This is a genomic window from Stenotrophomonas sp. NRRL B-14846 (assembly GCF_050473585.1).
GTDB lineage: Bacteria > Pseudomonadota > Gammaproteobacteria > Xanthomonadales > Xanthomonadaceae > Stenotrophomonas.
In genome coordinates this window covers 1,644,413-1,758,342 of sequence record NZ_JBFLUN010000022.1, presented here as the reverse complement: position 1 = coordinate 1,758,342, position 113,930 = coordinate 1,644,413, and the positions used below count along the sequence as shown (strand labels likewise).

The 113,930-nt window shown below is 68.1% G+C and carries 100 protein-coding genes (2 of these 100 running past the window's edge); 59 read left to right on the top strand and 41 right to left on the bottom strand.

What is annotated here, in order from left to right; all coding sequences use genetic code 11:
* The 6 genes from AB1281_RS10315 to AB1281_RS10290 all read left to right on the top strand — a co-directional run.
* Positions 1–944 carry the 3' portion of an MFS transporter gene (locus AB1281_RS10315; RefSeq protein ID WP_014037437.1) on the top strand. The gene continues 388 nt to the left of window position 1, outside the view, so 944 of the gene's 1,332 nt are visible here — the last part of the coding sequence; its start codon lies beyond the left edge, outside the window; it ends in the stop codon at positions 942–944.
* Between the two features lie 298 nt (positions 945–1,242).
* Positions 1,243–2,457, top strand: a complete 1,215-nt coding sequence (locus AB1281_RS10310; RefSeq protein WP_430345820.1) for a coproporphyrinogen III oxidase — start codon at positions 1,243–1,245, stop codon at positions 2,455–2,457.
* Between the two features lie 11 nt (positions 2,458–2,468).
* Entirely contained in the window at positions 2,469–3,245 is a 777-nt protein-coding gene (locus AB1281_RS10305; RefSeq protein ID WP_430345819.1) for a helix-turn-helix domain-containing protein, read from the top strand.
* A 19-nt stretch (positions 3,246–3,264) separates the two neighbouring features.
* Positions 3,265–4,008: a molybdate ABC transporter substrate-binding protein gene (gene modA, locus AB1281_RS10300; protein ID WP_430345818.1), complete on the top strand. Its 744-nt coding sequence runs from the start codon at positions 3,265–3,267 to the stop codon at positions 4,006–4,008.
* 3 nt (positions 4,009–4,011) lie between these two features.
* Positions 4,012–4,695, top strand: coding sequence for a molybdate ABC transporter permease subunit (gene modB, locus AB1281_RS10295; protein WP_006371078.1), 684 nt, complete (start codon positions 4,012–4,014; stop codon positions 4,693–4,695).
* The gene (locus AB1281_RS10290; protein ID WP_430345817.1) at positions 4,685–5,353 is read left to right on the top strand and encodes an ATP-binding cassette domain-containing protein; all 669 of its coding nucleotides are present in this window, start codon (positions 4,685–4,687) and stop codon (positions 5,351–5,353) included. The genes modB and AB1281_RS10290 overlap by 11 nt, the downstream gene beginning before the upstream one ends.
* A gap of 665 nt (positions 5,354–6,018) precedes the next feature.
* Here AB1281_RS10290 and AB1281_RS10285 read toward each other — a convergent pair.
* From AB1281_RS10285 to AB1281_RS10260, 6 genes are read right to left on the bottom strand one after another with little or no spacing between them, the layout of a single operon-like run.
* Complete coding sequence (locus AB1281_RS10285) at positions 6,019–6,819, bottom strand: class I SAM-dependent methyltransferase (protein ID WP_430345816.1); 801 nt, start codon at positions 6,817–6,819, stop codon at positions 6,019–6,021.
* A complete protein-coding gene (locus AB1281_RS10280; RefSeq protein ID WP_430345815.1) occupies positions 6,816–7,592 on the bottom strand; it encodes an ABC transporter ATP-binding protein in 777 nt (258 codons plus the stop codon). The genes AB1281_RS10285 and AB1281_RS10280 overlap by 4 nt, the downstream gene beginning before the upstream one ends.
* Positions 7,589–8,596 (bottom strand): FecCD family ABC transporter permease, encoded by a 1,008-nt coding sequence (locus AB1281_RS10275; RefSeq protein ID WP_430345814.1) that lies wholly within the window; start codon positions 8,594–8,596, stop codon positions 7,589–7,591. Before AB1281_RS10275 ends, AB1281_RS10280 begins: the two co-directional genes overlap by 4 nt.
* 8 nt (positions 8,597–8,604) lie before the next feature.
* Positions 8,605–9,642, bottom strand: a complete 1,038-nt coding sequence (locus tag AB1281_RS10270) for an ABC transporter substrate-binding protein (RefSeq protein WP_430345813.1) — start codon at positions 9,640–9,642, stop codon at positions 8,605–8,607.
* Positions 9,639–10,181, bottom strand: coding sequence for a DUF2478 domain-containing protein (locus tag AB1281_RS10265; RefSeq protein ID WP_162622052.1), 543 nt, complete (start codon positions 10,179–10,181; stop codon positions 9,639–9,641). The genes AB1281_RS10270 and AB1281_RS10265 overlap by 4 nt, the downstream gene beginning before the upstream one ends.
* A 2-nt stretch (positions 10,182–10,183) precedes the next feature.
* Positions 10,184–12,166, bottom strand: coding sequence for a TonB-dependent receptor plug domain-containing protein (locus tag AB1281_RS10260; protein WP_430345812.1), 1,983 nt, complete (start codon positions 12,164–12,166; stop codon positions 10,184–10,186).
* 182 nt (positions 12,167–12,348) lie between these two features.
* Between AB1281_RS10260 and AB1281_RS10255 the strand changes: the two genes are divergently transcribed.
* Positions 12,349–13,155 (top strand): TOBE domain-containing protein, encoded by an 807-nt coding sequence (locus AB1281_RS10255; protein WP_430345811.1) that lies wholly within the window; start codon positions 12,349–12,351, stop codon positions 13,153–13,155.
* Positions 13,156–13,262: 107 nt separating this feature from the next.
* Here AB1281_RS10255 and AB1281_RS10250 read toward each other — a convergent pair whose 3' ends face one another.
* The 4 genes from AB1281_RS10250 to AB1281_RS10235 form a co-directional block, all read right to left on the bottom strand.
* Positions 13,263–14,792, bottom strand: a complete 1,530-nt coding sequence (locus tag AB1281_RS10250; protein ID WP_430345810.1) for a diflavin oxidoreductase — start codon at positions 14,790–14,792, stop codon at positions 13,263–13,265.
* The gene (locus AB1281_RS10245) at positions 14,789–15,217 is read right to left on the bottom strand and encodes a PAS domain-containing protein (protein WP_005409905.1); all 429 of its coding nucleotides are present in this window, start codon (positions 15,215–15,217) and stop codon (positions 14,789–14,791) included. Before AB1281_RS10245 ends, AB1281_RS10250 begins: the two co-directional genes overlap by 4 nt.
* 152 nt (positions 15,218–15,369) lie before the next feature.
* A complete protein-coding gene (locus tag AB1281_RS10240; RefSeq protein ID WP_097047835.1) occupies positions 15,370–15,684 on the bottom strand; it encodes an AzlD family protein in 315 nt (104 codons plus the stop codon).
* Positions 15,685–15,695: 11 nt separating this feature from the next.
* Entirely contained in the window at positions 15,696–16,427 is a 732-nt protein-coding gene (locus AB1281_RS10235) for an AzlC family ABC transporter permease (RefSeq protein WP_014037422.1), read from the bottom strand.
* 127 nt (positions 16,428–16,554) lie between these two features.
* Here AB1281_RS10235 and AB1281_RS10230 point away from each other — a divergent pair, with 127 nt between their 5' ends.
* From AB1281_RS10230 to AB1281_RS10160, 15 genes are all read left to right on the top strand, one after another.
* Entirely contained in the window at positions 16,555–17,019 is a 465-nt protein-coding gene (locus AB1281_RS10230; RefSeq protein ID WP_005413654.1) for an Lrp/AsnC family transcriptional regulator, read from the top strand.
* Between the two features lie 470 nt (positions 17,020–17,489).
* Positions 17,490–18,170, top strand: coding sequence for a TonB C-terminal domain-containing protein (locus tag AB1281_RS10225; RefSeq protein ID WP_430345809.1), 681 nt, complete (start codon positions 17,490–17,492; stop codon positions 18,168–18,170).
* A gap of 16 nt (positions 18,171–18,186) precedes the next feature.
* Complete coding sequence (locus tag AB1281_RS10220; protein WP_032961748.1) at positions 18,187–18,717, top strand: RNA polymerase sigma factor; 531 nt, start codon at positions 18,187–18,189, stop codon at positions 18,715–18,717.
* Positions 18,718–18,786: 69 nt separating this feature from the next.
* Entirely contained in the window at positions 18,787–19,767 is a 981-nt protein-coding gene (locus AB1281_RS10215) for a FecR family protein (RefSeq protein WP_430345808.1), read from the top strand.
* Between the two features lie 58 nt (positions 19,768–19,825).
* Complete coding sequence (locus tag AB1281_RS10210) at positions 19,826–20,377, top strand: hypothetical protein (RefSeq protein WP_430345807.1); 552 nt, start codon at positions 19,826–19,828, stop codon at positions 20,375–20,377.
* A gap of 144 nt (positions 20,378–20,521) precedes the next feature.
* A complete protein-coding gene (locus AB1281_RS10205; protein ID WP_430345806.1) occupies positions 20,522–21,079 on the top strand; it encodes a hypothetical protein in 558 nt (185 codons plus the stop codon).
* Between the two features lie 57 nt (positions 21,080–21,136).
* Entirely contained in the window at positions 21,137–21,574 is a 438-nt protein-coding gene (gene gspG / locus AB1281_RS10200) for a type II secretion system major pseudopilin GspG (protein WP_430345805.1), read from the top strand.
* Positions 21,575–21,583: 9 nt separating this feature from the next.
* A complete protein-coding gene (gspK, locus tag AB1281_RS10195) occupies positions 21,584–22,489 on the top strand; it encodes a type II secretion system minor pseudopilin GspK (protein WP_430345804.1) in 906 nt (301 codons plus the stop codon).
* A complete protein-coding gene (gene gspL / locus AB1281_RS10190; protein WP_430345803.1) occupies positions 22,486–23,649 on the top strand; it encodes a type II secretion system protein GspL in 1,164 nt (387 codons plus the stop codon). Before gspK ends, gspL begins: the two co-directional genes overlap by 4 nt.
* Positions 23,646–24,173, top strand: a complete 528-nt coding sequence (gspM, locus tag AB1281_RS10185) for a type II secretion system protein GspM (RefSeq protein ID WP_430345802.1) — start codon at positions 23,646–23,648, stop codon at positions 24,171–24,173. The genes gspL and gspM overlap by 4 nt, the downstream gene beginning before the upstream one ends.
* Positions 24,170–26,551 (top strand): type II secretion system secretin GspD, encoded by a 2,382-nt coding sequence (gene gspD, locus AB1281_RS10180; RefSeq protein ID WP_430345801.1) that lies wholly within the window; start codon positions 24,170–24,172, stop codon positions 26,549–26,551. The genes gspM and gspD overlap by 4 nt, the downstream gene beginning before the upstream one ends.
* Positions 26,548–27,981 (top strand): type II secretion system ATPase GspE, encoded by a 1,434-nt coding sequence (gspE, locus tag AB1281_RS10175; RefSeq protein ID WP_430345800.1) that lies wholly within the window; start codon positions 26,548–26,550, stop codon positions 27,979–27,981. Before gspD ends, gspE begins: the two co-directional genes overlap by 4 nt.
* A 7-nt stretch (positions 27,982–27,988) precedes the next feature.
* Positions 27,989–29,188, top strand: coding sequence for a type II secretion system inner membrane protein GspF (gene gspF / locus AB1281_RS10170; protein ID WP_014037410.1), 1,200 nt, complete (start codon positions 27,989–27,991; stop codon positions 29,186–29,188).
* 271 nt (positions 29,189–29,459) lie between these two features.
* Positions 29,460–30,644, top strand: a complete 1,185-nt coding sequence (locus tag AB1281_RS10165) for a substrate-binding domain-containing protein (RefSeq protein ID WP_164117066.1) — start codon at positions 29,460–29,462, stop codon at positions 30,642–30,644.
* Between the two features lie 410 nt (positions 30,645–31,054).
* Positions 31,055–43,423, top strand: coding sequence for a filamentous haemagglutinin family protein (locus AB1281_RS10160; RefSeq protein ID WP_430345799.1), 12,369 nt, complete (start codon positions 31,055–31,057; stop codon positions 43,421–43,423).
* A 372-nt stretch (positions 43,424–43,795) separates the two neighbouring features.
* Here AB1281_RS10160 and AB1281_RS10155 read toward each other — a convergent pair whose 3' ends face one another.
* The 3 genes from AB1281_RS10155 to gspH are packed head-to-tail and all read right to left on the bottom strand — an operon-like array spanning position 43,796 to position 45,212.
* Positions 43,796–44,410, bottom strand: a complete 615-nt coding sequence (locus AB1281_RS10155; RefSeq protein WP_430345798.1) for a prepilin-type N-terminal cleavage/methylation domain-containing protein — start codon at positions 44,408–44,410, stop codon at positions 43,796–43,798.
* Positions 44,407–44,757 (bottom strand): type II secretion system minor pseudopilin GspI, encoded by a 351-nt coding sequence (gspI, locus tag AB1281_RS10150; RefSeq protein WP_430345797.1) that lies wholly within the window; start codon positions 44,755–44,757, stop codon positions 44,407–44,409. Before gspI ends, AB1281_RS10155 begins: the two co-directional genes overlap by 4 nt.
* A gap of 8 nt (positions 44,758–44,765) precedes the next feature.
* On the bottom strand, positions 44,766–45,212 hold the full coding sequence (gene gspH, locus AB1281_RS10145) for a type II secretion system minor pseudopilin GspH (RefSeq protein WP_075678343.1): 447 nt from the start codon (positions 45,210–45,212) through the stop codon (positions 44,766–44,768).
* A gap of 104 nt (positions 45,213–45,316) precedes the next feature.
* Between gspH and AB1281_RS10140 the strand changes: the two genes are divergently transcribed.
* The gene (locus tag AB1281_RS10140) at positions 45,317–45,793 is read left to right on the top strand and encodes a hypothetical protein (protein ID WP_430345796.1); all 477 of its coding nucleotides are present in this window, start codon (positions 45,317–45,319) and stop codon (positions 45,791–45,793) included.
* Positions 45,794–45,923: 130 nt separating this feature from the next.
* On the opposite strand, the gene AB1281_RS10135 is transcribed toward AB1281_RS10140, so the two are convergent.
* A complete protein-coding gene (locus tag AB1281_RS10135; protein ID WP_430345795.1) occupies positions 45,924–46,259 on the bottom strand; it encodes a hypothetical protein in 336 nt (111 codons plus the stop codon).
* Positions 46,260–46,460: 201 nt separating this feature from the next.
* On the opposite strand from AB1281_RS10135, the gene AB1281_RS10130 reads away from it, so the two are divergent.
* The 6 genes from AB1281_RS10130 to AB1281_RS10105 all read left to right on the top strand — a co-directional run bounded on the left by AB1281_RS10130 (position 46,461) and on the right by AB1281_RS10105 (position 53,245).
* The gene (locus tag AB1281_RS10130; RefSeq protein ID WP_430345794.1) at positions 46,461–48,077 is read left to right on the top strand and encodes a ShlB/FhaC/HecB family hemolysin secretion/activation protein; all 1,617 of its coding nucleotides are present in this window, start codon (positions 46,461–46,463) and stop codon (positions 48,075–48,077) included.
* Positions 48,078–48,115: 38 nt separating this feature from the next.
* Positions 48,116–49,900, top strand: a complete 1,785-nt coding sequence (locus AB1281_RS10125) for a DUF2341 domain-containing protein (RefSeq protein ID WP_430345793.1) — start codon at positions 48,116–48,118, stop codon at positions 49,898–49,900.
* 10 nt (positions 49,901–49,910) lie between these two features.
* Complete coding sequence (locus tag AB1281_RS10120; RefSeq protein ID WP_005409874.1) at positions 49,911–50,324, top strand: ExbD/TolR family protein; 414 nt, start codon at positions 49,911–49,913, stop codon at positions 50,322–50,324.
* Positions 50,325–50,363: 39 nt separating this feature from the next.
* Complete coding sequence (locus tag AB1281_RS10115; protein ID WP_430345792.1) at positions 50,364–51,029, top strand: TonB family protein; 666 nt, start codon at positions 50,364–50,366, stop codon at positions 51,027–51,029.
* A gap of 42 nt (positions 51,030–51,071) precedes the next feature.
* Positions 51,072–52,817 carry a putative porin gene (locus AB1281_RS10110; protein WP_430345791.1) on the top strand — a complete coding sequence of 582 codons (1,746 nt, stop codon included), beginning with the start codon at positions 51,072–51,074 and terminating at the stop codon, positions 52,815–52,817.
* A gap of 98 nt (positions 52,818–52,915) precedes the next feature.
* Positions 52,916–53,245, top strand: a complete 330-nt coding sequence (locus AB1281_RS10105; protein ID WP_005409871.1) for a hypothetical protein — start codon at positions 52,916–52,918, stop codon at positions 53,243–53,245.
* Positions 53,246–53,339: 94 nt separating this feature from the next.
* Here AB1281_RS10105 and AB1281_RS10100 read toward each other — a convergent pair whose 3' ends face one another.
* The 4 genes from AB1281_RS10100 to AB1281_RS10085 all read right to left on the bottom strand — a co-directional run bounded on the left by AB1281_RS10100 (position 53,340) and on the right by AB1281_RS10085 (position 56,168).
* Positions 53,340–53,738, bottom strand: a complete 399-nt coding sequence (locus AB1281_RS10100; RefSeq protein WP_014037397.1) for an OsmC family protein — start codon at positions 53,736–53,738, stop codon at positions 53,340–53,342.
* A gap of 117 nt (positions 53,739–53,855) precedes the next feature.
* Entirely contained in the window at positions 53,856–54,497 is a 642-nt protein-coding gene (locus tag AB1281_RS10095) for a hydrolase (RefSeq protein ID WP_075678071.1), read from the bottom strand.
* Positions 54,498–54,550: 53 nt separating this feature from the next.
* On the bottom strand, positions 54,551–55,231 hold the full coding sequence (locus tag AB1281_RS10090; protein WP_430345790.1) for a hydrolase: 681 nt from the start codon (positions 55,229–55,231) through the stop codon (positions 54,551–54,553).
* 70 nt (positions 55,232–55,301) lie between these two features.
* Complete coding sequence (locus tag AB1281_RS10085) at positions 55,302–56,168, bottom strand: pirin family protein (RefSeq protein WP_430345789.1); 867 nt, start codon at positions 56,166–56,168, stop codon at positions 55,302–55,304.
* Positions 56,169–56,319: 151 nt separating this feature from the next.
* On the opposite strand from AB1281_RS10085, the gene AB1281_RS10080 reads away from it, so the two are divergent.
* On the top strand, positions 56,320–57,246 hold the full coding sequence (locus AB1281_RS10080; protein ID WP_164115068.1) for a LysR family transcriptional regulator: 927 nt from the start codon (positions 56,320–56,322) through the stop codon (positions 57,244–57,246).
* Positions 57,247–57,272: 26 nt separating this feature from the next.
* Here AB1281_RS10080 and AB1281_RS10075 read toward each other — a convergent pair whose 3' ends face one another.
* Genes AB1281_RS10075 through AB1281_RS10060 form a run of 4 tightly spaced genes read right to left on the bottom strand, consistent with a single transcriptional unit; the run spans position 57,273 to position 63,920 of the window.
* On the bottom strand, positions 57,273–57,596 hold the full coding sequence (locus AB1281_RS10075; RefSeq protein WP_430345788.1) for a DUF2149 domain-containing protein: 324 nt from the start codon (positions 57,594–57,596) through the stop codon (positions 57,273–57,275).
* The gene (locus AB1281_RS10070; RefSeq protein WP_430345787.1) at positions 57,596–58,072 is read right to left on the bottom strand and encodes a MotA/TolQ/ExbB proton channel family protein; all 477 of its coding nucleotides are present in this window, start codon (positions 58,070–58,072) and stop codon (positions 57,596–57,598) included. Before AB1281_RS10070 ends, AB1281_RS10075 begins: the two co-directional genes overlap by 1 nt.
* On the bottom strand, positions 58,069–61,974 hold the full coding sequence (gene cobN, locus AB1281_RS10065) for a cobaltochelatase subunit CobN (protein ID WP_430345786.1): 3,906 nt from the start codon (positions 61,972–61,974) through the stop codon (positions 58,069–58,071). The genes AB1281_RS10070 and cobN overlap by 4 nt, the downstream gene beginning before the upstream one ends.
* Positions 61,975–61,976: 2 nt before the next feature.
* The gene (locus AB1281_RS10060) at positions 61,977–63,920 is read right to left on the bottom strand and encodes a TonB-dependent receptor domain-containing protein (protein WP_430344911.1); all 1,944 of its coding nucleotides are present in this window, start codon (positions 63,918–63,920) and stop codon (positions 61,977–61,979) included.
* A gap of 185 nt (positions 63,921–64,105) precedes the next feature.
* Here AB1281_RS10060 and AB1281_RS10055 point away from each other — a divergent pair, with 185 nt between their 5' ends.
* The 10 genes from AB1281_RS10055 to AB1281_RS10010 all read left to right on the top strand — a co-directional run bounded on the left by AB1281_RS10055 (position 64,106) and on the right by AB1281_RS10010 (position 75,220).
* A complete protein-coding gene (locus tag AB1281_RS10055; protein ID WP_430344912.1) occupies positions 64,106–64,609 on the top strand; it encodes an RNA polymerase sigma factor in 504 nt (167 codons plus the stop codon).
* A gap of 82 nt (positions 64,610–64,691) precedes the next feature.
* The gene (locus AB1281_RS10050; RefSeq protein ID WP_430344913.1) at positions 64,692–65,648 is read left to right on the top strand and encodes a FecR family protein; all 957 of its coding nucleotides are present in this window, start codon (positions 64,692–64,694) and stop codon (positions 65,646–65,648) included.
* A 182-nt stretch (positions 65,649–65,830) separates the two neighbouring features.
* Positions 65,831–68,953, top strand: a complete 3,123-nt coding sequence (locus tag AB1281_RS10045; RefSeq protein ID WP_430345785.1) for a TonB-dependent receptor domain-containing protein — start codon at positions 65,831–65,833, stop codon at positions 68,951–68,953.
* Positions 68,954–69,007: 54 nt separating this feature from the next.
* Complete coding sequence (locus AB1281_RS10040; protein ID WP_430344914.1) at positions 69,008–69,772, top strand: Slam-dependent surface lipoprotein; 765 nt, start codon at positions 69,008–69,010, stop codon at positions 69,770–69,772.
* A 90-nt stretch (positions 69,773–69,862) separates the two neighbouring features.
* Positions 69,863–71,317: a porin family protein gene (locus AB1281_RS10035; RefSeq protein ID WP_430345784.1), complete on the top strand. Its 1,455-nt coding sequence runs from the start codon at positions 69,863–69,865 to the stop codon at positions 71,315–71,317.
* A 136-nt stretch (positions 71,318–71,453) separates the two neighbouring features.
* Positions 71,454–71,858, top strand: coding sequence for a response regulator (locus tag AB1281_RS10030; protein WP_049447331.1), 405 nt, complete (start codon positions 71,454–71,456; stop codon positions 71,856–71,858).
* Between the two features lie 9 nt (positions 71,859–71,867).
* Complete coding sequence (locus tag AB1281_RS10025) at positions 71,868–73,451, top strand: sensor histidine kinase (protein ID WP_430344915.1); 1,584 nt, start codon at positions 71,868–71,870, stop codon at positions 73,449–73,451.
* Between the two features lie 70 nt (positions 73,452–73,521).
* On the top strand, positions 73,522–73,863 hold the full coding sequence (locus tag AB1281_RS10020; protein ID WP_014037381.1) for a type II toxin-antitoxin system prevent-host-death family antitoxin: 342 nt from the start codon (positions 73,522–73,524) through the stop codon (positions 73,861–73,863).
* Positions 73,864–73,866: 3 nt separating this feature from the next.
* Positions 73,867–74,493, top strand: a complete 627-nt coding sequence (locus AB1281_RS10015; protein ID WP_430345783.1) for an AAA family ATPase — start codon at positions 73,867–73,869, stop codon at positions 74,491–74,493.
* Positions 74,494–74,602: 109 nt separating this feature from the next.
* Positions 74,603–75,220 carry a hypothetical protein gene (locus AB1281_RS10010; protein ID WP_430345782.1) on the top strand — a complete coding sequence of 206 codons (618 nt, stop codon included), beginning with the start codon at positions 74,603–74,605 and terminating at the stop codon, positions 75,218–75,220.
* A gap of 85 nt (positions 75,221–75,305) precedes the next feature.
* Here AB1281_RS10010 and proP read toward each other — a convergent pair whose 3' ends face one another.
* The gene (proP, locus tag AB1281_RS10005) at positions 75,306–76,793 is read right to left on the bottom strand and encodes a glycine betaine/L-proline transporter ProP (protein ID WP_430345781.1); all 1,488 of its coding nucleotides are present in this window, start codon (positions 76,791–76,793) and stop codon (positions 75,306–75,308) included.
* A 260-nt stretch (positions 76,794–77,053) separates the two neighbouring features.
* Entirely contained in the window at positions 77,054–77,182 is a 129-nt protein-coding gene (locus AB1281_RS10000; RefSeq protein ID WP_256202341.1) for a hypothetical protein, read from the bottom strand.
* Positions 77,183–77,364: 182 nt separating this feature from the next.
* On the opposite strand from AB1281_RS10000, the gene AB1281_RS09995 reads away from it, so the two are divergent.
* Entirely contained in the window at positions 77,365–77,781 is a 417-nt protein-coding gene (locus AB1281_RS09995) for a host attachment family protein (RefSeq protein WP_430344917.1), read from the top strand.
* A 5-nt stretch (positions 77,782–77,786) separates the two neighbouring features.
* The gene (locus tag AB1281_RS09990) at positions 77,787–78,110 is read left to right on the top strand and encodes a thioredoxin family protein (RefSeq protein WP_430344918.1); all 324 of its coding nucleotides are present in this window, start codon (positions 77,787–77,789) and stop codon (positions 78,108–78,110) included.
* Between the two features lie 18 nt (positions 78,111–78,128).
* Here the strand turns inward: AB1281_RS09990 and AB1281_RS09985 are convergent, their stop codons facing one another.
* Positions 78,129–78,713 (bottom strand): NUDIX hydrolase, encoded by a 585-nt coding sequence (locus tag AB1281_RS09985; protein WP_430345780.1) that lies wholly within the window; start codon positions 78,711–78,713, stop codon positions 78,129–78,131.
* Between the two features lie 121 nt (positions 78,714–78,834).
* Positions 78,835–79,077: a hypothetical protein gene (locus tag AB1281_RS09980; protein WP_430345779.1), complete on the bottom strand. Its 243-nt coding sequence runs from the start codon at positions 79,075–79,077 to the stop codon at positions 78,835–78,837.
* A gap of 462 nt (positions 79,078–79,539) precedes the next feature.
* Here AB1281_RS09980 and AB1281_RS09975 point away from each other — a divergent pair, with 462 nt between their 5' ends.
* Positions 79,540–81,891 carry a GH92 family glycosyl hydrolase gene (locus tag AB1281_RS09975; RefSeq protein WP_430345778.1) on the top strand — a complete coding sequence of 784 codons (2,352 nt, stop codon included), beginning with the start codon at positions 79,540–79,542 and terminating at the stop codon, positions 81,889–81,891.
* Between the two features lie 93 nt (positions 81,892–81,984).
* On the opposite strand, the gene AB1281_RS09970 is transcribed toward AB1281_RS09975, so the two are convergent.
* Both AB1281_RS09970 and AB1281_RS09965 read right to left on the bottom strand, forming a co-directional pair.
* The gene (locus tag AB1281_RS09970) at positions 81,985–83,367 is read right to left on the bottom strand and encodes a sensor histidine kinase (RefSeq protein ID WP_430345777.1); all 1,383 of its coding nucleotides are present in this window, start codon (positions 83,365–83,367) and stop codon (positions 81,985–81,987) included.
* Positions 83,360–84,034, bottom strand: a complete 675-nt coding sequence (locus AB1281_RS09965; protein ID WP_430345776.1) for a response regulator — start codon at positions 84,032–84,034, stop codon at positions 83,360–83,362. The genes AB1281_RS09970 and AB1281_RS09965 overlap by 8 nt, the downstream gene beginning before the upstream one ends.
* 62 nt (positions 84,035–84,096) lie before the next feature.
* On the opposite strand from AB1281_RS09965, the gene AB1281_RS09960 reads away from it, so the two are divergent.
* From AB1281_RS09960 to AB1281_RS09950, 3 genes are read left to right on the top strand one after another with little or no spacing between them, the layout of a single operon-like run.
* Positions 84,097–85,344: a TolC family protein gene (locus tag AB1281_RS09960; RefSeq protein WP_430345775.1), complete on the top strand. Its 1,248-nt coding sequence runs from the start codon at positions 84,097–84,099 to the stop codon at positions 85,342–85,344.
* A complete protein-coding gene (locus AB1281_RS09955; RefSeq protein WP_430345774.1) occupies positions 85,341–86,513 on the top strand; it encodes an efflux RND transporter periplasmic adaptor subunit in 1,173 nt (390 codons plus the stop codon). Before AB1281_RS09960 ends, AB1281_RS09955 begins: the two co-directional genes overlap by 4 nt.
* Entirely contained in the window at positions 86,510–89,587 is a 3,078-nt protein-coding gene (locus tag AB1281_RS09950) for an efflux RND transporter permease subunit (RefSeq protein ID WP_430345773.1), read from the top strand. Before AB1281_RS09955 ends, AB1281_RS09950 begins: the two co-directional genes overlap by 4 nt.
* Before the next feature lie 100 nt (positions 89,588–89,687).
* Here AB1281_RS09950 and AB1281_RS09945 read toward each other — a convergent pair whose 3' ends face one another.
* A complete protein-coding gene (locus AB1281_RS09945) occupies positions 89,688–90,431 on the bottom strand; it encodes an SDR family oxidoreductase (RefSeq protein ID WP_430345772.1) in 744 nt (247 codons plus the stop codon).
* A gap of 105 nt (positions 90,432–90,536) precedes the next feature.
* Here AB1281_RS09945 and AB1281_RS09940 point away from each other — a divergent pair, with 105 nt between their 5' ends.
* On the top strand, positions 90,537–91,430 hold the full coding sequence (locus AB1281_RS09940) for a LysR family transcriptional regulator (protein ID WP_430345771.1): 894 nt from the start codon (positions 90,537–90,539) through the stop codon (positions 91,428–91,430).
* Positions 91,431–91,495: 65 nt separating this feature from the next.
* Here the strand turns inward: AB1281_RS09940 and AB1281_RS09935 are convergent, their stop codons facing one another.
* From AB1281_RS09935 to dkgB, 8 genes are all read right to left on the bottom strand, one after another.
* On the bottom strand, positions 91,496–92,863 hold the full coding sequence (locus AB1281_RS09935) for a heavy metal sensor histidine kinase (RefSeq protein WP_430345770.1): 1,368 nt from the start codon (positions 92,861–92,863) through the stop codon (positions 91,496–91,498).
* Positions 92,860–93,558, bottom strand: coding sequence for a heavy metal response regulator transcription factor (locus AB1281_RS09930; RefSeq protein ID WP_014037364.1), 699 nt, complete (start codon positions 93,556–93,558; stop codon positions 92,860–92,862). The genes AB1281_RS09935 and AB1281_RS09930 overlap by 4 nt, the downstream gene beginning before the upstream one ends.
* Positions 93,559–93,603: 45 nt before the next feature.
* The gene (copD, locus tag AB1281_RS09925) at positions 93,604–94,488 is read right to left on the bottom strand and encodes a copper homeostasis membrane protein CopD (protein ID WP_430345769.1); all 885 of its coding nucleotides are present in this window, start codon (positions 94,486–94,488) and stop codon (positions 93,604–93,606) included.
* A 10-nt stretch (positions 94,489–94,498) separates the two neighbouring features.
* Positions 94,499–94,876: a copper homeostasis periplasmic binding protein CopC gene (gene copC / locus AB1281_RS09920; RefSeq protein WP_014037362.1), complete on the bottom strand. Its 378-nt coding sequence runs from the start codon at positions 94,874–94,876 to the stop codon at positions 94,499–94,501.
* A gap of 125 nt (positions 94,877–95,001) precedes the next feature.
* Complete coding sequence (locus AB1281_RS09915; RefSeq protein ID WP_430345768.1) at positions 95,002–95,325, bottom strand: MoaF-related domain-containing protein; 324 nt, start codon at positions 95,323–95,325, stop codon at positions 95,002–95,004.
* Positions 95,322–96,260: a cyclase family protein gene (locus AB1281_RS09910; protein ID WP_430345767.1), complete on the bottom strand. Its 939-nt coding sequence runs from the start codon at positions 96,258–96,260 to the stop codon at positions 95,322–95,324. Before AB1281_RS09910 ends, AB1281_RS09915 begins: the two co-directional genes overlap by 4 nt.
* A gap of 19 nt (positions 96,261–96,279) precedes the next feature.
* A complete protein-coding gene (locus AB1281_RS09905) occupies positions 96,280–97,254 on the bottom strand; it encodes a TIGR03571 family LLM class oxidoreductase (protein ID WP_430345766.1) in 975 nt (324 codons plus the stop codon).
* Between the two features lie 11 nt (positions 97,255–97,265).
* On the bottom strand, positions 97,266–98,069 hold the full coding sequence (gene dkgB / locus AB1281_RS09900) for a 2,5-didehydrogluconate reductase DkgB (protein ID WP_430345765.1): 804 nt from the start codon (positions 98,067–98,069) through the stop codon (positions 97,266–97,268).
* A 118-nt stretch (positions 98,070–98,187) separates the two neighbouring features.
* Between dkgB and AB1281_RS09895 the strand changes: the two genes are divergently transcribed.
* A complete protein-coding gene (locus AB1281_RS09895; RefSeq protein ID WP_014037360.1) occupies positions 98,188–99,090 on the top strand; it encodes a LysR family transcriptional regulator in 903 nt (300 codons plus the stop codon).
* A gap of 10 nt (positions 99,091–99,100) precedes the next feature.
* Here AB1281_RS09895 and AB1281_RS09890 read toward each other — a convergent pair whose 3' ends face one another.
* Positions 99,101–99,976, bottom strand: coding sequence for a helix-turn-helix domain-containing protein (locus AB1281_RS09890; protein ID WP_430345764.1), 876 nt, complete (start codon positions 99,974–99,976; stop codon positions 99,101–99,103).
* Positions 99,977–100,161: 185 nt separating this feature from the next.
* On the opposite strand from AB1281_RS09890, the gene AB1281_RS09885 reads away from it, so the two are divergent.
* Entirely contained in the window at positions 100,162–102,294 is a 2,133-nt protein-coding gene (locus AB1281_RS09885) for a TonB-dependent receptor (protein WP_430345763.1), read from the top strand.
* A 113-nt stretch (positions 102,295–102,407) separates the two neighbouring features.
* Here the strand turns inward: AB1281_RS09885 and AB1281_RS09880 are convergent, their stop codons facing one another.
* Positions 102,408–102,884: a MerC domain-containing protein gene (locus tag AB1281_RS09880; RefSeq protein ID WP_430345762.1), complete on the bottom strand. Its 477-nt coding sequence runs from the start codon at positions 102,882–102,884 to the stop codon at positions 102,408–102,410.
* A 32-nt stretch (positions 102,885–102,916) separates the two neighbouring features.
* Here AB1281_RS09880 and AB1281_RS09875 point away from each other — a divergent pair, with 32 nt between their 5' ends.
* From AB1281_RS09875 to AB1281_RS09840, 8 genes are all read left to right on the top strand, one after another.
* Positions 102,917–103,450 carry a ZrgA family zinc uptake protein gene (locus AB1281_RS09875; RefSeq protein WP_430345761.1) on the top strand — a complete coding sequence of 178 codons (534 nt, stop codon included), beginning with the start codon at positions 102,917–102,919 and terminating at the stop codon, positions 103,448–103,450.
* Positions 103,447–104,142, top strand: a complete 696-nt coding sequence (locus AB1281_RS09870; protein ID WP_430345760.1) for an ABC transporter ATP-binding protein — start codon at positions 103,447–103,449, stop codon at positions 104,140–104,142. Before AB1281_RS09875 ends, AB1281_RS09870 begins: the two co-directional genes overlap by 4 nt.
* The gene (locus AB1281_RS09865) at positions 104,135–105,388 is read left to right on the top strand and encodes an ABC transporter permease (RefSeq protein WP_430345759.1); all 1,254 of its coding nucleotides are present in this window, start codon (positions 104,135–104,137) and stop codon (positions 105,386–105,388) included. Before AB1281_RS09870 ends, AB1281_RS09865 begins: the two co-directional genes overlap by 8 nt.
* 2 nt (positions 105,389–105,390) lie before the next feature.
* Entirely contained in the window at positions 105,391–105,942 is a 552-nt protein-coding gene (locus AB1281_RS09860) for a DUF3299 domain-containing protein (RefSeq protein WP_430345758.1), read from the top strand.
* Positions 105,932–106,573 carry a DUF3299 domain-containing protein gene (locus AB1281_RS09855; RefSeq protein WP_430345757.1) on the top strand — a complete coding sequence of 214 codons (642 nt, stop codon included), beginning with the start codon at positions 105,932–105,934 and terminating at the stop codon, positions 106,571–106,573. Before AB1281_RS09860 ends, AB1281_RS09855 begins: the two co-directional genes overlap by 11 nt.
* Positions 106,573–107,319, top strand: a complete 747-nt coding sequence (locus AB1281_RS09850; RefSeq protein ID WP_430345756.1) for a hypothetical protein — start codon at positions 106,573–106,575, stop codon at positions 107,317–107,319. Before AB1281_RS09855 ends, AB1281_RS09850 begins: the two co-directional genes overlap by 1 nt.
* 150 nt (positions 107,320–107,469) lie before the next feature.
* Positions 107,470–109,002: an MFS transporter gene (locus AB1281_RS09845; RefSeq protein ID WP_430345755.1), complete on the top strand. Its 1,533-nt coding sequence runs from the start codon at positions 107,470–107,472 to the stop codon at positions 109,000–109,002.
* 4 nt (positions 109,003–109,006) lie between these two features.
* On the top strand, positions 109,007–109,564 hold the full coding sequence (locus AB1281_RS09840; protein ID WP_135967176.1) for a TetR/AcrR family transcriptional regulator: 558 nt from the start codon (positions 109,007–109,009) through the stop codon (positions 109,562–109,564).
* Between the two features lie 113 nt (positions 109,565–109,677).
* Here the strand turns inward: AB1281_RS09840 and AB1281_RS09835 are convergent, their stop codons facing one another.
* The gene (locus AB1281_RS09835) at positions 109,678–110,574 is read right to left on the bottom strand and encodes an AraC family transcriptional regulator (RefSeq protein ID WP_430345754.1); all 897 of its coding nucleotides are present in this window, start codon (positions 110,572–110,574) and stop codon (positions 109,678–109,680) included.
* Positions 110,575–110,680: 106 nt separating this feature from the next.
* On the opposite strand from AB1281_RS09835, the gene AB1281_RS09830 reads away from it, so the two are divergent.
* Positions 110,681–111,217: a carboxymuconolactone decarboxylase family protein gene (locus tag AB1281_RS09830; RefSeq protein WP_049444982.1), complete on the top strand. Its 537-nt coding sequence runs from the start codon at positions 110,681–110,683 to the stop codon at positions 111,215–111,217.
* Between the two features lie 37 nt (positions 111,218–111,254).
* Here the strand turns inward: AB1281_RS09830 and fdhD are convergent, their stop codons facing one another.
* On the bottom strand, positions 111,255–112,103 hold the full coding sequence (gene fdhD, locus AB1281_RS09825) for a formate dehydrogenase accessory sulfurtransferase FdhD (RefSeq protein ID WP_430345753.1): 849 nt from the start codon (positions 112,101–112,103) through the stop codon (positions 111,255–111,257).
* A gap of 244 nt (positions 112,104–112,347) precedes the next feature.
* Here fdhD and AB1281_RS09820 point away from each other — a divergent pair, with 244 nt between their 5' ends.
* A protein-coding gene (locus AB1281_RS09820) for an FdhF/YdeP family oxidoreductase (protein WP_430345752.1) crosses the window boundary here: on the top strand, positions 112,348–113,930 show its 5' portion. Its footprint extends 703 nt past the window's final position; only the first 1,583 of its 2,286 coding nucleotides appear in the window; it begins with the start codon at positions 112,348–112,350; its stop codon lies beyond the right edge, outside the window.

Sequence of the window (113,930 nt, the reverse complement as noted above, 5' to 3'; positions counted from 1 at the left end):
GGTTCCCGGCCAGCAAGCAGGGCACCGCGCTGGGCATCTTCGGTGCCGGCAACATCGGCTCGGCGGTGACCAAGCTGTTGGCGCCGCTGGTGATGGTGGCCGCGGGTTGGACCATGGTTGCCAAGGTCTGGGCGGTCGCGCTGGCGGTCACGGCGGTGCTGTTCTTCCTCTTCAGCAAGGAAGATCCGTCGCTGGAGCAGCGCCGCCGCGAGGGCGTGAAGCCGGTGCCGTTCGCCGAGCAGATGGCACCGCTGAAGAACCTGCAGGTGTGGCGGTTCTCGCTGTATTACTTCTTTGTATTCGGTGGCTTCGTGGCTCTGGCGCTGTGGCTGCCGCACTACCTGGTGGGCGCCTACGGCATGGACGTGGGCCACGCGGGCATGCTGGCGGCGTGCTACTCGATCCCGGCCAGCCTGTTCCGCGTGGTCGGTGGCTGGATGTCGGACCGGATGGGGGCGCGGCGGGTGATGTACTGGACCTTCGGCGTGTCGGCCATCTGCACCTTCCTGCTGGCCTACCCGGATACCGAGTACGTGGTGAAGGGCATCCATGGCCCGATCCATTTCCATCTGGCTATCGGCGTGGTGATGTTCACCGTGCTGGTGTTCGTGCTGGGCTTCTTCATGTCGCTGGGCAAGGCGGCGGTCTACAAGCACATTCCGGTGTACTACCCGCAGCACGTGGGTGCGGTGGGCGGTGTGGTCGGCATGATCGGCGGCCTGGGTGGCTTCATCCTGCCGATCGTGTTCGGGGCATTGAACGATGCCGTGGGCATCTGGAGCAGCTGTTTCATGCTGCTGTTCGTGCTGGTGGCGGCTGCACTGGCGTGGATGCACTTTGCGATACGCCGCATGGAACGCCGTCACTTCCCGCAGATCGACCGCGAGACCGACCTGCCTGAAGCCATCGATGCGGCCGCGGCCGAGCGGGTACGCGGCAGGTGAACGGGGTTGCCGGCCAGCGGCCGGCACTACCGGAACGGTGCGCGGTGGGTGGAGGGGGTTGCCGGCCAGCGGCCGGCACTACCGGGACGGTGCGCGGTGGGTGGAGGGGGTTGCCGGCCAGCGGCCGGCACTACCGGGACGGTGCGCGGTGGTTGGAGGGGGTTGCCGGCCAGCGGCCGGCACTACCGGGTAGCAGGTGAAAGGGTAGTGCCGGCCGCTGGCCGGCAGGAACCCATCGATGCGCCACGCTTGATTTCAATCAGGGCCACGCGAAGAGGAACGCCCGAAGATGTCTGCCATGAGCTTCCACGTCGATGAGAGTGAGGACACTGCGCTGCAGGCGGCATTGCTGCGGCAGCCCCGGCACGTGCTGTTTCCGCCGGCTGACCAGTTCAGTACCGGCTTTGGCGAAAGCGGCTGGCGTGCCGCCGTGCGCGCCAGCAACGAGCACCTGATCCCGCGTGGCTTGACGCTCGGCTTCCAGGCCGGCCGTGGTGGTCGCGACGTGCCGCCGCAGGCATATCTGGACACCTTGCTGCTGGCCCTGCAGCTGCAGGCCGATGCCTTGGCCGAGGACCGCGAAGTGGTGGCGATGGTGTTGCAGCTGGGCTTGGCCGAGACCTTGCCGCCGCCCCAGCTGGGCCAGCTGCTGGACGCCGTGCCGCAGCACCTGCGCACGGTAGCGCGGCCGCAGGTGGAAGTGCGGCTGGACGCCGGCAGCGCGCTGTCACCGGCGCAGCTGCGCGCGGTGGGCTGCACCCGCCTGAACGTGATCGACCGTGCCGATGCGCCGGGGCCGACCCTGCTGGCACAGGCGCGGCAGGTCGGCTTCACCGCGCGCTACTACCAGCTGCGCGTGCCCGCCAGTGAGGACATCGGCTTCATCGAGCGTCTGCATGAGGTGCTGGCCGAAGCGCCCGAGCGCATCCTGCTGCCGGCGCCTTGCGCGCTGCCGCAGCATCCGTCCGCCGCAAACTGGCTGCAGGCCTGGCGCCTGCTGCGCGCGGCAGGCTATGAAGCAATCGGTGGCGATCACTATCAACGCGGCGACCTGCCCAATCCGCATGGGCCCGGCGATGGCCAGCGCCACTGTGACCTGGCCGGCGTGCCGCGCCGTGATCGCAGTGACTTCATCGGCCTTGGCCTGTCTGCCTGCAGCCAGATCGGCGAGGTGTTCTACCGGCTGGAGGACGAGCTGGGCGAATGGCGGGCGCGATTGCAGTCCGGTCACATGGGCGTGGCCGCGGGCCTGATCCTGTCCGAGGACGAGCGGATGGCGGCCGAGGTGGCACAGAGCATCGCCTGCGATCACGCGCTCGATGCGGCCGCTTTCGAATGGCGCAACGATGAGCCGTTTGAGGAATGCTTCGCTGAGCAGCTGCCGGCGTTGTCGCCGTTGCTGGCACGCGGCTGGGCGCACTGGGATGCGCGCGTGCTGCGGCTGGCCGAAGAAGGACGGTTGCTGTGGCGTATGATGGCTGCATGCTTCCGGCCGGCGGCCGCCATCGCTTGAGTCCTGCCTCGATGTCTTCGAATCCGCCTTCCCAGGGCCGCCTCGGCCGGGCCACGCCGAACCCTGCCGCCGCTGATGACGGCGACGCGCTGCACTTCTGCAGCACCTGTGCGTTTTCCGATGCCTGCATATCGCAGGGCTATGACAAGACCGCGCTGGGCGACCTGCACGTGCTGGTCGACCACGTCGGTCCGTTCCATGCGGGTGACTACATCTTCCGCGCCGGCGAATCGTTCGATTCGATCGCCGCGGTACGCGCCGGCATGGTCAAGACCTTCGTTGATGACAGCCAGGGCAACGAGCAGGTGCTTGGCTTCAGCCTGCCGGGCGAGGTGATCGGCCTGAACGCGATCCACGGTTCGCGCTTCCCCTGCAACGCGGTGGCGCTGGACACCGTGCACCTGTGCCGCATCTCGTTCCCCAAGTTGAGCCTGCTGGCCACGCGCATGCCGGGGCTGCAGGCCAAGCTGTTCAGCCTGCTCAGCGCGGAGATCGGCAAGGTCGCCACGCTGGCCGCCAATCACCGTACCGAAGAGCGCATGGCGGCGTTCCTGCTGGACATGTCCGAGCGTTACGCGCGGCGCGGCTTTTCCGCCACGCGTTTCAACCTGACGATGGCGCGTACCGAGATCGCCAATTACCTGCGGATGGCGCCGGAAACCGCCAGCCGCGTGCTGCGCCGCCTGAGCGATGATGGGATCATCGCGGTGAAGCAGCGCGAGATCCTGCTGCTGCAGCCCGAGCGCCTGGCGGCGCTGGCGGTGGCCGACGAATCCGATCCGAACTGAACCTGGCCGGGAGCCGACAATGAAGCGAGCTGGACTGTTGTTGCTGGGACTGCTGGCCACGGTGCCGGCCTGGGCGGCCGACCTGACGGTGTCGGCGGCATCGAGCCTGACCGAGAGCTTCCGCGAACTGGGCACCGCCTACGAGAAGGCGCACCCGGGGACCAAGGTCGATTTCAACTTCGCCGCGTCTGGCGTGCTGCTGCAGCAGATCAGCCGCGGCGCGCCGGTGGATGTCTTCGCGTCGGCCGATGAAACCACGATGGACCAGGCCCAGCAGCAGGACCTGCTGGCGGCCGGCACCCGCGAGGTGTTCGCGGTGAACGCGCTGTGGGTGGTGGTGCCGCCGCAGGCCAAGGCTGCGCCGCGTAGCTTGAAGGACCTGGCTGGTGCCGGCGTGCAGCGCATCGCACTGGGTAACCCGGACAGCGTGCCGGTCGGTCGCTATGCCAAGGGCGCGCTGGAAGTGGCGGGCCTGTGGCCGTCGGTGCAGGGCAGGATCATCACCACGCAGAACGTGCGCCAGTCACTGGATTACGTGGCACGCGGGGAAGTGGACGCCGGCTTCGTCTATGCCACCGATGCGCAGGCGATGCCCGACCGGGTGCGCCGTGCCTTCGCGGTGCCGGTGGCGGGGCGCATCGCCTATCCGCTGGCGGTGACCAAGGCCAGTGTGCAGCCGGCCGAAGCCAAGCGCTTCACCGCCTTCGTACGTTCGGCGCAGGGCCAGGCGATCCTGGCCAAACACGGGTTCGGCAAGCCCTGAGGCATGGATCTCGACTGGAGCGCACTGGGGTTGTCGCTGAAGGTGGCCGGCTGGGCCACCGCGATCAATCTGGTGCTGGGCGTGGCACTGGGCGCGCTGCTGGCGCGTCGGCGATTTCCCGGCCGTGAGCTGCTGGATTCGCTGCTGACGCTGCCGATGGTGTTGCCGCCGACGGTGCTGGGGTACTACCTGCTGGTGCTGATCGGCCGCAACGGCCCGATCGGCGCGTGGCTGCAGTCGTGGTTCGGCATCAACCTGGTGTTCACCTGGCAGGCGGCGGTGATCGCTGCGGCGGTGGCGTCGCTACCGCTGGTGTTCAAGCCGGCACGCGCGGCATTCGAGGAAGTGGACGGGCAGCTGGAGCAGGCCGCGCGCACGCTTGGGGTGTCCGAAGCAGCGGTGTTCTTCCGCATCACGTTGCCGCTGGCCTGGCGCGGCATCCTCGCCGGCCTGCTGCTGGCGTTTGCACGCGCGATGGGCGAGTTCGGCGCCACCCTGATGGTGGCCGGTAGCATTCCGGGCCGCACGCAGACGCTGTCGATCGCCATCTACGAAGCGGTGCAGGCCGGGCAGGACGGCAAGGCCAATGCGCTGGTGATCCTGACCTCGGTGGTCTGCATCGTGATCCTGCTGCTGGCCGCACGGCTGGTGGGCGGGCGTCGCCGGGAGCTGCGTGATGTGGCTTGACCTGCAGGTGCAGCGTCGCCTGCAGGCGGCCGGCCAGGATTTCGTGTTGGACGTGTCGCTGCAGTGCACGCAGCGGCAGGTGGTGCTGTTCGGGCCTTCCGGTGCGGGCAAGAGCCTGACCCTGAAGGCAGTGGCCGGGCTGCTGCGGCCGGGCCAGGGCCACGTGCGCCTGCAGGGGCAGACCTTGTTTGACGCGGCGGCCGGCGTGGACCTGCCACCGCAGCGTCGCCGGCTGGGCTATGTCTTCCAGGACTATGCGTTGTTCCCGCACCTGAGCGTGCGCCAGAACGTGGCGTTCGGTCTGCAGAAGGGGTGGTTGAATCCGCGCGTGGGCCAGCGCTTCGATGCGGTGGAGCAGTGGCTGCACGCATTCCGCATCGACGCGGTGGGCGACCTGCTGCCCTCGCAGGTATCCGGGGGACAGCGCCAGCGCACTGCACTGGCACGCGCCCTGGTGACACAGCCGCAGGCGCTGCTGCTGGATGAGCCGTTCTCCGCGCTGGATCATGACCTGCGCCAGCACCTGCGCCAGGAGCTGGAGAGCGTGCTGGACAAGACCGGCATCCCGTTGCTGTTGATCAGTCACGACCCGCAGGATGTGGCCATGTTCGGCCAGCAGGTAGCACGCGTGGTGGATGGCCGCATTGTCGGCGGTTGATCCGTGATGGACGCACGGGCGATGGTTGACAGCTGATGGTAGTGCCGGCCGCTGGCCGGCAACCACGGAATCCAGGTCAGCCGGCCAGCGGCCGGCCCTACCGGTTCAGAGGTTCCGCGACGCTCAGGCGAGGGTTGGTTGCATCTGATGGTAGTGCCGGCCGCTGGCCGGCAACCACGGAACCCGGAGCAGCCGGCCAGCGGCCGGCCCTACCGGTTCAAGGGTTCCGCGACGCACAGGCGAGGGATGGTTACATCTGATGGTAGTGCCGGCCGCTGGCCGGCAACCACGGAATCCGGGGCAGCCGGCCAGCGGCCGGCTCTACCGGTTCAGGGGTTCCGCGACGCACAGGCGATGAATGGTTGCATCTGATGGTACTGCCGGCCGCTGGCCTGCAACCAGGGGTTCCGAAGCAGCCGGCCAGCGGCCGGCTCTACCGGTTCAGGGGTTCCGTGACGTACAGGCGAGGGTTGGTTGCATCTGATGGTAGTGCCGGCCGCTGGCCGGCAACCACGGAATCCGGGGCAGCCGGCCAGCGGCCGGCTCTACCGGTTCAAGGGTTCCGCGACGCACAGGCGAGGGATGGTTGCATCTGATGGTAGTGCCGGCCGCTGGCCGGCAACCACGGAATCCGGGGCAGCCGGCCGGCGGCCGGCTCTACCGGTTCAACCGTTGGTCGCCCACTGGATGAACGCCCAGCGTCGCGTTGGCGCCATGCCGAAGCGGTGCTGCGGCGAACGGGCATGCCATGCGCGCACGCGTGCTTCCTCATCCGCATCCAACGCACCGAACAGCTCTACTGCCTGGCGCACCAGGCCATCGGCATCCTGGGCGACATCGCGCACCGATTCGGGCAGGTAGTCGACCTGCGGCTCGCGGCCCATGTCCAGCAGCATGTTGATCGGGTAGCGGTGGTCGGGCATCGGCATCCACTCGCGATCAAGCAGCTCGGACAGCTCGGGTACACCGGCACGCGGGCCGGTGGCGAAGGTGATGCAGGCACGCTGGCGGGCGTGCGTATCGAGCCTGCGCAGCGCGGCCTCCAGATCCGGCACCATCAACGAGCGCGAGGCAATCGCAAGATCGCAACGCGGCACGTCGCGCCAGTCGTCGGTCCACGACAGCGCCCACGGCGTGACGTTGGAAACGCCGTCACGCGCCATCGCGGCGCGCAGGCCGTCGAGCATGCCGGTGCTGTAGTCGAGCGCGTGCACATGGCCGACCTGTGTGGCGATGGGCAGGCTCAACAAGCCGGGGCCACAGCCAACATCCAGCACCGTGGCCACGCCACTGAGATCAACGCGGGTGAGGAACGCCTCGCTGTAGTCATCGTGGCGGCGCTTCCAGCTGGATTGCGCGGCCCGCGCATCCCAAGCGCTGGCTGGCTTGGCCTGGAAGCCGCAGGCCTGCAGGTGCTGGCGGTAGCGTGCGCTGTGATCGATCGGGGTCGGTAGCGGTGTGCTCATGTAGAAATTCCAGAAGCGGGCAGGGCGGCGGCGACGCGGGCAGCATCGACGCCATACAGCGCAGCAAGGCGCTCGGGGGTTGCGATGTCGTGGGCAGGGCCCAGTGCCTGCACGCTGCCGGCGGACATCAACGCGATGCGGTCGGCCACCTGCAGCGCGTGCTGCGGTTGATGGGTGGACAGCAGCACGCCGATGCCACGCTCGGCCAGGCGGCGCACGGTGTCGAGGATGCGCAGCTGGTTGCCGAAGTCGAGGCTGGCGGTCGGTTCGTCCATCACCAGCAGTCGCGCCTGCTGGGCCAGTGCACGTGCGATCAGTACCAGCTGGCGTTCGCCACCGCTGAGCGTGGTGACGGTCCGGTCGGCCAGCGTTTGCAGGCCCAGTTCGCGCAGGCAGTCATCGGCGATGGCCTCGTCGGCGCGACCAGGTGCGGACAGCAGGCCAAGGTGCGCGGCGCGGCCCATCGCCACCACCTCGCGCACGCGCCAGGCGAAGGGCAGCGGCGCGGCCTGCGGCACGTACGCCATGCGGCGGGCGCGGGCGGCGCGATCATGCGCGCGCAGCGGCGTGCCCTGCAGGTCCACTTCGCCGCGTACCGCAGGCAGCAGGCCGAGCAGGGTGCGGAACAGGGTGGTCTTGCCACAGCCGTTCGGGCCAAGCAGGCACAGCACCTCGCCGGGCTGCACCGACAGTGCAAACGGCACGCCCAGTGCCACGCCGGCATGGCCGATGACCAGGCCACGTGCTTCCAGAAGCGGGGCCGCAGCATTCATGGGCGACGCTCGCTGCGTGCCAGCACCAGCAGGAAACACGGCACGCCGACGAAGGCGGTGAGGATGCCGAGTGGCAGTTCGATCGGCGCCAGGGTGCGCGCCAGCGTATCGGCGGCGAGCAGGAAGCTGGCGCCGAGCAGCAGGCTGGCTGGCAGCAGGCGGCGGAAGTCGGCGCCGACCAGCAGCCGCGCGATATGCGGAACCACCAACCCGACCCAGCCGATGATGCCGGCCAGTGACACCGCCGCCGCCGTGCACAGCGTGGCGGCGGCAATCAGCGTCCAGCGCAGCGGGGTGACCGCCACGCCCAGTGCGCTGGCCTCCTCGTCACCCAGGCCCAGCAGGTTCACCCGCCAGCGCAGCAGCACCAGCGGCAACAGCCCGATCAGCAGCAATGGCGCGGTGACCTTGAGGTCGTCGATGACCACCGCGTTCAAGCCACCCAGCAGCCAGAAGGTGATCGACGGCAGCTGCGTGTACGGATCGGCCAGCAGTTTCAACAGCGAAATGCCGGCGCCGAGCAGCGCCGACACCGCGACGCCGGCCAGCACCAATACCAACACCGGATCGTGCCGCCGCACCAGCGCTGCCACCAGGCAGACCAGGCCCACGGCCCCCAGCCCACCGGCGAAGGCGATGCCCTGCACCAGCAGCATCGGCAGACCGAGGAACAGCCCCAGCGAAGCGCCAAGGCCCGCGCCGGCGGAGACGCCGAGGATGTCCGGCGACACCAGCGGATTGCGGAACATGGCCTGGTAGGCGGCACCGGCTGCCGACAGTACCGCGCCGATCAGCATGGCCGCGAGCACGCGTGGCAGGCGGATGTGCCAGAGCGCGGCCTGCACTGCGGGCGCGCTGGGTTCGCCGATGCCGAACAGCTGCCAGCCGGTGGCCTGCAGCAGCGCCGCCGGGCGCACCGGAAACTGGCCGACCGAGAACGCGAGCAGCAACATTGCCAGCAACAGGCTCCAGCCAGCGGCATGCCAGGCCCATCGTGGAAGCATGCGCATGTTCAGGCGTTCGCCTCCAGGCTGCGTGCCAGCTCGGCGGGCAGTGGCTGGCCCCACAGCAGCTGATGCAGCGCGCCGATGCGGCCGCGCAGTGCGGCGGGTGCCAGCACGGGGACTGCGCCCGGATGCAGCCTGGACAACAGCCAGGGCAGGCCGGGCAGGCGGTTGACGCCGGGCGGACCATCCAGCCAGCCGAATGGCAGTACCGGCGCGCAGTGCAGGCGACGCTCACGCACGGCACGCAAGGCGCGCCAGCGCGGGTCCTCTGTTGCACGAGCAGCGAACCCGGCATCCTGGGTCAGGATCACGTCCGGATCCCAGGCCAGCAGTTGCTCGAACGACACGCGGGCAAGGCCGCCGGCACCGGCGCTGGCGACCACGTTGCGGCCGCCACAGAACTCGATGACTTCGGTGTTGATCGAACCGGACAGGCCGCTTTCCAGGCCGTCGCTGCCACGTCCGTAGTACACGGTGGGCCGCGTCGCAGCGGGATGCGTCGCCAGCACCTCACGCACCAGTGCCAGCTGCGCTTCGGCCGCCTGCGCCAGTGCTTCGCCACGTGCGGCAACACCCAGCAGCCTGCCGACGTGGCGCAGCTGCGCCGGATGATCGGGCAGGCGGCCGGCAATCAGCTCGAACGGAATCGCGGTCTGCTTCCAGACCCGCTCGGCCGAGTCGCGGTAATTGGCATCGAAGTCACCGGCATCCAGCACCAGGTCCGGCTGCATCGCCAGCAGGCGTTCAAGGCTGACCGTGCTGCCGCGCCCGGCCAGGCGACCGACCACCGGCAGCGTGCGCAGCGCTGCCGGCAGCTGCGCCAGTGCCTCGGGCGATACCTTCATCGGCCAACCGAGCAGGCGTTCGGGTGCCACGGCGGCAAGCAGTACCGCAGCCGGTGGACCGGCCGCGAACACGCGCTTGGGCGTGGCCTTGGGCGCACCCAGCCGCAGCACGCGCTGCGCCGGCATCGCCAGCAGCTTGGCATTGGCGACCAGCAACGGTGCCAGCGCGAATGCCTGCAGCAGGGCGCGCCGCCTCATGCGGCGGCCTCCGGTGCGGTACGGCAGGCATCCCACCAGGCCTGCAACGCCGCGTCATCGGCAGGCAGCTCGACGGCCATGCCGCCGGTGAACTGGCGCCACGCGTCGAGGTAGGGCAGCTTCACCGCGGTCAACAACGGGATGCCGGCCAGCATCAGCGCCAGCAGCTCATCGGCCATGCCGCCGCCTTCCGATTCCAGCGTGCCGAAACGGTTGGCGATGGCCAGCGCGGCATGGTCCTGCAACGCGCGGCGCAGCACCACACTGGCATCGGCGATGCCGCCCGGGTCCAGGTTGCAGCCACAGGAGGCCGGGCCCAGCGCCTGGCTGATCGGATAACGCGAACCGGGATCGGTCACGTCCATCAGTGCCATGCGCTTGTTGCCGTTGGCGGTGGGTTCGTGCGGCAGGTGCACCAGCCCGCGCACGCGGTGGCCGGCGGCCAGCTGGCGTGCGGCGAACGCGGCCAGCAGGGCATCGGGCTCGCCGCTGTGGTCATGCACGATCGCGGCAATGCGCGGGGCCTGGATGGCGGTCATGCTCAGAACCTCCAGTTGGCGTTGGCAAACCAGGTGCGGCCCGGCATCGGATAGCCGTCGGCCAGCTCGTACCATGTGTCACCGATGTTGCGCACGCCGAGATCGAAATCCCAGGCGTCGCGCGGGCTCCAGCTGGCCTTCAGGCCGGTGATGCCATAGCCGGGCAGCTCGCGCACCGGTCGTGTGGTATCGGCGTAGCTGACCTTGCGGCCCTGTTCGGCTTCCAGCGTGGCCTGCAGCTTCAGCTGTGGCAGCAGCTGCCAGCCCACCGCCATGAACAGACGTTGGCGCGGACTGTCGAGCAGGGCCACGCTGCGATCTTCCAGGTTGGTGCGGCGCAGCCAGGTGTAGCTGGTCTGCAGGTCCCAGTCGTCGCCGATGCGCTGGCGCAGGCCCAGTTCGACACCCTGGTGGCGGGCCTTGCCGATGTTCTGCGCCTGGTTGCAGGTGCTGCCACCACATTCGCGCGAGGCCACCACCGCGTTCTGGATCAGGTCATCGATACGGCTCTGGAAGATCGCCGCCTGCAACTGGCCGCCTTGCCACCAACTGCCACGCAGGCCCACTTCGAAGTGGGTGGCGTGCTCGGCCTTCAGGTCCGGGTTGGGCAGCGCCGCACCCATGCGCGCCGAGTAGCGGTCCTTGATGGTCGGGAAACGCGTGCGCCGCGCGGCGCTTGCGTACCACTGCTGGTCCGGTGCCAGCTGCTGCACGTACTCCAGCACGGCGTTGGTGGCATCGGTGCTGCCGGTTGGCCAGAAGTACACGCGCTTGGCGTCGCGACGGTCATGGCCGATGCCCACGCGCAGGTGCGAGCTGTCGGTCAGCGCGATGCGGTCTTCGATCGCCACCGAGGTGGTGACATCACGGAAGTCCTTGGTGGGCGAGTGCGGGTTGCGCTCGCTGTGCTGGTCTTCCTTGTAGTGGATCGCGAACTGCAGTTCCTGGCGCGGCAGCGCCGTCGTGGCCAGGGTCACCGAGCCGCCCACGGTGCGGTCATCGTAGATGCTGGGGAAGCTGCTGTTGTCCATCGCCACCTGGTAGCTGCCGTCGGTGTAGGCGTCCAGGCCGTTGCCATAGGTATCGCGGTAGACGCGGGTGCGCAGCGTGGTGTGCTTACCCAGGCGGGTGTTGCCGATGAAGTACAGGCTGTCCTTGTCCCACCACGGCCAGCGCCAGTAACGGATGCCGCTGCGCGCGGTGCCGGTGTAGACCGGGTTGTCCTTCTCGCCGTCCTGGCGCGCGTAGCCGATCGCGTACTCGTCGCCCTCGCGCGGGGTGTAGCCCAACTTGAACGACAGGCGACGGTCGTCGCGCGAGGCGTTGCGGCGGTCCTTGCCGGTATCGGTGGGCACGCGCTTGTAGTCGACGAAGCCATCCGGCAGCGGGAACTCATCGGCCTTCAGGATCGACGCACCAAGCTGGAAGTACCAGTCGCCGCGGCGGCCACCGATATTGACCGCCGCCTTGCGCTCGCCGCCATCGGCCACGCCCAGCCGCACATCGCCTTCCAGTGGGCGCTCGGGACGGCGACTGACCAGGTTGATCGCACCGCCGAGGATGTTCGGCCCGTACAGCAGCGAGGCACCGCCGCTGGCGACCTGGATCTCGGCAAGGTCGAAGGTGGTGAAGCGGCCGAAGTCCACGTAGCCGTCATAGGGCACGTACAGCGGGATGCCGTCGAGGAACACCGGCACCTGACGTGCGTCGAAGCCGCGCAGGTAGACCATGTCCTCGTTGCGCGAGTTGCGGGCCAGGCTCACGCCCGGCAGCACGCTGACCGCATCACCGACCGTGTTGCGGTCGAGCTGCTGGATGCGTTCGGCGTCGAGGCTGCGTTCGGCCACGGTGGGCGACGTGCCGCGCTCGGCATGCACGTCGATCGTGCCCAGGGTGAACACCGGCGGCGAGGCCGTGTCGGCCGCGGTGGCGGCAAGCGGGAGCAGCAGGGCGGACAGGGGTAGAACGAAACGACAGGTACGCATCCTCGCGAGTCCTCGGGTTCGTTATATCCAAGATGATATAACGGTTGGCAGGGGTCAACTTGATGACCGACCCGGGGATTCTCGGCGCTGGCCGGCACGGCCACCTTGATCGATATCAAGCCCGGTGCAGGGCGGTCACGCCGTACACTGGCCGCTCGCGCGAACGCAGGGATCGAAGCACGATGAGTGGGGCCGAGCCGCCGTTGGAACTGCAGGGCAACCTGTGGCTGAGCATTGCCGGGCAGAGCGTGGGTGGCCGCGGCCGCTTCGCGCTGCTGGGCCTGATCGATGCGTGTGGCTCGATCAGCCAGGCCGCCAAGCGCATGGGCATGACCTACAAGAACGCCTGGGACGCGGTGGACGCGATGAACACCGCGGCCGGCGAACCGCTGGTCGCGCGCAGCGTGGGCGGCCGTGGTGGTGGCGGTGCACGACTGACCGAGCGCGGCCACCAGCTGATCGCCCGTTTCGAGGAGGTCGAGCGCGCGCACCGTACGTTCCTGCAGTCGCTGCAGGCCACCCCCGGGCTGGATGAGGATCTGGCCCTGATCCGGAGAATCGGCATGATCACCAGTGCACGCAACCAGTTCCATGGCCGGGTCAGCGCGCTGGCCACCGGTGCGGTGAATGATGAAGTGCAGATCGAAGTGGCACCGGGCCTGGCGCTGGTGGCCACCATCACCCATGGCAGCGTGGAATCGCTGGGGCTGGCGGTGGGCGTGCCGGCCTATGCGCTGGTGAAAGCCTCGTCGGTGATCGTGGCGCAGGGCGAGGGCGCGCGCTACTCGGCGCGCAATCAGCTCGCCGGCACGGTGGAGCGGATCACCGAGGGCGCGGTGAATGACGAGGTGGTGGTGGACATCGGCCATGGCTGCAGCGTGGTGGCGGTGATCACCCGTGCCAGTACCGCAGCGCTGGAACTACGCGAAGGCAGCACGGCAACAGTACTGTTCAAGGCGTCGAGCGTGATCGTGGGCGTGCCGATGTAGAGCGGTCTGGTAGTGCCGGCCGTTGGCCGGCAGCTCGTGGTGCGAAGCGCAGCCGGCCAGCGGCCGGCTCTACCGATCCAGGGTTCGTGTGGTCCAGTGGTGATGGATCAATACAACTCGCAGTGCGTGCGGCCTTCGCCCCGCAGCGCGTCCCAGTGCCCTTCGCCACCGATGGCATCGATGGCCTCGCGCACCGCGCTTTCCAGGTGGCTCTTGTTGCCGCAGAGGTACAGATGCCCGCCGCGGGCCAGCACATCGCGCACTTCATCGCCGCGCTGCTGCAGCACATGCTGCACATAGACCTTGTCGGCGCCATCGCGCGAGAACGCGGTATGCAGGCCAGCCAGCACGCCGCGCGCGTGCCAGTCCTGCAGCTGCTCGCGATACAGGTAATCGTGCTGGCTGTGCTTCTCGCCGAACACCAGGTGCACTTCGCGTTCGCAGGCACTGGCCTGCAGCTCCTGCATCAGGCCCATCAACGGTGCGATGCCGGTGCCGGTGCCGACCAGCAACAGGGGGGCTTCGCCGGTATCGGGCAGATGGAAGCCGGGGTTGGAGCGGCAGTACACACGGGCATGGTCGCCACCGTGCAGCAGGCTGCCGGTGGCTGTGCCAAAGCGCTCGCGGCCGCGCAGGGTGTAGCGCACTTCGCGCACGCACAGGCTCAGCTGGTCGTCGCAGGGGTGGGAGGCGATCGAATAGGCGCGCGGCAGTCGCGGTGACAGCAGTTCGCGCAGCCGGGCCAGCGGCACGCTGTCCGGGGTAGCGTGGTCCTGCAGCACGTCCAGCAGGTCCAGCCCGTGCAGGTAGGCTTCGAGCTCGCGCTTCTGGCTGACCTTCAGCAGGCCCTTCAGCGCCTCGCTGCCACCGAGCCTGGCCAGTTCGCGCAGCACGCCCTTGCTCAGCAGGCGCAGCTCGCGGTCATGCAGGGCGGTCACGGCGGCGGTGTCGCCATACCAGGTGGCCAATGCCTGCAGCAGCGCAGGGTCGTTCTCCGGCACCACGTGCAGGGTGTCACCGGCGCGATACGCCATGCCACTGCCGGCGATATCCAACTGCAGGTGCCAGGCGGCCGGGTCGCTGCTGTTCAAGCGGCGGCGTTCGAGAATGGGGGCGGCAAAGGCGTTGTCTTCGCCATAGGCGGTGACCTGCAGGTGCAGGTCCTGGCCGGCGCTCACGTCGCCGTCCAGCACCTGGCCCAGCACCGGCTGCCATTGCTGGAAGAACTGCTCGTAGCCCAGGTCGGCATCCACGCGGTGCAGCAGTGGCTGCGCCTGGCGCTCGCTCAGCGCGGCGTCCAGCGCCTTGGTGAAGCCACAGAAGCTCGGGTAGCCGGTGTCACCGAGGCCGAACACTGCATAGCGCAGGCCGCTCAGCGTCGGAGTCTGGCGCAGCGTTTCGAAGAACTGCTCGCCGTTGGCCGGCGGTTCGCCATCGCCGAACGAGCTGGAGATCGCCAGCAGCACGTCGCCGTGGCCGAGGCTGGCCACGTCGATGTCATTGAACGCAAGCACCTGCGGCGCGTGCGGCTGCAGGTCCGCGCCCAGGCGCTGGGCCAGGGCGCGGGCATTGCCCGACTCGGACGCGAAACCCACCAGCAGGCGGCTGAAGGGCGTACTGGTCGGGAGGGCGTTCACGCGGCCTCGTAGAAGTCGTCGAACTTTTCCTTGCTGAACTCGACCAGGTCGTAGTTCTGCATCAGGTCGTTCACCACGCGGCGGATGCTGATGTACGAGGTGATGTTGCCATCGGCGTCGAACAGCGGCTGCACGGTGGTGTCGACCACGTAGAGCACGCCGCCCTTGCCGAGGTTGGGCACGATGCCGGTCCAGGTCTTGCCGGCCTTGATGGTGTCCCACATGTCCTTGTAGACGGCCTTGGGCACGTCCGGGTGGCGCACGATGCTGTGCGGCTGGCCGATCAGTTCCTCGCGGGCGAAGCCGGTGAGCGTGCAGAACAGGTCGTTGGCGTAGGTGATGTTGCCCTGCAGGTCGGTGGTGGAGATCACCATGACGTTCTGCATGGCATTCAAAAGCTGGGCGTTGTCGGGGGTGTAGCTCATCGCAGGGTCCTTGTGGATGCCGGTAACGCCGGCGTGTTCGGGTCCTGCATAGAGATACGCCCGCGCGGCGGCGGGCGGTTTGACATTGATCAAGCGGGTGGCGGGATCGACTGCGACCGGGTGTCGCAGGGAGAACAGGAACGGCGAGCGCGTCAGCCCATCAGATAGCGCAGTACACCCGCCGAGACCACGCCGATCAGCACGGTCGGCAGCATCGACAGCCGCGTGGCGGCCAGCAGGGTGATCGCCAGCGCGGCGAGGTCGGCGGGCTTGTCGGCGACGAAGTCGGGCGCGATCACCGAGATCAGCACGCAGCCCGGCGCGGCTTCCATCACCGTTACCGCGCGCTTGCTCAGCGTGCGGTTGCGCAGGGCGAGGAAGCCGACGATGCGGGTCAGGTAGGTGGCGGCGGCCATCAGCACGATGGTCAGCACCGAGGTCCAGTGGATCATGCCGTTGAAGATCAGGCCGTTGAAGATCATGCTGCGTCCTCCGCCAGCAGCCAGGCCGCGGCCAGGCCCGCCAGTGCGCCGCTGGCCACGTACCACGCACCCGGCACCAGCAGGTAGGTGGCAGCGGCCACCACCAGGCTGACCAGCCACGGGCGCGCGGCCTTCATGCCCTGCCACATGCCGCGCAGCAGCACCAAGAACACGGCGGGGAAGGCCATGTCGAAGCCATAGGCATGGATGTCGCCCAGCATCGGCCCAACGATCGCGCCCAGCGCGGTGCAGGCCACCCAGACCGTGTACAGGCCTGCCGACACGCCCAGGTAATAGGCCAGGCTGAAGCCGAGCGCACGGCGGCGCGCATCGGCCACGCCCATCGCCCAGCTCTCGTCGCACATGAAGAACAGCGCCGGCAGCACGCGGCGGCGCGGCAGGTGCTGCAGCAGCGGGGCCAGGCTGGCGCCCATCAGCAGGTGGCGGCTGTTGACCAGCGCGGTGATCGCCACGATCAGCGCGATATGCGGCGGCGAGGTCCACAGTTCGACGGCGGCGAACTCCGAGCCGCCGGCGAAGTTGAGGCCGGTCATCAGCGGCACTTCCAATGCGCTCAGGCCCTTCTGGGCCGCCTGCGCGCCGAGCACCAGGGCGAAGGGGATGAAGCCGATCATCACCGGCACGGCGGCGCGCAGGCCACGCAGGAATTCGGCACGCGGGGCGGTATCGCAGGTGTCGGGCAGGGGGAGGGTGGTACGGGCGTCCATGGAGCGGCACAACAAGGTGGGGGTGGCCCATGCTAGCGGCCTGATCGCGAAATCGGGTTGCGTTGATGCCATTCGATTCGGGAATATTGAGATTCCATGCGGCCAATGTCGCCAACGGTGAAATCCCATGCAGTACCAGCTCGACAATCTCGATCGCCGCATCCTCGACGCCCTGCAGCGTGACGGACGGCTGCAGAACCTGGAGCTGGCCCGGCTGGTGGGCCTTTCGCCCTCGGCCTGCCTGCGGCGGGTGCGGCTGCTGGAGGAGGGCGGCTACATCGACCGCTACGTTGCCCTGCTGAATGAGGCCAAGGTGGGCCGTGGCTTCACGGTGTTCGTGCGGGTCTGGCTGCGTGGGCAGGACGAGGACACCACCAATCACTTCATCAACAGCATCAAGTCTTTCCCGGAAGTGCTTGAATGCCACCTGATGGCGGGCGACTGCGACTTCCTGCTGCGGGTGGCGGTGGCGGACCTTGATGCCTACCGGCAGTTCCAGATGCAGCACCTGAACCGGATTGCCGGGGTGCAGAACACCAAGACCGAGATCCCGATGCAGCGGATCAAGCAGACCACCCAGCTGCCGCTTTGAGGATGGGTGGTTTCCGGCCGGGTTGCACCCGGCACCCGCAGAGGCAACGGCCGAAGCAACTGCAACTGCAACTGCAACGGCGATGTTCCCAGGGCGGCGGGGCGGTGTGGCCAGGCAGGACACGCCGTAGACCCATCCATGGGGGCTCGATGGCGCCATCCATGGCGCCAACGGTCCTGCCTGCCCACACCGCCCCGCGCCTGACAGTTCCCCGCGACCTGTCGGGGTCGGAACCCGTTGCTGCGCAACGGGCTCTGACCCCCGTGCGTAGATAGCGTGGTCTGTTCGATTCATTGATGCCTGATGGGTGACTGGGTTCACGGAGCCTGGCTCCACGCCGGCCGTAGGCGGCGGTCATCGCAATGACATGTGCCCCCGGTACGGTTTGAGCCCGCTTGCTGGTCGCGCGCGGGCCGGGGTTCCGGTCGTGCCGCGCGTCCACTGCAGCTGCTGTCGCTGCCGAGGGTCATGTGTTCTACGTCAGGGGGCTGAATGGACACCATGCGGTCAGAACTTGGAAGGTGGCCATCGCCGCATGGCTGCTGCTGTCCTTTGCCGCTGTGGCGCAGGACGGTGTTCGTGCCTACGACATCCCCGCGCAACCGCTGGAGCAGGCGGTCGAGCGTTTCAGTGTCATCAGCGGGTGGTCGGTGATGTACCCGGGCGACCTTGCCGCCGGCCGCAACAGCCATGCGCTGCGCGCCAGCCTGGCGCCGCTTCCTGCGCTGCAGATGCTGCTGCAGGACACCGGTATCGAGGCCGAGGTGATCGGCGAGCAGCGCGTGGTGCTGCGCCGGGGCGGGCAGTCGGCGGCCGAGGCGGATGTTGGCACCGGCCTTCCCGAGGCCGAGCGTCGGCGCCGCTATGGCGGCCTTCAGCAGCGCCTGCGTGCGGCGTTCTGTGACGACCCTGAGATCGCGCCCGGCCGCTATGCCGCAACACTGCGCTTCCGCGTCGACGGTGAAGGCCAGGTGCAGCAGCCCGAGCTGCTGTCCGGCAGTGGCAGTGCCCGCCGCGATGCACGCCTGCTGCAGGCGCTGCAGGGCCTGGTGCTGGCGCCGGATGCCGCTGCGCTGCCGCAGCCGGTGACCCTGCAGATCCGTCCTTCCGGCACCGACCACGACTGTGGCCGGCGCGCGCCCCTTCCATGACTTCAAGGATTCGAACATGAGCAACGGTACGGCTGGGGCAGTTGACCTGATGGACCACCTTCTGGGGGCCTACGACGAGCTGAAGCGCCGGCTGGTGCGCAAGCTGGGCTCGGAAGAGCTGGCCGGCGACGCGCTGCAGGACACCTGGATGCGCCTGAGTGCGCGTCGTGACCGCCTGGATGCGGTGCAGAACCCTGCGGCCTACCTGCTGCGCATGGCGATGAATACCGTGATCGACCGCCAACGTGCCGACCACCGCCTGCTGAGCCTGGAAGAGGTGGAGACGCTGATGGACATGGCCGACCCGGCACCGGGCCCGGCGCAGGCGGCCGAACTGGACTTCGCGCTGGAAGACATGGTCGGTCTGCTGCAACGCATGCCCGAGCGCCGTCGCCGCATCCTGCTGGCGATCCGCGTCGACGGCCTGCAGCAGCGCGACGTCGCCGATCACCTCGGCGTGTCGCTGCGGCTGGTGCAGCGTGAGTTGAAGGCGGCCCAGGACTACCTGGCCGAGCGCAGCGGGCAGGGGCGCCAGGTGCGGTTCTGAGCGGCGGCATCCGTCTACACTTTGACGCCGAGCAGAACCCCGCAGCGTGCGGGTCCGGCATGAGCCCCCATGGATCCTGACGATCGCCCGCAACGCCCGCTGGATGCCGTCGAGCGTCAGGCCCACGCGTGGGTGGTGCGGCTGACCTCGGGCGAGGCCACTGCGGCCGACGGGCGCAGGTTCCGCGCGTGGTGCGAGGCCGATCCGTGTCATCGCGAAGCATTCGGGCGCGCGCGCCAGCAATGGGAGCAGGTGCGACTGGCCGGCGAGCAGCTGCCTGTCGCCGCACGGCAACCGGTCGCGCCGACACCGGCCCAGCGCTGGAGCCGGCGTGCCTTCCTGGGCGCCGCGATTGCCGCCCCTGCGAGCCTGGTGGTGGTGGCGGCGATCCGCCCGCCACTGGGGCTGTGGCCCTCGGTGACGGCGATGACGGCCGATTTCCACACCGGTACCGGTGAGCGCCTGCAGATCGCACCTTCGCCACAGCTGAAGATCGAGCTGGATACACAGAGCAGCCTGCGCCGCCGTGCGGACACGCAGGGCGAAGGCTTCGAGCTGGTGCAGGGCCAGGCCGCGATCGAAACCCAGGCCGGCCTGCGCCTGGCCCTGTTCGCAGGGCCGGGCTGCGTGATTGCCGATGAAGGTGCGGTGCGCCTGGACGTGCGCAATACCCACGGCCAGGTACGGGTGACCTGCCTGCAGGGCAGCGCCCGCATCGAGCACCCGCAGGGCCGCCTGCAGCTGCAGGCGGGCCAGCAGACCCAGTACGACGAACGCCTCAGTGGCGTGGTGGCCGAAGCCGTGGCCTCGGAAGTGAGTGCCTGGACCGAAGGCATGCTGGTGTTCCGCCGCGCGCCGTTGCGCGAGGTAGTGGATGAAATCAACCGCTACCGCCGCGGCAAGGTGCTGCTGGGCGAATCGGCGTTGGCACGTGCCCCGGTCAGCGGCCGCTTCCGCATCGATGATCCGGACGCGGCGCTGGAGCAGCTGCGACTGACGATGTCGCTGGATCTGCGTCGCTTTCCGGGTGGCATTGCCGTCCTTGGTTAGGTGAAGACGCTGGCCGTGCGCGCCGCGCAGGGCTGTTGCAAGCAAGGAGACGCCAAGGATGCGCAACGAGACCATCGGTGTGCTGGATCTGCGCCGCAATCTGTCGGCGTTGCTGGAAACCACGCAGCGACGGCCTTTGATGGTGCACCGCTACGGCTCGCCATGGGTGTGTGTGGTGTCCGACGCGCAGTGGCAGCAACAGGCCGTGCTGCTGGACTTCGATCCGCAGTCGCACCCGCTGGCGATGCTGTTGCGCCTGCAGCAGCAGGTGTTGCCACTGGCTGAAACCGGTGCGTTGCCGCCTGCGGTGCTTGCACGCGCACTGCTGCTGATGGACATGCATGGCATCGAGGATCTCGCGCAGCTGCACGAGCAGGTGCTGCACCATCGGCTGTGGCACTGGTTCGTGGCGGGCACCCGCGGGGTGATGGACGGCTGGCAGCTGCCGGCGGTGCGCATTGCGATGGCGTCATGGTGCGATGACGTGGACATGACGGATGCGCTGGTCGCGTTCGCCGCGCGCAGCGACGTGGCGGTACTGGCCCGCCGCTGCGGCGGTGACGCACCGCGACAGCAGCGCGAAGCCTTCAGGCGCATGACGCTGCGATGACGTTGCCGATGAAGCGCCATGCAGCGCACAGACTTGCGTTCGCGGTGTCGCTTCACCTGCCTTGCTGACGTCTTCTCCAGAGTACGACGCACCACGCGTCGCGGAGCACGGGCGACGCAGATGGCAGACAGTCGCAGGATCAGCATGCTGGAGCTGGATCGCCACCTGAGCCAGTCACTGGAGCAGGCGCGGCACACGCCCTTGAACGTGCAACGTTACGGGCACTCGTGGGTCTGGGTGCTGTCCAGTGATGCCTGGGTCGATGCAGCGCGCTGGGCGGCACTGGACAGCAGCGCACATCCATTGGCGGCGCTGCGACGCGCCCTCGACCTGCATCTGCGGCCCTGGCCCGATGCGGCCATGGGTGCGCTGCCGCTTGACGCAGGCGATGCGCGGCTGCTGCAGCGTGCGGCCCTGCTGGTGATCCTGCGCGATCTCAACAGCGCGCAACGCGTGTACGACGATCTGCGCTACCACCAGGCCTACCGGATGTTCATTGGGTTCGACCACGGCACCGCGTGGTCGCCGATGCAATGCGTGCGCCTGCTGCAGGCATGCGCGCATCCGTTGCTGCGCGAGTGCATCGACGAAACGCTGGCCAGTGTGCCACCGCATCTGTTCGAGGCGGCACGCGTACCGGTTGCACATGCGCCTGCACAGGCGCCCGCGCAGCGAATTGCAGGCGGATATTTATCGTACTGACACATGCACCGCTGACCATGGTGCAGCGGTCTCTTCCAGGATGACGAGGGCGGAACAATGGCAAGGCAGGTGGGTGGTCGCAGGACTCGGCAGCAGGGCTTCAGCCTGATCGAGATCATGGTGGTGGTGGTGATCATCGGCATTCTCGCGGCATTGATCGTGCCGCGGTTGATGGACCGTCCCGACCAGGCGCGCGTGGTGGCGGCGCGCCAGGACATCGCGGCGCTGATGCAGGCGCTGAAGCTGTTCAAGCTGGACAATGGTCGCTATCCCAGCGCCGAGCAGGGCCTGCAGGCGCTGGTGAAGCCGCCGCAGGGCAGCGGTGCGATGCCGGTGACACCGTATCTGGATCGCCTGCCGAATGACCCATGGGGCCATCCGTACCAGTACCAGATCCCCGGAACCCATGGCGACATCGATGTGTTCTCGCTGGGTGCGGACAGCAAGCCCGGTGGCGACGCCGGGAACGCGGATATCGGCTCCTGGCAGCTGTGAGGCGTGCTGATGACAGCCCGGACGCGTTCGGTCCCGTGCGCCCGCCAGCGTGGCATGGCGGTGATTGTCGCCCTGCTGGTGGTGGCATTGGTGGCGGTGATTGCCACTGCACTGCTGACCCGGCAGTCGGCGCAGCTGCGCGCGCTGCGTAGTGACCAGCTGCGTGCGCAGGTGCGCATGGCGGTCGATGCCACCCTGGAGCGCGCGGCGCAGCAGCTGCGTGACGATGTAAAGGAGCAGCTGACCACGGTGCGCAGCGGACGCTGGGCGCGTCCGCTGACGCTGCAGGCGCCGTTGCCGGTGCAGCTGCAGCTGGTGGATGCGCAGTCGATGTTCAACCTGCGCAACCTGCTGGCGCATGGCCGGCCGGACCCCGAGGCGCGACGCGCGTTCATCGCGTTGTGTGCTGCACAGGGGCTTGGCCAGGGTGCCTGCGCATCCGCGGCGGACCACATCCAGGCGCGCCTGCGCGACGGCGACATCCAGGCACAGGCCCCATTGCCGCGCGAATCACTGATCGCGCAGGCACTGGCCGGTGCCGATCCGGTGGCACTGCAGGCGCTGGCGCGGCGCACCGTGGTGCTGCCGGCGCAGACCCTGGTCAACGCCAACACCAGCGACCTGAGCGTTCTGCAGGCGGTGACGCCTGCGGTCGAGCCGGCACGGCTGCAGGCGCTGCTCGGTGAGCGCGACGGCGGCCATTGGCTGCTCAACCGCGGCGACATCGCCAATCGACTTCAACTGAGCAACGAACAGATGGCCGTGCTTCCCCTGGGCATCCATAGCGAGTGGTTCCTTGCGGTCGGCCAGGTGCAGGCCGATGGCAGTGCGGTCGAGTTCCGTGCGTTGCTCTGGCGCGAATACCGCGACGATGGAGCGCGCGTGCAGCGCGTGTGGACGAGGATCGGCGCATGAACGTGCAGCTTCGGGTGCGCCTGCCGGCGCTGGAGTGCCTGCGCGCCGACAGCACGGTGGACTGGGTGCAGCTGCACAAGGGCGAGGTAATGGCACACGGCCGCGACACGCTGGCCGCGCTGGGTCTGCGTCACCCGAAGGCGACGGTGCGCGCCTGCCTCGATCCGCACGACCTGATCCTGCTGGAACTTCAGCTGCCGCCGTTGTCCGGGCGGCGCCTGCAGTCGGCGCTGCAGGGCGAGGTGGAGGCGATGCTGCTGGATGACCTGCAGGAGGTGGCGCTGGCTCACGGTGCGCAGGCAGCTGACGGCACGGTTCCGGTGGCCTGGCTCGGCCAGCAGGCGGTCCTGCAGGCGCAGCAGCTGCTGGCCTCGTGCGCACTGCAGTTGCAGGCGCTGTATCCGACGCCGCTGCTGCTGCCGTGGCAGGACGCACAGGCCACGCTGCAGGTCAGCGGCGAGCACCTGCTGGTGCGCAGCGGGCGCGATCGTGGGTTCGTCCAATGGTATGGCGGACGTGACGCGTGTGCCGTGATGCAGGCCCTGGCCGTGCGCCTGCAGCAGGCCGGCGTGCAGGCCGTGCAATGGATCGACAGCGTGTCGCCGGCGTGGCCGGACAGCCTGCCGGCCACCGCCGTCACGCATGAACGGCAGGCGTGTGGCCCTCTGCCGGGGTGGTCATTGCCGCTGCCCGGTGCGGGTCGGCAAGCGCCTCGCCTGGCGATCGGCCTCGCGTTGGCGGCAGTGCTGCTGGCCGCACTCGGCCTGCAGCTGCAGGTCTCGCGCTGGCGGATCGAGGGCGAGGCGCTGCAACAGGACATGGCGCGGCAGTTCAGCGCACGCTTCCCGGAGATCACCGATGTGGTGGATCCGGTGCTGCAGGCACGGCGTGCTCTGGCGGTGCCACCGCCGGCGCCGCCGTTGCCGCCGTTGCAACGGCAGGTCGCCAGCACGCTGCAGGCCGTTCCGGAGCTGGCGGGGCAGGTGCACAGCCTGCATTACCAGCCTGGCCAGCTGGACATGGAGCTGGATGCCGATGCCCAGGCGTTGGCCGATGATCCTCAACGCCTGGAGCACTGGCAGCAGGCGGTGCAGGTGCAGGGCCTGCAGCTGGCGCGCGACGCCGGTGGGCGCCTGCGGGTGAGCGGAGCTGGACAGTGACCGCCCGTACCCTGCGGCTGGGGGAGGGAGTGGCGGGCCTGCAGCAGCGCTGGCAGCGCCTGCCACCACGCGACCGGCTGATGCTGTGGGTGATGGTGGTGGCGCTGCTGGCAGCGGGCCTGTGGTCGTTGTGGCTGGAGCCCCTGCTGAAGCAGCGCACGCACTGGCAGGCCGAACTGCCACGGCTGCAGGCGCAGTCCCGCGCACTGGCGCCGCTGCTTCGCGCCCGTGCGCGCCAGCAGCAGGCGCAGGGCCAGCACCCGACGCTGACCAGCCTGCGGGACGGAATCAGATCCGCCGGCCTTGCCAACGGCCTGCATATCGAAGCGCGCGACGGGTGCTGGCACCTGCAGGTGCAGGCAGTGCCCGCCGACGCGCTGTGGAACTGGCTGCTGCCGCTGCTGGCCGACCCGGCCATCGAGCTGCAGCAGCTGCAACTGACACGCACAGGGGATGCGAACATGCCGGCGGCACGGATTTCCGGAAACATCGTGATGGTGGCCACTGCGGGTGCCCATCCATGAGGGCGATGCGCAGCCTTGCCTGCAGTACTGCATTGGCCCTGGTCGTGGGCATGGCCCACGTGCCGGCGCCGGTGGCGGCGCAGGACACCCGCGATGAGCCAGTGCAGCTGAACCTGGTGGATACCGATATCGGTGGCGTGCTGCGCATGGCAGCACGGTTCACCGGCCGCCAGTTCCTGGTCGACCCACGGGTGACCGGCAAGATGACGGTGGTCTCCGATGGCCCGGTCAGCCGTACCCAGGCCTATCAGCTGCTGCTGGGCGCGCTGCGCATGCGCGGCTTCGCCGTGGTCGAGAACGGCGGGGTCAGCCGGGTGGTGCCGCAGGCCGACGCCAAGCTGCTCGGTGGCCGCGTGGGCAGCGGCGGTGCAGGGGGCGAGATCGCCACGCGCACCTTCGCGCTGCGCTACGAGAACGCGGCCGCGCTGGTGGCAGTGCTGCGGCCCATGATCAGCCCGGACAATCCGATCACTGCCAACCCGGGCAACAACACCCTGGTGATCACCGACTATGCCGACAACCTGGAGCGCATCGCACAGGTGATCGCCAGCGTCGACACGCCGGCCGGCATGGACACCGATGTGGTGAAGCTGCAGCAGGGCATTGCCGTTGACGTGGCGGCGATGGTCGCGCCGCTGCTGGATGCGCAGGGCGCCGAACCGAGCCAGAAAGTGGTGGTGATGGCCGACCCGCGCAGCAACAGCGTGCTGCTGCGTTCCAGTAGTCCCGGCCGCACCCGTCTGGCGCGGCAGCTGGTGGAGAAGCTGGACCGCGCCCAAGATGAATCCGGCAACCTGCATGTGGTCTACCTGCGCAATGCCCAGGCCAACCAGCTCGCCGGTGTGCTGCGCGGCGTGGTGGCCGGGCAGAGCGATGCACCGGCAATGGGCAGCAACGAAGGCATCACGCCACTGCCCGGCGATGCAAACCGTTCCACACCCGCGCAACCGTCGCAGCCACAGCAGGCCAAGACCGGTGGCAATGCGCTGGAGTCGCAGCGGCTGGACCCGAACCGCCGCGACCCGATCGACGCCGGCAGCACCGGCTTCAGCCAGAACGGCATTTCGGTGCAGGCGGACGTGGCCACCAACACGCTGCTGATCTCGGCGCCGGAGCCGGTGTACCGCAACCTGCGGCGGGTGATCGACCAGCTCGACCAGCGCCGTGCACAGGTGCTGGTGGAAAGCCTGATCGTGGAGGTCAACCAGACCGACGCGGCCGAGCTGGGCGTGCAATGGATGCTGGGCAATGGCCGTACCTTTGGCGGCACCCACTTTGGCGGCGCCACCGGCGGCAGTGGGCTGAGCACCACCGCGCGCACCACGCTGGACGTGCTGCCCAAGGATGGCCTGAAGATCGGCGTGATCGACGGCACCATCAACCTGCCCGGTGTCGGCCAGATCCTCAACATGAAAGCGCTGGCCAACGCGCTGCAGAGCAAGGGCGGCGCCAACATCCTGTCCACGCCGAACCTGATGACGCTGGACAACGAAGCGGCCAGCATCATGGTCGGTCAGACCGTGCCGTTCGTCAGCGGCCGCTACGTGACCGACGGTGGCGGCGGCAGCAACAACCCGTTCCAGACCATCGTGCGTGAGGACGTGGGCCTGAAGCTGCGGGTACGCCCGCAGATCTCCGAGGGCGGCACGGTGAAGCTGGACATCTACCAGGAAGTCAGCAGCATCGACGCGCAGAGTGCGAACAGCACGGCCGGCATCATCACCAACAAGCGCGCCCTGGATACCAGCGTGCTGCTGGACGATGGCCAGATCATGGTGCTGGGTGGCCTGCTGGAAGACAGCGTCAGCCATGGCCGTGATGCAGTGCCGGGGCTTGGAAAGATCCCGGTGCTGGGCGCCTTGTTCCGCAGCGACACGCGCAAGCGCGCCAAGACCAACCTGATGGTGTTCCTGCGCCCGCACGTGGTGCGTGACCCGGCCGCCGGCCAGCGCCTGACCCGCGACCGCTACGACTACATGCGCAACGCGCAGGCCGGCGCGCAACCGGTGCAGAGCTGGGCCTTGCCGGCGCTGTCGGCACCGCAGCTGCCGCCGCAGGACCTGTCTGTACTCGGCCAGGGCAATGCGCGCGATAGTCAGGGCCAACCGCTGCAGAACAGCAGCCTGGCGGCGCTGTATCCGTCCGGCGACGGCGATGCGCAGCTGGTGCAGTTCGCGCAGGGGCTGGACCCGGCGCGTGCCAGCCAGGGCGTGGCGCAGGTGCGGGCACTGGGCCTGCAGGCCTATGCCGAAGCGACGCCGGGCGAGAGCGGGCAACGCCTGCGCGTGCGATTGCCGCGCGACCCGGCGACGCTGGACCCGGCGCTGCAGCAGCTGCGCGGGCTGGGCTACACGCCGGAACTGGTGATCGGGCCGTGAGCGCCGCCGCGCCACTGCCGTACGCCTGGGTGCGCAGCCATGGCGTGATGCTGTCCGAAGTTGGCGGCGAGCCCGTGCTGCTGGGCACTGCCGACACCGCGGCGTGGGCCGTGGCCGAACTGCGCCGACGGCATGGCCCGCTGCCGTTCCAGGCGCTGGATGCCGCGACGTGGAAGCAGCGGCTGGGTGAGCAGTATCGTGACGGCGGCGATGCCGCTGCCGTAGTGGGTGCCGCCGAAAGCGAAGTCGATCTGGACCGGCTGATGCAGGATATGCCGGAGGTCACCGATCTGCTGGACGCGCAGGACGATGCGCCGGTGATCCGCATGATCAATGCACTGCTGGCACAGGCTGCACGCGATGGCGCCAGCGATCTGCATATCGAACCGTTCGAGACCCATTCGGTGGTGCGCTACCGCGTGGACGGCACCCTGCGCGACATGGTGCAGCCACGGCGGGCACTGCACGCGGCACTGGTGTCGCGCATCAAGATCATGGCCCACCTGGACATCGCCGAGAAGCGGCTGCCGCAGGACGGGCGCATCGCGATCCGAGTGGGTGGGCGTCCGCTGGACATCCGTGTCTCCACGGTGCCGACCGGGCACGGCGAGCGCGCCGTGCTGCGACTGCTGGAGAAGGATGCCGGTCGCCTGCAGTTGCAGCGCCTGGGCATGGCCGATGACACCCTGGCCACGTTCACCGGATTGATCCGGCAGCCGCATGGCATCGTGCTGGTCACCGGGCCGACCGGCAGTGGCAAGACCACCTCGCTGTACGCCGCGTTGGGCCAGCTCGACAGCAGCACCAGCAACATCCTCACCGTGGAGGACCCGGTGGAGTATGACTTCGCCGGCATCGGCCAGATCCAGGTCAACGCGCGTATCGGCATGAGCTTCGGCACGGCGCTGCGCGCGATCCTGCGCCAGGACCCGGACACCATCATGATCGGTGAGATCCGCGACCTGGAGACCGCGCAGATTGCGGTGCAGTCGTCGCTGACCGGCCATGGCGTGCTGGCGTCCCTGCACACCAACGACGCAATCTCGGCAGTGACCCGCCTGGCCGATATGGGCGTGGAGCCATTCCTGCTGGCCTCGTCGCTGCGTGGTGTACTGGCGCAGCGGCTGGTGCGGCGGCTGTGCACGCAATGCCGGCGTGCCGAGGTGGATGGCGACGGCCGTACCGTGTGGCGCGCGGTGGGCTGCGCGGCCTGTGCCAACAGCGGCTACCGGGGGCGTACCGGCATCCACGAGCTGTTCGTGGTGGACGATCGCGTGCGTGCGCTAATCCATGAAGGGCAGGGTGAACCTGCGCTGCGCGAGGCGGCACGGCGCGCCGGGATGCGGACCTTGCGCCAGGACGGCCAGCGTTGGGTCGACAGCGGGGTGACCACGCTGGAAGAGATCCTGCGCGTCACCGGCGACGACTGAGGCGGCGATGGCATTGTTCGACTACCAGGCCGCCAACGCGCAGGGCCGCATCGAGAAGGGCCAGTTGGACGCCGACAGCCCGCGCGGCGCGCGCCAGGTGCTGCGCGGTCGTGGGCTGACGCCCGTGCAGGTCAGCGCGGCGCGCAGTGCGGGCAGTGGCTGGGGCACGCGCCGGCTGTCCGCCAGCGAGCTGGCCTGGGCCACGCGCCAGCTGGCCAGCCTGCTGGCCGCGAGCCTGCCGTTGGAAGGCGCATTGAGTGCGGTGATCGAACAGGCCGAGCGCCCGCATGTGGCCCAGGCACTCACCGCCGTACGCGCCGACGTGCGTGCCGGCCAGCGCCTGACCGTGGCATTGGCTGCACGGCCACGTGATTTTCCGCCGATCTACCGGGCGCTGGTGGGCGCCGGTGAGGACTCCGGCGATCTGGCACGGGTGATGGAGCGCCTGGCCGACTACATCGAAGAACGCAATGCGCTGCAGGCCAAGGTGCTGACCGCCTTCATCTACCCGGCGGCGATCAGCCTGGTGTCAGTGGCGATCGTGATCTTCCTGCTCAGCTACGTGGTGCCGCAGGTGGTGACCGCATTCGTGCAGGCGCGGCAGACGCTGCCGATGCTGACCCAGGTGATGCTGGCGGCCAGCGCGTTCGTGCGCAGCTGGGGCGTGTGGGCAGGGCTCGGCATCGCTGCGCTGGTGGTGGCATGGCGGTTGGCGTTGCGGCGGCCCGAACTGCGCCTGCGCTGGGACGCGATGCTGCTGCGGGTGCCCATGGTCGGACGCTTCGTGCTGGGCGTGAACAGTGCGCGCTTCGCCTCGACGCTGGCGATCCTGCTGGATGCGGGCGTGCCGCTGCTGCGTGCACTGGAAGCAGCGCGACAGACCCTGGGAAACGCGCTGCTGGCGCGCTGTGCCGATGATGTGGCTGCGCGCGTACGCGAAGGTGCGGCACTGGGTGCGGCGTTGAAGGTGCAGAAAGTGTATCCGCCGATCCTGGTGCACCTGGTGGCCAGCGGCGAGAAGACCGGTTCGCTGGCGCCACTGCTGGACCGCGCTGCACAGACGATCTCGCGCGAGATCGAGCGCCGCGCGATGGCACTGACCGCACTGCTGGAACCGACCATGATCCTGGTGATGGGCGGCGTGGTGTTGACGATCGTGCTGGCGGTGCTGATGCCGATCATGGAAATGAACCAGCTGGTGCAGTAGATCCACGCCATGCGTGGATGGATCGCGCGACGCGCGTCACATGCGGTGCATCCACGCATGGCGTGGATCTACTGATAGCTGGATTTCTCCACACAATCCTCCACACCTTTTTTCGATCTTCCACAGGTTTCTTAAGCGGCCTGTCATCGGCGCGGACCAGCATGGACACGTCGCCGCAGAGTGGGCTGGGAGGCCCTCGGCGGCAGCAGGCGTGTAGTGACCGTTCCTCCCTTGGTGTTTCCCTTCGCAGTAAACCCTTCAGGAGAAGATCATGAACAAGTACAAGACCCTGGCCGCGCTGGTTGCCACCGCGCTGCTCGCCACCGCCGGTGCCGCTTCGGCCCAGCAGTCCCTCGTCAATGGCGGCGGCGCTTCGCTGCCGGCCGATCTGTACAAGGGCCAGGCCGACAGCATCCTGCCGTCGAATTTCAGCTACGCCGTGACCGGTTCGGGCACCGGCAAGAAGGCGTTCCTGGAAAACAAGATCGCGCTGTTCATCCCGACCGGCACCGGCAACGTCCACTTCGCTGGCAGCGACTCGGTGCTGAGCCAGACCGAAATCGATACCTACAACGCCACCTACAACTCCGCGACCTCGACCACCAAGTTCGGTCCGCTGCTGCAGATGCCGTCCGTCGCCACCTCGGTCACCATTCCGTTCAACAAGGCCGGCTCGGCCGTTGACCTGACCGTGGCCCAGGCCTGCGGCATCTTCTCGGGCAAGATCACTGACTGGGCCGACACCGGCACCGGCCGCACCGGCCCGATCCAGGTCGTCTACCGTGGCGAGAGCAGCGGCACCAGCGAGCTGCTGACCCGCTTCCTGACCAGCGCCTGCCAGCCGGGCGACGTTGCCGGCACCAACCTGAAGCTGACCAACGGTGCGCCGGCCTTCTCGGTGCAGTCGACCTTCGCCAACCTGTTCACCGCCGTGCCGTCGAACTTCATCGCCGCGCCGGCCACCGGTGGCACCGCGCTGTACAACGCGGTGTACGCTGCTGACGGCCGCATCGGCTATGTCGGCCCGGACGTGATCCCGAACCTGCAGGACGCGACCAAGGTTGCCAAGCTGAAGGGCTACTCGCCGGATGAAGTGAGCGTTGCTGCCACCCTGAACACCATCGCTCCGCCGTCCACGGCTGCCGACATCGCCAACCCGGCCAAGTGGGTGCCGGTGTTCACCAACCCGTCGGCGGGCTATCCGATCGCTGGCTACACCAATCTGGTGTTCGGCCAGTGCTACCGCGTCGCCCTGGCTCGCAATGCGATCCGCGACTTCCTGCAGAACCACTACAACGTGGGCGCTACCGGCAACAACGATGCTGCGGTGCGTGCGCACGGCTTCATCCCGCTGACCCAGGACTGGCGTGAAGCGGTTGCCGCCAACCTGGTTTCCTCCTCGGCCACCACCGGCCTGAGCAACGCCAACACCTGCACCACCGGCGTCGGCCGCTGATCCAGGGGTACTGTTGAAAAGGGCGCCGGCCGCAAGGCCGGCGCCTTCTTGCGTGTCAGTCCCTGGCTGGACCAGCAGACATGATGCGGCGGTCAGCGCGCATCGGTTCGTTCCACCCGGTATCACCTGGGTCGACGCGATCCGCACCCGGTTCGCCGTGGCGGGCGTGCCGACGGGCTTGAACAGCCGAGTACCTGTGCAGGCAACGGTCGCCCTTGACGTGGCCATGCCGCTGAAACGGCATGAACAGGCGCCGGCGTGATTGCCGGCGCCTTCTTTCATTGTGGCGAGCGCTTTCTTGATGTCGGCTTCACGCCTCCAGCCTCGTCTAACAGGGGCAGGGCACCGATCGCCCCATCCATCAGACAGTGATGCGGCTGCGGCCGCCCAATCAGGTTGACGAGGTTCAGATGTCGCACGCGCTCACGACCGTTTCCCGTCCGTCCATGCTGCGCCGCAGTCACCCGATGGCGTGGGCCGTCGCGGTCGCGCTGGGTACGGTGATCGCCCCCGCCAGCCAGGCCCAGCAGGCGTTCAGCCCGGGCTGGTTCGCTGATCGCGGTGCGGCCCAGGGCGCGGCGGCGCAGAGCGGGCGCATGCCCAACGGGGTGCCGATCCAGTTCCAGTTGCCAGCGCAGCAGCAGGACGCCGCACGCCAGAAGCTGCAACAGTCCATCGACAACCTCGGAACCGCCGCGCAGGCCATCGCGCTGCAGCAGCGGCTGCAGGAACAGGCCCGGCAGGCGCGTCGGGAGGCCGGCTTCATCGTGGCCGACGGGCTGGGCAAGGACGGCCTGAAAGTCGATGAGAACCCGCTGACCCGCGGCTGGTTGAATGCGCGCGAGGCGATCCAGTCCCAGGGCAGTGATGGCCGGGTCCAGGTGAGCGTGGAGCAGACGGCGGACAAGGCAATCCTGAACTGGGAAACCTTCAACATCGGTGGCAACACCACGCTGACCTTCCAGCAGAATCCGGATTGGGCGGTGTTGAACAGGGTCAACGACCCCAATGCCCGGCCCAGCCAGATCCTCGGCCAGCTGAAGGCCAATGGCACGGTGTTCGTAGCCAACCGCAATGGTGTGGTGTTCGGCAACAACAGCCAGGTCAACGTCCGTAACCTTGTCGCCGCTGCCGCACGCATCAGCGATGGGCAGTTCCGCGACAACGGCCTGTTCAGTGCCGACGGCACCACCGCCGCGCTGACCGAGGCCTTCGGCAAGGTGATGGTGGAGCAGGGCGCACGCATCGCCACCCACGAACCTTCAAGCGCCACCCGCGGCGGCGGCTACGTGCTGCTGGCCGGCAGCAGCGTGGAGAATGCCGGGCAGATCGAGACGCGCAAGGGCCAGGCGCAGTTGGCGGCGGGCGACAGTTTCGTGATCCGTCGCGGTGTCGGCACCGCGCAGAACACCGCGTCGACCACGGCCGGCAATGAGATCGCACCACGCTTCGTGCAGGGCAGCAGCGCTGGCGACGTGCGCAACAGCGGCCTGATCCAGGCGCGCGAGGGCGACATCACCCTGGCCGGGCGCAGGGTCGAGCAGGCCGGGGTTGCCGTCGCCACCACCACGCTGGGCCAGCGCGGCACCATCCATCTGCTCAACGCGATCAGCGACCGCCAGGGCCAGGTGACGCTGAACTCCGGCGCGACGACCGCAGTGCTGATCGAGGACGATGGCAAGAGCGTGGTGCTGGACAGCCAGCGTGACGCGTTGATCAAGTCCTCGGCGGAGCAGGATGTGCTGCGCGCGGCAAGCAGTGCTGGCACGTTCGACAACCTGTCGCGGCTGCAGGACCGTCGTGACCAGTCGCGCGTGGAGATCGTCTCCGGTGGCGACATCAATTTCAAGGATGGCTCGTTGACCCTGGCGACCGGCGGCCAGGTGGTCAGCGACGCGGCGCGTCGCAGCTACGTGGGCAACGCGGCGCAGGTCGATGTCTCCGGCGCGGTGGGTGTGCGCGTGGCGATGGAAAGCAACAACGTGCAGGTGAAGGTGCAGGGCAACGAACTGCGCGATTCGCCCGACAACCGCGACAATGGCACGCTGATCAGCAGCGAGGTCTGGATCGATCGTCGCGAACTGCAGCACGTCGCGGCCGGTACCGGTGGCTATGCTGCTGACCGCTGGTACGCCGGTGGCGGCCTGCTGGAAGTGGGCGGCTACCTGGACAACCAGGGCCACTCGATCGGCGAATGGGCGGCCCAGGGCGGCACCGTGCAGCTGGGCGGCAGCGAAGTGGTGACCCATGGTGGGTCGAAGATCAACCTGGCCGGTGGCAGCCTGGATGTGCAGTCCGGCGTGATCAAGCAGAGCTGGCTGCGCGGCACCGATGGGCAGCTGTACCGCCTGGACGACGCGCCGGCGGAGATGCAGTACGCCGGCCTGTACAAGGGATTCGAGGTCGATCACCAGCGCTGGGGCGTCAATGAAGCCTTCCGCAATCCGCTGGTGGCGCCGGGCGAACGGGTCGACAACGGCTATACCGTTGGGCGTGATGCCGGCCGGCTGGTGGTCTCCGCGCCGACTGTGGTGCTGCAGGGTGACATCAACACCCAGGCGTTCCAGGGCGCACAACAGGCCAAGGCACCGGACCAGGGCAAGGATGGCTACGCGCAGGCACAGACGGCAGTGGCACGCAATGCGCAGCTGTGGCTGGGGCGCTATGACAACGCGGGGCGCAATGCGGTCTTTGATACCCAGGTACGCGTCGTTGAAGGTGCGGTGCCCGTCGCTGACTGGACACTGCAGGCACCGATCCCGGTTCAGCAGCGCAACACCCTGTGGCTGGACGCGGGCCGCCTGAGCGAACAGCAATGGGGGCGCCTGGACCTGGCCACCGCCGGCAGCATCGCCATCGATGGGAAGCTGCGCCTGCAGGATGGCGGGCAGCTGGTGCTGACCGCCAGCGACGTTCGCCTGGGCGGTGATATCGGCATCGCGGGTGGTCAGCTGCAGGCCGGCAATCTGCTGGCCGTGGCTGGCAACCCTGTGACTCCGCTGCTTCAGGCTGGGCGTGGACGGGTGGAGATCGTCGACGGTGCACGCATCGACCTTGCCGGCCGTTGGAGCAATCTGCTGCTGGACCCCAGCGCGGCGCAGGGCCAGGCGTGGAGCGATGGCGGTCGCCTGCAGCTGGAGAACAGCCATGACGTGGTGGTCGGGCGTGGCAGCGATCTGAGTGTTGACGCCGGCGGCCGTGTCGACAGTGCTGGAAAGGCGCGCATCGGCAAGGGCGGCAGCGTCAGCCTGCAGGCCAACACTCTGGACAACGCTGGAGGGAATGTTGGCCGGCTGACGTTGGCCGGGGACGCACGCATCAGCGCGCTGGGCCAAGGCAGTGGCAGCCTGTCGCTGACGGATGGCGGGCACATCCGCATTGGTGGTGACGACCAGGCATCCGGCGTGCTGACGCTGCGCAGCGCGCTGTTCGGCAGCGGTTTCAGCCAGTACGACATCAATGCGCAGCAGGGTCTGGAAGTGGCCGATGGTGCGCAGATCGAGGTGGTCATGCCGGGCCTGCGCCTGGCCAGCGACGCGCTGAAGGCCGTTACCCGCGAGGGCGCGGTGCAGGCATGGTTGGCCCCGCTTTACAGTGCCGATCCGGTGAGTGGCCGCATCAGCCAGCGTTCCGGTGCGGGTCTCCTGCTGCGCTCGCAGTTCGGTAACCGTGGCGGTGATCTGCGCATCGGCAAGGGTGCAAGCGTGCAGGTTGATCCGGCACAGTCCATTGAACTGCGCGGCGCGGGCAACATCGCCGTGGAGGGGCGCCTGCATGCGGCCGGCGGCCGGATCCGGCTGGATGACGTGCGCACGGCCATCGATCTGTTTGACGGCCAGCCCAACAGCCGCACCTATCGCATCGCGGAGGGGGCGGAACTGGATGTCAGTGGTGATGCCTTCAGCGTGAAGGATTCAGCACAGCGGCTGCGCGGGCTGGCACGCAAGGGCGGCAGCATCGAGATTGGTGGGGCCTTGGACTGGGAAGGCGCCGGCGACGTCAGCGATCGTCCGGTGGACGCGTTCATCGTGGTTGAGCGGGGCGCGCGGTTGCGTGCCGACGGCAGTTCAACGGCGTTGCATATCGATGGCCAAGGCACGCAGCAGGTGGACAGCGATGGTGGCGAGATCGTGCTGCGCTCGGCCAATGCGCTCTACCTGCAGGGCAACCTGCAAGCCGCGGCCGGTGGTGCAGGTGCGCGCGGCGGCACCCTGGGCATCGCCTTCGGCGGCGGTGTCTACGCACCCAACGCAAGCGCTCTGGTGCGGGCACCCAGATTCCTCGCCCTCAGCCAGAATCGGGAGGAGAAGCCCATGCCGGCGACGCCCGCATACGGCGATGCGAGGTTGTCGGTGGAGCAGATCCGCGACGGTGGGTTCGACAACCTGTCGCTGTTCACTGCGGTGCGCAGCGAAGGCGACATTGACCTGCGTATGGGCCAGAGCCTGCGCCTGGCAGGCTCTGTTGGCGTCATGCCGGGTGCTGCAGCGGCCCGAACCATCACCCTGCGGGCGCCCTATCTGAAGCTGTCCAGCCCGAGTTGGGCCGTGATTCCCGGCGAAACCACCGTGGGCAGCGCCGACGTGCCACTGGCATCGGCACGGCAGCACCGACTGCAGGCCGACGCGCAGCTGATCGATGTGCGCGACACCGTGCGGCTGGATGGGTTTGACGACGTCGCCCTGCACAGCAGCGGTGATGTGAGGCTCCTGAAGGGCAATCCCCGCGCGGGTGCGATCGATGCCGAGCTGCTTGCAGCGCGGCGCATGGAGGTCACCGCGGCACAGATCTATCCGGTGAACGGTGCGTCCGGTCGCCTTGGCGCTGGCCTGGATCCGGTCGCCGTCTCGTCCGATCCGCGCTGGAAGGATGCGGCCGGCGTGCTGCGCATCAATGGCCTGGGGGGCGCTGCACCGATCACGCCTCCGTCGGCGCTGGGCAGCCTGATGCTCACCGCAGCGACCGTCGAGCAGGCGGGCGTGGTGCGCGCACCGATGGGCAGCATTGTGCTGGGTGGCACCGACAGCAACAGCGTCCTGGCCTCCCGTGTCTCGTTGCTGCCGGGGAGCGTGACCTCGACCAGCGGCGCCGGCCTGAGCCTGCCCTACGGTGGCACGGTGGATGGCATCCAATGGCGCCTGGAGGGGGCAACCGTTGCGCCGAGGAATGTAGGCGGTGGCGCGTTGCCGGTCGGCATCCGCCTGGTCAGCAGCGAGACCGCGGTGGCACCGGGTGCGGTGCTGGACATGTCCGGAGGAGGGGAGCTGACCGGTGCGGCCTTTGTCAGTGGCCGTGGCGGTTCGGTGGACATCCTGCGGAATGCATTGGCTGATGCGAATCCGCGTTATGGCTTCAGCCAGTCGGGCAATGAGGTCTACGCCATCCTGCCGGGCTTCGCAGGCAGCGCTGCCCCGCTGGGCCTGTCCGATGGCTCGGCCGATCCGGCCGTGGGCCAGCAGGTCGTGGTGCCCACGGGTGTACCAGGCCTGGCAGCGGGTACTTATACGCTGCTGCCCGCCAGCTTTGCGTTGCAGCCAGGCGCGTTCCGGGTCGAGCTGGGCGCCAGTGGCGCGACCGGCACCACAACCGCGTTGGCCACCGGGACCGGCTCATGGCGGGTCGCCGGCCATCGCACCAATGCACTGGGCGGTGCGGTGTCACCGTTGCTGACGGACCTGTTGCTGACCCCGGCTGCGGCCGTGCGACGGCACTCCGGTTACAACGAAACCAGTTACAACGCCTTCGTGGCAGCCAGCGCGCAGCGACTGGGCCTGCCGCGCGGGTGGCAGACGGTCGATGCGGGCATGCTGCGGCTTGAGCTCGGCGCGGGTGCCGGCCGTCAGGGGAGCTCTGCGCTGCGCTTCGAGGGTGAGGCACGCTTCCAGCCCGCCGCCGGCAGTGGCGGCATGGGGGGCAGCGTGGAGGTTGCACGCATCAGCCAGGTCGGCGCGCTGGAGATCATTGCAGCGGGCGGCAAAGCTGCTGCAGACCGGCAGGGTGCGACCATCGAAGCCGACGCGCTCAATGCGCTGCAGCCTTCGCGACTGGTCATCAACGCGCGGGTACGTTCGGTTGCACCGTCCACCATTGATGTCATGGGCGTTGGCCAGGACGTGGTGGTGCGCAGCGGCGCCGTATTGCGCGCGCCGGAAGTCCTGATTGGCGCGGTTGACGGTGGGCGCGGCATCGTCATCGAGGCCGGGGCGGGAATCGATACGATCGGCCTTGGCGCCGCCGGGCTGCCTTCAAGCCTGGGCTATGTCTACCAGGTGGGTGGCGGGCTGTTGGCCGTCTCCAATGACCACCCCGAAGTACTGGCACCGGCGACAGGAACGGCCGGAACCCGCGTCGACATCGACATTGGCGCCTGTGATCCGGGGGCCACCTGCGCTGGCCAGGCCCGACTGGTGTCGGAGGGAAGCATCAATGTTGCATCGAGTGGGCAACTGCAGCTGCGCGAGGGCGCCGTGTACGGCACACGCGAGCTGGCGCTGGGCATGGGCAACATCAACCTGGGTACGGCCGAGGCCATCGCCCGCGCGGCAGGGGCATCGGCGCTGCCACCGGGCCTGATGCTCAACCAGCAGGTCCTGCGCGATCTGCTGCGTGGCAATACAGCCGTCGGCGCGCCTGCGCTGGAGACCCTGCGCCTGAATGCGGCCGAGGCGATCAACGTATTCGGCAGTGTGGAGCTGGATACACGGGATGCGGCCACGGGCAAGCCGAACCTGCGCAGCCTGGTGCTGGGCGCACCGGCAATCCACGGGTATGGCGACAGCAATGATCGCGCGCGCATCTTTGCTGCGGAACTGACCTGGTCCGGGCAGCAGGGCGCTTCGTCGGTGCTGGGTGATGCGAAGGCACAGCCGGTCGGGCCCGCGATCGCCAACCGGTTGGGAAGCGGGCAACTGGAAATCATCACCGATACGCTGCGATTGGCGCCGTCACCGCGCTCGCGTCCTTCGTCGGAAGCCCTGGCCGGGCGCCAGGTGCTGGGCTTTGCCGGAGTGAGCCTGCAGGCCTCGCGCCAGCTGGTGTTTGCCGGTAGCGGCGATCTGGCGGTCTACCAGCGCCAAGGCGACTACGAGGCGGGCAAGGGCTGGGCCTTCAGCGGTGGCAACCTGGACATCCAGGCGCCGCTGATCACTGGTGAGGCCGGTGCCAAGCTGTCGATGAAGACCGGAGGCACACTGGCCGCGTACAGCACCGCTGCCGGTGGCAGCGCCGACGCACTGGGCGCCGAGCTCGACCTGCGCGCCGGCAACATCGTGCTGGATACGCGGATCGCGCTTGCTTCCGGCCGGTTGTCGGCCAGCGCCGACCATTCATTGCGCCTGGGCAGCAGCGCCGACCTGGACCTTTCAGGGCGCAAGGTCAGCCTGTTTGACGTCGACAACTACAGTTGGGGCGGCGATGCGGAGCTGGCCGCAGGCGACGGCAGCGTGCAGACCGACGTGGCCTCGCGCATCGATCTTTCTGCCCGCAACAATCGTGCTGGCCGCCTGACCGTGACCGCACTTGGTGCCGGTGATGGGCGCGTCGACCTGGCTGGCCGGATACTTGGCCAGGCCTCGGGCCGCCAGGACATGGGTGGCAGCGTGGTGCCCTACGACAGCGGCGAACTGGTCGTCCGTGCGCAGCAACTGCAGGATTTCAGCGGTCTGAACCAACGCCTGACCCGCGACGGCGTGACCGGAGCACGCAGCTTCCAGCTCAAGCAGGGCGATCTTCTGATCGGCGACGAGGTGAAGGCACGCAAGGTTGATATCAGTGTCGATGGTGGCGCACTGCGGGTTGGCGGGCGAATCGACGCCAGTGGTGAGCAGGTGGGCAGCATCCGCCTGGCGGCGCGTGACGGCCTGCAAGTGGATGGCACGCTGGATGCGCATGGCACCGCGCTGCGCGTGGACAGCTACGGCGGCATCATCGACAGCCCCAACCGTGCCATTGTCGAGCTGGAAAGCCGCACGGGGACGCTGGTACTCGGCCCTGCTGCCAGGATCGACCTGCGCAGCGGCACCGGCGTGGCGGTGGGCACGGCGCCGGGACAGAACGATGGACGGGCGCGCGGTACGCTCGCGCTGAACGTGCCGCGCAGTGGCGGATCGGATGCAGCGATCCGCAGCGATGCAGGGTTGCAGGTGGCGGGCGCACGCGACGTGTTCGTCACCGCGGTACGTCGTTACGAGGATGCACCGCTGGCGACCACGCCGGATGTGAACGGGCATCGCTCACAGATGGTCACGCAGACCTGGCTGGATACCGTGGTGGATCCGGCCAGTACGGCCTGGATGAACGCGGCGCTGGCCAACACCGATCTGTCGGCGCGCCTGGCTGCCCTGGGTAGCGTGCGCCTGCGTCCGGGCGTGGACGTCATTGGCGTGGCGTCGGCCGCCAATCCCGAGGGCGACCTGACCGTCAGTGGTGATCTTGACCTGTCCGGCTACCGCTATGGGCCGCAATCCAACCGCCTGGATCCAGCACGCCGCGGATTCGGTGAAGCCGGCGCGCTGCGCCTGCGTGCGGCGGGCGACCTGAATGTCTACGGCAGCATCAACGACGGCTTTGCGCCGCCGCCGACCAGCCCGGATGATGCGGGCTGGCAACTGGTCGAGGGCGCGGTGTTCGGCCTGGGTGTCACCCCGTTCGGCGCTGACCTGGTGGTTCCCGGCGATGGCGTCGTGCTGGACATCGGCACCCGGTTCCCGGCCAGCGCGGTGCTGAATTACGCCATCCAGGTGCAGGCAGTGAAGTTGCCGGCGGGCACGACGTTGCCGGTCGACATGACGCTGACCGGGCCCCTGGTGTTGCCCGCAGGCACTGTGCTGCCGGCGGCGGTCACGCTCGTTGGTGGCCAGGTGCATCCGGCAGGCACCGTGCTGGCGCAAGCGCTGTCGGTGCCGGCCGGAGCAAAGCTGTCTGCGGGCTTCCAGCTTCGCGGGGAAGCCAACGTTGCCGCGCACACCTGGCCGGCCGGCGTGCCGTTGCCGATCGAGCTGCGCCTGGCCGCGCGCACGCCGTTGGCGCGCGGCGCACTCATTCCCTCGATGGCTACGGTCAAACTGCCAGGGGGCACGCCGATCAAACTGCGGCCGACCGGCAGCGACGGACGCCAGGGGCGCAACTGGGCGTTGGCGCAGATGCTGCCCGAAGGCACCAGCTCCTGGGACGTGTCGCTCGTCGCCGGCGCCGACACGGACGCTGCCGACCCGCGTGCGCGCCGCTTCGGTGCAAGCGGTGACCTGACCCTGGCCGACACGCACTACGGTGCGATCCGCGATGCCAGCAAGCAGATGAAGTTCATCCGCGACCGGCTGTTGACCGCGGACGGCGCGCAACGCCTGGGGGTTGACGGCTCCTGGGTGGGCCGGACGATCAAGGACCTGGCCGCGCACCTGGGGCGTGACGAGGATGCACTGTGCAGCGTGGCTGCAAGCTGCATCACCTCGCCGTACATCTTCACCGACCTGGGCGCGGAGGAACTCGCGGGCGATCCGTCCCTCGCGGGAACCAGCGTCAGGGAGTTCGGCGAGATGATCGGCATGACCGAGGAAGCCATCTGCGGGCAGCTAAGCGATGGCTACTGTCTGATGCCGGGCGAGACGCGCGAAGTCACGACGATGGGCCCGCCACGGCATGGCACACCGATGTGGAGTGTGTTGCGTACCGGCACCGGCGATCTGCAGTTGCTGGCGGCGCGGGATGTGCAGATGCGTTCGGTCTTCGGTGTGTACACGGCAGGCACGCCTGCATCGTTGGGCAACGGACATGACGAGCGCTTCCAGTCCGAGCGCAGTCCCCTGAACGGGCGCAGCGCGCTGCTGGGCCTGCAGCAGGCCACCGGTGACTATGATGCGGCGCTGGCCGCCTACCGTGCGTGGTATCCCGACCACGGTGGCAATCTGAGCGTGATTGCCGGCCGCGACGTGACCGGGGCAACCTGGGCGACCCTGTCGTCCGCAGGTACCGATCGTGACAAGGCGGACAGCGCCAGCAGCGCCGTCGGCGGGTGGTTGTGGCGGCAGGGCACCGGCAATGTGGCCGGCGTGGAGCCGGTGGCGAGCAGCTGGTGGGTCAACTTCGGTACCTATGCGATCACGGGAACGACGGCGACGTCGACGCCACGCATGGTTGGATTCACCGGAATCGGCACGCTGGGTGGTGGCAATGTGGATATCGAAGCCGGACGCAACGCGGGCGTCACGGCGGCCAAGGGCGATGCACAGGGAGTGCTCGGCGGTGGACGCTATTCGACGGCGATCAATGCGGCAGTAGCTTCGACCGGTCGTGTCGACGATGGCCGCCTGGTGCAGACCGGCGGTGGCGATCTGCGCCTGCGCAGTGCTGGCGCGCTGAACCCGCTGCTGGCTGCCACCTCCTACTCACAGGCCCAGAACCAGCAGAATCCCGAGCTCAACGGCACGCTGGTGAATCTGCGTGGCCATCTCAGCGTCGAGGCAGCCCGGATCGGCGGCAGCGCCGTGGGACCGAACGACTACCAGGCCATCGCCAACGGCCTGCGCACGATGGATCCCTATCGGTCGACCACCAGTGCAGCCATGGGTGGGCCGGTGCTGGTGCTGGGAGATTCGGTCGCGGATCTGAGGGCGCGCGGCGACGTGGTGCTCTCGGCCGCCGCCGACGCCGGCCGGGTGAGGTTGTTCAATGGGAACGTGGTGACCGCAGATGACGGTACGCGACTGCTGGGCGTTGGCGGATTCTCGCTCTGGACACCGTCGACGGCCATCAACCTGTTCTCTGCCGGCGGCGATGTGGTGCCGATCGCGCAGCGGACCATTGAACCCATAGGCGATGGCAATGCGGAACGGACCGTCAGCGGCGCCACCTATTGGATCTATCCTTCGCGACTGCAGGTAGTGGCTGCGAGCGGCGACATCAAGTTGTCGCGCGCCGATGCGTCGAGCGTGCTGCTGACGGCACCGGGTGCCAACGGCAACCTGCAGATGCTTGCCGGCCGCTCGATCCTGGCCACCAGCGATGCGCCGGCGATCAGCAGTTCCGGTGCTGACACCCGTCTGCCATCGCCGTTTGATCCGGCGTTCAGCGCCTTCACCGCCGGCGGTACGCTGCGGCTGACCAATCTGTCGCAGGATGGCACCGTGGTGCCGTACCAGGCAGGAAGCACGGACGCCAGCCCGCTGTTCGCCTTTGGTCCGAACCGGCCGATGCTGAGTACGCCGCGATCCGGTGGGACGCAGCCGAACCGCTTCTACGCCGGCAGTGGCGACATCATCGGCCTGCGTACCGGCGGCGAATGGGCGTTGGGCACCAGTCCGGAGATGATGCGCACGGTTGCCACCTGGTACGACGTGGCCGCGCCGGTCCAGCTGCGCGCGGGTACGGACATCCTCGGCAGTGCAGTGATGGCGCTGAACAATGGCGGCACGGATATGACGGTTGTACAGGCGGGCCGCGACATCGTGCATACCAACGTGACCGTGTTCGGCCCAGGGAATGTCGATGTCAGTGCAGGCCGCCAGCTCCGCCAGGAAGACAGTGGCAGCATCGTGAGCCGTGGCGGCCTGATCCAGGGCGACACCCGGCCGGGTGCCAGCATTGCGGTGACCGCCGGCAACCAGTACATCGCGTTCGACGCCGTGCGCGCCCGCTACCTGGATCCGGCCAACCTCGCCGACCCGGCGCAGTCGCTGGCATCGCAGCCCAGCAAGGCGGTGAAGATCTACGACAAGGAGCTGAAGCAGTGGCTGCAGCAGCGCTTCGGCCTGGCCGTCGATGGCGCCGAGGCCCTGGCCGCGTTCGACCGCTTGCCGCAAGAACAGCAGCGCATCTTCCTGCGCCAGGTCTACTATGCAGAACTGCGTGAGGGTGGCCGCGAGTACAACGATCGGACTGGGCCGCGCGTTGGTTCCTATCTGCGTGGACGCGAGGCCATCGCCACGCTGATGCCGGACAAGGATGCAACGGGAGCGACGATCCAGCGCACCGGCGATATCGTGATGTACGGTGGCTCCGGCGTGCGCACCGAGGCGGGTGGCAACATCGAGCTGATGGCGCCGGGAGGGCAGATCGTGCTGGGCGTTGCCGGTGAAGTGCCGCCGGCCAGCTCTGGCCTCATCACGCAGGGCCAGGGCGACATCCGACTGTTCAGCCAGGACAGCGTGCTGTTGGGCCTGTCGCGTGTCATGACGGCCTTCGGTGGTGACATCCTGGCCTGGACCGAGCAGGGCGACATCAACGCCGGCCGCGGCTCGCGTACCACGCTGCTGTATACGCCGCCGCGACGGATCTACGACAACTGGGGCAATGTGCTGCTGTCGCCGCAGGCACCGGCCACCGGCGCCGGCTTTGCGACGCTGAATCCGATTCCCGAAGTGCCGCCGGGCGACGTCGACCTGATCGCGCCGTTGGGCACCATCGATGCGGGCGAGGCCGGTATCCGCGTCTCCGGCAACATCAACCTCGCCGCGCTGCAGGTGCTCAACGCGGCCAACATCCAGGTACAGGGCGAGAGCAAGGGCCTGCCGGTGCTGGCATCGGTGAACGTCAATGCGCTGGCCTCGGCCAGTGCGGCAGCCAACAGCGCCAGCCAGGCGGCACAGGATGTGATGCGCAAGAGCCAGGACGAGGCACGGCGCAACCAGCCGTCGGTGATCAGCGTGCAGATCCTGGGCTTCGGCAGCGGCACCAGCAGCATCACGCCGCCGGCGCGTGGCACCACCGCCAACAGCGGTTACGACGCCGACAGCGCGTTCCAGTTCCCGCAGGCCAGCCGCGACGACGGCACGCAGCGCCGGTAGGTGCCGACCCTGGTCGGCACGATCGCGGCCAGCAGTAGATCCACGCCATGCGTGGATGGGACTGACCAGGAAGAACGGACAGCATCGGGCCAGCCGCCAGGGAACGGTGGCGGCCCCAGCCAGGACGGCACGGAGGGCAGGGAGCGGCCATCAGCGGTGAGGACCACCGACACAGCGCCGCCGGGTGCAGGAGAGCACCCGGCGGCAGGAGGGCAGGGGATCCATGCCATGCGTGGATGCCGGGGCTGGCCTCAGTGCCGACCAACGGTCGGCACCCACCAGGGCAGGCTCTGCAGTAGATTTCACACCATCACCCGAACAGGCTCTGCAGTAGATCCACGCCATGCGTGGATGCGGTACCACGACCGGATCCTACAACTCCAGCACCCGCCGGTAGCTCAGCGGCCCACGCCCATCGCGCAGGCCCAACCGCAGTTCAAGTCCGGTGGCCGGCAATACCTCGCCTTCGCTTGGCAACACGGCCCATCCCGTTCCAGGCTGCCACGCCCGCACCTCGAACCGCTGCACATCCCTGGCCACCGCAATACCTTTCGACGGATCCGGTGCGGGCAGGGGATAGCGGTCCATAGCCGCACCACTGGCCCGCCACAGCGTGTTGCCCTGCCGCCACCAGCGCACCCGCTGCCAGCGCAGCCCATCACTGTCTACGCTGCGGGTGATTTCCAGCGCAAAGCTGCCATCCGGATGCCGTTCGCTCACCAGCGAGGGGGGCAGCAGTCGCTGCGGACGATCTGCCGGGCGCACCGCGCCGTTCATCAGCGCGTCGTCGGCACGCATTTCGATATCGCGCTGGAACTGCTGCAGCACGCGCAGTGCCGTCGTGGTCTCGGCATCGGCCCGGCGCAGGCGCTGGTCGCTGCTGGCCACGCTGTCCAGCGCACGCCAGCAGATCAGTGCCAGCACGCCCATGATGGTGATCGCGATCATCACCTCGATCAGGGTGAAACCTGCTGCCGTACGCTTCATTGCGCCGCCGTCCACGGTAGCTGCATCCGGGCCAGCGACTGCCGCGGTGCATCTTCGGCCACCACGCTCAGTTCCAGTTGCGGCTGGCTGTCGCTGCCGGTGCCGAGATGTTGCAGCACCAGGAACGTGCTGCGCCCCTGCACGCAGCGCAGTCGCGCATCCTGCGGTGGCTGCCCGGCCAGGCGCAGCTCCTGCCAGCGGTCCTGCGCGCACAACAGCGCCAGGCGACGGTCGCGCAGGCGTGACTGATCGTCGGTGGCCACCGCGACCGAGCGCATCACCGCAGCCAGCGCAACCGAAACGATCGCCAGTGCGATCAGCACTTCGATCAGGGTGAATCCGCGCATGTTCCGCTTCACTGCACGACCTGCAACTGTCCGCTGCCATCGTCACGAAGACGCAGCTGGCGGCCCTGCAACGACAACGTCAGTTCCCATGCCACGCCGATCCACTCCGGGCTCAGTTCAATCGGCGTGGCCGGCTGCACCACGATGCCCGCCGGTTGCCAGGGCTGTGGGCGCAGCAGGTCGTCGCGTTGCACATCGACCCAACGGGCACCCTCGCGGCGGCTGAACCGGTAGCCGGCGGCGTCGGCCTGCCAGCGCAGGGGCCGGCCATCGATGCGGGCCTCGTCGCGCGCCACCTGCAGGCGCTGCGCCAGTCGCTCGCCTTCCTGCCGCAGCTGGCGCGCGGGGTCGAGCAGGCTGCCCAGGCCCAGGCCGATGCCCGCCGTGCAGATGCCGATGATCACCAGCACCACCATCAGTTCCAGCAGGGTGAAACCACGCGGGATGTGTCGCATCGACATCGCCTCCTGTCCCTTGCCGATGCGTGCCAGCGTAGGCCCGCATGATGAAACAAAAGCGTCAGCCGCACCTGCTAGCGTAGGCGGACACGAACGTGGCGATGATGCGGAACATGGACGGCAGGCGCTGGGATCGGAATCGGATGTTGACCCTGCTGGCGGCAACGCTGCTGCTGGCCGTGGTGGCCTATTGGAGCGTCACTCTGTCTGCGGTGGCGCCTACGGCGGCGGCCAGCGAAGCGCATGCCGAGGCGCCGGCACGGCCGCTGTTCGATGCAGTGGCCAGCCTGCCGCTGGTGCGGCTGCTGTCGCCCGGTGCAGTGCAGACCGAGGTGGTCGTGCTGGGCGTGATGGCGGGTGACCATGCGCCCCTGGCCCTGCTGTCGGTGGATGGACGCCCGCCGGAGGCGTACGCGCCCGGCCAGCGGTTGGGGCCGTGTACGGTGCTGGCCAGCATCAACGCCAACGCGGTGGAACTGAACCAGGCCGGGCAATCGCGCAGCCTGCCGGTGCCTGCGCTGCCACCGGTGCCGACCGATGGCATCGTGCCGGCCGTTCCGCAGGGTGGCGCTCCGTAGCGCCGAGCCCTCGCCCGGCTGCGTCTGGAAGAACAGTCGAGCATGGCTCGACTCTACAAAATCCAGTCGAGCATGGCTCGACTCTACAGAATCCTGCCGAGCACGGCCGCGGGTCTGCAGCTGCGCAGGTTCAGCGCGCCGGGCGCTGCGGCACCACCGAACGTCCGAAGGCATCACCCATGCGCTGTCGCGTGCCCTCCAGGTTGTACTGCATCAGCTGGTTGCCGGGCTGCCGCATCAGGCGTTCGGCTTCAGGCAGCGCCGCTGACTTCGCCGATTTCGGCGCCGGGGCCAGTTTGCGTTGCAGGCACTCCCAGGCGGGGATGCGCTCGCCGTTGACCTGTACTTCGATGCACGGCGCGGCATCGTCCTGCTTCTTCGCCTCGTCGGCCCAGGCCGTTGGCAACGCCAGCAACACGGCAAGGGCGAGGGCAGGGCGAACGCCCGCCTTCAACGGCTCACTCATCTCGAATCTCCTGCGACAACCGGCGCTCTGCAATGAAGACGTGTGGCGAGGGCAGTCTCCGCCCGCGAATGTTCCGGCGCTGTCAAAAGATGACAGTGCTGTCACAAAACTGTTGGCGGTTTTGACGCGACGTGCACGTCCTGTTGGTAGACCCACGCGCCGCTCCCTGGCCACTCCCTTCGATACGACGCGATGCCTTCGATGACTCCTGTTCCGTGCCGAGCCGTCCGCCTTCCGCTGCGCCTGCATCCGCTGGTGCTGGCTCTGGCCGCGATGCCGCTGCCATTGTTCGCGCTGGAGGCGGCGCCTGCGCCCAGCGTGAACATCAATGAATACATCGTGCGCGGCAACACCGTGCTCGATCCGCGCCAGATCGAGCGCGCGGTGGAGCCGTTCCTCGGCCCAGGAAAGACCCTGGCCGATGTCGAAAAGGCGCGCGATGCCGTCCATGCGCTCTACCAGCAGGCGGGCTACCAGTCGGTCTACGTTGAGCTTCCCGAGCAGCAGGTCAGTGGCGGCGTGGTGCTGTTGAAGGTGCAGCAGACGCCGATCGGCCAGCTGCGCGTGGTCGGCACCCGCCACGAATCGCCCGAACGCATCCGCGATCGCGTGCCGGCGCTCGCCGAGGGCAAGGTGCCTGATTTCGACCAGGCGCAGAAGGAACTGACCGCGCTCAATGAAGGCGGACGTCGCCAGGTGATGCCCCTGGTGCGCGAAGGCCAGGTGCCGGGCACGATGGATGTGGACCTGCAGGTCGAGGAGAAGTCGCCGTGGCGCGCCAGTGCGGCGCTCAACAACGACCACAGTGCCGACACCGAGAAGCTGCGCCTGAGTGCGTCGCTGGCCTACGACAACCTGTGGAAGCGTGGGCACAGTGCCAATATCGGCGTGTACCTGGCGCCGGAAGACACGAAACAGGCCAAGGTGTTCTCGGCCTCGTACACGATGCCGTTCGAAGGCACGCCGTGGAGCCTGGAAGCGTCCGGCTACAAATCCGACAGCCGCGTGCTGAACGCGGGTGGGCAGGTGGGCACCGGCACCGGTACCAACGTGATCGGAAACGGTCACTCGATCGGCCTCAAGCTCAACTACCGCCTTGCCGGCAGCAGCCAGTGGTGGCGCCAGCTCAGCCTTGGTGTGGATTTCAAGGACACCGAGGAAGACACGCAGATGGGCAAGGACAGCCTGAAGACGCCGCTGAAGTACGCGCCGATCACGCTGGCCTTTGTGGGCGTGCGCCAGGGCGAACAGGATCAGCTGAGCATCAATACCCAGCTGGTGGCCGGCACCCGCCGCCTGTTCGGCTACGGCAGCGACGCCACCGCCTTCGGCCAGAAGCGCTATTGGGCCGACCCGAGCTTCGTGGCCTTCAAGGCCGACGTGGCCAACACCCACACCTTCGGCAACGACTGGCAGTGGTACGCGCGTGGCTCGCTGCAGGTGACCGACGCGCCGCTGGTGTCGGCCGAGCAGTTCGCCGCCGGCGGCATGTACACCGTGCGCGGCTACCTGTCGGCCGAGGCGATCGGCGATTACGGCGGCCTGGCCAGCCTGGAATGGCGCACCCCGGCGTGGTCGCTGTGGAGCGGCACTGATCTGCGCGTCTACAGCTTTGCAGACGCTGCCTACCTGCGCCTGCGCCAGCCACTGCCCGAACAGCGTGACAAGTACAACCTGGCCTCGGTCGGCCTGGGCGCGCAGCTGCGCCTGGGCGAGCACCTGCAGCTGCGCCTGGACTACGCCTGGCCCTATGCCGATGGCCCGGTCACGCGCAAGGACGACCCGCGCCTGCATTTCAACATCAGCACCAGCTACTGACCCTTCCCTTGAACATGCGTTCTCCGGAGACCCTTCGCATGGACCGTTTGCTTTCCCGAGTGTTGCTGCTGCTGGCCGCGCTGGTTGCGTTGCCTGCTGCTGCGGCCGATGCCAATTGGTGGCAGGCCGAATGGAAGTACCGCAAGCCGATCACCGTCGACGCCGGCCCGCAGGGCGCGGGCCTGGCCGGTGACCCGGGCCGCACGCCGCTGCTGCTGCGCCTGCATACCGGCAACTTCGGTTTCGACGGTACCCAGGACGCGGGCAACGACCTGCGTTTCGTGTCGGGCGATGGCCGCACCGTGCTGGCCCATCAGATCGAACAGTTCGATCCCAAGCTGGGCCTGGCCCTGGTCTGGGTGGACGTGCCGGCAGTCAGCGCTGCCGCGCCGCAGACGATCTGGATGTACTACGGCAATGACAAGGCACCGGCCAGCGGCAACGGCCAGCAGGTGTTCGACCCGGACTACACGCTGGTCTACCACTTTGCCGAGGCCAATGCGCCGGCGCGCGACACCACCGCTTATGGCAACAACGCCGGCGCCGTCGTGCCGCCGTCCGAGGGCGCGGTGATCGGTCGTGGCGTGCAGCTGGGTGCGGGCCCGCTGCCACTGCCCGCCAGCGCGTCGCTGGCGCAGGAAGCGGGTGCGCCGCTCACCGTTTCGGCCTGGATCAAGCCGGGCGGCAACAATGCGGCTCAAGCGATCTACGCCCGTCGTGATGGCACGTCCGAGCTGGTGCTGGGTATCGAAAACCGGGTGCCGTTCGTGCAGCTCAACGGCCAACGCAGTACGCCTGCGCAGCCGATTCCGGAAGGGCAGTGGGCGCACGTCGCGCTGACGGCGGACAAGGGCGCGTTGCAGCTGTACCTCAACGGCCGTGTGGTGGCACAGCTGAGCGGCGAGCTGCCGGCGCTGGGCACCGCGCCGGTGGTCGGTGCCGATGCCCCGGGTGCGGCGCAGCCGCTGGCCAACTTCGAAGGTGCGCTGGATGAGCTGCGCGTCTCGCGGGTGGCACGCCCGGCCGCGCTGCTGCTGGCCGACGCCACCGCGCAGGGCGCCGATTCACGCCTGATCAGCTACGGTGCCGACGAGCAGTCGGCCGGCCAGAGCCACTTCGCCTTCATCCTCAAGGCGATGCCGTTCGATGCCTGGGTGGTGGTCGCCATCCTTGGCCTGATGATGCTGCTGTCGTGGGCGATCATGATCGCCAAGAGCCGCCACTTCGGCCGTACCAGCAAGGCCAATGCGGTGTTCACCGAGAGCTTTGGCAAGCTGTCCGGCGTGCCGCTGCGCACCCTGTCGGACATGGATCGCCAGGGCAAGGCACCGACCGCCATGCACGATGGTTCGTTGTGGCGCATCTACCAGGTGGCCATCGATGAAATGCAGCAGCGCCATCAGCGCGACGGCAACAGTGGCTACCTGAGTGGCGCCACCATCGCCGCGATCCGCGCCTCGATGGATGCGGTGATGGTGCGCGAGCAGGAAGCGATGGCGCGGCGCATGAACTGGCTGTCGACCACCATCGAAGGTGCGCCGTACGTGGGCCTGTTCGGCACCGTGATCGGCATCATGCTGGTGTTCGTGGTGGCGGCGATGGCCGGCGCGGTGGACATCAACTCGGTGGCGCCAGGCATGGCGGCGGCGCTGCTGTGTACCGCTGCCGGCCTCGGCGTCGCGATCCCGGCACTGTTCGGCTACAACTACCTGGGTGCGCGTGCCGAAGCGATCGGTGCGGACATGGCGGTGTTCATCGACGAGTTCGCCGCGCGCCTGGCCGAAGAGCAGGACGGGCGCGGCCCGGCCGCGGTCCAGGGCTGAGGGGCGCGCCATGGGCCAGAAGGCGAAGTTCGGCATCAAGAAGCGCGAGAAGGGCATCAACGTGACGCCCTTCGTCGACGTGCTGCTGGTGGTGCTGGTGATCTTCATCCTGACCAGCAACGCCTCCATTCCCGGCATCGAGGTCAACCTGCCGAAGGCCAGCAACAGTGTGGCGCTGGAGAAGCCGAAGACCAAGGCGATCACCATCGACCCCAGTGGCCAGGTGTTCCTGGATGCCTACCCGGTGACGATGGCCGAGCTGGAAGACCGGCTGCGTACCGAACGCGCGACCACGCCGGATTTCCCGGTGATCGTGCGCGGTGACGCGCAGGTGCAGTACGCCCGCGTGGTCGAGGTGCTGGACCTGCTGCGGCGCCTGGAGCTGGCCCAGGTGGGCCTGGTCACCGGCAAGGCGCAGGGCTGAGGCATGACGGCCCATCAACCCCCTCGACCGGAGCCCGGCATGCGCGGTCGCGCGTTGCTGGTGACCGTCGCGCTGGTGCTGGTCGCGTTGCTGGTGCTCGGCGTCGCACTGTGGTGGCTGCTGTTCAAGGACACCGCCAGCACCCGCCGGCCGGTGGTGCAGCCGCCGATGCTGGCGCTGCCACCCCCTCCGCCGCCGCCCCCGCCGCCCCCGGAAAAGCCACCGGAGCCGGAGACGCCGCCGGAAGAGACGATGCCCGAACCGGAGCCGCTGGATCAGCCGACGCCGGCCGAGGAGCCAACGCCGACGCCGGATAACAGCGATCCGGTGACGATGAATGCCGATACGCAGGCCGGCGGAGACAACTTCGGCATCCAGTCCGGCAGCGGCGGCGGTTCATCCGGCGTCGGCCGTGGCGGCGCCGGCAACGCCACCTACGGCCGCTACCTGGGCTACCTGATGCAGCAGGCCATCTCGCGCGACGACAAGGTCAAGCGCCTGGCATTCCAGCTGCAGGTGAACGTATGGCTGGCCAGCGATGGCCGCCTGGAGAAGGTCGAGCTGGTACGCGGCAGTGGCAACGAGGAGGCCGACGCGGCCGTGCTCGATGCCCTGCGTCGCATCGGCAAGGTCGACCAGGCACCGCCGCCGTCGCTTGATTTCCCCGCCCGCGTCCTGATCCAGGGCCGCCGGCCCGGGGCCTGATTCCCGACCTCCGTGATTTCCCTTCTTTCGATGAGAACCGTGATGAACGACCACGTCCGCGCACGAACCGACTCCCGCCGCCCGCGGCCGGCCCGACGGGCGCTGCTGTGCTGCGCCGTGCTGCTCAGCCTGGCCGCCCCGGCCGGTGCGATGGCCGCCGAAACCACCATGGTCAAGCTGATCAAGGGCCTGATCGCCAGCGGCGCACTCAAACCCGAAGACGGCCAGGCACTGCTGGTACAGGCCGAGGCCGAAGCAGCGGCCGCACAGCGCACTGCGGCCACGGGCAGCACCGCCGCCAGCGGTGGCGTGGCCCTGGAGGCTGGTGACGTGCGCGTGCCGTACGTGCCGCAGAGCGTGCGCGACGGTATCCGTGACGAAGTGCGCCAGGACGTGATGGCGCAGGCAAAGTCGGAAGGCTGGGCGGCACCCAACGAAGTGGCCGAGTGGACCAAGCGCATCAAGGTCACCGGCGATGTGCGCGTGCGCAGCGAGTCGCGCTTCTTCTCCGAACGCAACAGCGACATCGTGAGCAACTGGTCGTCGATCAATTCCGGCAACGGTTTCGACACCAACACCAACACCAACCTGCAGCTGCCGCCGCTGCTGAACACCCGCCAGGACCGTCGCAACCTGTGGCGCATCCGCGCCCGCCTCGGCATCGAGGCGATGATCGGGCAGCACACCACGGCCGGCGTGCGCCTGGCCAGCGGCAGCAGCAATGGCCCGGTGTCGACCACCGAGCAGCTGGGTGGCGGCCTGAGCAAGAAGGATGTGTGGCTTGACCAGGCCTGGCTGGCCTACAGCCCGGCAGACTGGGTGACGGTGCGTGGCGGCCGCTTCGGCAATCCGTTCTGGACCAGCGACACGCTGTTCTCCAACGACCTCAACTTCGACGGCCTGGCCGCCAACCTGAAGTATGACTTCGACGGTGGCGACCTCGACCTGTTCGGCAACCTCGCGGTGGTGCCGCTGGAATACACCTCCGACAGTTCGCCCAGCCAGAGCCGGGTCAAGACCCCGAACGAGAACAAGTGGCTGTCCGGCGCGCAGGTGGGCGTGAACTGGCGCTTCAACGACGACAACGCGCTGCGCGCGGCGCTGGGTTACTACGACTTCAAGAACATCAGCGGCCGCCTGTCCTCGCCGTGCGCGCTGTATGCAGGCGCGGTCGGCTGCGACACCGACTGGTCGCGCCCGGCGTTCATGCAGAAGGGCAACACCCTGATGCTGATCCGCGACATCGCGCGCAATCCGCTGGACCCAGCCAACACGCCGACCCCGCAGTATGTTGGCCTGGCTTCGGCGTTCCGCCTGGCCACGTTCAACCTGCGCTGGGATACGCAGCTGGCCCAGGGCGTCGGCCTGCGCCTGGATGGTGACTACATCCGCAACCTGGCCTACGACAAGCAGGCCATGTTCAATCGTGCCAACAACGGCATCGTCAACAACTACGGCGCCGGTGGCACCGCCAGCATCGATACCTTCCGCAGCGGCGACACCGCGTGGATGGTGCAGGCCACCTTCGGTGCCACCGAGCTGAAGGAGAAGGGCCAGTGGCAGGCGCTGCTGGGCTATAAGCACATCGAGGCCGACGCGCTGCCCGATGCCTACAACGACCCGAACTTCCACCTCGGCGGCACCAACGCCCGCGGCTACTACGTGGGTGGTGCCTATGCGCTGGATGCGCGCAGCTGGATCAGCGGCAAGTGGATGGCGGCCAAGGAAGTGTCCGGCGCGCCGCTGTCGATCGACGTGTTCCAGCTGGAGTTCAATACCGGGTTCTGAGTGGCCGGCGTGATGCGGATCACGTAGTACGTGGCGGGGGCGCAGCAATGCGCCCGTCTAAGGAAAGGAGACCACGCGTTGTTCAAAAGGAGGAGTGGATGAGCCGTCGCAAGCTGTTCGAGAGTCCCGAACCGTCCAGCCAGATGCTGGGTGTTGGACCGGCCTATGTTTCAGTGGAGGGCCTGCGCCAGCACCTGGCCGAGTTCCTGCTGTATGCGGGCCGGCCGGTGGTGATCATGCGCGGGCGCAGCGAAGTGGGCTATTTCCTGCCGGCGCGCTGCTGGCGCCAGCGTGACGATGATCCGCTGGCGGCGGCCGCCGCCGACCAGCTGCTGGATGCGGCCGGTTTCCAGGCCGAGGACATCCAGCAGGTGGAGCAGGAATTCAACGCGATGCGCCAGCGCACCGTGCTGCATTCACGACGCTGAGCCTTCGGTAGAGCCGGGCTCATGCTCGGCTTCCAGCCCAGGAGCTGAGCATGGGCGTGGCTCTACAGGAGATCCACGCCACGCGTGGATGGGGTTACGCTGGCACCCCGCGCTCACTGGTGATGCGTGCACCTTCGCGCATCACCAGCGTCACCGGGGTCTTTTCCACCACCTCCAGCAACCGCTGCCACTGCGCATCGCTCAGCTCGGCGCTGGCATGCAGCACGCGGTGCACGTGGAAGCGTCCATCCTCGTCGCGTTCCGAGCGCAGCTCGGCATGGAACTCGCCCAGTTCCCAGCCCTTGCGCTGTGCATACATGCGCAGGGTAATCGCGGTGCAAGCTGCCAGCGAGGCCAGGTACAGATCGAACGGGGCGAAGCCCTTGCCCTGGCCGCCCAACGATGCCGGCTCGTCCGCATCCACATCAAAGCTGCCATTGCTGATGTGGTGCAGGTAGTTGTCGCCGGTTGAAACAATGCGTGCGTAGGCCATCAGGGTCTCCTGCCATCTGTAGAGTCGAGCCATGCTCGACCAACCCAACTGTAGAGTCGAGCCATGCTCGACCGCTTCAAAAGACGGCGCGGGCTACCTGCCTGCGCCGCCACGAATTCACTCGGTACGATCGTACGAGAACTGGATGCCCGCCGTACCACCGGTTTCAATGAAGAGGTTCATGAAGGCCGGTACCGTTTCCGAACGCGCCCAGTCGCGCTGCAGCTCGCAGAACAGCTGCGGCACGCTGATCAGCTGGCCACCGGCCTGTTCGATGCGGCGCAGTGCTGCGTCATGCGCCGCCAGCGAGGTACCGCCGACGGCGTCGACCACCACATACACCTCATAGCCTTCCTTCAACGCATCCAGGGCCGGGAAAGTCAGGCACGCCTCGGTCCACAGCGCGGTCATGATCAGCTTGCGGCGGCCGGTGGCTTCCACCGCCCTGCGGAACTCGACGTCCTCCCAGGAGTTGATGGTGGTGCGGTCGTAGGTGGGATAGTCGCCCAGCACCTTGCGCAGCTGTGGAATCGGCGGTTTGTTCAGGCCGGTCTTGACGTTCACCGTCGAATGCACGATCGGCAGACCGTAAGCCACAGCGGCCTTGGCGGTGCCGACGATGTTGTTGACCAGCAGCTGGCGGTCCATCGAGGCGATGGAGTTCACCTGCACCGGCTGGTAGTCGATGATGATGAAAGTGGAATTCTGCGGGGTCAGCAGATGATCGCTGGCCGGGTCGCGGATCGGTTCACTGGACATGATGGGTCTCCGGTTGAAAGGAGTGCCGACAGCGGACGGCACCCGGGGGCAGCTCAGCTGCGCTGCGAATCCAGCTGCTCCTGGCTCTTCTGCACGTCCTGCGCCTTCAGGTAGCTTTCGATCAGCAGCTGGTAGTTGGGGAAGATCTTCGTGTAGACCTCGGCCCACTGCTGGGCATCGTCGCGGTTCCAGGTGCGCTGGATCTCAGAGGCCACTGCGGCGGTATCCATCGGCACCACGCCGGCCTGCACCACGCGGGCCAGGGTGATCTCTTCGGCCATCTTCGAATAGGTGCCCGAGGCATCGATCACCGCGAACACCTGGTAGCCATCGGCGACGGCGGCGATCGACGGGAAGGCCATGCACACGCTGGTGATGGTGCCGGCAATGATCAGCTGCCTGCGGCCGGTGGCCTTCACCGCGGCAACGAAGTCCGGGTTGTCCCAGGCGTTGATCTCGCCCTTGCGCGCCACGTACTGGGCATGCGGGGCTGCGTCGTGGATCTCCGGAATCAGCGGGCCGTTCGGGCCCTGCGGGACCGAGGCGGTGGTGATCACCGGCATCTTTGCCAGCGTGGCCATCCTGGCCAGCGCGGTGGCGTGGGCGCGCACGGTGGTGAACGGCATGTCACCGATGGTCTGGAACAGGCCGCTCTGATGGTCGATCAGCAGCATCGCGGCGTTGTCCGGATCGATCACCGGGCGGGCACCGTTGAAGTTGGCGGGGGTACTCATGGTCAGTCTCCTGGGGAAGTGGGCGATGGCCCGTTGGCGCGGCGGGTGATCGCCCGCCGCGCGGAAGCGCTCAGTGCGCGATCCGGCCGAAGCGGCCGCTGTTGAAGTCGTTCACCGCCTGCGCGATCTCGGCCTGGCTGTTCATGACGAACGGGCCATAGCCCACCACCGGCTCGTCGATCGGCTCACCGCTGAGCAGCAGCACGGTGGCGTCGCTGTCGGCGTCGACGAACACGTCCTCGCCGCTGCGGTCGAAGGTGACCAGCTGCGCCTCGCCGACCGGCTGGCCGCCGTTGATCCGGACCGTGCCCTTCAGCACCACCAGCGCCAGCGTGCGGCCGTCGGCTACCGGCAGTTCGGCGTGCTGGCCCTGCCGCAGGCGGATGTCCCAGACATCCATCGGCGTGTGGGTACGGGCCGGGCCGGCGTGGCCGTCGAAGTGGCCGGCGATGACACGCACGCGTCCGGCGCCGTCGGGCAGATCCACCGAGGGAATGTCTGCATCGAGCAGGGTCTGGTAGCCCGGCGCACCCATCTTGTCCCGGGCCGGCAGATTCACCCACAGCTGCACCATGTCCAGCGTGCCACCGCGCCTGCTGAATTCCGGCGTGTGGAATTCCTCGTGGAGGATGCCGGAGGCAGCCGTCATCCACTGCACGTCACCCGGGCCGATGGTGCCACCGGCGCCGGTCGAATCGCGATGCGCGACCTCGCCCTCATAGACGATGGTGACGGTCTCGAAACCGCGATGCGGATGCTGGCCGACCCCGCGCGGGGTATCGCTAGGGGCGAAGGTGTACGGGCCGGCATAGTCCAGCAGCAGGAACGGGCTCAGGTGCTGGCCGTGGGTGTTGTAGGAAAACATCGAGCGGGCGGGGAATCCGTCGCCCACCCAGTGCGGGCGGGGGGCGCTGTAGGTACCGGTGACACGCTTCATGGCGATCTCCTGGCCGGGGCTGCCGGCCGCTGTTCTTCGTTGCGGGAGACGATATCGCCGCGACAATAGGGTCGGTAGACGCCAATATTTGCCGTCATAGTCCTATCTGGTGAACAATGGGTGCGCGCCTTGGGCCACAGGAGATCGCCCCGTGTTCATCGCTGATATCCGCCGTTGCGACCTCAACGACCTGTTCTATTTCGCCATGGTGGTCGAGCACGGTGGCTTCTCGCAGGCCGGCCGGGCGCTGGCGATGCCGAAGTCGAAACTGAGCCGGCGCATCGCGCTGCTGGAGGAGCGCCTGGGCGTGCGGCTGATCCAGCGTTCGACCCGGCGCTTCTCGGTCACCGAGGTTGGCCAGGACTACTACCGCCACTGCAAGGCGATGCTGGTCGAGGCCGAAGCAGCCGAAGAAGCGATTGCGATGTCACGCGCCGAGCCGCGCGGCACGATCCGCCTGGCATGCCCGATCGCGATCCTGCACGCGCGCATCGGCCCGATGCTGGCCGACTTCCTGGCCCTGCATCCGCAGGTGACGGTGCAGCTGGACGCCACCAACCGCCGCGTGGACGTGGTGGGCGAGGGCGTGGACGTGGCGATCCGGGTGCGGCCACCGCCACTGGAGGACAGCGACCTGGTGGTGCGCGTGCTGGCGCGCCGGGTGTGGTGCACCAGTGCCAGCCCGGCGCTGCTGCAGCGGCTGGGTACGCCGCAGGTGCCGGCTGACCTGGCGATGATGCCGACCGTCGACCTGGCCTCGCCCAGCCAGCAGCATGCCTGGGAGTACACCGGGCCGGACGACGTGCAGGCCAGCGTGCATCACCGCCCGCGGCTGGTCAGCGATGACATGATCGCGCTGCGCGCAGCGGCGGTGGCCGGGGTAGGGCTGTTGATGCTGCCACGGATGATGATCACCGACGAGCTGGACAGGGGAGCGCTGGTGCCGGTGCTGCCGGAGTGGGTGCCCAAGCACGGCATCGTGCACGCGGTGTTCCCGTCGCGGCGCGGCCTGTTGCCCGCCGTGCGTGCGCTGATCGACTACCTCGCCGAGCGTTTCGAGGCGCTGGACGAACCGTAGGCTCCGCATCCACGCATGGCGTGGATCTACCGGGCCGGGGCGGCTCCCTCCGGCACATACACCATGCGCCCGTCCGGCAACCGATAGGTCACGCCGGCCTTGACCCCGCCACCTTCGCCGATCTCGCCGGTGGACTGGTAGCGGGTCAGTTCCTCGCCCTGCTTCACGGTGATGCGCATGTTGGCCTGGCCGGGGTTCTCGATCACGGTCACGTCCTGGCTGGTGAAAGGATTGAGCGGGTTGCGCACGATCACGATCATCAGGATGCCGGTGACCACCAGGAACAGGTCGATCAGGTTCACCACCGACAGGATCGGGTCATCGGCTTCGTCTTCGTCCATGAAGCGCATCAGTGCGCCTCCTGCAGGCGTTCGAACATGCGCAGTTCCTGCAGCAGCCAGCGTCGGCGCACGGTCAGCACCAGGTAGGTCAGGCTGGCGGCCACCAGGGCCAGGATCACCGACGAGAAGGCCACCACCATGTTCTCGCCCACGCCCTGCGCGTCGTTGCGGGTCAGCGCCAGCAGGGCGGGCCCCATCGGGATCATGGTTGCCACCAGGCCCAGCATCGGTGCGGTTCGCGAGACGATGCGCAGGCCTTCCAGACGCTTGAGGATATGCAGTTCCAGATCGTCACTGCTGCCGCCGTGGCGGGCCTGCCAGGCCAGCAGTTCGGGGCGGTGGCGGCCACGCCTGCGCTGCAGGCCTTCCCACAGGAAGGCGCCGAAGCTGAGGAAGGCGTAGGCCAGCGACAGCAGGATCAGCAGCAGGACCGGAGCCAGGAACAGGTGGGAGAGATCGTAGAGCGTGGATTCAAGCGCGTTCATGCGGAAGCCGGGTTGGAAGGAGAAGGGGAAGGGTCGGCGCGCCGTGCGTTGCGCCGCGATTGCAGCACGGCGCCTGCGCCGAGCAGGCCCAGCAGCACGGCGAGTGCCCAGCGCGTCGCCGGCGCGTGCGGGGCAGGCGGCGGCACCTGCCGCATCACCTGGCCACGCACGCTGGGCGAGGGGGCCGGTGCCGGCTCGACGGTGGCGGGTTGTCGGGCGGCGGCGGCTACATCGGGTGCCGGTGGGGCGGCCGATGCGCGGCCGAGCCCATAGCCCGGATGCACCTGCGTCGGTACCGGCTCCGATGTCGACGACGCCTGCAGCTGCTGCAGCCGCGCCTGAAGCTCCGCGCGGGTGCGGTCATCGGCGTGCCAGTAGCCGCGCGTGATCGCTTCCTGCAGGCGCTCGATCATCTGCACCTGCGCGCTGGCGTTGTGCTGCTCGAACCACTGCGCCAGGCCCAGCTGCCGGCTGTCGCGAACGAAGGTGTCATGCACCGCCTGCCACTGGTCGGCGCGAACCGTCTCTGGCGCGGTCACCTGCCAGCCGAACAGATTGTCGACGTTCTTCAGCACTTCCAGCGTGCCGGCATAGCCTTCGGCCTGCATCGCACCTATCCATTGCGGGTTGAGCGTCTGCGCGCGCAGCTCATCGGCGAGGAAGCGTGCGGTGCTGCGCGTGCGCGGTGCCGGTTCGCGCAGGTCGGAGACGTACAGCGCCGGGCTGGCGCCATCGAGGTGGCGCACGGCCAGCGCCAGCCCGCCCAGGTACTCGAAGGGATGGTCGGTGCTGAGCAGCCCATGGGTGTTGGAGGAGCGCGACAGTACCGCCGCCTGCACGCCGCGCAGCTGTTCGGCGAACAGGTTGCCGCCGGGCAGGGTGGTTGCCTGGCCATCACTGCCGTAGCCGTGCTGCAAGCGATCCAGGAAGCCGCTGGCCAACGCTGCATCGTCCTTGCCCGCCGTGCCGCTACGCGCCAGCACAGCATGATTGAGGCCGCTGCCGTACTCGCCGGGGGCATTGCTGAAGATGCGCAGGCGCGACAGACGCTGCGCCTGCTCCGCAGGAATGCCGTCGCGCTGCAGGCGCTGCTGCACGGCCACTGCATTGCCGGCAATCGGGTTGCCGGGCGAAGCCGGCATCGCCGCCAGCTGATCGATGGCGCCGGCCAGCAGGCGCAGGAACGGATCGAACTGGTCGCGGTAGACGCTGGTGGCCTGGATCACCACATCGATGCGCGGGCGTTGCAGTTCCGCATCGGGCACGATGTCCAGGGCGATCACCTTGCCACCACTGTCCCAGCGTGGGCGCAGGCCCAGCGCGTGCAGCACCTGTGCTTCGAGCACGCCGAGGTGGCGGATGGCCTCGCTGGACCACAGGCTGATGGCGAGCTTGCGCGGCAGCTGCCCATCGTGATCATCACGATAGGCCTGCAACAGCTGCTGCAGGGCGAGCTCGCCGGTGTCGAACGCCGCGCGGGTGGGAATGCGGTCGGGCTCGAACGCGAACAGGTTGCGGCCGCTGCGCAGTTCCGGCGTTCGGATCGGATCGCCGCCGGCGCCAGGCTGCACGAAGCCACCGCCCAGGCCGTGCAGCAGCGATTCGATCTCCTGCGTATCGGCCAGGGCAGCATCCAGTTGCACGGCACGCTGCAGCGCTGCGCGCAGATCGGGGTTGGCGACGCTACTGATCGGCGCACCTTCGCGCAGATGGTGCAGCAGCGTGCGATAGCCGAGGCCCTGCTGGATCTGCCGGTAGTCCACCGCAGTGGCCTCCATCGGATCTTCGCCCAGCGCTTTCAGATAGCCCGGGCCCAGCTGCTGCATCACCATCAGCAGGCGATGCTCGGGCGAAGCCGGCTGACCGAAGGTATGCAGCCCCAGTGGCAGATTGCGCCGTGCCAGCTCATGCAGGTGGTCGTGCAGCACTGGCAGGAAGCTGTCGAAGCGCGCCTGCATGTCCACTGCGCTCCAGCCCAGGTCGGCGGCGATGCCACTGTCAGTGGCCAGTGTGCGCAGGCGTGCGGCGGTGGCATCACGCACCGGTCCCTGGTCCAGCTGCTGCAGTTCGTGCACCACCGCGTGCAGGTCGCGCAGCTCGTCGTACAGCCCGGACGGTGCGAACGGCGGGGTCTGGTGGCTGATCACCACGGCACGGCCACGGCGCTTGGCCTGGATCGCCTCGCCGACGTTGTCCTGGATGTACGGGTAGAACACTGGCAGTTCACCCACTGCCAGCCATGGATAATCGGCGGCCCACAGGCCGCGGTCCTTGCCCGGCGTCCATTCCTGCGTGCCGTGGGTGCCGAAGTGGATCAGCGCATCGGCCTTCCACTGCTGGCGCAGGTAAAGGTATGCCGCCAGGTAGTAATGGCTCGGCACCGATGCCATATCGTGGGTGGCCTCACCGACACGGCCCGCGCGCGGCGGCTGCGGCATCAGCAGCAGGTTGCCCAGGCGCAGCCGCGGCAGCACGAACACCGCCTGTCCCTGCCGCTGTCGAACGGCAGGGTGGTGCGCAGGATCGCCCCACTGTGCGTGCAGTTCGTCGCGGCGCGCGGCGGGCAGGGTCGCCAGCCAGCGGCGGTAGTCCGCCACCGGCAGGGTATCGGCCAGCCCGGCATCGAGCAGCGCGTCCAGCCGCTCCGGATGGTAGTAGCCCCCCAGCAGTGCCTGCAGCTGCTCGATCAGGGTCTTTTCATCCACCGCGTGCGTCGAATACCCGGCCTGTGCCAGCCGTGGCAGCAGCGCCTCGATGCTGCGCGGTACATTGAGATGCGAGGCGGACAGGTTGCGCTCGCCGTCCGGTGCATTCCAGAACAGCAGCGCCACGCGCTTGTCGGCCGCGGCGGTGTGGCGCAGCGCCGCCAGCCGCTGCAGTTTGGCGGCCAGTGCATCGATCTGTTCGGGAATCGGCTGCAGTTCACCGCGCGCATTGGCCGAGACCACGATCGGATCACTGGCGCCCCAGGCTTCGGGCACGGCGACGAAGGTCGCCAGGGTCGCCATCGGAATGCCGGTGGTCGCCGCGCGCCAGTCATCCGCATCGCCTTGCCGATGGTTCAGCGCCTGCAGCACCGGCACGTCCAGCGTGGAAAATTCGGCCGCACGCGCGCTGCCGTTCTGCAGATGGGTCAGGTTGACCAGCGCATCCACCTCGATGCCGCGCAGCGCCTGCTGCAGGCCGTCGTCGGCGGCGGCATCGAACCAGACGCCGAACAGCGCGATCCTGCGTGCGCGCCCGGCCTCGATCAGCGCGTCCAGCACCTGGGTCTGCATGCCGCTGAGCATGCTGCCGGAGATCAGCACCGCCACCTTCGGCCATGTTGCCTGATTGTCGCGCTGCCACTGCGCCTGCAATGCGTGCGGGCTGTCCAGCCACTGGCTGCCGGCCGTGCTGTAGCCGGTGGCCGGCAGCACCTGCGGCAGCGGCAGTCCGTCGGTTCCGGCATCGCTGCGCCAGGCCTGCAGGTATGCAGCCAGCGTGCGGATGTTGGCCTCGCCACCGTTGCCGTAGTAGCCGGCGATCCTGCGCGCCACCTCGGCGGGCAGCTGCCCGGAGGCCGGTGCGCCGCCACCCACGCGCAGCCATGGCACCTTGCCGTTCTGCAATGGCGCTTCAACCACGGCCATGACCTGTTCGACATCCGCTGGTCGCGGCGTATCCAGCAGCACCAGGTCGCTGCCTGCCGGCCAGCCGTCCGGCAGCGCGGTCGCAGGGTCGACCACCCGCTGCCGGAAGCGCACCCCTGCGGGCGCGCCCAGCGCGTCCAGGCGGGCGATTTTGCCGGGCAGCACGAAGCTGCTGCTGACCACGTCCACCTGCAGGGGCGCAGGCTCGGCATGGGCCAATGCGGCCGGCATCAGCCACCCGAGCAGCAGCCATGTCCACCCGCTGCGCATGGTCAGAACGCCAGTTGGATGCCGGCATGCACGTAGCGGCCGGTTTCCGGGTACGGGTACAGCGCACCGGTTTCGTCCAGCCGCTTGTCGGCCAGGTTGTCGATGCCGGCCACCACGCTCACCGCCGCGGTGACGCGCCAGCGCGCATCCAGCGACCACAACCAGTAATCAGGCAGGGTCACCTGGCTGCTGCCGGCCACCTGCTGCTGCGGGCCAACATACTCGCCGCGCACGGCGGCCTGCAGCGGGCCGCGCTGCCAGTTCAGTGCGGAGGCGCCGCTGCGTCGTGGGCGCTCCGGCAGCCACTGGTCGGTCTGGCGGTCGCGTGGGTCCAGCCAGCTCCAGTTCGCTTCGAAGGTCAGATGCTCGGTGATCGGCGCGGTGCCGGCCAGCTCCAGGCCACGGATGCGGGCACGGGCCACGTTGGTGTAGTTGCGCAGTTCGCGGCCGCGCACGCCGCAGGCACGCACGCAGGTGGTCTGGATCAGGTCCTTGAGGTCATTCTGGAAGGCGGTCGCCTGCACTGACCAGCGTTGTTGCTGCCAGGCCACCGACAACTCGGCGCTGGTGTTCTGTTCCGGCTTCAGCTGCGGATTGCCGACAATGGTGAAGCGCCCGCCGCCGCCCACCGCGGAATACTCCGGCGACAGCTGCTTCAGGCTCGGCGCCTTGAAGCCGCTGCCGATGCCGCCCTTGATCGTCAGTGCTTCGGTGGCATGCCACACCGCATAGGCGCGCGGGCTGTGGTGCCAGCCGAACTCGGGATGGCGGTCGCCGCGGCTGCCGAACACCAGCGAGAGCGCGTCGCTCACCTGGATCTCGTCCTGCACGAACAGCGCGCTCTGATCCGATTGCAGGTGTCCACTGCGTGCGCCGGCCGCATCGTCCAGTTGCTGGCGCCGCCATTCGCCACCGATGCTGACGCGGTGGCGCGCACCCAGCGCAACGGTGGCGCGGGCATCGACGATCTGGTCGGTCAGCTGCTGCGGCCGCGAAGCCTCACCGCGGTCGCGACGGTTGTCGCGGTCCAGCGTCGCGCGGTAGGCACTCACCCGGGTTTGCCCCCAGTCCCAATCGCCCTGATGGCTCAGCGTGGTCTGGCGGCGACGGATGTCGTCGATGGTTTCGTACACATAGGGCGCGGCACCGGCCTGCAGCGCATGGCGGCGTCGTTCCTCGCTGCCCTGCAGGTGCGACAGGTCGATGCGCTGGTGTGCGTCCGGAGTCCAGGTGAGTACCGCGCGGCCGGTGTTGGCGCGGCGCCCCTCCTGCTCGTCCAGGCGGTCGTCGCTCGGATCGCGGCTGGCATCCTTCTGTCGGTGTTCGGCAAACACGCTCAGGCCCAGCGTGCCGGGCAGCAGTGCGCCACCCGCATAGAAGCCGGCCTGGGCGGTGTTGCCACCACGGTCACCGCCGACCACGCCGGCGTTGTAGACCAGGTTGCCCTGCCAGTCATCGGTGGCGCGGCGGCTGATCACGTTGACCACGCCACCCAGCGCCTCCGAGCCGTACAGCGAGGACATCGGGCCGCGTACCACCTCGATGCGTTCGATCGCCGCAGCCGGCAGCCAGCCCAGGTCGAAATCCGAATGGGCGATGGCATCGGCCGACGCACTGACGCGCTGGCCGTCCAGCAGTACCAGCGTGTAGCCAGGGTCCATGCCGCGGATGCGGATGCCGCGGCGGCCGAAGCCGACCCCGGCCACGGTCACGCCCGGGCTGCCGCGCAGCGCATCGGCCAGGTCCAGCGCCGGCCGCAGCTGGATCTGCTCGCGGGTGATCACGCTGATCGAGGCAGGTGCGTCGCTGGCCAGGCGATCGGTGGCGGTTGCGGTCACCACGATCGGGTCCAGCTGCGAAGGGGCGTCTGCCGCCGCTGCCAGTGCGGGGGCCAGGGCAAGGAGGATCGCGCCGGACAGGCGGCGGGCAGGGATGAACCGGGACATGGGAAGGGGTCGCTACGAATGTGACGATATAACATAGCATCGTCTTCACGAGATCTTCATAGGCCGAAGGTCCTGCTCCCGGCGACCTCGCTGAACAAGGGTGCGGTATCGCGGCGGGGCGCCTACAATCCGGGCTCGGACCGTCGCCATCACGCCCATCATTCCCCGGTCCGGCCTTGGCACCTATGTCTCCCAATGCCCTGGCGCTGGTCGAGCTGCTGATCCGCGAGCGCCGTGCGTTGTCTCGCTTCATCGCGCGCTACCTCGACCCGGCCAGTACCGAGGACACCCTGCAGAACCTGTACCTGAAGGCCAGCAGCGTGCCCGGTGATCCACCGATCCTGGAGCCGCGCGGCTATCTGTACCGGATGGCCTATCACCATGCGCTCAACCGCAGCCAGGCCGACGCCCGCGAACGCCGTGCCATGGCCGAGTACGCCGTCGACATGGCCGAGGCAAGCCGTGATGGCGAGGCGCAGGCACTGGACCAGGCGCAGCTGCGCGAGATCACCCAGACCATCCTGGCCCTGCCGGCCCAGGTGCGCGAGTGCTTCGTGCTCAACCGCTACCTGGGCCTGAGCGAACGCGAGATTGCCGCGCGCCTGGGAATCTCCAAGAGCTTGGTCGGCAAGCATGTGCTGCGCGCCGCGCTGTTGATCCAGCAGCATCAACAGGGAACGCGCCGATGACCGGCGTTTGCCGTGGGCAGATCGCGCCCGCCGTTGTCACAACAGGAAAGCGCACCCGTTCGCGGTGCGGCAGGCCACAACCATGACCACGTCCGAACCCTCGCCGCGTCAGGCCAGGCAGGCGTTGCGCTGGGTGATCCGGTGCAGTGCAGGCCCGCTGCCGGAACGCCAGCAACGAACCCTGCAGCGCTGGCTGCAGGCCGATCCGCGCCACGCGCTGGCCTGGCGCCAGCAGCAGGCGTTCTGGCAGGGGCTGGATGCCGCCGGGCCCGACGTGCTGGCGGCGCTGCCCGGGTTGACGGCTGATCGCCAAGGGCTGCGTCCGATCACGCCGCGCCGCCGCCTGCCGTGGCTGCTGGCCAGTGCTGCCGCGGTGGTGCTGATGGTTGCCGCTGCGCCGCACGCGCTGCTGCTTGCTCGTAGTGACCTGCGCAGCAGCGATGCGCCGCGCGTGGTGCAGCTGGACGACCGCAGCACCGCCGTACTCGACGCCGGCACCGCACTGGCGATCGAGTTCGATGGCCAGCAGCGCCACCTGCGCCTGCTGCGCGGCCGGGCCTGGTTCCAGGTAGCGCACGAGGCTCGCCCGTTCCAGGTCGAGGCGGCGGGCGGCGTGGTCCGTGACGTCGGCACCGCCTTCAGCGTGTCGATGCTGGATACCACGGTCACCACTCAGGTCAGCGAAGGTGTGGTCGATGTGCGCCCGGGCGATGGCAGCGTGCAGCGCCTGCATGCCGGACAGGCAGGCGTGTTCCGTGACGGGCGCTGGCTGCAGCCGGTGCAGCTGGAAGATCCGGAGAGCATGGCGCCATGGCGGCGTGGCGAGGTGGTGATCGATGATCAGCCGGCCGCGCAGGCCATCGCCGATCTGGCGCGCTATCGTCGTGCGCCGGTCTGGGTACTGGGCGGGCAGGGTGCACGCGTACGGGTCAGTGGCCTGTTCCATCTGCAGCAACCGGAGACCGCCATCGATGCGGTGGCCGCGCAGGCGGGACTGCGCGTGCAGCGCCTGCCTGGCGGCGCGATGGTGTTGTGGTGAGGTGCAGCCGGTTGATGGCAGAAAGCGCCGCATGAAAAAAACATGAAAAAACCGTGGGCACTCGCCGTGCCCCGTTGTCTATAGAGGTATAGCCAGAGCGAAACACCGTTTTTCCTCAAGCCAGACACACCACCGGCACCGGATGTGCCGATGGTCCCGCCCCGCTTGAGGAGTTCCTGTCCATGCCGTCCACGGCATCCGCCTGTCATCGCCGCGCCACTGTCCTGGCCCTGGCCATCTCCACCGCATTGCTGCCGCTGGCCTGGGTGCCGGCCGTGCAGGCGCAAACGGCGATCGTCGCGCCACTGCGCCAGTACACCATTCCGGAACAGCCCCTTGCTGATGCTGTGCGTGCCTTTGGCCGCCAGGCCGATGTGCAGGTGGTGTTCCGCAGCGATCTGGTGGAAGGCCGTCGCTCCAGCGCGGTGAGTGGCGAGTACAGCCAGATGCAGGCGCTGCAGCAGCTGTTGCGTGGCAGCGGCGTGCGCGCGCAGCGCGGCATGGATGGCACCTGGAGCCTGCGTGCCGCAGCGGAGTCGGGTGAGGGGGAAGGGGTGCGGGTGACCGAGACACTGGACGTGGCCGGTCGCCTGCAGTCGGAAGGGGGCGAGGCCCGCGATCGGCGCGGCTACGACGATGTGTTCGCGCTGGACCTGACCACGGCGTATTCGGGACGCGACCGGGTGGAGCGCTACCGCGGCTCCAACCCGGCCGACGTGGTCAAGGATCTGGTTGGCGTGTTCAGTGGCGATGCGCGCAACAGCGGCGCGCTGGACATCAACATCCGCGGCATCCAGGGGCCGGGGCGGGTGCCGGTCAGCATCGACGGTGGTGAGCAGGCGCTCACGGTCTGGCGCGGCTACAACGGCGTCAGCAACCGCAACTACATCGATCCCAACCTGATTGGTGGCATCCAGGTCATCAAGGGGCCAGGGCTGGTGCGCGATGTGCACAGCGGGATCGGTGGCGCGCTGGTGATCAAGACCATCGACGTCGATGACATCGTGGAAGCGGGTGAGCGCTTCGGCGGGGAGCTGAAGATCGAAGGCAGCAGCAATGCGGTGGCGCCGCGCCTGCCTCGCCTGCATACCGGCGAGGACTACCGCACGGTGCCGGGCTTCCCGCAGGGCTCGCCGAACTCGCCCTACGACGACCGCACCCTGGTGGTGCCGGTGAAGTCGCGCAGTGGCAACAACCCCTTCGATGGCGAAGACCAGGCCTGGCGCCTGGCGCTGGGTGTGCGTGGCGACAACGTCGACCTGATGGCCGCCTATGCCTGGCGCAAGCGCGGCAACTACTTCTCCGGCAGCAAGGGCAGCGGCTACTACGACCAGGACCGGCGCGAGCAGTTCGAGTACCAGGGCATCGACTACATCACCACGCTGGCGCGCTACTTCAAGCCGGGCGATGAGGTGCCCAATACGTCCAGCGAACAGGAATCGTGGCTGGTCAAGGGGAGCTGGCAGATCAACGACGACCAGCAGTTGAAGGCCACCTGGCGGCGCACGCTGTCGCACTATGGCGAGATCATGCCGTCGCGCATCCTGTCCGCGCCGGACTATGGGCGCATCCAGTGGCCGCTCAGTCGGGTCGATTCCGATGCGTGGAACCTGGAGTACCGCTTCCAGCCGGCCGGCAGCCGTTGGCTTGATCTGTACGCCAACCTGTGGCGCACCGAGACGGACAGCGACACCTACACCGCCGGTGGGTTTCCCAATTTCGCACCGGGTAATCCGGCGTGGAATCCCGGGGTCAGCCCGATCCTGCGCAACACCGCACTGGCCAATGCGCGCAATGACCGTACCGGGCTGACCTTGAGCAACCGCTTCGCGCTGCATTCCACGCTGGACCTGACCGTGGGCGGCAACTGGCAGTACGAGAAGCTGGGTTCGCGCGACCCGTACTTCGGCACGACCGATGGATGGCGCATGTTTCCGCGTGCTGGCCGGCGCCAGGAGGGCGAAGGCTATCTCAACCTCGAATGGCGTCCGGTCGATTTCCTGACCCTCAACGCCGGCGTGCGCTACAGCCGTTACTGGGCGTTCGACGACTTCCTGCAGGCCCACCCGGAGCTGCTGACCAAGGGCGTGGGCAGCAAGGAGGCGACCTATCGGACCAATGAGCTGCCCGAGCGGCCGGCCAGCCTGCAGGCGGAGATCGATGCACTGGAGGCCGAACGCGAGTTCTGGGAGAGCATCGGCATGGGTTCGGTGATTGACGATGCACTGCATGGTCTGCTGGCGTACTACGAGACGCCGCAGGCGGTGGAACACCGGCTTCCGTGGTTGCCCGATGCCAATGGCAACTATGCCCGTGCGACCAACCCCTGTCTCAACGGCGAGGTGGCGGGCATACCTGGCGTGCTGCCGATCTACCCCGGCAGCGACCTGGTCTGCACAATCGGCAACACCATGCAGTCGCGGCCGGTGGATGGGCGCAATGACCGCCGCCGCGATCACGCGTGGTTGCCCACATTCTCGGCCACGGTGAACCTGTCCAAGGCCGCGCGCGTCTACCTGCGCTACAGCGAGGCAGTGCGCTTCCCCAGCATGTTCGAAAGCACCATCGCTTTCTCCAGCAGCCTCAATCCGCTGTACATGCTCAAGCCCGAGCATGCCTACAACTACGAGCTGGGCTACGTACACAACCTGTCGGGCCTGTTCGGAAACACCGCCGATGCCGACGTCAAGCTGGCCTATTACGTGCACAAGACCCGCAACGTAATCGAGCGCGACGCCTACTTCCTGTTCGACAACATCGACAAGCAGACCATCCGCGGCATCGAGCTGCAGGCACGCTTCGACAACCGGCGCTTCTTCACCGACCTGGGTATTTCGCGCACGCTGGAAAACGAGGTGTGCGACGAAAGCACGGCCGTGCTGCTGGATGCCAACCGTGGCCTGGTGCCGAACTGCGTGCAGGACGGCTTCGTCAGTGGCTACCTGCTGACCCAGGCGATTCCGAAGTTGTCGGTGAACCTGTCGCTCGGTACGCGCCTGTTCGATGAACGGTTGGAACTGGGCAGCCGCATCGTGCACTACCAGCGCCACGAAAACCCCGATCTACAGGCCTACCGCGACCGGTTGCTGGCCGGTGGCAGCAGCCTGCTGTGGCAGAACGTGCCGTTCACCTGGGGCAACATCACCACCGTCGATGCATACGCGCGCTGGCGCTTCAACGAGCACGCCAGCGTCGAGCTGGTGGGCAGCAACCTCGGCAACCGCTACTACGTCGACCCGGCCACGCGCTCCACGCTGCCGGCGCCGGGCCGCACCCTCAAGCTCGGCATCACCGCGCGCTTCTGACCTCCCGCTTTCAAGCGTTGTACCCGTAGTTCCCACAACCCAAGGAGCAATACCATGAAGATGATCTCCCGTTCGGTTCTCGCCGTTGCTGCCACCTTTGCCCTGGCCGGCACCGCGCATGCCGCTGACATCGTCGGTGCGGCCAGCCCGGTGACCGACGCCGAGCTGTACGTCGCTGTCGGCGAATCGCAGGTCAACGGTGGCCCGCACCAGGCAGGCAAGGCCGGTATCGGCGTCGGCACCGTCTCCAACGCCAAGCCGGTCGATTTCCAGGGCCTGAGCCTGTACTCGGGCACCACCACCGTCAATGGCACCGCCGTGCGCACGCTGGCCATGCCGATCACCGGCGCACCGGGCAGCCATGCCGGCATGGGCCACTTCAACTTCGTCAAGGTTGGCAGTGGTGACGTGTGGTTCGGCGAGTGGTCCAAGGATGGCGCCGCCGGTGGCTTCAACAACCGCCAGGTCTACTTCGTCGGTGACCGTGCCGGCACCACGCTGCCGGCTGGCGTAGCCACCTACAGCGTCGCGGGCCTGAACAAGTTCAACGGCAGCAACCTGCTGTCCGGCACCTTCCGTGCGGACTTCGGCAGCGGCAAGCTGCTCGGCGGCCTGACCGGTGGTGGCCTGGCGATCAACGTCAACGCCAACATCAACAGCGCCAACGCCTCGTTCGCCGGTACCGCCACCGCCAACGGCAACGTTGCCGGCGCCACCCAGGGCCAGTTCTTCGGCGCCAACGCCGCCACCCTGGCCGGTATCGCCACGTTCGCCGGCAACAGCCAGTACGACACCGCCTTCGGCGGCAGCAAGAACTGATCGCCACGCCCCTGACGGGGCAGGGCAGGGACAAGCCGCGATCCGCCAGTCCCTGCTTCGGCCCGCTGCACGCACCACCACGGATCGACCATGCGCCATTCCATTTTCCTTGTCGTGCTGCTGTTGGCTGCCGCTGATGTGCGCGCCCAGCAGGACGATCTGCGCCGCGTGCTTGAACAGGGCACCGAACTGCGCCACCAGCAGCAGGACCAGCAGCGCCTGCAGCAGGCCGAGTCGGAGCGGCCGACCATCACCATCGACGGCCAGACCCTGCGCGTGGAGCGCACGGTCGATGATCTGGGCCAGGCGCTGTACCTGTCACTGCAGCATCAGCAATGGCAGGCCGCCGCTGCGTTCCTCGCGGAGTACATCGAACTGCCGGGGCATGACCCGCTGCTGCGCCACTATGCGCAGGGGGCGCTGGCACGGGTGGCCGGCGACCATCGCCGCGCGGCGACGGAGTACGAAGCGCTGCTGGCGGCGCAGCCGGATTTCCTGCCGGCCCGCCTCGAACTGGCGCGTGTCTATGCGGAAGACCAGCGCGATCGCGATGCGGTCGCGTTGTTCACGGCCATCGCTGCGGGCATCAATGCCGATGATCCGGCCACGGCCGGCGTCCGCGCGCGCGTGGACGGCTACCTGGCTGCCCTGCAGGCGCGCCAGCGCTGGAAAGGCGCGCTGTCGGCCGGCCCGGCATGGAGTGACAACATCAACCGCAGCTCGGCCAGCCGCACCTGCCTGTTCGGCGTGGGCGACGCCTGCATCATCGAACGGAAACTGCCCGATGCCCAGCGCGCGGCGGGCCTCGACTACGATGCCAGCCTGGAACGGCGCTGGATGCTCGGCGGGCATCATGGGCTGTACGTGCGCGGTCTCGCCTTCGGTCAGGCATGGCGCGGGCACAGTGCCTACAACGAGCTCAATGCCAACGTGCAGGCAGGTTACAGTTGGCGTAGTGCGCGGCAGACCGTGATGCTGGCCCCCAGCTATGACTACCAGGGCCTGGGCAACCATGCGCTGCAGGGCGGCAGTGGCGTGCACGGGGAATGGCAGTACGCCCTGGATGCACGCAGCCTGCTCAAGCTGGAGGCCGACTGGAAGCGCCAGCGGTATCGCCAGCAGGGCCTGGCCAGCAACTACGACGGCGAGCTGGCGTCGCTGTATGCCACCTGGTTCCGCGCGCTCAATCCGCGCTGGACGGTCTTCGCCGGGCTGGATGTCACCAACAGCAGCGCAGCCGACCCGGCCAACGGTTACCGCCAGCGCGGCCTGCGGCTGGGCGCGGCACGGCAGTGGAGTGGCACCACGGCCACCGTATTCGTGTCGCTGCGCCATCGCGACTACGACGCCTGGAGTCCGCTGCTCGAGGCGCGCAGGCAGGACGACGAACAGAACCTGATCGCCATCGTACGCAGCGAACGCCTGGCCGTGGCCGGGCTGGTGCCCAGCCTGAGCCTGCGCTACGCCCGCATCGACAGCAACGTCGGCTGGCTGTACAGCCACGACCGCAGCCTGCTCAGCCTGAAATGGGAGCGTGCGTTCTGAACGCGCCGCTGCAACGCCGGAGTGAATGCGCCGTGGCGGCGATCTTCATCGATCATCACGCGCCCTTGTAGCCCGCTTCGCGCATCCTGCAGGCGTTGCGGCAGAGGTGGGCCGCGTGTATCGAGGAGCGCCGGTCGTGCTGGAAGCGGGCAACAAACCAGAGGGCCTGAAAGGGCTGAGGGTGCTGGTGGCGGAGGATGAATTCGCCATCGCGATGTTCCTGGTGGACTACCTGGAGCTGAAGGGCGCGCAGGTGGTGGGGCCGGCCGGAGACCTACAGGCGCTGGGGCGGCTGCTGGATGACAACCCCATTGATGTGGCCCTGCTGGACATCAACCTGGGCGGCGAACAGGTGTACCCGCTGGCCGATCGCCTGGCCGAGGCGGGCACCCCGTTCATGCTGACCTCCGGCTACGACGACAACCTGCCCAGCCGCTTCGCCAGCGCGCCCCGCTGCACCAAGCCCTATCACATCGAGGCCCTGGTCCAGCAGCTGGCGGGGCTGGTGGCGACGCCGCAGGCCCCTGCGGGCATCGCCTGATTGCGCGGCATGTCACGCCGCATCGAAGGGCTCCAAGCTGCCGAGCGCACGGGCAGGCCGCTCTCGCGGCAGGCGCATACACGGCATGACGGCATGGCCGCCCGTATTGCCCAGCACGACTGGTCATCCACGTCATTGGGTGCGATCGAACGATGGCAGCCGCATCTGCGCGCCACCGTTGACCTCATGCTGGCGCACGGCTTCCCGATGATCGTGCTGTGGGGCGAGCAGCTGGTGCAGCTCTACAACGATGGTTATGCCGAGATCCTGGCCGACAAGCATCCTGGCGGGCTGGGCCAGCCGACCCGCGAGTGCTGGCCCGAGGTCTGGCACATCAACGGCCCGATCTACCGGCGTGTGTGGCAGGGCGAGACCATCACCTATGAGGACAAGCTCTATCCGCTGGCGCGGCGGGGGCGGTTGGAGGATGTCTGGTTCACCATCACCTACAGCCCCATCCGTGGAGAGGAAGGATGCATCAACGGCGTGCTGGTGACCATGTTCGAAACGACGTCCGCGCATGTCGCACAGGCGGCTCGCGAGCGCGAAGAGCAGAAGCGCCGTGAGAGCGACCGTCGGTTGGCGCTGGCCTTCAAGGTGCTGCCGGTGGGTGTCTGCATTGTCGACGCAGACGGCAAGCTGCAACTGTCCAACGACCAGATGCGCGCTTACCTGCCCAGTGGCAAGGTGCCCTCGACCGATGCAGAGAACCAGCATCGCTGGCGCGGCTGGCATGCGGACGGTTCGGCCATCGGCCCCGAGGACTTCGCCATCGCCCGGGCATTGCGGGGCGAGACGGTGGTTCCGGGCCTCGAGTTCCAGTTCACCCATGATGACGGTCGCGCACGCTGGACACGCGTCGCGGCCGCGCCACTGCGCGATGCAGACGGGGAGGTGACCGGCGTGTTCGCGATCGCCGTGGACATCGACGACCTCAAGCGCGCCACCGAGCGCCAGTCGGTGCTGCTGGCCGAGCTGCAGCATCGGGTCCGCAACATCATGTCCACCATCCATGCCATTGCCTGGCGCACCCGTGTATCGGTCAGCAGCGTGGACGAGTATGCCGAGCGCCTGTGTGCGCGGTTGATGTCACTGGCGCGCACGCAGAGCCTGCTGACCCGCGGCGCCAATGTAGGAGTCTGCCTGCGCGGCATGCTCGACGAGGAGATTGCGGCACAGACACCGGCGGCGGCGGCCTATCACCTGCAGGGTGAGGATGTGCTGTTGCCACCGAAGGCGGCCGAAGTGCTGTCGCTGGCCATCCATGAGCTGGCCACCAACGCGCTCCGGCATGGCGCGCTCACCCACGAGGATGGCCGGATCGACGTCTGCTGGCACCTGCAGGTGCAGGACGGGCAGCCGTGGCTGGGCCTGCACTGGTGCGAGCGCCATGCCGAGGTGGAGGGCTGGGAGATGCCGCGCCAGCGTGGCCTGGGCCGGGTCCTGATCGAGCAGCGGGTGCCCTATGAGCTGGCCGGCAGTGGCGAGCTGCGCTTTGCCCCGCAGGGGCTGGACGCCTGGATCCGCTTCCCGCTGCGCGAGCGCGACAGCCTGCTGCAGACCGACGCCCCGGACACCGGCCCCCTGGGGTGAAAGGGGATTTATCCCCAATTTGGCCAATTTGGGTATAGTGGTGCTCATCCACCCTGCCTGGAGCCGTGCCATGACCCTGCCGCTGGATCTGCCTGGCCTCGAGAAGGCCCCGGCCTCGTCGGTGAAGACCCGGGGCTGGCCGAGCCTGATGCGCACCGTGCGCGAGAAGCAGGCGCTGGTCATCACCAACCACAATCACCCGGAAGCGGTGATCGTGGACATCCGCACCTACCAGGAACTGCTGGCCAAGGCCGCCGGCGGTGATGCCGGTGAGCGCAACGAGGAACTGCAGCGCCTGCGCAGCGAGTTCGACCAGACCCTGGCAGGGCTGCAGCGTGGGGAAGGGCTGGGCAAGGTGCTGGGCCAGCCGATCCGGCGCGGCCGCAAGGTCACCCTCGGCCGTCCGCTCTGATCGATGGGACGCATCCTGGCGCTGGCCGGTGTCAATGGCGCCGGCAAGAGTTCACTGCTGGGCACCTGGCTGGACGCCGAAGGAGTGAGCTGGTTCAACCCGGATTCCTTCACCCGCCGCCTGGTCGACGCCGGCTGGCCGCTGCCGGAGGCCAACGCCGAGGCCTGGCAGGAAGGTACCCGCCGCCTGCGCCAGGCCATGGCCGACGGCACCGACTTCGCCTTCGAGACCACACTCGGTGGCAACACCATCCCGCGCCTGCTGCGTGAAGCCTGCGAACGGCATCAGGTGGCGATCTGGTTCTGTGGGCTGGCCGATGTCGAGCTGCATATCGCCCGTGTTGCCGCACGCGTGGCGGCCGGTGGCCACGACATTCCGGTGGAGAAGATCCGCGCGCGTTTCGATTCGGCGCGCGCGAACCTGCTGGAGCTTCTGCCGTACCTGGCCGAGCTGCATGTCTACGACAACAGCGCACCGGCCGACGGGCAGGGCTGCGTGGTGCCGCTGCCGGTATTGGCCATGGCCGCGGGCGAACTGCAGTACCCGGTTGCGGTAGCCGATCTGCTGCACACGCCGGGCTGGGCCAAGCCCATCGTGATGCGTGCGATGGAGTTGAACACACCCCAGTAGATCCACGCCATGCGTGGATGCCTTCCGCACATCGCGCGACACTGCGCCGTGCACGACTGGGCGCCACCGGAGCGGCGGCTAGACTGGCCGCACATTCAAGGAGGATGACATGCACGGACCTGCGACGTTCCGCTCCACTTCGATCTGCCTGGTGCTTGCTGCGCTGGCACTGTCCAGCCTGCCGGCGATGGCCGGACAGCCTGCCGTCAAGCGCATGGTGCCGCCACCCAGCCTGGTACAGGCCTACCGGGCCGCCGAAGCCAGTCTGCGGCGTATTCCCGGTGACGATATCGAATCGGACTTCCGTCCGGTGTGGACGGGAGTTGCCGATCTCGATGGTGATGGCCGTGCCGAGGTCGTGTATTTCTACACGTCCACCTACACAGGTGGCAGCTTCGCGCAAAGCAATGTCGTGGCGGTGATGACGGCGCTGACGGCGAACGATCCGCGCGGCCAGGAAAACCCGAAGAGCCTGTCGCCGGTGGAAGCAGAGGACTATGCCGCCATCCGCAGGTATGGCTATGGTGACGACGCGGCTGAACAGATTCCAGGCGCCATCCGCGCCATCCGCATCCAGGGTGATCGCATCATTGTCGATTTCACGGTCACTGCCGGGGCAACAGTCTGCGAATGGATGAGCCCGAACCGCCACGTCTGCCCGCCGGAGGGTCACTACACCTGGACGCTGCGCTGGACGCCGGGGAAGCTGGCCCGCATCAAGAAGTAGCGCCTGGGTAGCGCCGGGCGTATCCGCCCGGCGCCACTGACTCTATAGATCCACGCCATGCGTGGATCGCGTTCTGCGCCCAGCCTCAGGCCGGCTTCACCTGCTCGGGGTCCGCAACGTCCGGCAGCGGCGGCAGGGTCGGGTCCACCGTCACCGGTGCATCGCTCATCAACAGCGCAGCGGCTTCCTTCCTGCAGCCGACGGCCGGCGGTGAACCGCGCAGCGGCAGGCCGGCGGTCTCCTTCACGAACAGCATGGTCACCAGCCCGATCACCGCCGCGCCCATCAGGTAGTAGGCCGGCACCAGCGGATCGCCGGTACGCTCCACCAGCCACGCGGTCACCAGCGGCGTGGTGCCACCGAACAGCGACACCGACACATTGAAGGCGATCGACAGCGCGCTGTAGCGCACCGGGGTGTAGAACAGCGCCGGCAGCGTGGACGGCATCGAGCTGGTGAAGCACACCAGCGCCAGCCCCAGCAGCATCAGGCCGAGGAAGATCAGCCCGTCGTTGCCGCTGCCGACCAGCAGCAGGCACGGCACCGCCAGCACCAGCAGCGCGATGCAGGCACCGATGATCATCGGGCGGCGGCCAAGCTTGTCACTGAACAATCCGCCGACGATGTTCAGCGGCATCATCACCAGCATCACGATGATGATCAGCAGCAGGCCCTTGCTCTCTGCATAGCCCATGGTGACGCTGAGGTAGCTGGGCATGTAGGTCAGCAGCATGTAATCGGTGACGTTGAACACCAGCACCAGGCCCATGCACACCAGCAGCTGTCGGCCGTGTACCTGGAACAGCGCGCCCAGCCCGGGCCGGTCGTGCTCGCGCTTCTCGGCTTCCTCGGCGAAGGCACGGAATGCCGGGGTTTCCTCCAGTTTCATGCGCATGTACAGGCCGAGCAGGCCCAGCGGGCCGGCCACCAGGAACGGAATGCGCCAGCCCCAGTCCAGCATCTGCTCGCTGCTCAACAGCATGTGCAGCGCGGTGACGGTACCGGCGCCGGCGATATAGCCGCCCAGCGTGCCGAACTCCAGCCAGCTGCCCATCAGGCCGCGGTTGCGGTCGGTGGAATACTCGGCGATGAAGGTGGCCGCGCCGCCGTACTCGCCACCGGTGGAGAAACCCTGCACCACGCGTGCCAGCAGCAACAGCACCGGCGCCCAGATGCCGATGCGTTCGTAGGCGGGAATCAGGCCGATCGAGAAGGTGCCCAGCGCCATCAGGATCATGGTGAACGCCAGCACTTTCTGGCGGCCATAGCGATCACCCAGCGGGCCGAACACCAGGCCGCCCAGGGGGCGCACCAGGAAGGCCACGGTGAAGGTGGCGAAGGCGGCGATCACCTGTGCGGTGGGATTGCTGGACGGGAAGAACACCTGGCCGATGGTGACGGCGAGATAGCCGTAGACACCGAAGTCGAACCACTCCATGGCATTGCCAAGGGCGGCGGCGCCGACGGCGCGCTTGAGCATGGGCTTGTCGACGACGGTGATCTCATCGACCTTCAGGTGGCGGCGGCGTTTGAACCAGCCGAAATGGGCATGTGCATCGGGGGTGTCCTGCATGGGGGCTCCCTTGTGGGTAGAAGCGGGGAAATGAGCGGTGAGACAGGTCCCGGAAATCGGAAACGGCGATGCAGGCGCAAGCGGCGCAGGGGCATCGGAAGGCGGCGTGGGGGCCGGGGAAGGTGTGCAGGCGCAACGCCACGCGCACGGCAAAGCACCGCCGCAGGGGCGGAAACGCGGCAACGCAATCACAGCGGCCGCGAAGTCAGCGGCCGGGGGTCACAGCAGCGTAGGGAATGCAGGCAGCGGGCCTGCGGGCGTCATCCGCCGGGATCCAGCGCGAGGCGATGGAAATGCAGGGCGGGAGCATTCGTGGCAAGCGAAGCGCCGGTCGGCAGTGCTTCCCACGTAACAGGTGCGCCCGTCACGTAGTGGGTCGTGTCGATCATCCGTTCATCATAACGGCATCGGCGTGAGCATGCAGCGAAGCAGACGGAACTGCACGCTGTGTTCCATCGCGCCTGTTCATGCGCGCACGCAACGCAATGACATGCGTTGAACGAACTCTGGTCGCGCCGCTCACGCAACGCTGTCTACGGTGGGGGTGAACGCAATCGAGAAGGAGCATCGCATGACCCGTCGCATTCCCGAAGGTACGCTGATCATCGTCGCCGACGGTGGTTCGGCCCGCGTGTTCACCAACGTCGGCAGCGAACATCAGCTGGCCCTGAAGCAGGAAGGCGAACTGCGCCTGCAGGACATCAGCGAACAGGGTGTATCCGGGCAGGGGCCGGCCGGTGCGGTGCCCAAGGACATGTCCATCTCCCAGCTCAACGAAGCGACGTTCGCCAAGCAGGTGGCCGAGCAGCTCAACGAAGATGCACTGAACAACCGCTATGCGCACCTGGTGCTGGTGGCCGACCCGACCACGCTGGGGCGCATCCGGCCGCTGCTGCACAAGGAAGTGCAGGCGCGCCTGCTGGGTGAAATCGCCAAGGACCTGACCAACGCACCGTTGGCGGATATCCAGAAGGCGTTGGCGGCGTAGCGCGCATGCCTTTCATGCGTGATCACCTGTCGGTGGAGCCGGCCCGCGTGGATGTGGAAGCACAGGCGGGCTGGCAGTTGCTGGAGTTCGGAGCGCCCTGGTGTGGACATTGCCAGGCGGCGCAACCTGCGCTGCAGGCATTCGTGGATGCCAACGATCTGGTGCACTGGAAGATCGAGGACGGCAAAGGGCGGCCACTGGGGCGTGCATTCAAGGTAAAGCTGTGGCCCACCGTGGTGCTGCTGCATGACGGGCAGGAAGTGGCGCGGGTGGTGCGGCCCGTGGACCGTGCCGACCTGGCAACGCTGCAGGCGGCGCTAGGGGGGTGAGCGCGGCCATGCGCGCGGTCAGCGCAAGGGGTAGAAAGGTTCGACCAGCTCGGTGCCGGTCGCCTCATCGCCCTTGAACGACAACTCGAAGGCGCCGCCCCACAGCGTTCCGGGATGGTCGAGCACCTGCATGGTTTCCATGCGCAGGGCCTGCATGCCGATCAGTGCGGCGGCCTCGTCGCGGGTCACCCACCGGTACGCCTTTTCCGCGCTCGTGGCGGGGGCCTGTCCGGCGCGCAGTTCGGCACGATAGTGCTGGCGGAACGACACTGCATCGTGCGCGGGGTCCGGCGGGTCTTCGTTGAAGCGATAGCTGTAAATCGCCGCCAGCTTCATCGGCGAAACCTGCAGGCCGAGATCTGCTGAAAGCTGCCGCAATGCCTCCTGGATGCTCTGCTTGCGGTTGGCCCGCACGGCGGGCGTCATCCAGCCGCTGCGGTTGTGCTCCAGCAGCAGGCGGCCCTGTTCGTCGGTGACCAGCAGGCGCAGGATGGTGTAGTCGTCCTGCGGGGGCCGTGCGGCGACGGGTGCCGCCGCGTGGGCGGCCAGTGCGGTACCGGACAGGCTTGCGATCACCAGCCATCGTGCAGCGCGGGCGCCCATGTGTGCTCTCCCAGGTGTGGGCGCAGGGTAGGGCGGGCCGGGGCACGCAGCAAGTGCCGCGTGAGGCGGCCGCGCGCTGGACCTGCAACCTGGGCCCAGCGGGGCTCGGCTGCAGGGCGACCTAGTGGTAGGTCACCTTTTCCGCGTCCTCGCGCAGCGCCCGCAGCAGACATCGCCCATGCTGGCTCAGCATGACCATCGCATTGGCGATCTGCCTGGGGTTGTAGCCCATCGGCGTGGGAGGCTTCGGCTCGGGGCCATACTGCTCGCCGATGAGGATGGCCATGCCTTCGGCACTGTTGAGGGCATGTTCGATGCGCTGGAACAGCGACTCCATGGCCGGGCTGAGCGGACGTTGGTTCATGCGGGAACTCCTTGGGAAGCGAGGGCCACCGCAAGGGTGGCGGGCGATGCGTGCTTGGAACTCCCGGAAGGAACAGAGAAAACCGGAGGGCCTGACGGCCACACGCAGCGCCCGCCGTAGTTACGACGAGCTATCTCTGTCCCTTCTTTTCGGGGGTTCCAATCCCGGCAGCGGGATGTCCGCTGCGGCGCCATCCTGGGCAGGCCATGGCGCTGCGCGCCAATTGATGGTTTGTTTCGTTCTCCACTGTTCCCAAGGCGTGGTCTTTCAGCGGTGCATGTATGGACATTCGTTGGCGCATAGGCACCGATCAGGAAGAGCGGAAGGGGAAGGCTAAGAGGTGATTCGGTGCGCGGCCATGCAATTACGTGCAATCCATCGTGCCGGTCCCGACGGCTGCACTGCAGCATGCGACACGGCAGGCCCGGTGCTAGGATCTGACTACCACCTGAATCGATCCAAATGCCGATGCCCACGTTGGACCGTCGTCTCCTGATCGCCTTCGCCGCCACCGCCATGCTCGCCTCCGGTGCGGCCCTGGCGGCCCCGCCGAAGTCCGCCGCAGAACGCGCCTATGCCGCGGTCGATCCCTTCATCGGAACCGGTGGCGAGGGCCATACCTACCCGGGTGCCACGGTGCCGTTCGGCATGGTCCAGCTCAGCCCGGACACACGCATCCAGCCGCGCGAGAAGGCCTATGGCTGGGCGGCCGGCTACCGCTACGACGACAGCAGCATCGTCGGCTTCTCGCATACGCATTTTTCCGGCACCGGGCATTCGGACCTCGGCGACATCCTGCTGATGCCGTTCACCGGCACTCCCGGCCTGGAGCGCGGTGATCCGGAAAAGCCGCGCAGCGGCTATGCATCGCGCTTCCGCCACGCTGACGAGAAGGCCGAGCCGGGCTACTACGCGGTCACCCTGGATGACTACAAGGTGCGTGCCGAACTGACCACCAGTAGCCGCGTGGGCGTGCATCGCTATGCCTTCCCCAAGGGCACCGACGCCAAGGTGCTGCTGGACATGCGCACCAGCATGTACGACTATCCGGGCAAGGTGCTGTGGTCGCGGGTGCGGGTGCGCGCCGACGGTACGGTGACCGGCTTCCGTGAGACGCGCGGCTGGGCGCCGGGCCGCCAGCTGTATTTCGCGATGCGTTTCTCGCGCCCGTTGGCCGGGCACGAGCTGCACAACACCGAGCAGGACATCGTCTACAAGGGCTTCCCCCCGCCGGGTGAGAAGGATCCCGCGCAGCGTGCGCAGATCGAAGGCCGCCAGCTGGTCGGTACCTTCGCATTCGGCAAGCTGGACGCACCACTGGTGGTCAAGGTGGCGATCTCGCCGGTCAGCGAAGCCGGTGCCATCGCCAACCTCGACGCGGAAGTGGCGGACTTCGATTTTGACCGTGTGCGTGCGCAGGCAAAGCAGGAATGGACGCAGGCGCTGTCGGTGCTCGATATCGATGCGCCGGAACATGCGCGGCGCAGCGCCTATACCGCGCTGTACCACACGATGCTGGGGCCGACGTTGTTCATGGATGCCGATGGCCAGTACCGCGGTTCGGACAACGCGGTGCACAAAGCCGATGGTTTCACGAACTATTCTACGTTCTCGCTGTGGGACACCTACCGTGCGTTGCACCCGTTGTTGACGCTGGTGCAGCCGGAGAAGCGCAACAGCGACTTCGTCAATTCGATGCTGGCCCACCATGAGCACAGCCCTTACGGCATGCTGCCCGTGTGGTCGTTCCATGGCCTGGAAGACTGGTGCATGATCGGCTACCACGCGGTGCCGGTGATCGCCGACGCCTACGTGAAGGGCATCCGCGGCTTCGACGCCGACAAGGCGCTGAAGGCAATGGTCGAGACTGCCAACTACGGCCCGTACGATGGCATCGCGCAGTACCGTGAGCTGGGCTACGTGCCGATCGACGAGGAAGGCGAAGCGGCCAGCAAGACGCTGGAATATGCCTTCGATGACTGGACCATCGCACGCATGGCGCAGGCCATGGGCAAGACCGATGTCGCGGCCACCTTCGACAAGCGCGCCGGCAACTGGCGCAATGCCTTCGACAAGGACACCGGCTTCATGCGTGCGCGCAAGCGTGATGGCAGTTTCCGCACGCCGTTCGATCCCAGTGCCAGTGGTTACGGCACCGACTACACCGAGGGCAACGCCTGGCAGTACTCATGGTACGTGCCGCAGGATGTGGCCGGCCTGGCGGCAGCGCACGGTGGCAGTGACAAGCTGCTCGCGCGCCTGGACGAGGTGTTCAACGCCAAGGTCGATCCGTCCATCTTCGAGCACATGGAAGACATCACCGGCCTGATCGGCTGGTATGCGCATGGCAACGAGCCCAGCCACCACGTGGCCTACCTGTATTCGTACGCGGGCCAGCCATGGCGCACGCAGGCGCGCCTGAAGCAGATCATGGACACCCAGTACGCCGACCGCCCCGATGGCCTGGCTGGCAATGATGACGTCGGCCAGATGTCGGCGTGGTATGTGTTTACTGCGCTGGGCTTCTACCCGGTGGCACCGGGTTCGGGCGAGTACATCCTGGGTCGCCCGTTCCTGCCGAAGACCGCGATGCGCCTGCCCAACGGCAAGACGTTCACCATCGTGGCCGAGGGGCTGGACGACAGGCACACCTACGTCGGCAGCGTGAGCCTCAACGGCAAGCCGCTGCAGCGCACCTTCCTGCGCCACGACGAGATCCTGGCCGGTGGTGAGCTGCGCTTCAGCATGCAGGCCGAGCCGAACAAGGACTGGCCGGGGCAGGGCGCGCAGGCGCCGTATTCGATGAGCCGATGATGATGGGTAGGTGCCAACCAAGGTTGGCATCTACCGGAATCCGCCGGCCGTGGGGCCTTTGGTAGGTGCCAACCTTGGTTGGCACGCCGGACGTCAGTGGGAGCGAAACCGCAACCCCACCCGCGCGCCACCGATCGGCGCGCCATCAATCACCAGCGCCGCACCATGCCGCTGCGCGATCTCGGCCACGATCGCCAGTCCCAGCCCGCAGCCATCGCCTTCACTGCTGGCCCGGTAAAAGCGTTCCGTGACGCGCGCGCGCTCGGCCTCGGCAATGCCGGTGCCGTCATCGTCCACCCACACCTGCACGCCCTCGGCATCCTGCTGTAGTCCCAGGGTGATCACACCAGGCACGGCACCGTAGCGCAGCGCATTGTCCAGCAGGTTGCCCAGCGCCTCGCGCAGCAGCTGCGGATTGCCCTGTACCTGCACGCCGTCGTCGGGTCCCTCGTAGCCCAGGTCCACGCCCGCCGCCAACGCACGGTCGGCGTAGCGCTCCACCACGCCTCGCGCCAGCGTGGCCAGGTCCAGCGGCTGCAGCGGCAGCGCGCTGCCATGCGGATCCTCGGAACGGCTGAGCATCAGCAGCTGGTTGACCAGGTGCTGCAGCCGCGCCAGCCCGGCCAGCGTGCCGGACAGCGCCAGCTGCTGCGCCTGCGGATCATGCTGGCGCAGCGAACTCTCCAGCTCCACCTGCATCGCCGCCAGCGGCGTGCGCAACTGGTGTGCGGCGTTGCTGACAAAGCGCCGTTGCGCGGCCTGCATGGCGTCCAGACGCTGCAGCAGCGCGTTGTAGGCTTCCACTGCTGGCCACAGTTCGCGTGGGGCTTCCTGCGCGGGCTCCAGTGGCGCCAGCGGGTCCGGGCGCGGGCTGGCCAAGCGCCGCGCCACCTGGTTGGCATGCCGTGCGGCGGCACCGGTACCCGACCAGGCCAACCATGCGGCCAGCGCCAGGATCGCGGCCTGGAACGGGATGCTGGTCAGCAGCAGCTTGCGTTCCAGGCGATGGCGCTTGCGCAGCGTTTCGGCCACGCGCAGCCGGATATCGTGGCCCGGCCCGGCACTGACCACCACTTCCACCATGCGCACGGCTTGCCCACGAAGGCGCGCATCGTAGTAGACGGCATCGTCATCACCTGCGGGGCCGGCCGCAGGGCGTGGCAGCGCTTCAGGCAGGTCGCCATACAGTCGCCCGCCGTCGGCATCCACCACCTCGCCATGTACTTCGTCGGCGGTATCCCAGGTGAACATGCGCGACACCGCCGGGGTGATCTCGATCGAGGCACGCCCGTCCTGCACCTTCACCAGCTCGGACAACGACATCGCCGAGTCCAGCAGCCAGCGATCGTAGACCTGGCCGGCGTAGAAGCGCGCCAGCGCGAACGAACCCACTGCGCTGCACAGCAGCAGTACCAGCAGCGGCAGCCACAGGCGGCGCAGCAGCAGGCCACGCAGGCTGTGCACGCGCTCAGTCACCGCCGGCCTCCAGCCGATAGCCCAGCCCACGCAGCATGCGGATGCCGACGCCGGCGCGCGCCTGTTCCAGCTTGCGGCGCAGGCGGCTGACATGCACTTCGATCACCGACAGGTTGGCCTCGTGATCCCAGCTGTACAGCGCGTCGAACAGGCGCTGCTTGGTGACGGTGCGGCCGGGGTGCTGCATCAGTGCCTCGACCAGCGACAGCTCGCGGGCGGTCAGTTCGATGCGCTGGCCGTCCACCTGCGCTTCATTGCGGATGCTGTCGAAGCACAGGCGGCCCAATCGCTTCTGCGCAGGTGCATCGCTGCGGCGGCGCGACAGTGCACGCAGGCGGGCTTCCAGCTCACCCAGTGCGAACGGCTTGGCCAGGTAATCATCGCCACCGCGGTCCAGGCCAAGAATGCGGTCCTCCACACCATCGCGTGCGGTCAGGATCAGCACCGGCAGGGTGACGCCTTCGTTGCGCAGGCGCGAGAGCAGGTCCAGGCCATCGACGTCGGGCAATGAAAGGTCGAGCACCATCACGTCATACGGCGCGCTGGCCAGTGCAGCCGGCGCGTGCAGCCCGCGCGAGAGGTGGTCGCACAGATGGCCGGCACCCTGCAGGGCGCGGATCAGTCCATCGGCCAGGGCGGCGTCGTCTTCGATCAGCAGGATTCGCATTGCAAGCTTCGTGCAAGGTTGGGGCAAGTTTGGCGCAAGTGCGTCACCTTACCGTGACGCGCATGAATTTCTCCCCTCGTCTTGCGGCCCTGCTGGCCGCCCTTTCGTGCGCGCCTGCGGCTTCGGCGCTGTCCCTGGCGGATGCGCAGCGTGCAATGGAAGCGCACAACCCGGACCTGCGCGCGGCGGCACTGGAGCTGCGCGGGGTGCAGGGCGATGCGCAGACAGCGGCACTGCGCCCGCCCACCGAGCTGTCGATCGGCACCAGCAAGATCAGCCCCAAGCACGGTATCGGCCCGGGGCGCTGGCAGGACAAGCGGGTGGACAGCACGTTGGGCCTGGGCTGGACCTGGGAGCGCGGCGGCAAGCGCGCATTGCGCATCCGCCAGGCGGACGCGCTGCTGGAAGTGGCCGGGCTGGACATGCTCGACACCCGGCGCCGCCAGCAGGTGGCACTGCATGAAGCCTATTTCGGCCTGAAGGGTGCGCAGGAGCGGGCGCAGATTGCCGACGCCAACCGCCAGAGTTCGGTCGAACAGATGGCGGCGGCCGACAAGCAGGTGGCCACCGGGGCGATGGCGCCGGTGGATCGCGCGCGGCTGGCGGTGGACGATCTGGCGGTGGCCGACGCGGCGCGCGAAGCGGCCCTGGATCTGCGCGACGCGCGGCATGCGCTGGGCCTGCTGCTCGGCAGCGATGACAGCCGCGACCTCAGCGCCGATGACCCCTGGCCGGATGCCAGCAGCGTGGCCGATGTGCGCGCGTTCGATCCGCAGCAACGCGCCGACCTGCGCGCGGCGCGCTCGCGCCTGGCTGCTGCCGATACCGGCGTGGCGCTGGCACGCAGCGAGCGCCATCGCGACATCCAGCTCGGCGTGGAAGCGGAGCGTGAGCCGACCGACATCAGTGGCGTCACCTGGGGCGTGTCGCTGACCATTCCGCTGGGAGGGCTGTCACGTGCACGCGGCGCGATCCAGCGTGCCGAGGCCGACCGTGACAGTGCCGCGCTGGAGCTGCAGGTGCTGCAGCGCGAAGCGCGCGCCGAACTGGACCAGCTGCAGGCCAGCGCGCAGTCCGCCGCACAGCGACGCAGCGATTACGAGGGGCTGCAGTCCGACGCTGCACGCAAGGCGGTGGAGGGCATCGAACTGGCCTATCGCCGTGGCGCCGCCAGCCTGACCGATCTGCTCGACGCGCGCCGCAGCTGGCGCGATTTCGAGGCCGCGCTGATCGAAGCGCGTGCCGACCATGCCATTGCCCTGGCGCGCTGGGAAGCGGCCACATCCGTTGCTGAAGGAGAGTCCCGATGAAGTCCACCGTCGCCCATCGCCCGCGGGCGCGACACGCCATGCTGCCGGCCTTGCTGGCGCTGGCCCTGCTGGGCGGCTGCGGTCGCGAGCCGGCGTCCTATGCCGAGGACGCGCCGCAGGTCAGTGCCGGCCAGATCCAGTTTCCCGCCGACAGCCGCCAGCTGGACGTGCTGCGCAGCGAGGCGGTGACCGCCGGCGCCAGCGCCAGCCTGCAGCTGCCGGGCCGGGTGGTCTGGGACGAGACGCGCTCCAGCGCGCTGCGCACGCCGCTGGCGGGGCAGGTGGCGCGCATCGAGGCGCAGCCGGGGCAGAAAGTGAAGGCCGGCCAGGTGATCGCCTGGATTACCTCGCCCGAGTTCGGCCAGGCGCAGGCGGAGGGCGTGCGTGGCCGCGCCGAGCTGCAGCAGGCGCGCAAGGAGCTGGACCGTACCCGTGAACTGCATGCCGCGGGTGTGGCGTCCGGCCGCGAGCTGGACGAGGCCGAGGCCAACTTCGCCGGCAGCCAGGCCGATCATGCGCGTGCGACCGCCTTCGCCAAGGCCTATGGCAATGGCCAGCACGTCGACCAGCGGCTGCCGCTGCGCGCACCCATCGATGGCGTGCTGGTGGAGCGGCGGATGAGCCCGGGCATGGCGGTCAGCCCCGACAGCGAACAGCCGCTGGCGGTGGTTGGCGATCCGGACCGATTGTGGTTGCTGCTGGATGTACCGGAGAGCCTGGCCGGGCGCCTGAAAGCGGGCATGCAGGTGAGCGTGCCCGGCGCCGATGGACAGCCGCTGCAGGCGGCCCTGCAGCACGTGGATGACTTCGTCGACAGCGAACGCCGGGTGGTGCAGGCGCGTGCCGAGCTGGACAACCGAGCACGGAGTTTCAAAGCGGGCCAGTACGTGCGTGCGCAGGTTGCATTGCCGGCCGAGGGCGGTGTCTCGCTGCCCGACGCAGCGGTGCTGCTGATTGATGGAAAGCAGGTGGTGTTCCTCGAAGAGGGCAAGGGCCGCTTCGTGCGCCACGCGGTGCACGCGGAGGAACTGGGTGATGGCCGCCTGTGGGTGCGTGAGGGCCTGGCGGTAGGCAGCAAGGTGGTGGTCGAAGGCGGCCTGCTGCTGCAGCAGCTGGTTGACAGTGCGCCGGCAGCGGCCAGCACCGGCACGGGGCATGCGGCCCCATGATCGATCGCCTGATTGCCTATTGCCTGCGCCAGCCGCTGATGGTGATGCTGGCGCTGCTGTTGTTCATCGGCGCTGGCATCGCCGCGTTCCGCGTGCTGCCGGTGGAGGCCTTCCCGGACGTCTCCGACACCCAGGTGACGGTGGTATCGCTGCATCCGGGCCGCGCGGCCGAAGAGGTGGAACGCGAAGTGACGATGCCGCTGGAAGTGGCGCTGTCCGGCATTCCGCATTCGGTGCGGGTGTTCTCGCATACGCAGTTCGGACTGTCGATGATCATCCTGACCTTCGACGACAAGGCTGATGACTATTTCGCACGCCAGCAGGTGCTGGAGCGCCTGCAGGGCGTGGAGCTGCCGGAAGGGGTGAGCCCGGAGCTGGAGGCGATGAGTTCGGCGGTGGGCGAGATCTACCGTTACGTGCTCAAGGGCCCGCACATGACACCGACCCAGCTGCGCACCGTGCAGGAATGGACGATGGAGCGCAGCCTGCGCACCGTGCCCGGCGTGGCCGATGTGATCAGCTTCGGTGGCTTCGCGCGCACCTTCCAGGTCAAGCCGGACCTGGACAAGCTGCGTGATCGCGGGATCAGCCTCGGTGAGTTCGCCGAGGCGCTGGAGAAGGGCAGCTCGAACGCCGGCGGCGGCTACGTGGAGCGCGGCCAGCAGCAGTTCCTGATCCGCGGCGTGGGCCTGATGCGTTCGCCGGCCGACATCGGCAACGTGGTGGTGGCGCAGCGCGGTGGCACGCCGATCCTGGTGCGCGACCTGGCCAGCATCGCCGATACCGGCCTGCCACGGCAGGGCCTGGTTGGCCAGGACGACAATGACGATGCGGTGTTCGGCATGGTGCTGATGCGCAAGGGCGAGAATCCGTCCGACGTGCTCGACGCCCTGCATGCGCGCATTGCCGAGATCCAGGCGAACCAGTTGCCGGCCGGGGTCAGCATCGAGCCGTTCTACGACCGCTCATGGCTGGTGTCGACCACGCTGAAGACCGTCTTCCGCAATCTGCTGGAAGGCGCGGTGCTGGTGTTCCTGGTGCTGTGGCTGTTCCTGTACAACGCCCGCGCCGCGCTGATCGTGGCGGCGATGATGCCGCTGGCGCTGCTGTCGACCTTCCTCGGCCTGCACCTGTGGGGCGTGCCGGCCAACCTGCTGTCGTTGGGCGCGATGGACTTCGGCATCATCATCGATGGCGCGGTGATCGTGACCGAGCACATCGTCTCGCGATTGTCGAAGCTGCCACCCACGGCTGATCGGAAGACGCGGTTCTCGACCATTCTTTCGGCCGCATCGGAAGTGGGCCGACCGACGTTCTTCTCGATGCTGATCATCATCGCCGCGCACATTCCGATCTTCACCCTGCAGCGCCAGGAAGGCCGCATGTTCGCGCCGATGGCGTACTCGGTGACCTCGGCGTTGATCGGTGCGTTGATCCTGGCGCTGACCGTGGTACCGCTGTTCTGCTACTGGTGGCTGCGGCGCGACCGCATGCGCGACGGCAACCCGCTGATGGACCGCCTGACCGGCTGGTACCGGCCGATCCTGGAGCGCGCACTGGCGCGCCCGCGTGTGGTGGTGCTGACCGCGGTCGCGCTGCTGGTCGGCACGCTGGCACTGGGTACCCGCCTGGGTTCGGAGTTCCTGCCCGAGCTGGATGAGGGATCGATCTGGCTGACCGCCACGCTCGATCCCAGCACCAGCCTGGCCGAAGCACAGCAGCAGTCGCGGCGCATCCGTGAGCTGGTCGGCACCTTCCCGCAGGTGTCGACGGTGGTGGCCAAGCTGGGGCGGCCGGAAGACGGCTCCGATGCCAAGGGCGCCAACCAGATCGAAGCACTGGTGGCGTTGAAGCCGGAGAAGGAATGGCCGAAGGGCGTGGACAAGCGGCAGCTGGTGAGCGACCTGCAGCGCACGCTTGAGCAGCGCATTCCGGGGCCGGAGTTCTCGATTTCGCAACCGGTGCGCGACAACATCCTGGAGAGCATCTCGCAGATCAAGGGCCAGGTGGTGATCAAGGTCAGTGGCTCGGATCTGGACGTGCTCAACCAGCACGCGCAGGCCATCCTGGGGCAGGTGCGTGGCGTGGAGGGCGTGGAGAGTGCCTTCATCGACCGCGACGGCTCCCTGCCGCAGCTGCAGATCGAGATCGACCGCGACCGCGCTGCACGCTATGGCCTGAACGTGCGCGACATCGACGAGGTGATCGAGACCGCACTGGGCGGGCGCCAGGTCGGCGAGCTGTGGGAGGGCGACCGCAAGTTCCCGATCACGTTGCGCCTGGACGACGCCGATCGTGACCTGCAGCGGCTGCGCACGGTGCCGGTGGGCATCGGCGATGGCCACACCGTGACGCTGTCCGACGTGGCCGACTTCCGCATGGCCAGCGGCGCGATCAACATCTCGCGCGAGAACGCACAGCGGGTGAAGGCGGTGAGCATCTTCATCGCCGGGCGTGACATGGGCAGCGTGGTGGCCGACATGCGCAAGCGCGTGGATGCCAGCGTGCAGCTGCCGGAAGGTTACCGGCTGGAATGGTCCGGTGAGTTCGAGAACCAGCAGCGTGCGATGAAGCGGCTGGGCTGGGTGATTCCGCTGTCGGTGCTGATCATCTTCGTGCTGCTGTTCGATGCCTTCAAGGACATCAGCAGCGCAGCACTGATCCTGGCCAACGTGCCACTGGCGATGATCGGCGGCATCCTGGCCCTGTGGCTGACCGGCATTCCGCTGTCGGTGTCGGCGGCCATCGGCTTCATTGCATTGTTCGGGCAGGCGGTGCTGAACGGCGTGGTGATGCTCAGTCGCTTCGCGCAGCTGCGCGAGAAGGGCATGGACCTGCTGCAGTCGGTGGTGCAGGGCTCGCTGCAGCGCCTGCGTACGGTGCTGATGACCGCGCTGCTGGCGATGTTCGGCCTGCTGCCGATGGCGACCTCGCATGCGATCGGTGCCGAGACCCAGAAGCCGCTGGCGGTGGTGGTGATCGGCGGCCTGCTGTCGGCGATGCTGCTGACCCTGCTGGTGTTGCCGACGCTGTACTACTGGGTGCACCGGCGCCGCGAGGCGCGGACGGGCTGACGGCGATATCCGGTTCTCCGCCCGGTAGATGCCAACCTTGGTTGGCAGACGGCGAATCGCCCACCAAGGTGGGCGACTACCGGTGTGCGATGGCCGCGAACTACACCATCCCGCCATTGGCGCGCAGCACCTGGCCATTGATCCACCGGCCATCGGCACCGGCCAGGAAGGCCACCGCGCCGGCGATGTCCTCCGGCGTACCCAGCCGTTCCAGGGGATTCATCTTCGCCAACCGCTCGATCAGCTCGGGTGACTTGCCGTCCAGGAAAAGATCGGTGGCGGTCGGGCCGGGCGCTACCGCGTTGACGGTGATGTTTCGCCCGCGCAGCTCCTTGCTGAGGATCGCGCCCATCGTCTCCACCGCCGCCTTGCTGGCCGCGTACACGCTGTAGTTCTCCAGCCGGATGCCGACCACGCTGGTGGACAGGCTGATCAGGCGGCCGCCGTCGCGCACCCGTCGCGCACTTTCACGCAGCACGTTGAAGGCGCCCTTCAGGTTGATCCCGATCACCCGTTCGAACAGGGCATCGTCGCTGTCGGCCAGCGGCGCCAGCTGCAGCACGCCGGCACTGTTGACCACCACGTCGATGCCGCCGAAACGGGCCTCGATGGCGTCGAACAGCTGGCGCACCGCCTGCGGGTCGGCCACATCGGCCTGCAGGGCAAGGGCGTGCGCGCCAGCGGCGTTGAGCTCGGCGGCCAATGCCTCGGCATCATCGCGGCGACCGGCATAGTTGATCACCACGGCATGGCCATCGGCGGCGAGGCGTCGGGAAATGGCGGCGCCGATGCCGCGGGAACCGCCGGTGACCAGGGCGACAGAGCGGGTGGGGGAGGGGGTCATGGTGGCGTCCAGCAGGCACGCCGGAATGGCGCAGGGCCATCTTCGTCATCTTTCCCATCCGGATAATCATGCATAATTCGCCAACATCATCCGGGCAGCCGAACAATGGACCGCTTCACGGCCATGCGCGCCTTCGTCCGTATCGTCGAGCGCCGCAGCTTCACCCGTGCCTCCGAGGACCTGGGCCTGCCGCGGGCCACGGTGACCGACGCGATCAAGGCGCTGGAACAGCGGCTGGGCGTGCGCCTGCTGCACCGGACCACGCGGCTGGTGGTACCCACCCTGGAAGGCGAGGCGTTCTATGGGCGTTGCCTGCGCCTGATCGCCGACATGGACGATGCCGAAGCCGCGTTCCGTGACGTGCCGCCGCGTGGCCTGCTGCGCATTGAAGTGCATGGCACGCTGGGCCGGCACCTGCTGTTTCCGCACCTGCCGGACTTCCTGCAGCGCTACCCGGAGATCGAACTGGAGGTCAGCGAGGGCGATCGCTACGTGGATCTGCTGCGCGAAGGCGTGGATGCGGCGCTGCGTGTCGGCACGCTGGCTGACAGCGATCTGGCGGCGCGACGGTTGACGCTGCTGAGCGAGGTCACCGTGGCTTCGCCAGGTTACGTGCAGGCACATGGCGTGCCCGGCACCATCGAATCGCTGGAGCAAGGCCACCGGATGGTCGGCTACCGCTCCAGTGCCACCGGCCAGCTGATTCCATTGGAGTTCCAGCAGGGCGCGCAGGTGCGCCATGTGCCGCTGCCGGTGAGCGTGCGTGTGTCCGGTGCGGATGCGTTCCTCGGCGCCGCGCTGGCGGGCCTGGGCATCATCCAGGCGCCGCGCTACCGGATGGACCCGTACATCGGAAGCGGACAGCTGGTTGAACTATTGCCGGACTCGCCGCCGACACCGAGCCCGTTGAGCCTGGTCTACCCGCGAAACCGTACGCCTTCGCCGCGGCTGCGGGTGTTCATTGATTGGGTGGCCGGGGTGTTCGACCAGATGAGGTAGTGCCGGCCGCTGGCCGGCAACTGCAACACGCTTGATGTGCCGGGGTTGCCGGCCAGCGGCCGGCACTACCGGGCGGCGACGGTCGGCAGCACCAGCTCGAACACGGTGCCGGTTTCATCGGAGGTCACGCTTACCGTTCCGCCATGCGCCTGTGCGATCGCGCGGGTGATCGCCAGGCCGAGTCCGGCGCCCTCGTGGCGGCCACGCTCGCCGCGATAGAAGCGATCGAACAGGCGTGGCAGTGCTTCTTCGGCAATCGGCGGGCCGATGTTGTGCACGCTGATCCTGCACAGATCACCGTCCTCGACCAGCCGCACCCGCACGTCGCTGCCCAGTGCCGCGTGCTTCAACGCGTTCGACAGCAGGTTGGCGATCGCCCGGTGCAGCATCAGCCGGTTGCCTTCGACACGCGCGGTGCCTTCGCGATGCAGGGTCAACTGCCGGTCTTCGGCCAGCAGGTCATAGAACTCCAACAGCGAATCCACCACCGCGTCCAGCGCCACCGGCTCGCGCGAAGGCAGCGCGCCCGGTGCTTCGGCCTGCGCCAGGTACAGCAGGTCACCCACGGTCTGCGCCAGCTGCTGCAGCTCCTCGGCACAGGACACCAGCGTCTCGCGATAGGCCTCGTTGCTGCGCGGGTGCGCCAGCACCACCTGCACCTGGGTCAGCATGTTGGTGATCGGGGTGCGCAGTTCATGGGCCAGGTCACCGGAGAACCCGGTCAGCCGCGCGAAGTCCTGCTGCAACCGTGCCAGCATGCCGTTGAGGGTCTGCGCCAGCTGTTCCAGTTCGGCCGGTGCACTGCGCGCGCTCAGGCGCCGCTGCAACCGGCCGGCGGTGATCTGCCGGGCTTCATCGGCCAGCGTGCGCAGTGGCCGCAGTGTTCGCCGCACCACATAGCCACCGAGCAGGCTGCTGGCCACGGCGGCACCGATGATCGCGATCGCCAGCAGGTGGCGGAAGCGCTGCAGGAAGTCGGCATGGCGGTCGTCGTCGATGGCCAGCAGGGTCACCAGCTGGCTGCCATCGGCCAGGGTCAGGCGCAGGTGCAGGGCATGCATGCAGCGGCCATCGGCAAGGATCCAGTCGTGCCGCCGTGGCTCAGCGTCGATCGGCTGGCTGCGAGCATGCTCGCGCAGCAGTGCCGGTGCGGTGGAGAACAGCACCGCACCGCTCCCATCAGCAATGTGGAAAGCGATATCCGGATGGTGGCCCAGCGCCTCGGCCAAGCGCTGCCCGCGCGCGGATGCAGGCCCATTGCCGGCGAGGTCACGGATCAGCGCGACCTTGTTTTCCAGTTCGATGAAATCCTGGGCGACCAGGTCGTGGCGGGCGCTGACATAGATCGCCACGCCCAGCACGGCCAGCACCAGCGTGGCGACGGTGGCGAACAGCAGCGTCAGCCGTACCGCGATGGAGCGGCGCAGGTTCATCCGCCGTGCGCTGCGCCGTCGTCCGGCGCCTCCAGCACGTAGCCCATGCCGCGCACGGTGACGATCAGCCTGGCGTCGAAGCCATCATCGATCTTGGCGCGCAGGCGGCGGATCGCCACGTCGATCACGTTGGTGTCGCTGTCGAAGTTCATGTCCCACACCTGCGAGGCGATCAACGAGCGCGGCAGCACCTCGCCACGGCGTCGCGCCAGCAGTTCCAGCAGGGTGTATTCCTTCGGGCTGAGGGTGATGCGCTGCCCGGCGCGTTCGACCCGGCGGCGCAGGGTGTCCACCACCAGGTCGGCGATGACGATGCGCTCGGCCTGCGGCAGCGCCTGACCCCGACGCAGCAGGGTACGCACGCGCGCCAGCAGCTCGGCGAAGGCGAACGGCTTGCCCAGGTAGTCGTCGGCGCCCAGCTCCAGGCCCTGCACGCGGTCGGCAATGCTGCTGCGCGCGGTGAGGAACAGCACCGGCACCTGCCAGCCGGCTTCGCGCAGCCGCGACAGCACGTTCCAGCCATCCAGGCCGGGCAGCATCACGTCGAGGATGACCAGCTGGTACTCGCCACTGCCGGCCAGGTGCAGCCCGTCGACGCCGTTGCAGGCGAGATCGACCACGTAGCCGGCTTCGATCAGGCCCTGGCGCAGGTAGTTGCCGGTCTTGGGTTCGTCTTCGACGATCAGCAGTTTCATGATGCGCCCATCATCGCAGCTTGCGTGCAGGCCGGCTGCCCAGGCTCACGCCAACGGGTCCAGCGTACCGAGCACCGCCACGCAGGCCAGCACCAGCAGCGCCAGCACCGACTCGCAGGCCAGGCTGTGGCGCAGGGAGCGCAGCGGCCGCGGTTGCCAGCCGCCGCGGATGGAGGTGGCCAGCGCCGGCACCAGCCGCCAGCGATGCAGTGCCGCCAGCCCCAGCATGCCGCCCACCAGCGCCAGCTTGAACAGCAACCATCGACCATGCGCGGTGCCGGTCAGGGTCTGCAGGGAGCCGCCGAGATCGACATAGGTATAGGTGCCGGTCATCGCCAGCGTGGCGACGATGATCGTTCCGGGCAGGGCGAAGCGGTGCGCGGCCTGCCACAGTTCATGGGTGCGTTCGCGCAGGCGCAGGCCCTGCGGACGCAGCGCCAGCTGCAGGATGGCGGCAATTGCGCCGATCCATGCGCCGGCGGCCAGCAGATGCACGATGCCGGCCGCCAGCCGCAAGGTACCGCCGAACCCATCGCCTGCAGCGGCATGCCCATTCCAGGACAGGCTGGCCAGGGCCGTGCCGGAAAGCACCAGCAGGGCCACGCGGCGCAGGCCCCGAAGCGGCGCGGCGAATGCCAGCAGCGGCAGCGTCGCCAGCAGCGCCAGGAGGCGCAGCAGGCCCGCTTCACCTACCGGCGTACCGGTAAGGAACCAGCGCGCCATGCCGAGGTCGATGTCGGCCGGCGACAGACCGAGCACGCTGGACAACCGGGTCACGGCATCGGTGACCCCCACCAGCAACGCGATCAGCGCGAGCGCCAGCAGGACGCGACGCGGCAGCGCGGGGCGGGCGAACAGGATCCGCCCGAACAGCAGCATCAGCACCAGGTACAACGCCAGCCGCAGCGCGTACGGCGAGAGCTCGGCCACGACCGTCGCCCTACTTCACGGTGAAGCGGTAGCTGCCGGTGATCGGATGGCTGTCCTGGCCGACCGCGCGCCACTGCAGTGCGTAGTTGCCTGCCGGCAGCGGCTTGGCGAAGCGGGCACGCAGGGTGTGCCCGTCTTCGGAGATGTCCTGCGCGGTGGTGGGCATGGCCATCTTCATGCGGCCATGGTCCATGCTCAGTTCGATGCGGGTGGCGCGCGGCATCACCTTTTCACTGAACTGCAGCTCGATCTGGCTGGCCGGAGCCACGCTGGCGTCGGCGGCCGGCGTCGAGCGCACCAGGCTGGGATGGGCCAGGGCCAGCGGTGCAACCGCGAGGCTGGACAGCAGAAGGATGAGCGACGCGGGGCGGAACAGGGAACGGGTCATGCGCAGGCACCGGCAGGGAAGTGGCCCTCAGGGTGGAGGGCGGCGCCTTTCGCTGCCCTGACCCGTACATTACCGATCTGTAATGTTCGGCCCACTAACAAGGTGGTGCCGGCCGCTGGCCGGCATCACAGCGCGTGCAGCGGCCCCTGCATGCGATGGAAACTGCCATCGGTGGCTGTGAACCAGGCCAGCGAACGCCCGCCCACGAAGTCGTCGACATGCACGACCGTAGCGCCATCGGCTTCCTGCCACGAAATCGCATAGACCCCTTCGCTGATCCGCTGCCATTCACAGGCGGCTTCGCCCTGCGCACCGGCATAGGCGCCAGAGACGATGGCGTACTGCACGAGGCGGCCATCGGCGCTGTAGACATTGTCGGCGACCAGGCCGTCATAGCTGACGCGGAAGCGGCGGCCGGCGAACATGGGAAGGTCAGTGACGGTGTTCATCGGATCGCCACCGGGTTGATGTTGACCTGGGTCGAGCCGACGTACAGCGGCTGGCCGAGCACGAACAGGAACTCCCAGGCCCTGTCGCGCACCAGCGCGCGGCTGTCGATCAGCTCCAGGTTGTAGATGCCGCGCTTGGCCAGCATGTACTGGTTGATCGGGAACTCCTCGGCACCGTTCGGGTTCGGGTAGACCTCCGAGGCCCAGGTGTCGCCACCGAAGGCGACGATGCCCTGGTCGGCCAGCCACTTCGCGGCCTCCATGCCGATACCCGGTTCCACTTCCAGGAACTGTTTGTCGTCCTTGCCGATCAGTTCCAGCCAGCCGGTGTTGAACAGCACCACGTCGCCCTTGCGCAGGCTCAGGCCCTGCTTCTTCAGCACGGCCTGGATGTCGGCCACGGTGAACTCGGTGCCGCCGGGTACGATCGCCTTGCCGTAGTACGCGGTCATGTCCAGCACGACGCCGCGGGTGACCATTGGCGGCACCTTCTCGACGCCGAGCTTGCGCACGCCGTCCACGGTGACGAAGTCGGCGGCCTTGTTGCCGTTGTAGTAGACGTTGTCGATGCCGATATGGCCGATGCCGTTGAGCTGGGTGCCAACGCCGGTCCAGGCGTTGACCAGTTCATCGTTGAAGGTGAACTTGTTGGGGCCCAGCGACTTGCCGGCCTGCTGGCCGACCTGCACGTTGTACAGGCGGAAGCTGCGGTGGCGGAACGCAGGCAGGCTCTTGTCCACCGGCACCGCCAGCGGATAGGTCTTGCCGGTCCTGACCAGCGATACCGCGTGCTTGACCACGTCCGCGGTCAGCAGGTTGGCCGCGCCGATCTCGTCGTTGGCGCCGTAGGCAGAGGGATACCAGTCCTCGGCAGTGGCCTGGAAGGACAGCGGCAGGGTGGCCAGCGCAAGCGCGGCCAGGGTCTTCATCTTCATGGCAAAGCTCCGGCAACTGTCAGGCCGCCGCGGGGGCGGCAAGCGGGGCATGCGACGCGGCGGCGCCGGCATGGGCCGGGAAGTGCGGCAGCACGTACTCGGCGATTTCGTGGAAGGTCTCGGCCAACGGCCGTTCGTTGCGGCGGAACTGCAGGCCGATGTGGTCGACACCAGCCGCCTGCATGGCGTGCAGCTCGGCCAGCAGCGCGTTGCGGCCGCCGCGCAGGCCGAAGCGCCAGCGCTGCAGGGGGGCATTGGCATCGGCCACCAGGTCCAGGTGGATGAAGCTGGCATAGGCCTTCTTGCCGGCCACGGCGCGCCAGGCCGCCACGCGTTGCGCATGGTCCTGTGGCGTGCCCGGGTAGGCCAGGCAACCGTCCATGTGCTGGCCGATCCACACCGGTTGCTGCTGGGCCAGGCCGGCTACGAACAACGGCAGGGCCGGGCCATCCGCGGGCAGCACGTCCAAGCCCTGCGGCAGGTGCGCGGCGGCGCCTTCGCGCAGCAGTGCGATCTGCTCGCGGAAGCGGCTGCCACGCGTGTCGAAGTCGCGGCCGAACAGCGGGTACTCCACCGGCCGGTCGCCACTGGCTACGCCCAGCAGCAGGCGGTCGCCGCTGAGCCGCTGCACGCTGCGCGCCGACTTCAGGGTCAGCAACGGCTCACGGATCGGCAGCACCACCGCACCGGTGCCCAGCAGGATGTTCTCGGTGATCCCGGCCAGGTAGCCGAGGTAACTGAATACCTCGAACACCTGCGCCGCATCGCCGAAGGCCGGGTCGTACACCGGCACGTCGCGTACCCAGAGCGCACGGAAGCCGAGGCGGTCGACCAACCGTGCCAGTTCCGCATGGCGCTGCAGGTCCGGTTCGCCGGGCAGGCGTCGCGCGGCGCGTCGTGCCTGTTCGCCCAGCGGCGTCCAGTCATTGTCCAGCGGTGCTTCGATGCCGACGCTGAAACCACCGGCCTGCAACCGCGCCAACGCACCGCCCATGGCGAGGCTCCTCAGTCCCAGGCCGGGGCCAGGCCCGGCGGATCGACTTCGCGGCCGTTGCGGTCAAGCGCAGCGATCGCGGCCATGTCATCGGCATCCAGGTGCAGGTCCTGGGCGAGCAGGTTGCTGGCCAGGTTCTCGCGCTTGGTCGAGGACGGGATGACCGAGTAACCCAGTTGCAGTGCCCACGCCAGCGCGACCTGGGCCACGGTGGCCTGGTGCTTGCCGGCGATGGCGGCCAGCACCGGATCCTTCAGCACCTTGCCGTAGGCCAGGGTCATGTAGGAGGTGACGGTGATGCCCTGGTCCTGCAGGAAAGCGGTCAGTGCCGGGTTCTGCAGGTAGGGGCTCAGTTCGATCTGGTTGGTGGCGATCTCGCCAGCGCCGACCACCTCGATGGCCTGCCGGGTCAGCGCGATGTTGAAGTTGGACACACCGATCTGGCGGGTCAGGCCCAGCTGCTTGGCTTCGGCCAGCGCAGTCATGTACTCGCGCAGTTCAACGCCATTGCCCGGCGCCGGCCAGTGGATCAGCAGCAGGTCCACATGGTCGGTGCGCAGCTTGGCCAGGCTGTCGCGCAGGCTCGGGATCAGTTTGTCGGCGGCGTAATTGTCCACCCAGATCTTGGTGGTCAGGAACAGCTGGTCGCGCGGCACGCCGGATTCGGCGATGGCCTGGCCGACTTCGGCTTCGTTGCCGTAGATCTGCGCGGTGTCGATCGCACGGTAGCCCAGCTCGAGGGCGTTGCGCACCGAGTCGATGACGGTCTGGCCGGTCAGGCGGAAAGTGCCGACGCCAAAGGAAGGAACGCTCATGGTGGACTCCAGGGACTTCGTTGAGAGCCGGTGGGCTCGGGACAGGGCGAAGTGTGGGCGCTTTACATTTGTTGATTAAGCTGTGTATACGGGAAATGCTTTTGCGCCGAGGTAAACAATGAAAACCACCCTGGATGAGCTGAAGGCCTTCGTTGCGGTGGTCGACAGTGGCTCGATCACCGCAGCGGCCGAAGGGCTGGAGCTGACCATCTCGGCCACCAGCCGCACCCTGGCGCGGCTGGAGGACAAGCTGCAGACCACGCTGCTGCGGCGGACCACGCGGCGGCTGGAACTGACCGAGGAAGGCGCGGCGTTCCTGGAGTACGCGCGCACGATCCTGGCCACGGTCGACGAGGCCGAGGAACAGATGGCCGCGCGACGCCTGCAACCGGTCGGGCGCCTGCGCGTGGACGCGGCCACGCCGTTCATGCTGCACGTGATCGTGCCGCTGCTGGAAGGCTTCCGCGCGCGCTACCCGCAGGTGGAGCTGGAGCTGAATTCCAATGAGGGCATCACCGACCTGATCGAGAAACGCACCGACGTGGCGTTCCGCATCGGCGTGCTGCGCGATTCCACCCTGCATGCACGGCCGATCGGCCACAGCCGCATCCGCGTCGTGGCCAGCCCCGAGTACCTGCGCCGGCACGGCACGCCGACGCGCGTGGAGCAGCTGCGCACGCATGACCTGCTCGGCTTCACCCAGCCCAGTTCATTGAACGAGTGGCCGCTGCTCGATGACGATGGTGGGCCGTTCGTGATCGAGCCGGCAATCGCTTCGTCCAGCGGCGAGACGCTGCGGCAGATGGCGGTGGCCGGGCTGGGCATCGCCTGCCTGTCCGATTTCCTGACCCGACAGGACCGGCGTGAGGGCCGACTGGTGCAGCTGTTCGCCAGGCAGACGCAGGACGTGCGGCAGCCGATCAACGCGGTGTACTACCGCAACACCGCGCTGGCTGCGCGCATCACCTGCTTCGTCGACCACGTGACGCAGACACTGGGGCAGCGCCCGTTCGACGAGTGAGGGCCCGGCGCTATCGCAGGCCGCGGTGCTGCGCGGCCCACGCAGACGGTGAGCAGCCAGCGACACGCCGGAAGGCCGCGCTGAATTTGCTGGGGTTGGCGTAGCCACAGGCCAGTGCGACTTCGGTGACGTTGTGTCCCTGCGCAAGCTGCGCGCACGCCCACTGCATGCGGCGCCGGGTCAGGAACGCATAGGGTGGCAGCCCGGTGGCTGCACGCAGCGCACGGCTGAACGTCGATGGATCCATCTGCAGCGCCGCCGCCAGCTGCGCAACCGCCAGCGGTTGGCCGTACTGCGCGTCGATGTACTCCTGCAGGTGCTGCAGCTGCCGCGCGGACAGCGCAGTGGCCCGCGGCGGCATCGCGTGCGCGTGCCCGGCAAGCTGTTGCAGGCGGTGCAGCAGCACCCGCGCGCCGTGTTCGAGAAATCCGGGAAGGCAGGCATCGGCCTGCGCGCTGCACCACAACGCCTGCAGCACCGAGGTGACCACCGGGTCGCGCTGCAGGCGCGCCGCCAGCGGTTGCAGGTCATGCATCCGGTGCGCCTCCTGCTGCAGCGGGCCGGTGTCGATGGCAAGGCCCAGCACGTCCACTGCGGGGCTGGCATAGGTGCCGAAGTCACCGGGCAGGACCACGTTGAACTGGCCAGGCTGCCAGACGCCCTGCAGCAGGCCGCCATGGCTGCGTTGCTGCAAGCGCCCGCCGCCACCGATGGCCATGCCCAGGCGCAGCTGGTGGGGATGGCCCATGCAGCCTTCGCTGGGCTCGAAGCGATGGTGCAGCAGCACCACCGCCCCGTCGTCGCTGCTCACCATCGCGGGCGCTTGTGGGCCGGTTTCCTGCAGCAGCTGGTCGGCGAGGGCTCGCATCAGGAAGGCGCGCGTCATGGATCCGGAAACGGAGCAGCGCCGCCGGGAATGGAGTGGCGGCACCGCGCGAATGTTACAGGATAACACTCCTGTTGCGCGCTGCCGCCGCCCGCGCGCCCGCCAATTCATCCGCTGAGGTTCATCCGTTGAAGTCGTCCACGCCTGCCGCCGCGCTTGTCGCGGCATCCCTGCTCATTCCTGCCATGCCTGTACTCGCCCAGCAGGCCGACCCGACCACGCTCGACGGCGTCCGGGTCACCGGTTCCAAGCGCGACACTCCGTACCTGAAGAGCGATCTGTCGGTGACGGTGCTTGATCGGCAGGCGCTGAAGGAGGCCGGTGTCACCGAGTTCCGTGATCTCGACAAGCTCGCGCCCAACGTGAAGTTCAACGCGATGGGCCAGCTCAGCAACATGTTCATCTCGATCCGCGGCATCGAGTCCAACCCCTTCCTGGTCAACCGTGCCTCGGTCTACATCGATGGCATCCCGTTCCGCGAACTGAGCAACGCCGTGCTCAACCAGGTCGAGTCGGTGGAGGTGCTGCGCGGCCCGCAGGGCACGCTGTACGGTGCCAACAGCGAGTCGGGGCTGGTGCTGGTGCGCACACGCGGCCCGGCCGATGCACGCGAGGGCGAGATCAATATGCGCAGCACCTGGTTCGGCAACGGCAATGGCACCGCGCTCGATGGCTTCCTGGCAGGGCCGTTGAACAAGGCGGGCAGCCTGTCCGGCTCGGTGGCGTTCATGGGCTCGGATGAGGACGCCTACCTGAAGAACCTCACGCCCTCCGGTGCGCGCGGCAGGGTGGGCGAAGGCTACCTGCAGGGCAAGCTGCGCTGGCGGCCCAGCGACTATGTCTCGGTGAACGCGCTCGCGTACCACCTGCGCACACGCGCGCCGGGCATGTTCGAGTACGAATACCTGCCGCTGGATACCGGCCTCTACAACCGCACCTACGGCACCTCGCTCAATGGCGGCCGTCGTGCCGGTGACTTCACCTACATCAACGACGCGCCCAAGCGCACCGAAAAGGATGAATCGGTGGCCGGCCTGAGCGCGCAATGGCAGCTGCAGGCCGGCACGCTGGACGTGGCCGCCTCCTGGCGGGACGAGGAGGTGACCTCGGCCGGCTACGACTTCGACATGACCAACAGCCCGGCATTGGCCGGCCGCATCTACGACAGGAAGAAGGAATGGACGGCCGAGGCGCGCTTCAGTTCGCCCAGTGACCAGCCTCTGACCTGGATGGCCGGTGTGTCGACCTACCGCAACAGCAAGGATTCGATCCTGGGTACGTTCGTCGGCCCTGCGTTGCATGGGCTGGACAGTTACAAGCTGGCACCGCGGCAGACCTCGAAGGGCGAGGACTACAGCGTGTTCGCCACCGCCAGCTACACCTTCCCCGCGCTGCCCAGGCTGACCGCGAGTGCCGGCCTGCGCCATGAACAGGCGCGGCGTTCCACCGAACAGCGTGCCGGTGCGCTGGACCTGGGCGCCGGTGGACGCGTGCTGTATCGCGATGCCGCGCTGGCGCATACCTTCTCGGCCACGCTGCCGCGGGTGTCGCTGCGCTACGACGCCACCGACGACCTGTCCTTCTACGCGGCTTCGGCCAAGGGCTACATTCCGGGCGGCTTCAATCTGGCAGCCGCACAGAGCGATGTGGTCAACGACAAGGTGCTGCGCTACGAGTCCGAACGCATGTGGAGCCATGAGCTCGGCTTCAAGATGAACCTGGCCGGCGGCCGTGGCCATATCGGCGGGGCGCTGTTCCACATCACCTCGGACAACTGGCAGGAGATCCAGGTGGCCACCGATGGCAACGGCCGCCCGATCTCGTCGGACTACGTGGGATCGGACGCCTCGATCCGGTCACGGGGTGCGGAACTGGAGGGCGTGTTCGAAGTGCTGCCGGGCTTCACCCTGATGGCCAATGTGGGCTATGTGGATGCGAAGTACACCAGGCTGTGGGTCAGCGTCGACCAGAACCTGGAAGGGAAGCGGGTCAAGCTGACCCCGCACTACACCGGCTATCTGGCCGCACGCTACCAGTTTGCGTCTGGCCTCTACGCGCGGCTGGAATCGCAGTTCACCGGCTCCAGTGCGCTGGACGAGCGCAACCGTGCATTCCAGCCGGCCGTGGCCGTGCTGGGTGCGCAGCTGGGCTACGAGAGCGGGCCGTGGAGCGCGCGGGTGTTCGTGCAGAACCTCACCAACAAGCGTCGCATCAACGGCCTGATCTTCGACAACCTGGCCTTTGGCCGCGACGGCAACTACTACGGCCCGGTGGACAGCCCGCGGATCTTTGGCGCGGAAGTGGGGTACCGCTTCTGAGGAGGTGGGGCACGCGCCGGCCAGCGGCCGGCGCTACCGGCGGTGGTGTGGTGCAGACGGGCCGCGCTTCCAACGAAGGGTAGTGCCGGCCGCTGGCCGGCATCTTCGGAACGCTACCGGTGCTGGTGCAATGCCCGCCGGTTGCCGATGTGTGCGCACGCCAGCAGCACGCCACCGCTGGCCGTCGCCACGCCGTGCCAGAGCAGTGATTCCTTCAACGGCAGGTACAGCGAGGCGGACAACAACAGGATGGCGCCGGCGCAGGCCAACTGCAGGGATCGCCAGTGACCATGCCGGTGCAATCCGGCCGTGGTACTGGCCAATGCCAGCGATGAGGCCAGCAGCGCGAACAGCCATTCCCAGCGCGACATCACCAGCAGCAACGTCATCGCCCCATGGCCGGGGTGCTGGAACGAACGCAGCGCCATCATCGCCGCCGGCACGAAGGCGAGCAGCAGGGGCAGGGCGATGCAGTGGGCGGCGCAGGCGAGGGACAGCCAGGCGCCGGCCAGATCAACGCGGGGATGCCAGCGTGCCGAAGTTGGCGACTGGGCCAGGGCCCTTGCGGGCGTCGTGGGGATGTGGTCCATAATGTTACATAGTAACAATTGGAGCCTCCCCCATGAAGCGTTCTGCTGCTCTTTTCCTGCTGCTGGCTGCCAGTGCCGCACAGGCCCATGATGTCCGCCAGCTGGGTGCGCACGTACACGGCCAGGCCACCGTTGATCTTGCGCTCGACCAGCAGACGCTGGAATTCGCCCTGCAGGCACCCGGTATCGGCATCCTTGATTTCGAACGGCCGTCGGCCAATGCGACCGAGCAGGCGGCATTGGCGCGTGCGGTTGCGCTGCTGAAGGACGGCCGCTGGGTCACCCTGCCCACCGCTGCGGGCTGCCGCCTTTCCAGCAGCGATGCCAAGGCAGAAGGTTTCGATGCGACGGCCACGCCGCCGCCGGCAGGACAGCATCGGCATGCGGGATTCAGCGCAACGCTGCAGTACCACTGCGCCAAGCCGGCCGAGCTGCGGGCCATCGTCGTACGCCTGCCTGCGCTGTTCCCGGGCCTGCACGAAGTGATCGTCAACAGCGTAACCCCCCATGGCCAGAGCCGCAGCGTGCTGACTCCGGGCAACCTGCGCGTGGTGCTGGCACCGTGAGCATGCGACCGGTGATTGCGCTGGATGATGTGCAGTTCGGCTATGGCAGGCGCCTGGTGCTGGATGTGCCGCGGCTGTGGATCGAGCAGGGCAGCAGTGTGCTGCTGCGCGGGATCAGCGGAGGTGGCAAGAGCACGCTGCTGGGGCTGCTGGCGGGGGTGCTGCTGCCCGGCAAGGGCAGCGTCGAGGTCGCCGGCCACGCGCTGCAGGCAATGCGCGGGGCAGCACGGGATCGGTTCCGTGCCGATCATCTGGGCGTGATCTTCCAGCAGTTCAACCTGCTGCCGTTCCTCAGCGTGCGCGACAACATCGCGCTGGGCCTGCGCTTCTCGCGCCTGCGCAGCGAACGCATCAGTGGTTCGGTGAATGCCGAGGTCGTGCGCCTGCTGCGCGCCCTGCAGCTGGATCCGGCGCTGATGCAGCGGCGCGCGGGTACGCTCAGTGTTGGCCAGCAACAACGCGTGGCGGCAGCACGCGCCCTGATCGGTCGGCCGGCGTTGCTGCTGGCCGATGAGCCCACCTCAGCGCTCGACCGCGACGCGGCGACCGCCTTCCTGCAGCTGATGTCCGCGCAATGCCAGGCGGCCGGCACCACAGTGCTGGTGGTCAGCCATGACGACAGCCTGCAATCGCTGTTCGACCGCACGATTGCCCTGTCCGAGATCAACCAGGCAGGTGCCGGCCATGCTTGAGCTTGCCTGGGCCAGCCTGCGCAGCCGCGCGTTGAGCGTGGGCCTGACCGTGCTGGTCATCACCCTCAGCGTGGTGCTGTTGCTGGGCGTCGAGCGTGTACGCACGCAGGCGCGCGAGGGGTTCGCCAGCACCGTGTCGGGCACCGACCTGATCGTCGGCGCGCGTTCGGGGCCGGTGAACCTGCTGCTGTACTCGGTGTTCCATATCGGTGACCCGACCAACAACGTGTCCTGGCAGTCCTACCAGGCCCTGTCCGCGATGCCGCAGGTGAAGTGGGCGGTGCCGCTGTCGCTGGGCGATTCCTGGCGCGGCTACCGCGTGGTCGGCACCAGCGGCGGCTACTTCGAGCACTACCGCTACGGCGCGGGGCATGCGCTGGCGTTTGCGCAGGGGCGGGCATTCGACGACCTGTACGACGCGGTGATCGGTGCCGAGGTGGCGCGCGCGCAGAAGGTCGGTCTTGGCGATGAGATCGTGCTCGCCCATGGCACCGGTGCGGTCACACTCGCCACGCATGCCGACAAGCCGTTCCGCGTTTCCGGCATCCTGCAGCGCACCGGCACGCCGGTCGATTCGTCACTGCTTGTCTCGCTGCCGGCCATCGAGGCCATCCACGTCGACTGGCGTTCGGGCGTGCAGCTGCGCAGCCAGAGCGTCAGTGCCGAGCAGGCGCGCCACCTCGACCTGACCCCGACCAGCATCACCGCGTTCATGCTCGGCCTGAACTCGCGCATCGCCACCTTCTCGGTACAGCGCAGGATCAACGAGTATCCCGAGGAAGCGATGCTGGCCATCCTTCCCGGCGTGACGCTGCAGCAGCTGTGGCAGTCGCTGGGCACGGCCGAGCGCGCCCTGCAGCTGATCAGCGCGATGGTGGTGCTGCTGGGCATGGTCTCGCTGGTGGCGTTGCTGGTCTCGACACTGCAGGAGCGGCGGCGCGAGATGGCGATCCTGCGTGCGACCGGCGCACGGCCGGGTTACATCGCCGGCCTGCTGGTGGTGGAAGCGGTGGCGACCAGTGCCGTGGCCTGCGTGCTGGCGTTGGCGCTGCTGGTGGCCGCCAGCATTGCCGGGCGTGGCTGGGCGCTGGCGACCTTCGGTCTGTCGATCACCCATGTGTGGCCGGATGGCCGCGAACTGGCGTGGGTGGCGGGCGTGCTGGCGATCAGCGCGGCGGCCGGGCTGGTGCCGGCGTTGCTGGCCTACCGGCGCACGCTGGCCGATGGCCTGTCACCGGGAGGCTGAGCATGCGCTGGCTGCCGATGTTGCCGCTGTTGCTGGTCCTGACCGCCTGCGAACGCCCGGTCGATACCGGCGTGCAGGCCCTGCCGCCATCGCCGGTGGTTGAGCGCGAGCGCCCCGCAGACGCCACAGAGCAGGAGCTGGATTGGCTGCAGATGATGCCGAAGGACGAGCTGGCCGCGCTGGAGCGGGGCGAGGGCCCGGAGGTGGAGCACAACGGCAACCGGCGCATGCCGCAGTTCGGCACGTTCCGCACCGTGGATACGGTGCTGCAGCGTCCGGTGCGCCTGCCCGGCTACGTGGTGCCGCTGGCCAATGCGCAGGACGGGCGCCTGACCGAATTCCTGTTCGTGCCGTATTACGGCGCCTGCATCCACGTGCCGCCACCGCCGCCGAACCAGATCGTGCACGTGGTGCTGCCACGCCCGATCGCGATGCCGGACATGTACTCGCCATTCTTCCTGGCCGGCACCCTGCGCGCCGAACGGCTGGATGACGAGCTGGCCGGCTCGGCCTACACCATGCGCGATGCGGAGCTGAGGCCGTATGAACCGTAATGTCCTGATGGGAGTGGCGTGCTGCTTGGGCTTGCTGGGGTGCACGCAGGCAGGCGGGGACGCGACGACCGTCACCGCTGCACCGGCCCCCGCGCCGGCACAGTCCGTCGCGGCTTGGCCCGTCGCGGCTGGAGCACCCATCGACCGTTGGGATGCGCTGCGGCCCGATGAGGTGACCTATCAGCGCCCACCGCCGCAGATCGGCCTGTCACGCAATGGCATGGACGGGGTGGGCGGGCTGATCGACGACACCGGCTCGGGCATGCCACCGGGACAGGAGATCGATCATTCCAGCCCGGACCGCGCCAGACAGTTCGGCTCCTCGCAGGTGGTCGATGCTGCCGATGGCCGCGCCGTGGACCTGGATGGCTACGTGGTGCCGCTGGGCACCAACGATGCCGGCCTGGTCGATGAACTGCTGTTCGTGCCGTTCTACGGTGCGTGCATCCACGTGCCACCACCGCCACCGAACCAGATCATCCACGTGACCCTGGCCACGCCCATCGCACTGGGTGACCTGTGGGATCCGTACCGGTTGGCCGGCCGCCTGCAGGTGAAGCGCTTCGATGCGGACATTGCCAGCGCGTCCTACGATGCCGCAGCGGCAACGCTGACGGCGATCCACAACTGATGCGTGCGCGCTGGACCATCGTTGCAGCAGCCTTGCTGGTGGTGGTTGCGCTGCTGGTGTGGTGGCAGCGGCAGGCTGCACCCATCGCGCCACCCGCGATCGCTTTTCCGCCGCCTTCGTCCGGTGCCCGCCAGCGCATCGAACAGCGGCTGGGTGATGACCATGCCTTTCGCAACGACGTGCTGTTCCTGCTTGCGGCGACCCTGCGCGACCGCTGCCAGCCGGCGCAGGCGGGACTGCTGGCGCGCATGGCCAATCGTGCATCGCTGCCGGTGCTGGCGGCGGTCAGTGCGGTGACCCAGCAGGATCCATCGCTGGACCGGCCGATCTACCAGTACATCCAGCACCGGGCCGATGCGACGCCGTGTGGCCAGCCGCTGCAGATGCCGTTGGCCGGTGGGCGCAGCATGGCCGTGGACATCGAGCAGTACGCGCGCACCTTCCCGGACAGCTATTTCGACCCGCAGCGCAGCAGCGAGCCGCGGGATTTCGGCGGACTGTCGCTGCAGCAACGCGCAGGGAATGCCTGCAACAGCGTGGTGTATTCGGTGTTGCCGCTGGGCGGCACCGATTGGCGGTGCAGCAGCCTGCGCGCCAATGCCCGGGCGCGGGTGCGTGGGCTGTGCGAGGGCGAACTGCGGCGCCAGCATGGGGGAACGGGCGGGGAACTGGACATGGCCGTGGGGCAGGGCATGCAGGGTGCGGTGGTGTCGGCGATTGCCGCGCTGCCGGAAGACTGCCGATAAGCGTTTACCAGTAGAGCCAGGCCATGCCTGGCTGGCGGTTCACCCAAGCAGGGCACCCCTACAAACGCTGAACCGATGGATTCCGAAGATCATAACTATACAGGACATCCGGTATAGTTATGGCCGTACTCCACCCCATCAGGTTCTCCCATGGCTTTGTCCCAGCCCCTGGCCGGTGCTCCGGCCCTGTCGCGTGCCCGTCGCTGGGCGCTGTTGTTCACCGTCGCCGCCGGTCTGTTGCTGGTCACGCTCGACAACTCCGTGCTCTACACCGCACTGCCCACCCTGACCGAGGAACTCTCGGCCAGCGCCGGCCAGGCGCTGTGGATCATCAACGCCTATCCGCTGGTGATGGCCGGCCTGCTGCTGGGTGCCGGCACGCTGGGCGACCGCATCGGTCACCGCCGCATGTTCCTGATCGGCCTGGTGGTGTTCGGCCTCGCCTCGCTGGCTGCGGCATTCGCCGACAGCGCCGCGCAGCTGATCGCTGCCCGTGCGTTCCTGGCAGTCGGTGCGGCGGCGATGATGCCGGCCACGCTGGCCCTGATCGGCCTGAGCTTCCACGAAGAGCGCGAGCGCAACATCGCCATCGCGATCTGGGGTTCGGTGGCGATCGTCGGTGCGGGTCTCGGCCCGATCATCGGCGGCTGGCTGCTGCAGCACTTCTGGTGGGGCTCGGTGTTCCTGATCAACGTGCCGGTGGTGGTGGTGGCCTTCGTCGCCACGCTGCTGCTGGCGCCGGAGGGCCAGCGCGACACGTCGCGCCCCTGGGACATGGTGTCCTCGCTGCTGGCGCTGGCCGCGCTGTCCGGCCTGGTGCTGGCGATCAAGTCGCTGATCGCTACGCCGCCGTCGTATGCCCTGGGTGCGGGCGCACTGCTGTTGGCGGTCGTTGCAGGTGCGGCGTTCGCGCGCCGCCAGCAGCAGCTGCCGTACCCGCTGCTGGACTTCGCGATCTTCCGCAATCCGGCGTTCCTGGCCGGCACGTTGTCGGCGGTGTTCACCCTGTTTGCCATGGCTGGCCTGCAGCTGGTCACCACCCAGCGCTTCCAGTTGGTGGCGGGCTTTACGCCGCTGCAGGCGGGCCTGCTGGTGTCGGTGGCGGCGCTGGGCAGCCTGCCGAGTGCACTGCTGGGCGGCAGCATCCTGCACCGGGTCGGCCTGCGCCCGCTGATCTGCGGCGGCCTGGCCGCAGGTGCGCTGGGTGTCGGCGTGGTGGCGTTCGGTTTCCCGCATGGCCTGGGTTGGGTGGTGGCTGGCATGGCCATCACCGGGTTCGGCATGGGCTCGGCCATCTCGGTGGCGTCCACTGCCATCCTCAACAACGTACCGGCGCACCGTGCGGGCATGGCCTCGTCGGTGGAAGAGGTGTCGTATGAATTCGGTGGCCTGCTGGCGGTGGCGATGCTGGGCAGCCTGAGCGCGGCGATGTATGGCGCCTTCCTGCCGGCCTCGGCCGACATGCCCGAGCTTGCCCGCGAAGGCTTCACCCAGGCGCTGCACGTGGCACGCGAAAGCGGGCAGGGCGAGTGGTTCGCACTGGCTGCGGCCGCGTATGACCGCAGCTACCAGATCGTGCTGCTGGTGATCACGGTGATGCTGGTGCTCGGCGCGACGATCATCGCGCGCCTGCTGCGTGGCCGCGTCGGCAGCCGCGAGGGCGCGGCCGATCGCGTAAAATAGGGCGATGAGAACCAGCAAGCGCGACCGCATCCTCGACGCCGCCGTCAACGTGATCAATCGTGACGGTGTGCGTGCGGTGACCTTCGAGTCGGTGGCGGCCGAGGCCAAGCTGACCCGTGGCGGCCTGCTGTATCACTTCCCGTCGCGCGAGGCACTGCTGCGCGGCATCGACGAGCACCTGGTGCAGGCCTGGGAGACGTCGATGGAATCGCTGCTGGGCAAGGGTGCGGAAGAAGCATCGGCGCTGGAGCGCTACCAGACCTTCGTGCGCGTCTCGGCACAGAGCGCTACCCGTGCCGAACTGATGTTCATGCTCGAATCGGCCGACCCTGACGCTGATGAGCGTCCTTGGGGCCCGGCGGTACGGCGTTGGGCGCCGTTGCCGCCGTCGGCCGGGCAGAATGACCCGGCCGCGCTCGACAATTTCGTGGCACGGCTGGCCGCCGATGGCCTGTGGATCTACGAGGCGATGTACGAAGGGCAGCTGGATGAAAGCGTGCGCGCCCAGGTGGCCGAACGCATCGCCGGGCTGCTGGCGAAGCCCGATGGGTCATCGCGCTAGCGGGTAGAGCCGACCGCTGGTCGGCTGTCTTGTAGAGTCGAGCCATGCTCGACTGCTCTTCGGTCAGACAACGAAATCCCGCGCTCCGCGCGATAGTCGACCAGCGGTCGACGCTACCCCTCACCCATTTTCCCGACCTGCGCTGCGCTCGCGGCCAGCCACCCCCGTGGCGAAGCCCCCAACCGCTTCCGGAACGCCTTCGACAACGACGCGGTATCGGCAAACCCCACCTCGATCGCCACCTGCTTGACCGCCACGCCCGCCCGCAGCTGCGCGCAGGCCAGGCTCAGTCGCCAGTCGAGCAGATAGCTGGCCGGCGTTGCCTGCATCACGTCCTTGAACACCGCCGCGAACGCGCTGCGTGACATGCCGGCGGTCGCGGCCATCCGTGGCAGCGTCCATTCGTCGTGCGGCGCCTGGTGCATCGCCACCAGCGTGCGTGCCAGCCGCGCGTCGGACAGCCCGCGCATCAGCCCATGGCTGACGCCTGCTGCATCCGGATGGTCCACCACCCAGCGCAGGACCTGGATCAGCGCCACCTCGAACAGGCGGTTGGTCAGCAGCCGTGACCCGCAGCGCTGGCGGTCGGCCTCGGTGAACAGCAGGTGCAGGGTGTCGTCCAGTTCGGTGATCGCGGCCAGCGGCACCACCATCACCGGCGGCAGCGACTGCACGATCGGATTGCGCGCGCCGCCATCGAAGTCCAGCGTCGCGCAGGTGAAGTCCGGACCCTCCAGTGGGGCATTGAAGAACACGTGGTGTAGCGGCTGCGGGTACAGCAGCAGGCTGGGGGTGTCGATCTTCAACCGTGGCAGCGCGGTATCGCCATCGGGATGGCGCACCTCCATTTCACCCCGGCGCAGGATGTGCAGGAACGCGCGCCCGGGTTGCGGCTCGAACACCTGCCGTCCACACAGCGGACCGCTGTGGAACAGCGCGGCCTGCACCCGGAAGCGTTCCAGCAGGGAGGAGAGGCGATCGGGTGCGGACGTGTCGAGGGGAAGGTTCATGGACGTATGGACAACATATCCGGCTTATTAAGTGCGATGGGTCCAGTGAGTCTACCTAGGATGAGCGGGTCGTCCAATCCCGGGCGCTTTCCCAAGGAGATCCACCATGTCCCGTGTCCCCCTGATCGATGCCGCCAACACCACCGCCGACCGCCAGGCCCTGCTGGGCCAGGTCCACGCCGCGTTCGGCGCCACCCCGGCCATGTTCCGCGCCGTGGCCAATTCGCCGGCCGCCCTGCAGAGCATGTGGGGTTCGTTCGGCGCACTGGGCGGCGGTCGCCTGTCGCCGCTGCTGGGCGAGCAGATCGCCGTGGCCATCGCCAACCGCAATGCCTGCGAGTACTGCCTGGCCGCGCACACGGCATTGGGCCGCAAGGCCGGCGCCAGCAGCGAGCAGATGGCCGCCGCGCAGATCGGCCAGTCCAGCGATCCGGCCACGTCGGCGGCGCTCGACTTCGCGCTGAAGGTGGTCGAGGAGCGTGCGCAGATCGCCGACGGCGACGTGCAGGCGCTGCGTGCGGCGGGCTTCGATGATGAGCAGATCGTGGAGATCCTCGCGCATGTGGCGCTCAACCTGTTCACCAACTACGTCAACGTTGCGTTCGACGTGCCGGTGGACTTCCCGAAGGTGGCGCTGCGCTGAGGTGTATCAGGCCGGGGCGCCTTGCTCCCGGCCGTTCTCAGTTGTCGTGGCTGTCGTCCGGCCGAAGCCGTTCGGGATGGGTATACACATTGAACCCGCTCTCCCGCGCGAACCCGACCAGGCACAGGCCGGCGCTGCGGGCCAGGTCGATCGCCAGCGCGGTCGGCGCCGACACTGCGGCCAGCACGCTGGCGCCGGCGCGCACCGCCTTGCTGACCATTTCGTAGCTGGCGCGGCTGGAAATCACCAGCAGGCCGCCTTCAATGGCGTGTTCGTTGTGGTGCAGCGCGCCGATCAGCTTGTCCAGCGCATTGTGACGACCGACATCCTCGCGCACCCAGCCGATGCGGCCGCTGGCATCGGCCCAGGCCGCGGCATGGGTCGAACCGCTCACCGCATTCATCGGCTGGTGCTGCGCCAAGGTGGCCAGCGCCCGCTGCAGGGCGGCCGGCGGGTAACTGCGTCGCTCGCGGATCTGCGGCAAAGGGCGGAGTACTTCTTCCAGCTGGCGCGTGCCACACAGGCCACAGCCACCGCGTCCCGGCAGCAGGCGCCCATTGGCCGGGTCGAGGTCGGCGCCGGGCGCCTCGTCGGCCACGGTCATCTGTAGTTCGATGCCTTCCAGCTGCGGGCGGACGTCGATCGACAGCAACTGTGCCGGGGTGTCGATCAGCCCTTCGCTGAGCGAAAAACCGAGTGCGAAATCTTCCAGGTCACACGGGGTGGCCATCATCACCGCGAAGGCAGCGCCGTTGTAGCGCAGCGCCACCGGTACTTCTTCGGCCACCACATCGACCTGCTGCTGGTGCCCCTCGTTGCGCCAGCGCTGCAACGGGCGCTGGGCCGTGCCGGCAGGCGGGGTATGCGGCGGGATCGAATCAGGCATGCAACGCGTCCGGACAGGGGAGAAACGCGGGCGGGCCACCGCCTGCGGTTTCGAGAATAGCGCAGTGGTCGCTCGCAGACGCGGCTGTAACCGTTGCCATGGCAGGGTGTGCTGAAAACAGCCTGTCCCCTCTGGCGAAGCGCCGTGGGCCGTGCTTGACTGTGCGGCTGGTCGTGCTACTGAATGCACCGCCGGACCGCATTGTGCCGTTCGTTGCTGCGTTCCTCCCGCCAGGTTCCCGAACATGTCCGAGCAGAAGCCGCCGCGTTACAAGCCCTACAACCAGCCCGCCGGTGGCTGGGGTGCCGCCGGCGCCACCGCCAAGGTACTGCTGCAGCAGAGCGTGATCGGCAAGGGGTCGAAGGCATTGCTGGCGATGAACCAGCCCGGCGGCTTCAAGTGCCCGAGCTGCGCGTTCCCTGATGCCGACGAACGCAAGAAGCTGGAATTCTGCGAGAACGGCGCCAAGGCGCTGGCTTGGGAAGCCACCCAGTTCCGCGCCGGTCGTGAGCTGTTCGCCCAGCACACCGTCACCGAACTGATGGCGCAGACCGATTACTGGCTGGAGATGCAAGGCCGGCTGACCGAGCCGATGCGTTACGACGCGGCGACCGACCATTACGTGCCGTGCAGCTGGGACGAGGCCTTCGCGCTGATCGGCCGCCACCTGCAGGCGCTGGACAGCCCACACCAGGCCGAGTTCTACACCTCCGGTCGCACGCCCAACGAAGCCGCGTTCCTGTACTCGATCTTCGTGCGTGAGTTCGGCACCAACAACTTCCCGGACTGCTCGAACATGTGCCACGAGCCGACCAGTCGCGGCCTGCCGCCGGCCATCGGCGTGGGCAAGGGCACCATCGTGCTGCAGGATTTCGAGCATGCCGAGGCGATCTTCGTGATCGGCCAGAACACCGGCACCAATTCGCCGCGGATGATGAGCAACCTGGTCGAGGCGCGCAAACGCGGCATCCCGATCGTGGCGGTCAATCCGATGCCCGAGCGCGCGCTGATCCGTTTCGCCGAACCGCAGGACGTGGTGCAGATGGCCACGTTCGGTTCGACCGAGATCACCAGCGAGTTCGTGCACATCCGCATCGGCGGCGACCTGGCCCTGATCAAGGGCATGATGAAGGTGATGTTCGAGCGCGAAGCGCAGGGCGAGCGTGTGCTCGACCACGACTTCCTGGCCGAACACACCGTGGGCCTGGAGGCGCTGCGCGAGGACGTGCTGGCGCAGGACTGGGACCAGATCGTGCAGGTGTCCGGCATTTCGCAGGCGCAGATCCGCCGGTGTGCGGAGATCTACATCCGTTCCAAGGCCACCGTGATCTGCTACGGCATGGGCCTGACCCAGCACCAGTACGGCTCGCGCCTGCTGCAGCAGGTGGCCAACCTGCTGATGCTGCGCGGCAACTTCGGCAAGCCCGGCGCCGGCATCGGGCCGATCCGTGGGCATTCCAATGTGCAGGGCGACCGCACCGTCGGCATCGACGAGAAGCCCAAACCGGCCTACCTGGACCGCGTGCAGCAGGTGTTCGGCTTCGATCCGCCACGGGAGCACGGCCACCACGTGGTCGAATCGATCGAAGCAATGCTGGACGGCAGCGCCAAGGTGTTCATCGGCCTGGGCGGCAACTTCATCCATGCGGTGCCCGACACGCCGCGCGCGTACGAGGCGATGCGCGGCCTGGAGCTGACGGTCGGCATCGCCACCAAGCTCAACCGCGGGCATCTTGTTCATGGACGCGATGCGCTGATCCTGCCGGTGGTGGCGCGCTCGGAGCGCATCGTTACGCCGGCCGGCGAGCAGTTCGTCACCATCGAAGA

Coding starts and splice junctions, on each gene's coding strand:
- AB1281_RS10310 (WP_430345820.1), top strand. CDS start 1,243: ATGAGCTTCCACGTCGATGAGAGTGAGGACACTGCGCTGCAGGCGGCA.
- AB1281_RS10305 (WP_430345819.1), top strand. CDS start 2,469: ATGTCTTCGAATCCGCCTTCCCAGGGCCGCCTCGGCCGGGCCACGCCG.
- modA (WP_430345818.1), top strand. CDS start 3,265: ATGAAGCGAGCTGGACTGTTGTTGCTGGGACTGCTGGCCACGGTGCCG.
- modB (WP_006371078.1), top strand. CDS start 4,012: ATGGATCTCGACTGGAGCGCACTGGGGTTGTCGCTGAAGGTGGCCGGC.
- AB1281_RS10290 (WP_430345817.1), top strand. CDS start 4,685: ATGTGGCTTGACCTGCAGGTGCAGCGTCGCCTGCAGGCGGCCGGCCAG.
- AB1281_RS10285 (WP_430345816.1), bottom strand. CDS start 6,819: ATGAGCACACCGCTACCGACCCCGATCGATCACAGCGCACGCTACCGC.
- AB1281_RS10280 (WP_430345815.1), bottom strand. CDS start 7,592: ATGAATGCTGCGGCCCCGCTTCTGGAAGCACGTGGCCTGGTCATCGGC.
- AB1281_RS10275 (WP_430345814.1), bottom strand. CDS start 8,596: ATGCTTCCACGATGGGCCTGGCATGCCGCTGGCTGGAGCCTGTTGCTG.
- AB1281_RS10270 (WP_430345813.1), bottom strand. CDS start 9,642: ATGAGGCGGCGCGCCCTGCTGCAGGCATTCGCGCTGGCACCGTTGCTG.
- AB1281_RS10265 (WP_162622052.1), bottom strand. CDS start 10,181: ATGACCGCCATCCAGGCCCCGCGCATTGCCGCGATCGTGCATGACCAC.
- AB1281_RS10260 (WP_430345812.1), bottom strand. CDS start 12,166: ATGCGTACCTGTCGTTTCGTTCTACCCCTGTCCGCCCTGCTGCTCCCG.
- AB1281_RS10255 (WP_430345811.1), top strand. CDS start 12,349: ATGAGTGGGGCCGAGCCGCCGTTGGAACTGCAGGGCAACCTGTGGCTG.
- AB1281_RS10245 (WP_005409905.1), bottom strand. CDS start 15,217: ATGAGCTACACCCCCGACAACGCCCAGCTTTTGAATGCCATGCAGAAC.
- AB1281_RS10235 (WP_014037422.1), bottom strand. CDS start 16,427: ATGGACGCCCGTACCACCCTCCCCCTGCCCGACACCTGCGATACCGCC.
- AB1281_RS10230 (WP_005413654.1), top strand. CDS start 16,555: ATGCAGTACCAGCTCGACAATCTCGATCGCCGCATCCTCGACGCCCTG.
- AB1281_RS10220 (WP_032961748.1), top strand. CDS start 18,187: ATGAGCAACGGTACGGCTGGGGCAGTTGACCTGATGGACCACCTTCTG.
- AB1281_RS10215 (WP_430345808.1), top strand. CDS start 18,787: ATGGATCCTGACGATCGCCCGCAACGCCCGCTGGATGCCGTCGAGCGT.
- AB1281_RS10210 (WP_430345807.1), top strand. CDS start 19,826: ATGCGCAACGAGACCATCGGTGTGCTGGATCTGCGCCGCAATCTGTCG.
- AB1281_RS10205 (WP_430345806.1), top strand. CDS start 20,522: ATGCTGGAGCTGGATCGCCACCTGAGCCAGTCACTGGAGCAGGCGCGG.
- gspG (WP_430345805.1), top strand. CDS start 21,137: ATGGCAAGGCAGGTGGGTGGTCGCAGGACTCGGCAGCAGGGCTTCAGC.
- gspK (WP_430345804.1), top strand. CDS start 21,584: ATGACAGCCCGGACGCGTTCGGTCCCGTGCGCCCGCCAGCGTGGCATG.
- gspL (WP_430345803.1), top strand. CDS start 22,486: ATGAACGTGCAGCTTCGGGTGCGCCTGCCGGCGCTGGAGTGCCTGCGC.
- gspD (WP_430345801.1), top strand. CDS start 24,170: ATGAGGGCGATGCGCAGCCTTGCCTGCAGTACTGCATTGGCCCTGGTC.
- gspF (WP_014037410.1), top strand. CDS start 27,989: ATGGCATTGTTCGACTACCAGGCCGCCAACGCGCAGGGCCGCATCGAG.
- AB1281_RS10165 (WP_164117066.1), top strand. CDS start 29,460: ATGAACAAGTACAAGACCCTGGCCGCGCTGGTTGCCACCGCGCTGCTC.
- AB1281_RS10160 (WP_430345799.1), top strand. CDS start 31,055: ATGTCGCACGCGCTCACGACCGTTTCCCGTCCGTCCATGCTGCGCCGC.
- AB1281_RS10155 (WP_430345798.1), bottom strand. CDS start 44,410: ATGAAGCGTACGGCAGCAGGTTTCACCCTGATCGAGGTGATGATCGCG.
- gspI (WP_430345797.1), bottom strand. CDS start 44,757: ATGCGCGGATTCACCCTGATCGAAGTGCTGATCGCACTGGCGATCGTT.
- gspH (WP_075678343.1), bottom strand. CDS start 45,212: ATGCGACACATCCCGCGTGGTTTCACCCTGCTGGAACTGATGGTGGTG.
- AB1281_RS10140 (WP_430345796.1), top strand. CDS start 45,317: ATGATGCGGAACATGGACGGCAGGCGCTGGGATCGGAATCGGATGTTG.
- AB1281_RS10135 (WP_430345795.1), bottom strand. CDS start 46,259: ATGAGTGAGCCGTTGAAGGCGGGCGTTCGCCCTGCCCTCGCCCTTGCC.
- AB1281_RS10130 (WP_430345794.1), top strand. CDS start 46,461: ATGACTCCTGTTCCGTGCCGAGCCGTCCGCCTTCCGCTGCGCCTGCAT.
- AB1281_RS10125 (WP_430345793.1), top strand. CDS start 48,116: ATGGACCGTTTGCTTTCCCGAGTGTTGCTGCTGCTGGCCGCGCTGGTT.
- AB1281_RS10120 (WP_005409874.1), top strand. CDS start 49,911: ATGGGCCAGAAGGCGAAGTTCGGCATCAAGAAGCGCGAGAAGGGCATC.
- AB1281_RS10115 (WP_430345792.1), top strand. CDS start 50,364: ATGCGCGGTCGCGCGTTGCTGGTGACCGTCGCGCTGGTGCTGGTCGCG.
- AB1281_RS10110 (WP_430345791.1), top strand. CDS start 51,072: ATGAACGACCACGTCCGCGCACGAACCGACTCCCGCCGCCCGCGGCCG.
- AB1281_RS10105 (WP_005409871.1), top strand. CDS start 52,916: ATGAGCCGTCGCAAGCTGTTCGAGAGTCCCGAACCGTCCAGCCAGATG.
- AB1281_RS10100 (WP_014037397.1), bottom strand. CDS start 53,738: ATGGCCTACGCACGCATTGTTTCAACCGGCGACAACTACCTGCACCAC.
- AB1281_RS10095 (WP_075678071.1), bottom strand. CDS start 54,497: ATGTCCAGTGAACCGATCCGCGACCCGGCCAGCGATCATCTGCTGACC.
- AB1281_RS10090 (WP_430345790.1), bottom strand. CDS start 55,231: ATGAGTACCCCCGCCAACTTCAACGGTGCCCGCCCGGTGATCGATCCG.
- AB1281_RS10085 (WP_430345789.1), bottom strand. CDS start 56,168: ATGAAGCGTGTCACCGGTACCTACAGCGCCCCCCGCCCGCACTGGGTG.
- AB1281_RS10075 (WP_430345788.1), bottom strand. CDS start 57,596: ATGCGCTTCATGGACGAAGACGAAGCCGATGACCCGATCCTGTCGGTG.
- AB1281_RS10070 (WP_430345787.1), bottom strand. CDS start 58,072: ATGAACGCGCTTGAATCCACGCTCTACGATCTCTCCCACCTGTTCCTG.
- cobN (WP_430345786.1), bottom strand. CDS start 61,974: ATGCGCAGCGGGTGGACATGGCTGCTGCTCGGGTGGCTGATGCCGGCC.
- AB1281_RS10060 (WP_430344911.1), bottom strand. CDS start 63,920: ATGTCCCGGTTCATCCCTGCCCGCCGCCTGTCCGGCGCGATCCTCCTT.
- AB1281_RS10055 (WP_430344912.1), top strand. CDS start 64,106: ATGTCTCCCAATGCCCTGGCGCTGGTCGAGCTGCTGATCCGCGAGCGC.
- AB1281_RS10050 (WP_430344913.1), top strand. CDS start 64,692: ATGACCACGTCCGAACCCTCGCCGCGTCAGGCCAGGCAGGCGTTGCGC.
- AB1281_RS10045 (WP_430345785.1), top strand. CDS start 65,831: ATGCCGTCCACGGCATCCGCCTGTCATCGCCGCGCCACTGTCCTGGCC.
- AB1281_RS10040 (WP_430344914.1), top strand. CDS start 69,008: ATGAAGATGATCTCCCGTTCGGTTCTCGCCGTTGCTGCCACCTTTGCC.
- AB1281_RS10035 (WP_430345784.1), top strand. CDS start 69,863: ATGCGCCATTCCATTTTCCTTGTCGTGCTGCTGTTGGCTGCCGCTGAT.
- AB1281_RS10025 (WP_430344915.1), top strand. CDS start 71,868: ATGTCACGCCGCATCGAAGGGCTCCAAGCTGCCGAGCGCACGGGCAGG.
- AB1281_RS10020 (WP_014037381.1), top strand. CDS start 73,522: ATGACCCTGCCGCTGGATCTGCCTGGCCTCGAGAAGGCCCCGGCCTCG.
- AB1281_RS10015 (WP_430345783.1), top strand. CDS start 73,867: ATGGGACGCATCCTGGCGCTGGCCGGTGTCAATGGCGCCGGCAAGAGT.
- AB1281_RS10010 (WP_430345782.1), top strand. CDS start 74,603: ATGCACGGACCTGCGACGTTCCGCTCCACTTCGATCTGCCTGGTGCTT.
- proP (WP_430345781.1), bottom strand. CDS start 76,793: ATGCAGGACACCCCCGATGCACATGCCCATTTCGGCTGGTTCAAACGC.
- AB1281_RS10000 (WP_256202341.1), bottom strand. CDS start 77,182: ATGATCGACACGACCCACTACGTGACGGGCGCACCTGTTACGTGGGAA.
- AB1281_RS09995 (WP_430344917.1), top strand. CDS start 77,365: ATGACCCGTCGCATTCCCGAAGGTACGCTGATCATCGTCGCCGACGGT.
- AB1281_RS09990 (WP_430344918.1), top strand. CDS start 77,787: ATGCCTTTCATGCGTGATCACCTGTCGGTGGAGCCGGCCCGCGTGGAT.
- AB1281_RS09985 (WP_430345780.1), bottom strand. CDS start 78,713: ATGGGCGCCCGCGCTGCACGATGGCTGGTGATCGCAAGCCTGTCCGGT.
- AB1281_RS09980 (WP_430345779.1), bottom strand. CDS start 79,077: ATGAACCAACGTCCGCTCAGCCCGGCCATGGAGTCGCTGTTCCAGCGC.
- AB1281_RS09975 (WP_430345778.1), top strand. CDS start 79,540: ATGCCGATGCCCACGTTGGACCGTCGTCTCCTGATCGCCTTCGCCGCC.
- AB1281_RS09965 (WP_430345776.1), bottom strand. CDS start 84,034: ATGCGAATCCTGCTGATCGAAGACGACGCCGCCCTGGCCGATGGACTG.
- AB1281_RS09960 (WP_430345775.1), top strand. CDS start 84,097: ATGAATTTCTCCCCTCGTCTTGCGGCCCTGCTGGCCGCCCTTTCGTGC.
- AB1281_RS09955 (WP_430345774.1), top strand. CDS start 85,341: ATGAAGTCCACCGTCGCCCATCGCCCGCGGGCGCGACACGCCATGCTG.
- AB1281_RS09950 (WP_430345773.1), top strand. CDS start 86,510: ATGATCGATCGCCTGATTGCCTATTGCCTGCGCCAGCCGCTGATGGTG.
- AB1281_RS09945 (WP_430345772.1), bottom strand. CDS start 90,431: ATGACCCCCTCCCCCACCCGCTCTGTCGCCCTGGTCACCGGCGGTTCC.
- AB1281_RS09940 (WP_430345771.1), top strand. CDS start 90,537: ATGGACCGCTTCACGGCCATGCGCGCCTTCGTCCGTATCGTCGAGCGC.
- AB1281_RS09935 (WP_430345770.1), bottom strand. CDS start 92,863: ATGAACCTGCGCCGCTCCATCGCGGTACGGCTGACGCTGCTGTTCGCC.
- AB1281_RS09930 (WP_014037364.1), bottom strand. CDS start 93,558: ATGAAACTGCTGATCGTCGAAGACGAACCCAAGACCGGCAACTACCTG.
- copC (WP_014037362.1), bottom strand. CDS start 94,876: ATGACCCGTTCCCTGTTCCGCCCCGCGTCGCTCATCCTTCTGCTGTCC.
- AB1281_RS09915 (WP_430345768.1), bottom strand. CDS start 95,325: ATGAACACCGTCACTGACCTTCCCATGTTCGCCGGCCGCCGCTTCCGC.
- AB1281_RS09910 (WP_430345767.1), bottom strand. CDS start 96,260: ATGAAGATGAAGACCCTGGCCGCGCTTGCGCTGGCCACCCTGCCGCTG.
- AB1281_RS09905 (WP_430345766.1), bottom strand. CDS start 97,254: ATGGGCGGTGCGTTGGCGCGGTTGCAGGCCGGTGGTTTCAGCGTCGGC.
- dkgB (WP_430345765.1), bottom strand. CDS start 98,069: ATGAGCGTTCCTTCCTTTGGCGTCGGCACTTTCCGCCTGACCGGCCAG.
- AB1281_RS09895 (WP_014037360.1), top strand. CDS start 98,188: ATGAAAACCACCCTGGATGAGCTGAAGGCCTTCGTTGCGGTGGTCGAC.
- AB1281_RS09890 (WP_430345764.1), bottom strand. CDS start 99,976: ATGACGCGCGCCTTCCTGATGCGAGCCCTCGCCGACCAGCTGCTGCAG.
- AB1281_RS09885 (WP_430345763.1), top strand. CDS start 100,162: ATGCCTGTACTCGCCCAGCAGGCCGACCCGACCACGCTCGACGGCGTC.
- AB1281_RS09880 (WP_430345762.1), bottom strand. CDS start 102,884: ATGGACCACATCCCCACGACGCCCGCAAGGGCCCTGGCCCAGTCGCCA.
- AB1281_RS09875 (WP_430345761.1), top strand. CDS start 102,917: ATGAAGCGTTCTGCTGCTCTTTTCCTGCTGCTGGCTGCCAGTGCCGCA.
- AB1281_RS09865 (WP_430345759.1), top strand. CDS start 104,135: ATGCTTGAGCTTGCCTGGGCCAGCCTGCGCAGCCGCGCGTTGAGCGTG.
- AB1281_RS09860 (WP_430345758.1), top strand. CDS start 105,391: ATGCGCTGGCTGCCGATGTTGCCGCTGTTGCTGGTCCTGACCGCCTGC.
- AB1281_RS09855 (WP_430345757.1), top strand. CDS start 105,932: ATGAACCGTAATGTCCTGATGGGAGTGGCGTGCTGCTTGGGCTTGCTG.
- AB1281_RS09850 (WP_430345756.1), top strand. CDS start 106,573: ATGCGTGCGCGCTGGACCATCGTTGCAGCAGCCTTGCTGGTGGTGGTT.
- AB1281_RS09845 (WP_430345755.1), top strand. CDS start 107,470: ATGGCTTTGTCCCAGCCCCTGGCCGGTGCTCCGGCCCTGTCGCGTGCC.
- AB1281_RS09840 (WP_135967176.1), top strand. CDS start 109,007: ATGAGAACCAGCAAGCGCGACCGCATCCTCGACGCCGCCGTCAACGTG.
- AB1281_RS09835 (WP_430345754.1), bottom strand. CDS start 110,574: ATGAACCTTCCCCTCGACACGTCCGCACCCGATCGCCTCTCCTCCCTG.
- AB1281_RS09830 (WP_049444982.1), top strand. CDS start 110,681: ATGTCCCGTGTCCCCCTGATCGATGCCGCCAACACCACCGCCGACCGC.
- fdhD (WP_430345753.1), bottom strand. CDS start 112,103: ATGCCTGATTCGATCCCGCCGCATACCCCGCCTGCCGGCACGGCCCAG.